Genomic DNA, 115,343 nt, shown 5'->3' on the forward strand with positions numbered 1-115,343 from the left:
TGTATTTAACAATACAGACGGCGTGGGAAGCCTAGGGCAATAGGGCGTAAAGGAGCGCAGCGACGCGTACGTCCATTGCATCAGGTTCGACGAAGCCCTTAAGGTATATATTTTAATTTAGATCATAGTCTTAACTACTTCCATGGGCGAGTGTGATAGGAAGCCGCGGCTAGTGGTAGGAGGAAAACTATATTCATACGGTAACGCGGCACAACGTGCCCATGTTACCGAACCGTAGATTAGTTGAGTTACTTTAAATTATGTAAATAAACTAGTTTTAAATGATATCTTAGTGCGAAGTACCTATAGTATCGCATATAAAAAGAAATTAAATAAGTTCATAAACCTGTTAATATATCTTCTATTGTAGTATCTATATAAAAATGAGCCCTATAAGCTACTTTAAAATAGCTTACAGGACTCATTTTTATTTATAATTATTTATTTCAAAATTATTTTATATACAAAAAAGAGCCGCCGAAGCGACTCTAGTTTTATTATTCTACACCAACCATTACGCTAGTGGATTTGATAACAGCCACAACTTCTTTGCCAACTGTTAAGCCTAATTCCTTAACGGATTGAACTGTAATATCAGCTGTAAGAATGTTATCGTTACCTACATTAATCTTTACAATTGCGTTTACAGCACCTTCTTGAATTTCAACGATTGTACCTTTTAATTGGTTTCTTGCGCTTAATTTCATGGAGTACTCCTTGTAAAAAATATACAATATAAATTTATATTTATTATATCATTATACAAAAAAATAACCGTGATGTATATCACATCACGGAATTTTATATATGGAGCGGGCGAAGGGAATCGAACCCTCCTCTCAAGCTTGGGAAGCTCGCATTCTACCGATGAACTACGCCCGCATGATGTACATATTGTATCATACTATAATATATACATTCAAGTGGAGCTTGTTTATATACTCTATACCCATAGTGGTTGCTGTATTGTATTGATATAAGAATAGATGTATAAAATAATGAGGAAGGAGGCATATGTATGTCAACAATTTATAAAATTCATAAATGGTTATCTATAGTTTCTGTGCTATTTTTCTTAATGTTTTGTATTACAGGACTTATCCTCATGTTCCGAACTGAATTAAATGCATGGGCTCAAGGAGGGTCACATCATTCTTCGTTATCAATGGCGATGAGCCAACAAGAAATGTCTATTTTTAATTATGCTGATGAAGGTGCCCTATTAGTGAAAGAAAAATATCCGTCTAAGGATATTTTAAATATTTCTCCAGCTATGGGGGCTGCACATATTTTACGGTATCGTATTATTGATTCTTCCGCAATTGTAGCACCTCCAGCGCGTATGGGGATGGGAGGGGATTATGCATTATATAATCCTAAAACAAAGGAGCTTATTACTATGCATCATGAAACGCCTGCACATCCTTGGGTTCGAAGTGTGTTACATACGCTTCACCAATTACATACTCGATTAGATCTTGGCAAAACAGGAATTTATATTGTAACGATTTTATCTTTTATATGTAGTTTATCTATTATTTCTGGTATTTTTTTATATGGTCCATTTCGTAAAAGCTTTGCTAAATCTACTGTATTGTCTAACTATATGAAATTAAGTACATTACACCGAGAATTTGCTATGGTTACTACTGTATGGGGATTTATCTTATGTATTACAGGTGTATGGATAGGTGGATTTTTTATTGCTAATGACAGCTATAATGAAGATGTACTACACACTGCAAAGCAAGAACTTTCAGTTGGTCAATCTGACATTTTACAACCATCTGAAGCTATCTCTCGAATTATGAAAGCATACCCAGATCGTCAGCTTATATCTATAGATTATCCATCTAAATTTAATAATCATCATTATGCATTTTATTTAGGTGCTGAAAATGATGATGATCCAGCTTTGTTTTTGGGCCAACCAGTCTATGCTAATTTATATACTGATTCTACTAAGGATATGTATTCTACAAAAAATATCCCCTGGTATTTTACAGGCATGACTACAATGATTAATCTCCATATTCATAATCATAATACGATGGCTCTTAAAATATTATGGGCCATCTGGGATATTGTTCTTATTGTAGGCATTGTGACTGGTATTATTATGACTATTAAAAAGAAATTTGGCAGAGCTAGTGCTACAGAATCTAAAGTATCGGCTGAGATAAAACATGTTTGGCATACACCAATCTGTTGTGGTACCTTAGTATTACTTGGATTTATTATGCCACTTTGGTCCAATCCAGTTACAAATACTATAGCAGGTATTTGTTTAACTATTCCTCTAGTTGTATTTTTTATTTCTTTAATTAGAGGATTTAATCATTAAGTTATTATATTCTTCATGTAGCTAATCAGCATGCTTCATTATTACTTTATTGATTATTTTCGAAGTGAAATGATATAATTAATTTAAATAAATAGTTTTTATGTATGAAAATCTGTATTTATATTTATAATTAAGAAAGTGGTAGTTATTATGAATTATATAAAAGCATTTATTCAGTCTGAATCATCTGGCGGTATTATGCTCTTACTTGCCGCTATTCTTGGTGTTATTACAGCAAATTCTCCGTTAGCAGAACAGTATTTCTCCTTAATGCATGTGTATTGGGGCCCTATGGATATATTGGAGTGGGTAAATGATGGGTTAATGGCGCTCTTCTTCCTATATGTGGGGCTAGAAATTAAATCCGAAATGATTGATGGTGAGCTGAATACAAATTCAAAACGACTGCTACCAGTATTAGCTGCCTTTGCAGGCGTTGTGACACCAGCCTTAGTATATTTCTTAATTGCTGGATCTGTGCCTGAGTATACTCATGGATGGGGGATTCCAACAGCTACTGATATTGCCTTTGCCATAGGTGTAATTATGATGCTAGGCAAGCGAGTATCACAAGCTATGAAAGCATTTCTTTCTGCATTAGCTGTTATTGATGACTTAATCGCTATTATTGTTATAGCCATTTTTTATGGTGCCGGCGTTGATTTCCCTTATTTGATTGGTGCTGCTATCGTAACAGGTGCATTATGGTATACTAATAAACAGGGATATGTTAGACCTGTATTATATGGTGTATTAGGTGCAGTTCTCTGGTATTTTGTATTAAAGTCTGGTGTTCATGCAACCATTGCAGGTGTTGTCTTAGCTATGACGATTCCCGCAGCAGGTAAACTTGATGGAGAAACAGTATATCCTATGCATAAATGGGCTGATAAACTGAAGCATTGGGTTAATTTCTTGATTATTCCTTTATTTAGTTTCTTAAATGCTGGTGTATCCTTTGCTGATGTTTCAGCAGATCACCTATTCCATCCTGTTGTACTAGGCGTTTCATTAGGCCTTATTTTAGGTAAACAGTTTGGTATTTTCTCTGCTGTTTTCGTTTTAGTTAAATCTAAGATTATTAAGATGCCTACTAATACAACATGGCCAGAAGTTTATGGTACGGCCATTGTTTGTGGTATTGGTTTTACTATGAGCTTATTTGTAGCTACATTGGCATTTCCACCTGGTGTAACTCAAGAAATGTCTAAAATTGGTATCTTTATAGGATCTATTATTTCTGGTTTATTAGGTGCTATAGTATTAATTGTGGCTTACAAAATAAGAACTCTTAAGCACAAATAATAAACGTATTATATTAGGAAGGAATCATATGGAACGGATATTTGTATTTTTACGTTCTCCTGGTTCGGCTACTGCTGTTTTACTAGGAGCTACACTTATTGCATTAATCGTAGCAAACTCTCCATTGGCAACACAATATATGTCGCTGGTTAATTTAAAACTAGGTCCATTAACAACGATGGAGTGGGTTAATGATGCATTAATGGCGATTTTCTTCCTCTTTGTTGGGTTAGAAGTAAAACGTGAATTGGTAAGTGGTGAACTTAATACGAATGCTAAGCGTATCATGCCTGGTATTGCTGCATTATTCGGTGTATTAGTACCGGCTATTATTTATTATCTTATTGCTGGTTCTAGTGAAGTTTATGTTCATGGTTGGGCTATTCCAACAGCGACTGACATTGCCTTTGCTATAGGTGTTATAACTGCATTAGGCTCTAGAGTTCCTAACTCTATGAAGGTATTTTTAACAGCCTTAGCGGTTATTGATGACTTAATTGCCATCATTGTTATTGCTATTTTTTACGCATCGAATCTTAATCTTTTTTATCTAGTAGGTGCTGTTATTGTAACGGGCTTATTGATTTATTGTAATCGGTCTGGTTACGTTAGATCTTTGTCTTATATTATTCTTGGTATCATTTTATGGTACTGTATTCTTCGTTCTGGTTTACATGCTACAATGGCAGGCGTAATCTTGGCGATGACAATTCCTGAACGGGGCAAGATTGGTCGTAAATATGTTAGACCAATGCAACATTGGGAACATTATTTATCTAACTGGGTAAGCTTTGTTATTGTTCCTATTTTTGCTTTCTTTAATGCCGGTGTAAGTCTTGGTGGATTTGGTGTAGCAGATTTAACACATCCAGTTGTTTTAGGCGTTGCCCTAGGTCTTATTTTAGGGAAACAAATCGGTATCTTTGGTGCTATGTTTGGCATGATTAAGTTAGGTATTGTACCTATGCCAGCAGAAGCTAACTGGAAATTTATTTATGGTACATCCATTGTATGTGGTATTGGTTTTACTATGAGTATATTTGTTTCCGTTTTAGCTTTTGATCCAGGTCATGCTCAAGAGATGGCTAAGGGTGGGGTATTAATCGGCTCTATTATTTCTGCCATTATAGGTTATACATACTTACGTATAGTTGGTGCTAATCGTAAAGAGTGTCATATTGGTTTGTATCATAACTGCTAAAATTAAATAGTATTAGTAAAGTCTCCATTATTGACTCCCATACATCTAATGTTAAATTATATTTTTCTTAGATAAAGTAGTCTATAATGGAGATTTTGTTTCATTGGTATCTTAGATTTCTATGATATATATATAGTATTATAGTTGAAATGTAGTTAATTAATTGCGTTATACATGCATTTTTTGTATTACTATCTCAATATGGTTTATAGATTATTTAAAACTATATAGTATACTATTTGTCGTAAGGTGGGGTGTATATGGTTAAAAAAATAATTATTGCATGTACGCTTGTTTGTATGACTACAATGGTATCATCTATTTCATTGGCGAAAACGATTGATAAGGGACAACGGGGGCACCATGTAAGTAAGGTGCAAACAATGTTAAAGCATCAAGGTTTTTTGCATGATTCTGTAGATGGCATTTATGGTCATAACACAGAACAGGCCGTACGAAAATTTCAAAAGTCAAAGGGACTTGCTGTCGATGGGCGTGTTGGTCCTGCAACAATGAATGCTTTAGAAAAGATGGAGACTCGATATGGTGGTCATGGTACAGCATTAAGTCATGATGGTGTGCCGAATAAATACTCTCGAGTGTTAACTATGCAGGCTAGTGCATATTCTGCTCAAGATCCTGGAAATGGAAATTATACGGCTACAGGTAGTCGCTTGAAGAAGGGAATTGTATCTGTAGATCCAAAATTAATTCCATTAGGTACGAGATTATACATTGAAGGATATGGTTATGCTGTAGCTGATGATGTTGGTGGTGCTATTAAAGGTCATAGAATTGATTTAGCCTACGATTCACGTTCTGAAGCATTGCAGTTTGGTCGTCAAACTGTGAAGGTTTACGTTTTATAATAAAAGCTCTCTAGTTCATATATTATTGTAATAGACTATAAAGTCAAATTTTACAGTATTATATGAGGTCTAGAGAGTTTTTTATTTTGCCGAATTATAGTGTTTTTATAACCTCGAATATTCGGAAATTATGGTATAATAAATAATAGATATATTTGAGATAACTCATGATTTTTATTGAATGAGTACAATCAATAGTTATATGATGAATGGTAAAGGAAATTCTATGGATAAAGTACGGCGTGTGGAACGAATGGTGGCAATGACAAAATTGTTAGTTGATTCACCGCAAAAATTGATTCCTTTAAATTATTTTTGTGACTTCTTTGGCATGGCTAAATCTACAGTTAGTGAAGATTTAACCTGTGTTAGACAGTCTATGGAACACTTTCAACTGGGCACATTAGAAACAGTGGCTGGTGTGGCAGGCGGGGTACGTTTTATTCCTCATCGGAAGGGTACTCAAGCAAATGATATTCTACGAGATGTACAGGCTCGTTTAATGGAACCAGATCGCATTATCCCTGGTGGGTTTATTTATATGTCTGATATCTTGTATGACTGGCATGTAATGACTCGTCTTGGAGAAATTATAATGACTCGCTTTATGGACCGCAATCCAGATTATATTTTGACGGTTGAAACGAAGGGGATTCCTTTAGCTGTCATGGTGGCTAGAGCGTTTAATAAACCTCTCGTTATTGCTCGTCGTGATAGTAAAGTAACAGAAGGGTCTGCTATTAGTATTAACTATGTAACTGGCTCCTCTGGTCGTATTCAAATTATGACGCTTACTAAACGTGCTATTCCACCGAATGCTAGGGTCTTAATTATCGATGACTTTATGAAAGCTGGAGGTACAGCAAAAGGTCTTAAAGAACTTGTTCTTGAAATGAGTGGTATTGTAGTTGGTACGGGTGTTCTTGTATCAACGGCAGAACCAAACCCAAAATTAATTGATGATTATGAATCATTATTTACCTTCTATGGTATCGATGAAAACACAAAGAAAATAAGTATTGAACCAGTATTTGATGAAGAGTAAAGATTAATATTAAGTACATAATAGGTTGGTATAATAGTTTTATATTAAATATTAGCCAATGGGTTAAAAATGTAATTAATATTAAAATATCAAACATATAAGAGATGATAGATAATAGATAGGAGATTACTATGAATATTGCAAGTCTCATTTTAGCTGCTGGTAAGGGTACGCGCATGAAATCTAAACTGCCAAAGGTATTGCACAAGGTTGGCGGTAAAGCTATGGTAGAGCGCGTGCTTGAAACCGTTCAGTCAATCGGTACAAATCGCGATGTGGTTATCGTAGGTTTTGGTGGTGATGCAGTACAAAATTATTTAGGTGAACGCGCTGAATTTGTTCGTCAAGAAGAACAAAATGGTACAGGGCATGCCGTAAAAATGGCTCAACCAGTACTTGGTGATTATGATGGTACAATCTTATTGTTGTGTGGTGATACTCCGCTCGTTACGAAGGAAAGCTTAGAAGCTCTTTTAGAGGAGCATAAAAACTCTGGTGCAGCTGCTACGATTTTAACAGCACATATGCCTGATCCAACAGGTTATGGTCGCATTATTCGTAATGAAGCTGGTTCCGTAGTTCGCATTGTAGAACAAAAGGATGGCAAACCAGAGGAATTAGCCGTTCAAGAAGTAAATACTGGTATGTACGCTTTTGATAGCAAAAAGTTATGGCCTTGCTTAGATCAACTATCTGATGATAATGCACAAGGTGAATTGTATATCACAGATGTAGTTGGTATTCTTGTAAAGGGTGGCGATAAGGTAAGCGCCTATATGACAAAGAATTTTGAAGAATCGTTAGGCGTAAACTCTCGTTTACAATTAGCAGAAGCGGAATCCATTTTAAAACATCGTAAAAATGTTGAGTTAATGACAGCTGGTGTAACTATTATTGATCCTGCAAATACTTACGTAGCTCCTGAAGTAACAGTAGGCGCCGATACAATTTTGCATCCTGGTACAATCCTTGAAGGTAATACTGTAATAGGTGAGCGTTGTGAAATTGGTCCCCATACTCGTTTAACTAATGTGAAAGTTGGTAATGATACGATTATCCACTTCACTTATGGTCATGATTGTGAAGTCAAAGATGGCGTAGATGTAGGTCCATATGTTCACTTACGTCCTAATACTGTGCTTGGCAATAAGGTTCATGTAGGTAACTTCGTAGAGGTTAAAAATTCCAATGTTGGGGAAGGCACTAAGTTCCCACATCTATCTTATATCGGCGACAGCGACGTAGGTTCTGGCGTTAATATTGGATGTGGTACGATTACTGTAAATTACGATGGCAAAGTTAAACATCGTACGACAATTGGCAATGGTGCTTTTGTAGGTTGTAATAGTAATCTAGTAGCTCCTGTGACAGTAGGTAATTATAGCTATGTAGGTGCAGGTTCTACCATTACTAAAAATGTACCAGATAAGGCGTTAGCCGTAGGTCGTAGCAAGCAAATTGTGAAAGAAAATTGGGTAACAGACGATACTTTCAAAAAGAAATAAAAAAATATTATAAATTTTTAACACAATTTGAGCAAAATAGTATACAATAAAAAGGCAATAGTGTGTATCTGTAATGGATGATTATGGATAAGTAACCAGTATAGGAACAAATGAAAGGGTAACAAAATGGCATTTGAAGACGGCAAAAAACTCAAGATTTTCACAGGTAATGCAAATCCTGCATTGGCAAAGGAAATTTGTGATTATTTAGGTTTGCCTTTAGGTGAAGCATTTGTAGGTCGCTTTAACAATGGCGAAGTACAAATTATGATTGATGAAAGCGTACGTGGCAAAGATGTATTTATCATTCAACCAACAAGCTATCCTGTAAACGATAATTTAATGGAATTAATGGTTATGGCTGATGCGTTAAAACGTGCTTCTGCTCGTCATATTACAGCTGTAGTTCCTTACTACGGTTATGCTCGCCAAGACCGCAAAACTCGTGGTCGTGAACCAATTACTGCAAAATTAGTAGCAAACTTGATGCAAACTTCTGGTATTACACGTCTTGTAACAATTGACTTGCATGCAGGTCAAATTCAAGGCTTCTTCGATGTGCCAGTAGATCATTTATATGGTGCATCCATTTTAGCTAAATACATTAATGAAAAAAATCTTGAAGATGTTATTGTAGTATCTCCAGATCTTGGCGGTGTTACAAGAGCTCGTGATTTGGCTGACCGCATTGGTGCGCCAATCGCAATCATTGAGAAAAAACGCCCTGAACCAGGTGTTGCTAAGGTTATGAACCTTATTGGTGATGTAAAAGGTAAAAACTGTATCATTGTTGATGATATTGTAGACACAGCAGGTTCCCTTGTAGAAGGTGCTAAAGCATTAGAAGAATTTGGTGCAAAATCTGTTATGGCTGCCGTTACCCATGCTGTATTAACAGATCCAGCAAGTGAACGCATTGCAAACTCCAACATTAAAGAGCTTATCGTAACAAACACAATGCCATTACCAGAAAATTGCAAATTGGATAATGTAACGCAATTATCTGTAGCCCCATTGTTAGGCGAAGCAATCATGCGTATCTTTCATGAAGTTTCAGTAAGTAATTTATTTGATAAATAATAGGTGATTCTTGAAGTTAGTAGTAGGCCTTGGTAACCCAGGTAAGCAATATGAAGTAACAAAACATAATATTGGATTTATGGTCATCGATGCCATTGCGGATAGCGTTTCTCACACTCCTTGGAGAGAGGAACAAAAGGCAGAGGTGTGCAGTATTAATGTAGCTGGTGAAAAGGTATTGCTTGTAAAGCCTCAAACATTTATGAATGCAAGTGGCGAATCTGTAGGTCCATTAATGCGATACTACAAGATCGATCCATCTGATGTGTATTGTATTTATGATGATATGGATTTACCAGTAGGCAAATTACGTATTCGACCAAATGGTAGTTCTGGTGGGCATAATGGGATTAAATCTTTAATCTCCCATATTGGAACAGAAAATTTTCCACGTTTTCGCGTAGGTATTGGTCGTCCATTACCACAATGGACTGTCATTGACCACGTGTTAGCACCATTTAGCGAAGAATCACAAGAGAAAGTACAAAAAGGTATCAAAGACACAGTAAAAGCTGTATTAGGTACTTTAGAGGTGGGCATAGACAAAGGGATGAATCAGTTTAATCCTAAGCGTCGTCCACAGCGATAAATAACATGCAAAAGGGCATGAGTCTCATTGAGATTCATGCCTTTTTTACGAGGTATATATGAGTAATCAAGAAAGAATGCCTTTTGTAGAGGCCTTAGAATCATATAAAGAACAACACTTTGTGCCCTTTCATACACCAGGTCATAAAATTGGTGTTGAAGCGCCTCAGCGACTAAAAGACTGGATGGGACCAGCATTGCTATATGATTTAGGTGTTATGTACGCCTTAGATGACTTACATGAGCCAGAAGGGGAATTAAAGGAAGCACAAGACTTAACAGCTGAGTTATATGGTGCTGATCACTGTTGGTTTTCCATCAATGGTACAACGGCCTTGATCGAAGCCATGATTATGGGATCTGTAGGTCCTGATGAGACCATTATCATTCCTCGTGAAGCGCATCGTTCCGTTATAAGTGGTTTAGTCTTATCTGGTGCAAAGCCTGTCTATATGGATTGTCAGTTTGATGAGCGATGGGGTATTCCTTTAGGAGCATCTTTAGAAGATGCAGTTAGAACAATGGAGGAGCACCCAGAGGCTAAGGCGATTCTCTTAGTCTACCCAAATTATTATGGTGTAGGTGTAGATATTGTAAATATTGTAAAAGAAGCACATAAACGAGGTTTAATAGTTCTTGTTGATGAAGCGCACGGACCTCATTTACCATTTTCAGAAAATTTACCTGTTGAAGCCATTGCGGTAGGTGCAGATTTAGTGGCACAAAGCACGCATAAATCGGTAGGTTCTTTGACACAAACCTCTTGGCTATTAGGACAAGGTGAAAGAATTAATAAACGTCGTATTACGCAAATGCATCAAATACTACAAAGTACGAGTCCTAATTATATTTTCCTTGCCTCCTTAGATATGGCGCGTCATCAATTAGCCACCGAAGGTAAGGCGCTAATAAGTCGAACCGTAGAATTGAGCCTATATTTGCGTAATGAGCTCAATAAGATTTCAGGTATTACTACTATGGAATACACAGATATTCAAGACCGGGTTACAAACTATGATGTTACTAAAGTATTAATCGATGCAAAAGAACTCGGTTTAACCGGTGTTGAGTTTGAACGTATGTTGCGAAAACAACGTATTGAAGTAGAACTGGTGCAAGCTCATCATGTACTAGTGCTTATTACAATTGGTGATACAAAAGAATCGGTAGATGCTCTTATTAAGGCTGTACAAGCTGTAAGTGATGATGTATTATGTGAGGCTTCTAGAGATGCAGCTACAAATGATAAGGCGGTTCAATCACTTAGTAAAGATTCCGCGCTGTTACCATTGCCTCAAGTTCGTGTGACACCGCGCAATGCCATGTATGCTCATCGTGAGCAGGTTCCGTTAAGTGAAGCATTACATCGTATTGCTGGGGAGACTATAGCTTATTATCCTCCAGGGATTCCTTGTGTAGCCGTAGGTGAAGTGATTAGTAAGTCTGTGTTACAATATATAGAGAATCGAAAGGCTCTAGGTTATGTGCCGAATGGAGCCGATGATATGACATTAGAAACGATTTGGGTAATACAGGAGTAATTATGGGGACTTTAATTATATTAGAAGGCGGAGATGGTAGTGGCAAAGCTACGCAAACTAAACTATTAGTAGAACGCTTAACCAAGGAAGGACATGCAGTTAAATCTGTAAGCTTCCCTAATTACGATAGTGGCGCTGCTATGCCTATCAAAATGTATTTAGCCGGCGAATTTGGCAAAGATGTACATGATGTAAATCCCTATGTGGCAAGTTCTATGTATGCTATCGACAGATTTGCTTCCTTTAGAACTGATTGGGAACAGTTTTACGAAAATGGGGGCATCATCATTGCAGATCGCTATACGACGTCTAATATGGTCCATCAAATGGTAAAATACGACGATCCTAAAGAACGTACTGCTTTTTTAGATTGGCTTGAAGATTTTGAGTTTCAAAAATTTGGCTTGCCTACACCTGATGCAGTATGTTTATTAGATATGCCTCTTGAAGTGAGTGAAGCCCTTATGGCAGAGCGCACTGGTAAAACGGGAGGTAATACAGGGGATATTCATGAAGGAAATCATCAGTATTTAGTAGCCGTTCACGATGCCTATGAAGAGCTAGTAGAACGCTATCAATGGCACCGTATTCCTTGTGCTACAAAAGATGATTCCAGTCAATATGCATTACGCACCATTGAAGAAATTCATAACGATGTATATCAAGCTGTAGTAAATCTACTACCTTAGGATAGGGCGACTCTTTTAAAAGTCGCCTTTTTCTTATATAATATTAATATTGAGCATGTATTGATAGGAGGGGCTATGACATATTTTGATTCTATAATTGGTCAAGATTCGATCAAGGCACACCTATCGGAACTTGTAAGTCGCAATGCATTGCCACATAGTCTTTTGTTTTATGGTGAAGCAGGTCTTGGTAAACTAGATATGGCAATCGGTTTGGCATCCTTATTATTAGGACGTCAAGTATTCTCTCAACCCAAGGGAGAATCATATTTAGCTGACGTTAAAGAAGCACGTCTTGCTAATGGTGAGACTGAAAAACGCATCGAAGCAGAAGGTTTGCCTATCTATATGGATAAGGGTGATGCCTTTTGGATTCGTCCCATGAAGACGACCTTAAAGGTGGAGCAGTGGTATTCCTTATTACAAGACCATCTGTCTGTGGCTGGGAATGGGAACCGCGTTGTCATTGTGGAGGACTTTCACACGGCCAATGCAGTTATGGCAAATGCCATGTTAAAAACCATTGAAGAACCACCTGAACAGGTGTATTTCATCATAATTACGAACAAGATTAACACTGTGTTACCAACTATCATTTCAAGATGTATGGGCATTGGTTTTAATAGTGTTGATATAGATACTATTCGCAAGGCTCTCGTAGCACGAGGTCTTGCTGGTGATATAGAACAAGCCTTGTTAGCCGGTCACGGTAATCCACAATTAGTGGAGAAGTTGGCCACTCAAGGTCGTATTGAGATGCTAGAGTTAGCTGTTAAGGTAATGGACATGCTCGCCTTTGAAACGAGATGGTTTTCTATGATTTCTCTAGCTTGTGAAAGCTTACCTCGTGAAAGTCTAACAGAGTTAATGCACTGGCTGCGCCTTGTGAGTAGAGATATGATGGCTCTTAAAATGGGAGCTCAAGACGGACAATTACAAGTACCTATGTACAAAACTCAATTATTACGATTATTACCGCGCTGGTCTATGCAAGCATTGTCTCAGGTCATTACTGAAACATTGCAAGCGGAACGGGCTTTGCGTTTACATATAAAAACCGCTCTCGTGGTGGACGGTCTTAGTATCGCCCTTCATGATGCTCGGGAGGAGGATTAAATGCTAACCATAGTTGGCGTACGCTTTAAAAAGGCGGGGAAGATTTACTATTTCCTGCCTGAACAATTAGAACTATCCATTGGAGATGGAGTTATCGTTGAAACAGCACGTGGTGTTGAATACGGTACAGTTGTGATTGGACCAAAAGAGGTCTTCGAAGATACTGTTGTAACACCTGTTAAGCCTGTCATTAGAAAGGCTACACCAAAGGATTTAAAACAAATTGAGAAGAACAAAGAACGCGAAGAAAAAGCCTTTGAAATTTGTCTCGAAAAAATCGAAAAACGTAAGTTACCGATGAAGCTCATCAATGTGGAATACACATTTGATATGAATAAGATTATATTTTTCTTTACCGCTGATGGTCGTATCGACTTCCGTGAACTAGTTAAGGATTTGGCCACTGTATTTAGAACGCGCATCGAGTTACGTCAAGTAGGCGTGCGCGATGAGGCTAAGGTGCTAAATGGGATTGGTGCTTGTGGTCGACCTTTATGTTGTTCTAATTTTTTAGGTGATTTTACACCTGTTTCGATTCGTATGGCTAAGGATCAAAACTTGAGCCTAAACCCTACGAAGATTTCTGGTGTTTGTGGTCGTTTGATGTGCTGCCTCAATTACGAAGATGATTTATATAAAAAGGGTGGAGACCTATACGTGAAGAAGGAACGCCCTCAAGCCCCTCAAGATGTGGCGCCTCCAGGTATTGGTAAGGAGGTCGTGACCGATGAAGGCATTGGTAAGGTCTTGAAGGTAAATCATCACAAGCATACTGTAAAGGTGCAGCTCGAAGCTGGTCGTACTATAGATTTGAAATGGTCCGAGGTGGCATTGCCTGATGAATGATCAAGAACGACTTGATGATTTAATTATAGATGGCTTACAGCTTTATCAGCGTACTGATATGTTTCGCTTTTCCTTTGACGCTATTGCGCTCATTCACTTTTGTCATTTCAATAGTCGTCATTCTTATGTTGATCTAGGTACGGGAACAGGTGTTATGCCACTCATTGGTACATCATTAGGAGCGGGCCATATAACGGGTATAGATATCAACAAAACTCTTATTGAGTTAGCTCAGCGTAGTGTAGAACATAATCATAAACAAGATGTGGTAACGATGTTGTGTGGCGATTATCGCCATATGTCCTACCGAGATCTACAAGATAAGCCCTTTGATGGTGTTATTGTAAATCCCCCTTTTTATGATTCTGAAAGCGGTGCAGAGCCTACGTCTGAAGAACGGGCCTTGGCACTTCATGATGGACATACAACATTAGAAGAGGTTTTGAAAGCTGTACAGTCCTTTATTAAGTGTAAAGGTCGCTTGTGGATGATTTATAGTGCTAATCGCTTGCAATATGTATTGCATGAACTAGAAACAGCTAACTTTCAAGTTAAGCGAATTCGATTTATTCACGGTATGATAAATAAGCCAGCTAAGCTGGTGCTCATAGAGGCTCTTTATCAAGGTCAGGCAGGCCTTGTACTAGAGCCGCCACTTATCGTTTATGAGAAGCCTAATGTGTACACGAAGGAGGTGTCCTCTTGGTATGAACGATAACGAATGGGGCACCTTATACTTGGTGCCCACTCCGATAGGTAATTTAGAAGATATGACGTATCGTGCAGTTCGTATCTTAGGTGAAGTCGATGCTATCGCCGCAGAGGATACGCGCCATACGGGCATACTATTAAAACACTTTGATATTAAGAAACCTTTGATTTCTTATCATGAACATAATAAGGAAGAAAAGGGTGCTTATATTATTGAGCTTTTGTTAGAGGGACAGTCTATTGCCTGTGTTAGTGATGCAGGCATGCCTGCCATTTCTGACCCAGGGGCAGACCTAGTAACAAAAGCTATTGAAGAAGGTGTAACGGTAGTGCCTCTACCCGGTGCAAATGCGGCGTTAACAGCGCTTATTGCATCCGGTCTAGATACCAAATCGTTTACCTTCGCTGGTTTCTTGCCTAAACGGGGGAAACATAGGGTTGAAGAATTACAACGACTTTCACAAGTAACGGGAACACTCATGTTTTATGAAGCGCCTCATCGATTGCAAGAGGTGTTACAAGATATGTATGAAGCCTTTGGCAATCGTTCCATTACGGTGGCAAGGGAGTTGACTAAGAAGTTTGAAATCTTTGTGCGCACTGATTTGGAAAGTCTTGTAAATGATTTAGAACAGCTCACCTATAAAGGGGAATTCGTCCTCATCGTAGGTGGTGCCGATACAGTAGAATCTGACATTAGTGAAGTGTCAGACGAACCAGTATCGTATGTAGATGCTGTACAAGCTCTTGTGGATACAGGGGTACCTAAAAAAGAAGCAATTCGCCAGGTGGCAAAGCGTTTTAACGTTTCCCGCCGGGATGTATATAATATTGTAGAACGTTAAACCTTCCCATTCGAAGGTTAGAAGGAGGCTCATCATGGGAGACACAAAAAAAACGTATTATATTACGACACCAATTTATTATCCAAGTGCTAAGTTGCACATTGGTCATACGTATTGTACATCTGTAGCTGATACAATCGCTCGATTCAAGCGTTTGGCTGGTTATGATGTACGTTTCTTGACTGGTTCTGATGAACATGGTCAAAAAATTCAACGTGCTGCAGAAGCGCAAGGTATTACACCTCTTGAATACACTACGAATATCGTAAATGGCTTTAAAGCATTATGGGAAAAGATGCATATCTCCAACGATGACTTCATTCGTACCACTGATGAACGCCATGAAAAGGTAGTGCAAGAACTCTTCACAAAAGCTTATGAAAAAGGCGATATTTACAAGGCTGAATATGAAGGTTGGTATTGCACACCGGACGAAACATTTTGGACAGAGCAGAAGCTAGGGCCTAATAATACTTGTCCGGATTGTGGTCGCCCTGTAGAGCGCGTTAAAGAGGAAAGTTATTTCTTCAAACTCGGTAAATATACTGATCAATGGTTGAAATTTATCGAAGAAAACCCTGATTTTATTCAACCTGAATCTCGTCGTAACGAGATGATTCAATTCGTAAAACAAGGTCTTGAAGACTTGGCTGTTTCTCGTACATCCTTTGACTGGGGTATCAAGGTACCATTCGATCCTAAACATGTTGTATATGTTTGGTTCGATGCATTAGTAAACTATATTAGTGCACTCTCTCCATTTGATGGGGATGGCGAATTATACAAAAAATACTGGCCAGCAGATCTCCATTTAGTAGGTAAGGAAATTGTACGTTTCCATACAATTATTTGGCCTATGATGCTCATGAGCCTTGAGTTGCCATTGCCTAAAAAGGTATTTGGTCACGGCTGGATGATCGTTGACGGTACAAAGATGAGTAAATCTTTGGGGAATGTTATTGACCCAATTCCATTGATCGATACATATGGTGCCGATTCTTTGCGTTATTATTTATTAAGTGAAATTACGCTTGGCAATGATGGTAACTTCACATTGCCTAATTTCGTTACAAAAATCAATGCGGACTTATCTAATGACTTAGGTAATTTGTTGAATCGTACCATTGCCATGATTGAAAAATACCATAGTGGTGTGATTACAAAATGCGATGATATGGATGATTTGGATCGTGATGTTTCCACATTGGCTGTTCAAACGACAAAAGATTTTGAAGCAGCTATGGAAAATATGGAGCTTAATAAAGCTATTAAGTCCGTATGGGCCTTTATTGGTCGCATGAATAAATACATTGACGAAACAATGCCTTGGGTATTGGCTAAATCTGAAGAAGCTCATGATAAAGCACGCTTGCAATCTGCTATGTATCACTTGGCAGAAGCATTGCGTATCATTGCCATCTTAGTAAGCCCTGTTATCCCTGTAGGTGCTCCAAAGATTTGGGACCAATTAGGCCTTCCGGGCTTTAGTGATGCTACATTAGAAGATGCTAAAACTTGGGGCGCATTGACAACAGGTACAAAGGTTGTAAAAGGCGATCCTATCTATCCACGTTTTGAAATTCCTGAAATGGTAGAAGTAGTTGCGAAAGAGGAAGTTGAAAACTCTGTAGATACATCTAATATTCCACCATTAAAAGAAAATATTACATATGATGACTTCGAAAAACTTGATCTTCGGGTTGCAAAAGTTGTAAGTTGTGAAAAGGTTCCTAAGTCTAAGAAGTTGTTGAAGTTTGTATTGGATATCGGCATTGAAGAACGCACAGTATTAAGTGGTATCTCTCAATATTACGAACCAGAAACTATGGTTGGTAAAAAGGTAATTTACTTGTCTAACTTGGCTCCTAAGAAGATGATGGGCATCGAGTCTTATGGTATGATTTTGTCCGCATCTGATTGGGAAGAACATTTAGAAGTAACAAATATCGAATCTTTACCAGCAGGAAGTGTGGTTAAATAATGAAACTCTTTGATACACATGCTCATGTGAATGACGGTCGTTTTGATAATGACCGCGATGAGATGTTACAAGCCTGCTTTGATGCAGGCGTAGAATACATTATGATTCCAGGGGTAGATAGAGGTACTGTTGAATCAGGACTAGCTTTAGCAAAACAGTATGACCGATTATATGCCGCTGTAGGTACACATCCTCATGAGTCTAAAGATTTTACAGAAGAAGACTATGAGTTCTATAAGGATCAAGCCCTTAACAACGATAAGGTCCGCGCTATAGGTGAAATTGGATTAGATTATTACTATGATTTTTCTGACCGTGAAACACAGAAACGCGTATTCATTCGTCAATTAGAGCTTGCTCGTGAAGTAGATTTGCCAATTATCATTCATGACCGCGATGCGCACGGGGATATTATGAATATCTTGCGCAATGAAGGTAAGGATAATTGGGGCATTTTCCACTGTTATTCTGGTAGCTGGGAAATGGCAAAAGAAGCTATTAAATTAGGATTCTACATATCCTTTGCGGGCCCTGTGGTATTCCCTAAGTCTACAAACCTTAAAGAAGTAGCTAAACAAGTACCATTAGATCGAATTCTTATTGAAACAGACTCACCATATTTGACACCACCTCCATTTAGAGGCCGTCGCAATGATCCAAGCAAAACTCAATTTGTAGCAGAGGAAATTGCAAGTCTTAAAGGCATTGATGTTGATGAGTTTTCAGAGATTGCCTATAATAATGGTAAACATGTATTTGGTATTAAATAACTAGAATAATAAATTATAAAACGCGATTCTCCCATATCGGTGAGAATCGCGTTTTTCTATGGTATACTTAAGTATATTCATACTGAACTATAGTAAGTCGAGGTTAGTAGCATGAAACGTATTGCATTTATAGATTTAGGATCCAACTCCGTTCGTTTTGTCATTTATGAGATTTCTAAGACCGGTAGTTATCGACTCATATATCAAGAAAAAGAAAGTGTCCGTTTAAGTGAAAATATGTGGGGCACTCATGAGTTAACGAAAGAGGCAATGGAGCGTTCTTTGCGCGCATTAAAAGGCTTTGTTCATATGGCGGATGCTATGGAGGTAGATACCATAAAAGCTGTTGCTACGGCTGCAGTACGTCTAGCTAAAAATGGAGATGCTTTTATTCAAGCTGTAAAAGAACGAACTGGCCTTAATTTAGAATGTATTGCTGGTGAGGAAGAGGCTCGCCTTGGGTTCCTTGGGGTTATTAATACGATTGGACTCAAAGATTTTATTATCTTTGACTTAGGTGGTGCTAGTACAGAGGTAACGCTAGTAAAAAATCGACATATCGTGAAAGCTGTTAGCTTACCTATAGGGGCTCTAACTTTAACGGGAACCTATCAAAAAGGTGATGAGTATACTCCTAAAGAACTAGAAAAGATGACGAAGGCCGTAAAGAAAACCATTAAGGAACATACGTGGCTACAAAATATAAAACTACCTCTATTAGGTATAGGTGGTACAGCTCGTAATATTGCTAAAATAGACCAACGTAAGCTATCATATCCTATTACGAAACTACATAATTATGAGCTACCATATCATAGATTTCACGAAATCTTGGAAGATGTAAAAGGTAAATCCTTAGAGGCTCGTAAAAAAATTAGTGGTTTATCATCGGACCGTGCAGATATTATCATTGCAGGACTTACTATAGTGGATGAACTATTTAACTATGTAAATACTAAGACACTCGTTGTGGGCGGTTGCGGTTTACGGGAAGGTTTGTTTTTCGATTATTATGGAGAGAATTATTTAGGCGGAAATTCAATTATCGACGATATTTTAGTCCACTCTGCAGAAAATGTACTGCTAGGTATGACAAAGCATGAGCTAGTGCATGCTAAGTATATTACGAAATTAGCTACCACTTTGTATGATGCATTAGAGCCACTTCATAAGGCGGATAAGAATTTTAGACGATGCTTAATCGCAGCGGGATTATTGCATGATATAGGCAAACGAGTTAACTATTATAGTCATGCCCGCCATGGTTGTTACATGTTAGTTAATAGTAATTTATATGGCATTTCCCATGTGGAACAAGCTTTTAGTGCATTTTTAGTGATGAACTCTCATGGCTTGACGCCAAAGGAATATAAAAATTTCTTGTATGGTAAATTATTAGATCAAGAGCAACGCTTATTAGGGCAAAAACTTTCCATTATTTTAGCCATAGCAGAGGCTCTTGATGAAAGTCATGAACAATTTATTAAGCGGTTAGAGGTAAATATTAAATATACCAGTGTAGTTATAAAGGTATTTTACCTAGAGGGACGCGATGTAAGTGTCACAAAAACTGCTGTAGAAAAGCTTTCAAAATCTTTCAAAAAGGAATTTGAGAAAACATTAGAAATAGAGTGGCATGAATCTCGTAAGGAGGCATAATGGCATTACCAAAAGCATTACGATATGCGGTGTTACATGTGGGCTCCAGTAGCATGAGCATTACCATATTAGAATATAAAGGCATAGACGATGTACGTGTTATCGATTATGCAGCGCGAGAAGTAACCTTTGGGGAAGAATTATTTCAAACCTCTCGGTTGAGTTTTAAAACAATTGAAGAAATCTGTCATATTTTAAAAGGATATAAACAATTAATGGCCGATTATGGCGTGACTCGTTCCAAACTATATGGTACGACAGTAATACGTGAGGCTGCTAATCGTCGTAGTATTTTAGACCAAATTTATATTCAAACAGGTATGCGTGTTGAGGTCATCGATATGCCGAAAGAGGTATATTACAAATACGCCTTGCTATATTACAAGATGACACATCAATACCATCTAACTGATCCTACAAAGGCTACATTATTCTTAGATATTACATCTGGTGGGGTCGGTTTAACAGTTTGGCGTGGTGAAAGCTTACTGTTCCAACGCAATATGCATAGTGGTTCCTTACGTGTTATGGAGTCATTTAATCGAAATCAACGATCTTCTATATCATTTCCAAGGGCTATCACGGAATATTTACATCGTATGATTGGACCACTCCGTGAAGAACTACAAACCTTTAATATTGATAGTATTGTCTTATCTGGTGACGAAGCGCAATATATGACTCATTTAATGGGACAAGAAAATAATAAAGAAGATATCATTACTGTTGAGCCAGAACGATTTAAAGGTCTTATAAATTCTTTTGATGGTGTAACTGCAACAAAGTTGATGAACCGTTATAAATTACCTGAATATAAGGCTAATATTTTAATGCCTACCATGATTTTGTTTAATGAAATTATTACGGCTATAGGGCCGAAATCATTAATTTTTAGTAGCTTTTCATTCTCTCAAGGTATTAGTTGGTTCTATGGGGTAGAGTCAGAGAATAATCCATTTATGTATCAGTTGCGGGAGCAAAATGCACAGTTAGCACGTGCTGTGGCCGCAAGATATCATACAGACCGTATTCATGATGCGGAGGTAGAAAAGTTTAGCGCTTTATTCTGTAAAGCTTTACGCCATAAAGGCTTACCGGAACGATGGGGATATTTATGTAGTATAGCTGCCATTCTTTGCTCGGTTGGCAAGTTTGTAAATTTACGAAATCATGGAGAGCATGCCTATCATATCGTAATGGGAACCGATATATTTGGGCTTTCAGAAGAAGAAAAACAAGTAGTAGCTAATGTTGTATATTACCACTACAAGGGAACACCAAATGATGACGATGCGTATTTCAATGCATTAACAGAATTACAAAAAATTCAGGTTACAAAGCTAGTAGCAATTATTCGTGTGGCTTGTGCACTCGATGCGGGGAGCAATCAAAAAATCTCTGATGTAACATTGGAAGAAAGAGATAATGTACTATATGTATTCTGTCGTACTAATGAGGATATCTCCCTAGAATGGTGGACCTTTAATCGAGATTCTGAATACTTTACAGAGGTATTTGGTATGGAAATCATACTAGTAAGGGGAGGGAATCGTCATGTTCAATAATGCAAAGTATTATTTTAACCGTGAATTGTCTTGGTTAAAGTTTAATCAGCGCGTCCTATTAGAGTCTATTGATACAAATACTCCTTTATTAGAACGACTCCGATTTATTGCCATTGCTAGCTCTAATTTAGATGAGTTCTTTATGATTCGCGTAGCTGGTTTACGCCATCAAGTTGTGAATGGCATTGTTAAGTACGATGCTGCTCATATGGATGCTAAGGCACAGTTAAAGGCTATTGATGAATCTGTACAACGTCTCGTATCGATGCAAAGTACGTATTTGAACAACGTACTGACTGAGCTTGAATCATATGGTTTCTATTTTACTGAACCCGATCAGTTAGATGTAAAATCAAAAGCTTGGTTACGCCATTATTTTGAAGAACATATTTATCCTGTAGTAACACCATTGGCTGTTGACTCTGGTCATCCATTCCCATTTTTAACAAATCATACGATTAATGCTATTGTGCGTATCTTTCAAATACAACCAGATGGTACTAAGGATTATAAGATTGCTATCTTGCCAATTCCATCTGTACTCGATCGTATTATTGAAATCCCAAGTCGAGGGAATAAGGAACATCGATTTGTTTACCTAGAGGATGTCATTACATATTACGCAAATCAGTTTTTCCAAGGTTATGGTATCGAAGATTATATGGTGTTTCGAATTACTCGTGATGCGGATTTAGAAATCGATGAAGAAGAAGCCACAGATTTGCTATCGGAAGTAGAGGCATCTTTGCGTCGTCGCCGTCGTGGTGATGCGGTACGATTAGAGGTGTGCGGTGAGGTAAAGGATAATTTATTAGACTTTGTGCTTACTAGTGTTGAATTAGAACCAAAGGATGTATACCGTATAGATGGTCATCTTGATTGTCGTATGTACTTTAATTTCTGTAACTATCCAGGCCTTGACCATCTTCGTTATGTGCCATTTGAACCTAAACTACCTAGTGAATTAGTTAATCATGAAGGTGAAAGTCTATTTTCTGTTATTGGAAAACAAGATCTTTTCGTCCATCATCCTTTTGAGTCTTTTGGTGTAGTAGAACAATTTATTGCACAAGCAGCTACAGATCCAGATGTGCTCGCTATTAAACAAACCTTGTATCGCGTAAGTGGGGATTCTCCAATTATTGCATCCTTGATTAAGGCTGCGGATAATGGGAAGCAAGTAACTGTACTTATGGAGGTTAAAGCGCGCTTTGATGAAGAGAATAATATCCATATGGCACGCCGCTTAGAAAAGGCAGGTTGTCATGTAATTTATGGTTTGAAAGGTCTTAAAACTCATTCCAAGATTACCATGGTTGTGCGCAGAGAGGATGCAGGTATTAGACGTTACGTTCATTTAGCTACAGGTAACTATAATGGTAAGACGGCTCGAATGTATACGGACTGTGGTATATTTACGTGTAACGATGAATATGGCGATGATGCATCTCGTTTCTTTAATTTAATTTCTGGCTATTCCGATCCTCCAATTTGGAATAAATTTATTGTGGCCCCTTTAAATTTGCGGGAAAAAATAATGGAATTAATTGACCGTGAAATAGAATTTGCTAAACAAGGAGAAGAAGCATATATTATTGGTAAAATGAATTCCTTGCTTGATAAAGAAGTTATTGCTAAATTATATGAAGCCTCTACTGCAGGTGTTCGCATAGCTCTTATAGTTCGTGGTATTTGTACACTAAGACCTGGTATTGCAGGTGTCAGCGATAATATAACGGTACGTTCAGTGGTAGGACGATTCTTGGAACATCATCGTCTATTCTATTTCCGAAATGGGGGAAATGAAAGTCTATTCTTATCTAGTGCAGACTGGATGCCAAGAAATTTAAATGAACGTGTAGAACTTATGATTCCTATTGAAGATAAACAACATAAGGAACGCGTTAAAGGTATATTGGATTTATATTTAGAAGATACCTTAAAAGCTCATATTATGAGAGCCGATGGTTCATATCGTAAAATTAATGACCGAGAACATCCAATTTCTGCTCAAGAAGAACTTATGAAAGAGGCTATTGCCTATGAGCATAAGGAGTCAATGACCGTAATTGAGCGTTTACAACCAATGTTTAAGATGAATAAATAATGAAATTCACACGTAGTGTTGAATGATGAATTTTAATACATTTTCATGATAGTGAAAAAGCCTGTTTTTACAGGCTTTTTTACATGTATATATATTTGAAAATGAGATAAAAATGAAGTTTCGGGATGTGTAGAAAAAATTGGTAACAATTCAAAAACACATAAAAATACAATTTATATTATAAAAAAAACTAACATACTATATATAGTAGTGGTATCGTATATATGTACACAATTCGGAATATATTGTATAGTATTTAAAAATATCAATATGTGCGTATACAGTGGACTTTTGCAAAAAATATGGAAAATATAATAACTTAAAATCCAGTATTTATAAGCGTTTATGTCTTATTGTTAACCCATGGCGTTTGACAGGTTATATCTATCTGTAGTAGAATGGTTACATTACAGGAGGGATTACAATATGAGAATTCATAAGACACACAAACGATATATTTCGTCTGTTGTTGCAGGATTGATTGTAACAGCTGTAACTATGACAGGTTTTTCTTATAATGATAAAACTGTTACCGTTATGGTAGATGGTGCAGCACACACTGTTAGAACGCATTTAAATTCTAACGAAGGTATCGTACGCGATGCTGGGGTTAAATTAAATCCAAATGATAAAGTTATTTCCAGCTCAACATCTGTTCAAAATGGTACAACATTAACTGTTGTACGTGCCATTCCAGTTTACGTAACTGTTAATGGTAAAACTAGAGCTGTTTTCACTACAGAAACAACTGCACAAGGCGTTGCTAATGAACTTGGTTTTAAAATGCCTAACTATGCCGTAGTAGGTGATGCAAATGGTTCTGTATTAAGTGGCACACATATCACAATTGCACAAGTAACAAGCCGATCCTTGTCCACCGTAGATCAAGAAATTGCTATTCAAGTAATTCGACAAAAAGATGATACAATGGCACAAGGTGAAGAAGAGGTTGTTCAAGTTGGTCAACCTGGTTTAGAACGTGTACAACGTGAGACATTATATAGTAATGGTACGGTTATTAAGACAAATGACGTATCTAAAGTAACACAACGCGAAATGGTACCTACTATTATTAAAGAAGGTACTCGTGAAGTGACTACATCTCGTAATATAGCTGGTCGCTCATCTCGTGCTATCGTAATGGAAGCTTCTGCTTACCTTGCTGGCGATGGTGATGGCGCTGGTATTACAGCTACTGGTGTACCTGCAGTACGTGGTATTGCAGCTGTTGACCCAGATGTTATTCCATTAGGCACACGTTTATTTATTCCTGGTTACGGTGAAGCTATTGCGGCCGATACAGGTGGTGCTATTGTGGGTAATAAAATCGACCTTGTAATGGACTCTTACGGTGAGGCTATGGACTTTGGTCGCCAAGACGTTACAGTGTACGTTCTAGACTAAATAAAACGATTTGAGGATATATCAATAGATATATCCTCTTTTTTATTTATGATTATATATAACAATTTTACGGCCTTGAATGTTACGTTATTTTGACCGCTTATATTAAAAGTAATAAGACCGGTAATATTCGAGAACATATGATAGCTTATATTTACACTATATCTTTTCGTTTATGTACTAGATTGTTGTAAATTGTGTCAAAATACTAAAAAAAAGACGACTTATATTTGTAAGTCGTCTTTTGACATTTAATCTTCAATATACGGTAAGAGATATTCGTATTTTGTGCCTTTTAACTCTTCTTTAGGAATAAAGGTTAAGGCAGATCCATTGATACAGTAGCGAAGGGCGCCATTAGGTCCATCTTCGAATACATGGCCTAAGTGAGCATTGCCAATGCGGCTACGCACTTCGATACGATTCATACCATGTGAGTCGTCTTGATAGTATTTAATGACATCTTTAGCGATTGGTTTCGTGAAGCTAGGCCAACCACAGTGAGATTCGAATTTATGAGCAGAAACGAAGAGGGGTTCTCCCGTAGTGATATCTACGTAAAGGCCTGCTTTGAATTCATCAGTTAGCTCATGGCTGAAAGGCGCATCTGTAGCAGAGTTTTGTGTAACTTCGAACTCTTGCGGAGCTAAAGCCTTAAGATCTTCTTCGGAAGGCTTGTTATATGCGTTGTCATCTATAAGTGGTTCATTGGATAGGCCTAGTGGAATATGACAATAGCCATTAGGATTTTTATCTAAGTAATCTTGGTGATATTCCTCAGCAGAGTAGTAGTTTGATAGAGGTAATACTTCAATAGCAAAGGGTTTACCTTCGAAGGATTGGGCACGTGCTAATGTACTTTCAATAATAGGCTTGTCTGCTGTATCGGTATAGTAGATACCAGTTCGATATTGAATACCTACGTCACCACCTTGTTTATTAACACTGAATGGATCAATAGCACGTAGGAAATATTGAATCAAATGGTCCAAAGAAAGTGTGTTTGCATCGTAGGTCACCTTGAGGGCTTCTACGTGGCCACTATTGTGACATACATCTTCATAACTTGGATTTTCAGTAGGGCCATTGGCATAGCCTACTTCGGTGGAAAGGACGCCTTTGATTTTTCTGATGTATCCTTGTAGGCCCCAGAAACAACCGCCTCCTAAATATATAGTGTGTTCACTCATTTAATCACCCCAAACTTCATGAGCTATTTCTTTAACTAATGCCAGTTTAGCCCATTGTTCCTCTTCGGTCAATTGGTTGCCGATTTCACAAGATGCAAAGCCGCATTGCGGGGATAAGCAAAGTCTTTCAAGAGGAATATATTGGGTGGCCTCTTGAATACGTTTTTTAATAACTTCTTTATCTTCTAATTCTGGACGTTTAGATGTAATAAGACCTAATACGACCTTCTTATTAGGAGATACCTCACGCAATGGCTCAAAGCCACCGGAACGATCATCATCAAATTCTAAGTAATAAGCATCTACATTTTCTTTCGCAAATAGGATTGGTGCTACTGGTTCATAACCGCCACTAGCAGCCCAAGTAGAGTTGTAATTACCACGGCATACATGAGTTGTGAATGCTAGGTCATGAGGTCGGCCTTCTAAGGCTAAATTGTTAATGCGTAAGTATTTGGCTGTTTCTCCTTCAATAGTTACACTTTTATCTTTTTGACGACCAGTCCAATAGCCGTGGTCACAGCACATACCCCAAGTACAATCGTCAAATTGAATGTTGCGGCAACCTGCCTCATAGAGGTCTTTAATTACTTGACGATATGCAGCAGCAATATCTTGAATTAACTCTTCTAAGTCAGGATAGAAAGAGCGTGTTGTAATGCCATTATCTTCGCGGAATAATTCAGCTAAGAATTGAGATGGAGCAGGAATGGTTTGACGAGCTGTAGTATGTTCGTCTTCAAATTGTTTTACAAATTTAAAATATTCAACGAATGGATGGTTTGTGCCTGTAATTTTTCCAGTAAGGGCGAGGGAACCTGGCGCTGTTTCTTGACCGACGAATTTGTAACCGTGTTCCAGTTCAATTTCTTTTACGCCGTTAAATCCCCACATGAAATCTAAATGCCAATAAGCACGACGAAATTCGCCATCTGTAATAACAGGAAGGCCTGCAGCCTTTTGTTTTTGAATGAGGTCTGTAATGAGACGATCTTCTACAGCTGTTAGTTCTTCCTTAGTAATATTTCCTTTTCTAAAAGCTTCACGAGCTTCTTTTAATTCTGCTGGACGTAGGAAAGAACCTACGATATCAAAATGGAATGGTGCTAATTGTTTGGACATAATGTTAATCCTCCTTATATAAACGGTAAAACCGATAATTTCGATAGGTTTATTATAACGAAGTATGACTATATGTAAAAATATCAATATATTGAGGTTGGATATAGCTTAAAGCTATATAGGTATGTAAATTTATCTATTAAGTTATATCAAGGTATAAAAAAACACTCTCTGAAATGAGCTACATCCTAAAATTGTGTTCAATTTTGGGGCAGTTCATAAAAGAGAGTGCTTTCATATACTATTTAATTCGTCTAGAACTATTAAATTGTACAGCTCTATTAATACTATAACTTTCTAATTATTTTTATCGTCTGGCAATTGAATATGTCTACCGTAGTTACCAACATATTGTTCTAAAGCTTGGATATATTCTTGACCTAAGCGACTACGATGCATTTTGTTATTTGTAATGTAACCGATATGCATTAAACCTTCCTCTGCAAGAGGTACAGAAATTATATTTTCACCGTTTACTTCCTCATCTATTACGCCACTAGATACGGTATATCCATCTAGACCAAGTAATAAACTGAAGAGGGAAGCCCGATCGCGTACACGAATATGTTTTGGACGGACAACGGTACTAAAAATCTCTTCAGAGAAATAGAAGGAATTGTGATCGCCTTGTTCGAAAGAAATATAAGGATATTCCTCAAGTTCATCCATAGACACTACATCCTTATTTGCTAATGGATGGTTTTTACCAATAAAAATATGAGGATGAGCAGTAAATAGTTCTGTAAAGGTTAATTCATTAGTGTGAATTAATTTTTCTAATACAGGGCGATTAAAATCATTATAATAGAGCAAACCGATTTCGCTCTTCATATGAGCTACGTCATCGATGATTTCATAGGTCTGTGTTTCTCGTAAGGATACATCATATTGATCAATGCCTGCACCCTTTAAAAGCTCTACAAAGGCATTTACTGCAAAGGAGTAATGTTGTGTAGAAACAGAAAATTGCTTTTTACCACCGCTTTGGCTTTTGTATTGCTCTTCCAATAATGCAGCTTGTTCTAGTACTTGGCGTGCATAGCCGAGGAAACGTTCCCCTTCCTTAGAAACAGTAATCCCTTTATTGGTGCGGTCAAAAATGGTAATACCCATTTCCTTTTCCAATTCTTTAATGGCCTTTGTCAAGCTTGGTTGAGAAACGAAAAGTCTCTTAGCAGCCTCACTAATACTGCCTATATTTGCAATTGTTGTGACATACTTTAGTTGTTGTAAGGTCATAATGGCCTCCTTTTATATATTACACTACTTATACTACTCGATTATAAGTATTTAAGCAACGTTATATATGTGTTACAATGTACTAATAGAATAAAGGAGGACCTATGCTTAAACAAGTCATCGTGGTAGAAGGAAAATCTGATATACAACGTATTGCACAAGCTGTGGAAGCAGACTGCATTGCGACAGAGGGTTTCACACTCCGTAAAGGTGTTATTGATATGATTCGCGTAGCCTATGAAAAAAGAGGTATTATCATATTAACAGATCCTGATACAGCAGGGGAAAGAATTCGTCGTGTATTAACAAAAAAATTCCCTAATGCTCAGCATGCTTTTGTTCCTCGTGATGAAGCTTTTGCGAATGATGATATTGGCATAGAACAAGCATCGCCTGAATCCATTAGAAAGGCACTATCTACATTACATGTAGAATCTTTGGAATCATCCAACGAATTTTCTACGGTGGATTTAGTTCGTCATGGACTTTCAGGTATGCCAGATAGTGCTGCTCGCCGTGCGATTATTGGTGCTAAGTTAGGTATTGGTTATGGCAATGGCAAGCAGTTCTTATACCGCTTAAATCATTATGGTATAAGTCGAGATGCTTTTGAAGAGGCTGTGAATAGTTAAAATAGGAGTTAAGATGTTAGAATCAGTAATTGCAAGCCCTGAGGTAGTGCATTATATATGTAAACGCTTCGATATTAAAATGAGCAAGAAATTAGGGCAGAACTTTCTTATTAAACGCGGCATTGTTGATGAAATAGTACATGCTGCAGAATTGACACCAGGTGAACCTGTACTAGAGGTAGGTCCTGGCATCGGTACATTGACACAGGGGTTAGCACAAAGTGGGGCAGATGTAACGGCCATTGAACTAGACCGACGTTTATTAGAGGTTTTAGACACTACTTTGTCCTCCTATGATAATGTACGTATTATTCATGGCGATGTGTTGAAACTTGATGTACCATCCATCATGAATCATAAACCATTTAAGGTGGTTGCCAATTTACCATACTATATTACAACACCTATTATTATGTCTCTATTAGAAAGTAAATTACCAATCGAGCGCCTTGTTGTAATGGTACAAAAGGAAGTTGCCTTGCGAATGGTAGCTAAGCCAGGTACAAAGGATTATGGTGCATTATCTGTAGCTGTTCAATATTATACTGAACCGGATATTGTGCTTGATGTACCACCTAAATCTTTCTTGCCAGCTCCAGCGGTAACGAGTTCTGTCATTCGCTGCGTATTACGAGATAAACCACCTGTTGATGTGATTGATGAGAAACTATTTTTCCGAGTTGTGAAAGCGGGTTTCGCGCAACGACGTAAAACCTTTGCCAATACGATGAAGACAACGGGATTATCAAAAGATAGAATCGAAGAGCTATTAGCAAAAGCAAATATCGATGGTCAACGAAGAGGGGAAACATTTACCCTTCAAGAATTTGCCGATGTAGCTAATGCGTGGGCTTCTTTAATTAAATAGTATAATGTAAAAAGAGCTTATTAGATTGATAATATCATTCTAATAAGCTCTTTTAAATTAATCAGCTCTTATTATGCTAATAAGTTTTTTGCATAAAAAAGGACCCGAATGGGTCCTTTTTATTAGTAAAGAATGCCAGCCATTGTTGTAATTAGGAAAGCATTAGCAAAGTCGATTAAGAATGCACCTACCAAGGAAACTACGAGCCAAGCACGAGGGGATGGACCATGTTTACTTGCTAAGGATAACATATTAACCAATGCATTTGGTGTAGCACCTAAGCCGAAGCCGATGGCACCAGCGCCGAGCATAACAGCATCGTAGTTGCGACCAAAGATGAAGTAGATAAGGTATGCAAATACACAGATAAGTACCATTTGCGCTACTAAAATAGTAATCAATGGTAATGCAAGATCGATTAATTGAACTAGTTTCAAGCTGTTAATAGCCATTGTAACGAATAAGGACAATGCTACGTTAGATACTGCATCGAGAGCTGCATCATTGATTTTGTAAGCTTTAGTGAAGTCACCGAAGTTACGAATTACAGCTGCACAAATCATGGCACCGATGTATGCAGGTAGTGGAGTAAGGATAGACAAACCAGCACTTACGATAGTACCGATACCTAGAGCAAGGCCAATCCACATACAGATTGTTAAAAGATCTTGAGCATTGAATTGTTTGCCACCATTTTCAACGTGATCTTCGATCATGTCGATGCCTTCATCTTCCATTAACTCAGGATTTTCGTATGGTGTTTTAACTTTGTGCATTTTAATAATGCGTTCGCCTACAGGAGCACCGAGAATTGTACCAGCAACCATACCGAATGTTGCGGCTGCAACCGCTGCGGATGCTGTACCAGGGATACCAAGTAATTGTTCGTAGTATGGACCAAAGGCACCAGCCGTACCAAGACCACCGATCATAGATACGGAGCCAGCCATAATACCGATGATTGGTTCAATGCCTAAAGCTTTAGCAATCATAATACCTGCAGTATTTTGAACAACAATCCATACAGCACAAGCTAGGAAGAAGAATACAATAAAGATACCGCCTTTTTTGAGGACTTTCAAGGAAGCCATTAAACCAATAGTGGTAAAGAAAGCGAGCATTAAGAATGTTTGTAGGGAGCCTTCGAAGGTAATGTTCAAAATCTTGTAGTAAGAAAGAATAGCAGTTAAAAACGCAAAAGGCAAAGCCCCTACAGCTGGTGCAGGCATACACATACGTTGTAAGAACTTGGAATGTTTGTTAATCCAAGTACCAATGAATAACGTGATTACAGCAAGGCCTACAGTTTGGATCATGGACAGTTTTAAAGTCCATACATCGTTGACTAATGCTAAGTCAATAAGTGGCATAAAATCACTCCTTTAAAATAAAAAATAAAACTATATTTTATGGTATCATGAATGGTCGAAAAAGACTATAGAATATATAAGGTATAATAATTATATATTATTTATTTTCAACACTCACAACAACATTAAAACCATTTAGTTATTATATATCTATAATTAGATATATGTCTTTTATAATACATTTATATTATATACAAAAATACGAGAAAGTAATAGTAAAAATCACTTCTTTACATAATCATACTATATGTATTCGACTAAATTCTGTGATATTCCTGCCTATTATAAAAAAATAAACTGGAATATATTTCTAATTTTTATATATTGAGAAATATATTCCAGTCAATAACAGGGAAGCGTTTCTATAGTTCGTGATGAAGTTTTGGGGTTGTTAAGAATGTAACATCAGGATTACGTTCCTGAACCCAACCCATTTGCCACTCATTGGAAATGAGGACTACGGTGCGATCTCGATTATCCTTAACAATCATCGCATTATCTACCCCTTTTAAAGAAGCGATATCTACGTCACCATCAATCCAACGAGCAACACTGTATGGCAATGTATTATTTAATAAATCAACACCATATTCATTTTTTAAACGGTATTCCAGAACCTCGAATTGAAGCATACCTACAGCGCCAACTACGAATGAATCAAGAGCACCTGGTTGTTCAAAGATTTGAACAGCGCCTTCTTGGGCTAATTGGGTCATCCCTTTTTGGAACTGCTTACGCTTCATAGTATCTTTTGGGGATACGCGGGCAAAAAATTCTGGTGGGAACACAGGGAAGTCACCAAAGGTTACCTTGTGTTTTTGAGCACATAGTGTATCACCTACACCCATTGTACCAGCGTCAAAGACACCGATAATATCTCCTGGATATGCATCCTCTACGATGGTACGTTCTGTAGCTAAAAACTGTTGAGGCTGAGATAGACGAATCGTTTTATTAGATTGGCGATGCAATACGGACATGCCCTTTTCGAACTTACCAGAGCAGATACGCATGAATACGATACGGTCATGGTGGTTAGGGTCCATATTCGCTTGGATTTTAAATACTAAGGCAGAGAAGTCTTCGCTTGTAGGTTGGACCATTTCTTCCACAGCTTGTCGTGGAGCAGGGGACGGAGCAAGTTCTAAGAATTTTTCTAAGAATGGCTTTACCCCAAAGTTAGTCATAGCAGAACCGAAGAACATAGGTGTTAATTCGCCTGCACGAACCTTATCAAAATCGAATGGATCGCCAGCAACGTCTAATAATTCAATATCATCAAGCAATGCTTGATATACGTCGTCACCTAATAATTCTTTCATGCGAGGATCAGTCAAAGCACCTTTTTCAGAGGCTAACTTTTCTTGACCATGTGTTTCGTCTTTTGCGAATAGCTCGATAGTTTCGTGCTCTCTATCGTATACGCCTTTGTATTCACCGTTTATACCAATTGGCCAGTTCATAGGGCATGTACGAATGCCAAGAACATTTTCGATTTCTTCCATCAAGTCAAATGGGCTGCGTCCGAAATGGTCAATTTTATTTACAAATGTAAAGATAGGAATACCGCGTTCTTTAGATACGGCAAATAGTTTTTTCGTTTGCGCTTCGACACCTTTTGCTACGTCAATAAGCATGACTGCACTGTCGGCAGCCATTAATGTGCGGTACGTATCTTCGGAGAAATCTTGGTGACCAGGGGTATCAAGGATATTGACACGACAGCCATCGTAATCGAATTGCAATACGGAACTCGTTACAGAGATACCACGTTGCTTTTCGATTTCCATCCAGTCAGATACGGCGTGTTTTGCCGTTTTACGAGACTTAACGGACCCCGCCAAGTGAATAGCACCACCGTATAAAAGTAATTTTTCTGTTAATGTAGTTTTACCCGCATCCGGGTGAGATATGATAGCAAACGTACGACGACGTTGCACTTCTTCTAAAAATGTCATAGTTCACCTCTATTGTTTCGTTTGTAAAAGCCTTGTCTTATTATATAACTTTCACATCATTCATATCTTTAAAATTATACATGATTTTGGTAGTTATGACCACTAAATTGTAGTATAATGAGATTTCAAAGAGCGGCTTAGGGGAATAGCCGTTATTTTATGTTAAGGAGGGGACCATGCGGTTATTTATTGCGGAAAAGCCATCCATGGCTCGCGAAATTAGTAAATGCTTGCCGGAAAATAAGAATATCCAAAAACGGAATGGCTACTTTATCCAAGGTGATGATGTGGTGACATGGGTTGTAGGTCACGTATTACATCAAGCAGAACCGGGTGATTACGATGATAAATATGTTCGCTGGCGCCCTCAAGATTTACCTATTGTGCCTGATGAGTGGAAATTACTGGTTACGGATAGTAGTCGTCAACAGTTTGAAACGGTGAAAGACCTTATCGGTAAAGCTGACACTATCGTTAACGCCGGTGACCCGGATAGGGAAGGGCAATTGTTAGTTGATGAGGTTTTATATTATGTAGGAAATACAAAACCTGTACAGCGAATTTTATTAAATGCATTGGACGAAAAATCTGTTCGTGCAGCTCTTAACGATTTGCGAGATAATAAAGACTTTCACAATTTATATCAATCTGCACTGGCCAGAGCGCGTGCAGACTGGCTTATTGGAATGAACCTATCTCGCGCATATACCTTATCTGAACGATATAAAGGTAATAAGGTGACCTTGCCTATAGGTCGTGTTAAGACTCCAACGTTAGCATTAGTAGTTCGTAGAGAACGTGAATTAGCCGCATTTAAACCGGTCGATTATTTTACACTAAAGGTTTTATATAACCATCCAAATGGTGTGTTCTGGGCTACGTGGCAACCTACAGATGAACAAAAGGGGCTTGATCCAGATGGTCGTCTCATAAATAAGGCTATTGCAGATGAATTGGTTGAGCGCTTGCAAGCTGGTCCAGATGGTATCATTAAGGCGGTTACAAAATCTAAAAAGAAAGATGTACAACGCCTACCATTATCCTTGTCATCTTTACAGGTATTGGCTGGTAAAGCATTCTCCTATGATCCGCAAACTGTACTTGATACAGCTCAGAAATTATATGAGAAAAAGTTGACCACGTATCCTCGTTCTGATTGTGAATATTTACCACCAAATCAGTATGGCGATCGCAATGCTATCCTCAATAATTTGCAGAATGCTGGAGATGAAAGGTTAGCACAATGGGCTACAGATGCTGATCGTTCTATTAAGAGCCGCGCATGGAATGAAAAGAAAATTACCGCCCATCACGCAATTATTCCTACTACGGTAGCGTGTAATATAAATAGTTTGTCTCGTGAGGAGCGCAATATTTACTTCCTCATTAGTCAGGCTTATATTGCTCAATTCTATGGTGAGCACGTGTATGAACAAACTAAAATTGTAGTGGAACAATGTAAGGAAGAGTTTGTTGCTAATGGTCGTGTAGTTATAGACGAAGGATGGAAGTTGCTTTATAAACGACAAAAGTCCAAATCGGTGACAGATAATGATGAACCTGATTTAACTGATGAACGTGGTGCAGAATCTGACTCTAAAAAAGAGGCTATTGAAGAAACGGATCATTTGCCGGCTGTTAAGAAAAATGATTCCGTTCTTTATACAGATTCCTCTGTAGAGGCGAAACAAACAAAACCACCATCTCGTTTTACACCATCTACATTGTTGCAAGCGATGAAGGAAATTCATAAATTTGTAAAAAACGAAGATTTGAAAAAACAGTTAAAGGCTGTATCTGGTATAGGCACAGAGGCGACTCGTGCTAATATTATTGACGAACTCATCAGTCGTGGTTTTATGAAAACTTTGGGGAAGAAGCAAGTTCTATCACCTACTGAAACAGGCTATCTTTTAGTAGACGCATTGCCTGATGAATTGTTGTATCCTGATGAAACGGCAGTTTGGGAAGAACGTTTGGCCCTCATGAGTGAAGGGGAGGATACATTGGATTCCTTCTTGTCTGATCAAGTTAAGTTTTTACAGTTATTGATTGATAAGCTTAGCTTTGATAAACAGGTAAACTCTGGTCAAATGATGCCAAATGTAGTTCGCACGATAACGAATCAAAATCGTAAACGACCTATGGATAATGAAAATGTAGACTTATCTACTTTGCCTATATGTCCGAAATGTAATAAGGGTCATATGCAACAGCGTAATGGTAAATATGGTGCTTTTTTAGGTTGTACTAATTATCCAACTTGTAAACATACGCAACCAATCGGTGGAGATATTTCAACAGGTGAAAGTAATATCACTCTATCTGAAGAAGATAAGCAATATAAATGCCCACGATGTAAAGAAGGATATTTTGTTAAACAAGAGTCAAGAGGGCGAATTAACTGGGTTTGCAGTAATCGATCTCAATGTAAAACACAATGCTCTGATGTGAATGGCACGCCAAGTATTTATGCGAACAAATAAAAAAAGACGCGTACAGATTAATCTGTACGCGTCTTTAGTTTTATCTGCGTTTACCACGACGTCCAGTTTGAGAAGTAGAAGTGCGGCGTTGGCGTGTATTAGCACCTTTGTGGCCACGAGCTTTGTGCGCCTTAGCCTTAGTAGCTTGATAAGAGCTACTTACTTTTGGTTTACCAGAAGATTTTGCACGTTTTGGCGCAGCACTTGCATTACCTTTAGTCTTAATTTGTCCATCTTTAGTGTATTTAGTAAGCGTTGCCTGGATGGCGCGCTCAATACGTCGTAGCCAAGATTCATCCTGTGGTGTGGCAAATGTAACAGCTACACCGGAATTACCGGCACGACCAGTACGGCCAATACGATGGATATAGTAATCTACGTCGCGTGGTACGTCGTAGTTATAAACATGTGTAATGCCTTCAATATCGATACCGCGAGCTGCAATATCTGTTGCTACTAAGATTTGTGTCTTAGCTTTTGCAAAATCGCGCAATATTTGAGTGCGGCGACCTTGTGTTAAATCGCCATGCATTTCAGCAATATTTAGGCCTGCAGCAGTTAATTCATAGGATAAGCGAACTGCACCTTCACGTTTATTACAGAAAACAATGGCCAAGAATGGATTGTCTTCTTCAATCATTTTGATGAGGCGTTCTGTTTTTTCCTCTGGATTCATCATGTATACACGTTGATCAATAGATTCTAATGTAACATGCTTACCTTCTGCTGTTACAGAGGCTGGTTTTGACATATAAGCTTTTGCAAGGTTTCTAATCTTATCTGGGATTGTTGCAGAGAATAGTAAAAGTTGTCTATTAGCATCTGTTTGGCTGATGAGATTTTCAATATCCGGTAAGAACCCCATGTGGAGCATTTGATCGGCTTCATCGAGTACGACACGACGAATACAATCTAGGTGAAGTGAACCACGCTTAGCATGATCTAATAGACGGCCAGGCGTACCTAAGATAACTTGAGGGCGACGTCCTAATTGTTGTAGCTGTGCTTCAATCGTTTTGCCACCGATAAGAGGGAGGATATCCACATTTAAAATGGTACCTATTTCTTTTGCTTCGTCAGAAATTTGTTTTACTAGTTCTCGCGTAGGTGCAATGATAAGTACTTGTTCTTGATGAACATCTGTGTGAACCCGTTGAAGAATAGGTAATAAGAAGGCTAATGTTTTGCCTGTGCCTGTTTGAGCTTTTGCTATAACATCATTCCCTTTGAAAACTACAGGAATGGCTTGTTCTTGAATTGGAGTGGGCTCCTTGATACCTTGTTTTTGAAGGGCTTGGATGAGCTCATCGCAAACACCTAGAGATTTAAAAGATTTCATGGATCGTCCTTTCTATAATACATATTATATTAATTATACCTTATGCATATAGTAGGGGCAAATAAAATGAAACTTTATATAAGAGGCTAATGTTATATGACACTATGGTAGGCCTGTAAAGTTAATTTGAAATAATTAAAAGTGCTATCAATTGATAATAAATTGATAAATGACGATATATATGGATATTTATGAGAATAAAAAACATTAAAATATTCATGTTTAAATAAAATTTTAATATTTAATTGAGAATAATTAAATTATTAATAATGATAATCTTAGTAGTGTTTCTTATTTTGTGGGGGCGATTATGATTTGTGTTGGTTCGTAAAAAGCTATACCCTACAGGGTTTATTTTGATTAATGATAAAATAATTCGCATATTTAATATGAGAAAAAAGTATATATATGAGATAGAAAATTACTATAAAAATGATAATAATTGTTGAAATTAATGATTTATTTGATATAATAATTTAAGATATTAATACGCATTATTATTTGGTGTGTTTAATATGAGGTTGTTAGGTACAATAATTAGGAGGTGTCGTATGGCTATCAAGAAATTGAAGGACATGAAGCCTGGTGAATCTGGCGTTATTAACGCTCTTCATGGCAGCGGTAATGTTAAGCATCGTTTGGTTGACATGGGTCTTGTACACGGTACGAAAATTCATGTCATGAAATTTGCTCCGTTAGGCGATCCGGTGGAAATCAAAGTAAAAAACTTTGAATTAGCACTTCGTAATAGCGAAGCGGACATGATTGATGTAGAGGTTTAATAGGAGGTTCACATGGCAGAAAATGGGCAAATTCGCATTGCCTTAGCAGGTAACCCTAACTGTGGTAAGACTACAATGTTTAACAATATCACAGGGGCGAAACAACACGTTGGTAACTATGCCGGCGTTACAGTAGAAAAAAAAGAAGGCTATACGAAATTTGATGGCCATGAGTTATTGTTTATTGACTTACCAGGTACATATAGCTTAACTGCACGTTCTTTGGATGAATTGGTAGCTCGTAATGTTATTGTAAATGATAATCCTGATGTTATCGTTAACGTACTTGATGCATCTAACTTAGAACGTAACTTATATTTAGCTGCACAATTAGTGGAACTTGAAAAGCCAATGGTTATCGCTCTAAACATGGCGGACGTTGCTGAAGATATGGGTATCAAATACGACCTAAAAAAAATGGCAGAAATGACAGGGGCTACAATTGTTAGCACAGTAGGTCGTACAAACATTGGTACAAAAGAGTTGCTAGCAGCAACAGTTAGTGTAGCTGCTTCTCAAAAAGCTCCTGGTGTAACAATTAACTATGGTGATTTGTTAGAAGGCAAAATTAGTGAACTTGTAGAAGAACTAAAACAAGCTGGTACTGTTACATATCCACTTCGTTGGGTTGCTGTTAAGTTGTTAGAAAAAGATGCGGACGTTATTGGCAAAGTTATGCGCTTTGAAAATACAGAAACTGTTATTGAAAAAGCGAAAGCGATTCGTGAAGAAATCAAAGATCAAGTCGATCTTGATGTAGTATTCCAAGAATATCGTCACCGCTTCGCAGTAGAAGTATATAATGCATGTTTAACACAGGCTCCTACACAATTAGAAACGCGTTCTGACCGTTATGATAAAATTTTGACTCACCGTATTCTTGGTTTGCCAATTTTTATGGTTGTAATGTGGTTACTATTTAACTTCGTAAATACTGTAGGTGCTATTCCTCAAACTTGGATTGAAGATGGCTTTACTGCATTACAAGCATGGGTTGTAACAGTTATTCCAGAAGGTCAGTTACAATCACTTGTTTCTGATGGTATCATCGCCGGTGTAGGTGCTGTATTATCCTTCATACCATTAATTCTATTATTATTCCTTGGTATCTCTTTCTTGGAAGATACAGGGTATATGGCACGTGCTGCCTTCGTTATTGACCGTGTAATGCGCGCTTGTGGTTTACATGGTAAATCGTTTATTCCTTTATTATTAGGTTTTGGTTGTTCCGTACCATCCGTAATGGGTGCACGTATCCTTGATAACTACAAAGATCGTATGGTAACAATCTTAATTACTCCATTCATGAGTTGTTCTGCACGCTTACCTGTTTATACTTTGTTTGCAGCAGCATTTTTCCCTCCTGAATGGGCTGGTACTGTAGTATTTGGCGTGTATGCATTAGGTATTGTATTTGGTATCGTATTTGCTAAAATTTTCCGCAAATATTTATTTGCTGGCGAAGCAGAACCATTTGTAATGGAATTGCCTCCATATCATTTACCAACTTTAAAAGCTACATTAACTCATATGTTTGAACGTGGTATTATGTACCTTAAAAAAGCAGGTACTTTCATCCTTTCTGCTTCCATCCTCGTATGGTTCATCACAACATATCCAATGGATGTGGAATACTCTAAAGATTATGATGCATTGCATGATCAAGTAGCTCAAACATATGAAATGAAAGATGCTGAAACTTTGGCTCATTTTGGTATCACTACAGATGAACAAAAAGATCAAGTTAATGAAATTGTAGATAATATGAAATCTACTGTAGCAGATGCCACTACACAAGCAGAGGGTGCTGGAGAAGCTGCTCCTGAAATCGAAGTAGAAGATGATTCTGAAGCACCTGAATTGTTCAATGACATTAAAGAACAAAATGAACAATTATTCCCAGTAGCATGGTCTATGTACAAAAATAGCGTTAATTTAGATGATGAAAATCAAAAAATTGACCAAGAAAAAAATTCTGAAAAATTGGAACAATCCTATGCTGCTATGTTCGGCAAAGCAATCAACCCAGTTCTTAAACCATTAGGCTTTGACTGGAAAATCGGTGTATCTCTTGTGGCTGGTTTAGCGGCTAAGGAAGTTGTTGTATCTACATTGGGTACTATCTATGCAGTAGGTGGCGATACAGATCATCCTCAAGCATTGACTGATTACTTACAAAATGATCCACACTTTACACCATTGATTGCATTAACATTAATGCTATTCATCTTGATTTACCCTCCATGTATCGCAGCGTTAGCAGTTATTAAACGCGAAACTGGTTCTTGGAAATGGATGCTATTCATGTTCTTCTATGAAAATGCTTTCGCATGGATTGCATGCTTTATTTTCTACAATATCGGTTTGGCACTAGGTTTCTAATTAAAGCGTAGCTAATCACTATGGTTTACATTCCTTAGATACCTAGAACTAAATTGTATTGACATAATGTGATTTAATTATAGAAAAAATTAAAATAATTCTTGCCAATTATCATTATTTATGGTTAAATGATAATGAGAAAAGGGAAATATCCAAATATATTGCTTTTAACTCATTTATCATATATCAATTTGTGAAAATTTGGTGGATATTGAGAAAGAGGTATAGTAATGGATAATCTTGTTATAGGACTCATAGTGATATTAGCATTGGCTTATCTTGGTACAAAAATTTATAAACAAGTGTCTGGTAAAGGTGGCTGCGGCTGTGGTAGCGGTGGCTCCAAGTCTGGCTCTAAAAAATCTTCTGGTTGCGGTAGTAGCTGCAGCTGTGATGGTTCCAATAAAGCACTAGGCATTAAACGTACCGCTAAGTAAGCTAATACGAATTCTGAATTTGAATGAGGGGTCTCTATAATGGGCTCCTCTTTTCAAATATAGTAAGTAAATTTTTTATATATTTATTAGTAGAAAGGGATATTATCATGTTCAACTTCAACCAAAACAATCTTAAAAACGCTAACTTATTCGCAGCAGGTCTTGCATTGGGTACTGTAGGTCTTAAAGTGTTAACTTCCAAAGACGCAAAAAAAGTATATGCTGGTATCGTAGCAGCTGGTCTTCGCGCTAAAGAAACTGTATTAGAAACAGCTGAAAAAGTACAAGCATCTGCATCTGATGTATTGGCAGAAGCTCAAGAAATCAACGAAGCACGCAACGAAGAAATCTTTGAAGAAAACAAATAATAGAAGGATTTAACTATGTTACAATTTTCTGTTGTACGAAAACTCAGAAATCGCTTGCATGTTAAGGTAACTGGTCATCGCTTTACAGAGGCTGAAGCAGCTTATGTAGAGGATACATTGCTCCTTAATGATGCAATTGTAGATGTAACCTTCTACACTCGTAGCAGTCAAATCGCCATTAAACATAATGGCGATTCTGATTCTGTGCGTGATGCAGTGTTAGCTCTACGCGATTTAGATTTGTCTGAAGCTCCTGCTTTAAACGAATATTCTCCTCGCTTGGTAAATAAAAAATACCGTGAAATGATGATCAACCGTACTGCACTTTACTTAGGTAAAAAAGCAGTGCTTCCTACACCGATTGCGGCTGCATGGGCTTGGTTTGACGGTATTAAATTTATCGGTAAAGCGATTAAAACATTGTGGCAACGTAAGTTAACTGTCGAAGTACTTGATGGTGTAGCTATTGGTGCTGCATTACTTCAAAAGGATTACCCTACAGCTGGCGCTGTTATGTACCTATTAGGTATTGGTGATATCTTAGAAGAATGGACTCACCGTAAATCCGTATTAAATCTCGCTCAAAGCATGTCCTTGAACGTAGATAAAGTATGGGTTTTAGTTGATGACATTGAAGTGAGCAAGCCAGTTAACGAAGTTGTAGCAGGTGATAAAATCATTATTCGCCAAGGCGAAGTGATTCCATTGGATGGCGTCGTTATCGATGGTGTTGTTCTTGTTAATGAAAGCTCCATGACTGGTGAACCAGAAGCGGTTCGTCGCGATCAAGACAGTTCTGTATATGCAGGTACTGTTGTTGAAGACGGTAAAGCTATTGTAGAAGTACGTAGCACATCCAAAACATCTCGTTACGAAAAAATCGTTAACCTCATTGAAGAGTCTGAACAAATGAAATCCGGTATGGAACAACAAGCATACCGCATGGCTGATAAATTAGTTCCAATAAGCTTTATTGGTGCTGGTTTAACATACTTGTTGACTCGTAATGTAATGAAAGCATTGTCTTTCGTAATGGTTGACTTCTCTTGTGCTCTTAAATTATCCATTCCATTAGCAGTACTTTCCGCTATGCAAGAAGCATCTAAACGCGGTATCACAGTTAAAGGTGGTAAATTCTTAGAACAAATTGCACAAGCAGATATGATTGTATTCGATAAAACAGGCACTCTTACAAAAGCAGAACCTGAGTTTGAACAAATCATTCCATTTAATGGTCATGATGCAGATGAAATGTTAAAATTGGCTGCATGTATTGAGGAACATTTCCCTCATTCCATGGCAAAAGCAATTGTACGCGCTGCTAAGGATCATGACTTGCCTCACAAGGAAATGCACTCCGACGTAGAATACGTTGTAGCTCATGGTATTGCATCTAAAGTTGGCCGCTACCGTGTACGCATTGGTAGTGCTCACTACATCTTTGATGATGAAAAAACAAAGATTCCTGCAGATGAACAAGAAAAGTTCAATAATTTGCCAAATTCATCTTCCCATATTTACCTCGCTATTGGAGGTACACTAGCAGCGGTTATTTGTATTAAAGACCCTGTTCGTGAGGAAGCAAAACAAGTTATAGCTGATTTACATACATTGGGCATTAAAAAGGTTGTCATGATGACTGGCGACTCCAAACGTAATGCACAACGTGTAGCTGACGAACTCGGCATCGATGAATTGCATGCAGAGGTATTGCCAGAGGATAAAGCAGCTTATGTAAAACAAGCAAAAGCTGAAGGTTATACTGTCATGATGGTAGGGGATGGTATCAATGATTCCCCAGCAATTTCTGAAGCACATGTTGGTATCGCTATGAATGAAGGCGCACCAATCGCTCAAAAAATTGCAAATGTTACTATTTCTTCCGATCATCTACAAGCTCTTGTAGATTTACGCCGCATTTCTATGGCATTGATGAAACGCATCAAAGCTAATTACAATGGTATCGTTGGTTTCAATGGTGCCCTTGTTGGTGGTGGCGTACTCGGTATTATGCCTCCAAGCCAAACAGCTTGGTTACATAATTTATTCACATTGGGTATCGGCTTAGAAAGCATGACTCCATTGTTGAAAAAAGAAGAAACAAAGGACGCTGTTCCTACAATTGATGTAACAGCTGACTCCGTAGTAGCTTAATTATAAACCTCCATATAAGGTATTCATTTACCTATATGGAGGTTTTTCTTTTTTGATGACATTTATCTATGATTATTGTAAAATACAAAGAGATTACATATCATAGGAGATCTTTATGAACACATTAATGGATATTTGTAAAAGATCCATTTACTTGAATCTATTTATTGTAGTAATTCCTATTATTGCATATATGATTCATAATGGATCAAGTGCGACGGTAGCACTTGTATGGTATTTACTTTTATCACTAGTTATGCCTTGGGCATATTTATCGTTTAAAAGTAGTACCTTTGGAGATGGTAAATCGATTAGCCGTATTGCCTATATTATAAGTTGGATTATCATCCACGGTATTAGCTATAAAGGTATTTTTCTCGGTGTAGATTTATCGATGCTATGGAGCTGGCCAACAGCTGGCCGAGATGTAGCTTTTTTAGTAGCTATGTATATCGGTGTTACTATTAGCTTGATTTTTGCATATGGTCTTACTCGTTTAGTAGGAGGCCGTAATGAATAAGAATTTCTGGTTATTCACCGTTGTCTGTGCATTATTTGTAAGTGCTGTAACGACAGTTCTTTCCTTGAGTGGAGCGCTAGCATTACCAATATTAGTATTCCCTGTATTGTCTCTTGTAATACCTCTCATGGTACGAAGATTGAAGAATGCTAAATTTAACGATGACCTACCATTGAGTATGGGATATCATACGTATAGTTGGGCTTGGTGGACTGTATTTTCATTTCTTCATACGCCCTTTAGCTTTACTGCAGATAGTGGAATTGTAACAGCATTACTCCTCTTCGTGGTGTATTTTATAGTTCAAGTCCTTATTGAACTTTGTGGGTTGCTAGCTACTAAGTTTTTCAATCGAAATCATCGATGGGGAATGGTAGATGAAGCACTCGATATAATTGGATATACTATTCCAATTCCATTCTTATATATTGGTTCACTTCTCTATATTGATCTACAAGATCCAATGGTTTATTTCATGTATGCGTCATCTATGAATGTGAATATACTCTTTGCAGAATTGGTGTCATTACTTATATCCTTATTGGTCTTCGTATTCTATTTATATCCAAGAGACATAGCCTATAAAGGTATACGATTATTTCGTATTGTTTTAACTGCTGGTTTATGGCTCGCTATGAATGCCCATATTTTATATGGTGGTTATATTCCAGAGTTTGTTTTATCTTTAGTTCCCACCGTTTTTCCAACGTATCAAGGTAATCCACTAGTGTTTGTTACCCCAACTTTGTTAGAAGCTGGTATAACAGGTGTAGCAGTGATTATAGGTGCATTGGTAGAGCGTGGTATTATTTCACGACGCCGTGAACGTATTTAATTTCTAGTTTCGACTTATATCCGTAAGGAATGAGAACGAAGGAGGATCTATGAACAACAATGAACGTCTAGTGGATGATAACTCAACTGTATCAATCCAAGGTAATGAAACGACTAGCCCTGTTGAACGTAAAAAGGTTAAAAAAGAGAAAAAGAGTGGTATTACTATTCGTGAGCTTACCATTATTGGTTTGTTGGCGGGGATCACAATCGCATTAGGTGTATCTGGATATGGGATTATTCCATTGGGGCCTCTTAATGTGACAACTCTACATGTACCGACACTTATTGGTGCTATTGTAGAGGGCCCTAAGGTAGGTGCCTTTGTAGGCTTTATCTTTGGTTGCTATAGCTTGTGGCAAAATATTACAGCTCCAAACATTTTATCCCCACTATTTATTAATCCAATCATTTCTGTGTTACCACGTATACTTTTCCCTGTATTAGCATATTTAGTATACTTATTATTGTGGAAAGCACCTCAAGGTCCACGCATTCTTGTATCTGCATTTATGGGTACTGTATTCCATACAATTATGGTTATGGGACTTATCTTCTTGCTTTACGCAGATATGTTTGCTATTAAAATGAACCTAAGCCCAGATCAAGTTTTAGGCTCTATTGTATTCTTATCTGTTACACACGGTATTCCAGAAGCTGTTTTTGCAGCTGTTATCGTTACTCCAGTTGCATTGGCATTACGTAAGGTATTGCGTAAGGATACTCCTAAGAAAGAAAAAACTGATGCTGTTACAAGCGCTGCAACAACAGTAGGAGCGGATGAAAATAAAACTACAGAAGTTAATAAAATAAAATCTGTAGAAGAAAACATAACTAAATAGTATTTTACAGGCTTTTCATAAATATGATAAAATAAATATCATTCGATAAGTATTGAGGAGGATAACCATGGCTAAACGTATTCGTACTATCAACACTGAATCCTTACAAAAAACTGCTAAAACTGGCGGTTGTGGGGAATGTCAAACATCTTGCCAATCCGCTTGCAAAACAAGCTGCACAGTTGGTAACCAAGTTTGCAAACAAAAATAATAAAGAGGCTCGCTTAGCGGGCCTTTTTTATTTATGTGTATAATACATACTTTGTATGGTATATCTTTATGACTCTTTTCATAACGTTTAGCATGGAAATGTGGTACAATTATCTAGAAAGTTCTATATAGTAGAACTTTTACCATACATAATAATTGGAGGTACCATGTTAGAATTAAAACCAATGATCCATAAGTTTCGGATGAAGGATAACTATTACTGCTTAGATGTTAATAGTGGTATTATTCACGTTATCGACGAACTCATTGATAGAGTTCTTGACATATATGATGGCACTAATCGCGATGCAGTACATGCTGCATTAGATGCTAAAGAAGATGCCGTAGAACTTGATGAGATTATGGATGAGTTAGATGAGCTCATTAAAGCAGAGCAATTGTTTGCTCCCATGAGTACAGAGTTTAAACTTGTAGTAGGTGAAAAACCTATTGTTAAGGCATTATGCTTAAATATTGCTCATGATTGTAATTTAGCATGTAAATACTGTTTTGCCAGCCAAGGTGATTACGGCGGTGTAAAACGTGAATTAATGAGTTTTGATGTGGCGAAGCGTGCAGTGGACTTCCTTATTAAAATGAGCGGACCTCGTCAACATTGTGAAATAGATTTCTTTGGTGGAGAACCTTTATTGAACTGGGATGTTGTTAAACAAACCGTTGAATATATTGAATCCATTCAAGAAAAGCACAATAAGATTTTCAAGCTTACATTGACTACAAACGGCATGCTCTTAACACAAGATAAAATCGACTATGTAAACGAACATAAGATGAGCCTTGTATTATCTTTGGATGGTCGTGAATCTGTACATAATGCGATGCGTCCTGTAGCTGGTAGTGGTGCGGAATCTTACAAATATATTGCTAAAAACCTTATCAATGCAGTAAAACAACGCCATGGCCTTGAATACTACGTACGTGGTACGTATACACATAAAAACTTAGACTTTACAAAAGACGTTATGGCTATGTCTGATCTTGGCTTCGAACATTTATCCATGGAGCCTGTAGTAGGTGAAGAGGGGGACTATGTTCTTCGCGAAGAGGATTGGCCTGTATTGGAAAAAGAATATGAAAAATTAGCAGATATTTATTTACAACGTCAATTAGATGGTTGGGGTGAGAAGTTTAACTTCTTCCACTTCCGTATGGATTTGTATCGCGGTCCATGTATGGCTAAACGCCTTCGTGGTTGTGGGGCAGGTCATGAATATATGGCAGTCGTACCTAATGGCGATATTTACCCATGTCATCAATTCGTAGGTAAAGATGGATATGTGCTTGGCAATGTGTATGATGGATTACAAAATACAGAAATTCCTAAAGATTTCCGTAATACACATGTATTCTCTAAACCAACTTGTGCTGAATGTTGGGCGAAATTCTTCTGTTCTGGTGGCTGTCATGCTAACAACATTACATTAGGTGGCGATTTAGAAACACCTTATGAATTTGGCTGCCGCTTACAAAAGAAACGTATTGAATGCGCTATTATGATTCAAGCCGAGTTAGAACAAGCTGGCATTGATGGCAGTATTCCTGTAGCATTAGGTTAATAGCCATTAATTCTCCGTCTATAGTAGGAGTTTATATGAAACAAAATAGTAATCAAACTATAGAACGCTGGGGAATTCGTTATACCGGTATAGTTCAAGGGGTCGGATTCCGGCCCCTTGTTTCTATGTGGGCACATTCCCTAGGTTTAACAGGTTTTGTATATAATGATAGCCAAGGTGTTTACGTCGAGATACAAGGTTGTACTAGTGATTTGCAGTTGTTTTTAGATGCGATTCAAGATGACCAACCTCGATTGTGCCGCATTACAAGTCAACGGGTACAACATCTTACTATACAAAACAATGAAGTTGAGTTCTCTGTGAAGCCCTCTCCATTAGGTGAAGAGGTTAGTACGTTTATTAGTGCGGATACAGCGCCATGTGATGACTGTCTTAAAGAACTAGAACAGGACAAGCGTAGGAAAGAATATCCTTTTATTAATTGCACAAATTGTGGCCCTCGGTATACGATTATTAAATCTTTACCTTATGATCGTGAGCGAACGACGATGGATGAGTTTCCTATGTGTGAAGCTTGTAAGGCTGAATATGAGGATATAGAGGGGCGCCGTTATCGTGCTGAACCTAATGCGTGTTCTCTTTGTGGGCCGCATTATACTCTATATAAACCTAATCGTACGGTTGTAGATACAGTAAATGTATGGAATACAACCCGTGAATTAATTAACGAAGGTAGTATTATCGCTATAAAGGGGATTGGCGGCTATCATTTAGTTTGTGATGCTCGAAATGATGTAGCGGTCCAACGCTTACGTAAGCGTAAAAACAGACCACATAAACCATTAGCAATTATGGTGGGGTCTCTAGATACGGCAATCGAGCTAGTCCATCTTAGTGATGTAGAACTAGATATTTTGACTGGAATGGAACGTCCTATCGTATTATTAGAAAGAAATCACCATAGTTTAGTCCATTTGAGTACCCATGTAGCGCCAGATAATCATATGCTTGGCGTAATGTTACCATATACACCGATGCATGAGGTACTATTACCATCAGATGCGGCGTGGGTCATGACGAGCGGCAATCGTAGCGGTGATCCCGTTTTATATGATGATAATCAAGCATTTGAAGAGTTAGGGGCAGTGGCTGATTATTTTTTGGTCCACAATCGGAAAATTTATGCACCTCTCGATGATTCTGTTGTAACTGTTATTCATAAGAAACCTCGATTTATTCGTCGTAGTCGTGGCTATGTACCAGAACCTATTCATTGTGAAATTTCAGGGCAAACTTCGATATTAGCCATGGGTAGTGATTTAAAAAATGCTTTTGCTGTGAATAAAGGTTCTGAAGTTCTTGTAGGACCACATATTGGTGATCTACAGAATGCATCAACTCATGCAACTTTGGTGTGGACTATTGACCGATATGAGAAATTATTTTCTATACGACCAGAGAAAATCATTGTAGATAGTCATCCTCAATTTTTCTCTTCTCACTTAGGGGAACGTATTGGTAAAAGTTCTCAGATTTCTGTTACACCGGTCCAACATCATCATGCTCATATTGCATCAGTTATGGCAGAACACAATCTAGAAGGCCCTGTACTAGGTATTGCCATGGATGGTACAGGATATGGTCCAGATGGGACCGTATGGGGCGGTGAATTCCTTCTTTGCAAAGGCAACGAATATCAGCGATTAGCTCATATCCATGAAGCACCGTTACCAGGTGGAGAAAAAGCGGTTTCTGAGCCATGGCGTCAAGCCTTATGGTATATTAGAAATTATTACAGTAATGATATTCCACCTGTTTATCAAGATTGGATGAATAGGCTGCCTAAAGGTTGGGAAATATTAGATAAAGCATTACAATCTACAATGCCTATGATTCAAGCAACGAGCTGTGGACGTTTATTTGATGCAGTAGGTTCTCTTTTAGGACTAGGCATGATTCATACCTATGATGCGCAAATTGCTATTGCATTAGAATCTTTATGTGGTGATGAAAAAGGCACATTGCTTGATTATATCTATGACGGGCGAATTCTTGATTTTACTCCAACTGTTCAATCTATTATGGATGGTGTCGTTAAAGGTGAATCTAGAGCTCATCTTGCAGCATCATTCCATAAAACCGTTGCCATTGCATTATGTGAAACTTCAGCCGATTTAATGGAGCGATATAATATTAGTGATGCGGCCATATCAGGCGGTGTATTTCAAAATCGCAAATTAGTAGAGTTAATATATCGTGCTTGGCATGTAGGCAATTTATATATGAATGAGGCTGTTCCTTCCAATGATGGGGGCTTAGCACTCGGACAATTATGGATTGGTAATCAGAAATAGTTATATACTCTTGTAGCCAGTATCACTTAATAAATACTATAATTGTGATACAATAATATTAGAAATATTTATATATAATGAGTTTGCTTACATAAAAGTAAACTTATAGAATTTGTTATTAAAGTAATATATAAGGAGATAATATGTGCTTAGCTGTACCAGCACAGTTAATAGCTGTGAATGATGTTATTGGCACTGTAGAATTAACAGGTGCCACCCGTGACTGCAGCTTACTCCTCGTACCAGAAGCAAAGGTAGGGGACTGGTTGTTAGTCCATGCAGGTTTTGCTGTACAAATTGTTGATGAAGAAGAGGCACAAAAAACATTAGAGGCCTTTAAGGAGCTAGAAGAACTTGAAGAAGCTTACTTTGCAGGAAAAGCAGAACAGTGCTGATGTATTGTTAAAACGTATCAATGCTCTTCATAAGCCAGGGGAAACCGTGAGACTTATGGAGGTTTGTGGTACACATACTGTATCGATTTTCCGTGAAGGTCTTCGTCAGTTATTGCCAAGTGGCATTGAACTTGTTAGTGGACCAGGATGTCCTGTATGTGTAACGGATCAAACGTATATGGATAAGGCTTTGGCTTATGCTGAACGTGATGATGTTATTATTGCAACCTTTGGGGATATGTTAAAGGTGCCCGGTAGTTATAGTAGTCTTAGTGAAGCTCAAACAAAGGGCGCGCATATCCATGTAATTTATACGCCTTTAGAGGTAGTAGAACTTAGTAAGAAATATCCGGAAAAGAAAATCGTATTTTTAGCCATAGGTTTTGAAACGACTATTGCCGTTATTTGTGCAACTGTAAAAGCAGTTCATGCAGCAGGCTTGAAGAACGTGTTCTTCCTTGTATCTCATAAATTAGTGCCTCCTGCATTGCGAGCTTTATTAGATAAACAAGAAGGTCATATTGATGGTTTTATTTTGCCGGGTCATGTGAGTGTTATTATCGGAGAAGAACCATATCAATTCTTACCTGAAGAGTATCACATACCATCATGTATTGCTGGTTTTGATGGACTTGAAATTTTATCTGCTATAGCAAATATTTTAGAGCAACGAAAAACTAGTAATTTTATAGTAGGCAATACATATCATTCTGTAGTTATGCAGAAGGGTAATCCCGTAGCGCAAGCGATGATCAAAGAGGTATATGATGTATGTGATGATGCGTGGCGTGGTATAGGTGTCATTCCAAATTCTGGTTTAAGATTGAAGGACGAATATGCAGCCTATGATGTAGAACGTGCATTACCTATCCATCTTGAACGACCTTCTCTTGATCCGAAGGGTTGTCAATGTGGCCGTGTATTGCAAGGTCTTATTAAGCCGAGTGAATGTCCATTGTTTGGTAAAAGTTGTACTGCTGACCATCCAGTTGGTGCCTGCATGGTATCTGTAGAAGGTAGTTGTGCTGCATGGTATAAATATGGTTATTCCAGTGGTGGATCGACGTGGGAGGATTAATATGGAGCGAGTTCGCTTAGTCCATGGAAACGGTGGTCGATTTAGTCATGAGTTGACCGAGCGTTTTATTTTGAAATATTTTACAAATGATTTATTAGCTCCTTTACACGATGGTGCTCAATTTCCCGTTACAGAAGGACGTATGGCGTTCTCTACAGATTCCTATGTAGTACAACCAGCGTTTTTCCCTGGCGGAAATATTGGTAAATTAGCTGTATGTGGTACAGTGAATGATTTAGCTATGAATGGTGCTATTCCACAATACTTGAGTTGTGGGCTCATTTTAGAAGAAGGCCTTGCCTTTAATGAGTTAGATGAAATCCTTCATACTATGTCAGATATGGCAAAAACTGCAAATGTACAAATTGTTACAGGAGACACTAAGGTTGTCAAAAAGGGTGAGGTAGATAAAATCTACATAAATACTGCGGGGATTGGTATGATTCCAACAGGGATAGATATTGGTCCGCATCGTGTAAAGCCGGGAATGGATGTTATCTTATCTGGTGCTATAGGGGATCATTCTATTGCTGTTATGGGACAACGGTTTGGATTAGACCTATCTGATTCTTTAAAAACTGATTGTGCCCCTTTAAACAATATGGTTCATGCCGTACTTGATAAAGTGGGGCCTCAAGTGGCTCTATTGCGAGATCCAACACGTGGTGGTTTAGGTACTGTTTTAAAAGAAATTGCAGACCAAAGTCAAGTTGGTATTAAGGTAGAAGAAGCAGCTATACCGGTTCACGCTGAAGTACAATCTGTTTGTGATATTTTAGGATATGATCCATTATATTTAGCCAATGAAGGTAAGGTAGTGCTTGTGGTAGACTCATCGGTTACCGATGAAGTTTTATCTATTCTTCATGGCTTTGAAGAAGGCAAAGAAGCTGTATTAATCGGTAAAACATTAGATAAAAATATTGGCAAGGTTGGATTGCAAACCGCAATTGGTGGTGTCCGTTTAATTGATTTGTTAGGTGAAGATCAAGTCCCTCGTATCTGCTAATTATATAGACTAAGATTATTTTATATTTAGCTGATTTTATATGTATAAAAAGAATTTTTGTACTTATAGGTTGTGAAGAATAGTAGATATTGACAATAATCTTTTAGGATAGTAGTATTAAATTAAGTTGTGTAAAATTCATTGATTGTTCATCGGACTTTTATACAATGCTAGTATCTTTATGTGTAAGTTCTTATACTTTCACTAGAATCTATGTATAGAATTTGTTAAAATATAAGTATCTATAGGAGGCTTATTATGAAAAAGAAGATTATTACAGCTGTTCTAGGGATTTGTTTAACTACAACTGCATTTGGTGGCATCTTGACTACTCAAGCTGGCGGCCTTAGCAGTATTCTTGGTGGTGCAGCTAAAATTGGTGGTATCGGTATTGTTATCAATAAATTCGGTCCTCAAATTGACTCTTTCTTAAATAAATTATTGAAACAAAATAACTTAAGCACAGAGTATACAACTAAAGTTGTACCTATTATCAGTATTGGTACAAAAGGTTATATTGGTGCTGCTCAAGTAACTGGCCCAGCATCTAGCATTGAACAAGTTAAAGCGGTTGCTCAAGTTGAAGGTAGCTTTAACGGTATGGTTCGTGTAAAAGGTTTAGTACCAGTTGATAGCACAAACCCAGTTGGTGCATCTCGTGTTCAAGGCGTAGGTGTATCTGCTATTATCGATTTGAAAATTTAATGGCCACTGAGCATATAAAATAGTAGACTCAGGGAATAAGCACGGTCTTAGGCCCGTGCTTATTCTGTTGTATAACAGTTATACATTAGATACGTTGTGGAGGAATTTATGAAGAAGCAAGTACTTACACTTTTAATGGCATCCTTGATTTCAGGCACTGCATTTGCTGCTCCTGGTACAGTTACAGAAAAAACAAATGTTTTAGAGACTACTGTATATGGCGCTGTACAAGATGGTGCTGTAGTGGACCGCATTAATCAACTTGATGAAACCGTGTATGGTACTGGTTTCAATGGCAATTCTGCTACATTGAGCAAACGTGTCGATTCCCTTTATAACTCCGTAGAAGGTAGCGGTACAAATATTTCTTTGCGCGAAGAAATGGACGCACTTGAATATACATATCAAAATAGCATTAATGCAGGTTCTCTTGTTGATCGTGTAGAAAAGATGGAACGTAGCGTTAATGGTCGTATTGGTAGCGGCTCTTTACAAAAACGTATTATTTCTTTAAAAACAAAAGTATATGGCAGCAATGTAACGCTCACAAATCAAGTGGGTACATTAGCGGGCAATCAAGTTTTCAAAGTTACATTGAATGATGCTGTTTCTTCAAAAACTAGCCATGAAGGCGACACTGTTGCTTTCACAGTAGCTGAAAATGTTATGGATGGCAATGTGTTATTAGTTCCTGCAGGTACAGTAGGTTCTGGTACAATTACTTCTTTGAAAAAGGCTCGTTCCTTTGGTCGTAATGGTGCATTAGATATTACATTCGATACTATTCCTGCTATCGATGGTACAGAATTCACTGCTGTACAAGGTAAAGAAGCTAAAGACAAAACTCGTAATGAAGTAAAAGCTGCAGGTGCATCCGTAGCTGGTGCTGTTTTACTTGGACCGATAGGTTTAGTAGGTGGCGCTTTTGTTAAGGGGAAAAATATTGAGTACCCTGCTGGTGCAACAATTTATGTACAACCTCAAGATTCTGTAACAATTCAAGGTCTTGTAATTGGTGGTGACGGTTTGGCTCATAGTGATGATGAATTGGCTGAAGCTGTAACTGTACCGAATGCAGCAGATGAATCTGAAGAAACTGTAGATACTAATGAAGCGGCTGTTGATGAAAATGAAACAACAACAGAGGAACCAGCAGCAGTAGAAGAACAAGAAGAACAAGTAGAAAATGTTTCTCAACCTATCGTGGTTGTAAAGCGTAATCAATAATTAACAAATTCTTAAAGCAAGAGGAGTTCTAGTAACCATGAGGAAACGTAAAGTACAATGGCTGGCAGCGGCATGTGTTTTCTGTTTAGCACAACCAGTATGGGCCGCTACAGAGTCAACCACGGTATATCAAGATCAATTGGATAGCGTTGATCAATCCTATCTTGGAGAAATCTCTAAAGCATCTACACCTGACAATAGTAATATCCGTGTTGTACGTCGTGGTGAAAAGGCAAAGTCTGATCAACCTACAGAACAGTTGCCGACTCGTATTGATGCAGATAAAATGTCCTATACAGGGTCCACTGGTGATGTATATGCACAAGGTGATGTAGTAGTGACTCAAGGTAATCAAACCTTGATGTCTCCGCGTATAGAAGGTAATACGAAAACTACAGAATATCGTACTGTTGGTGGATATCGCTTTTTAGAAAATGGCGGTAAAACTAAGGATATTACAGGTCAAAATATGACATATCGTACTAGTGATCACCATTTTACAGCTGATCAAGCTTTTGGTTGGAATGACCCTTACTATGTAAAAGGGCAAAATGCTACATTTGATGGTGAAACTGGTCATATGGAAAAAGGCATGGTTACCACAAAACATGCTATGGCTTTTAAACATACACCTGACTATCGTGTAGAAGGTCAAGATATCAAGGTATATCCTGGCGATAAAGTAGTTATCAAAAAACCATCCTTCTATATTAAAAACTTCAAGGTTTTATCCTTGCCTTCTTATACAGCATCCCTTCGTCATGATAAAGAGGGTAAATTTAGTATTTTCTCCTTGGTTCCAAAACCTACATATAGTAGTGATGATGGCATTGGTTTGCATGGTAGTACAGAGTATCCAATCGGTAAGCATGGTGAAGCCTATATTGATTACCGTTGGTATTCAAAGTCTGGATTTAAACCAAAAGCAGGCTATAGACATTACTTACCTTGGGGGACTGCTTCTATTGGTTACAGTAAAGAATCTAATGAGTATAACGATGAAACTGTATGGGTAGAAAAGATTGGTGAAGCTCGTTTAGATACTCATACATACCATGTTGGTAAATCTCCTGTTACTGTACGTGGTGGTGTTAATGCCGGTTATTGGAAAGAGGGTTCTGTAAAAGGTTCTCATAAAGAGTATTATACAGAAGTATCTCATGATCCAATTAAGCTTTGGAAAAATGCAGATTTACGTTTCTTAGGTGGTTACCAACGAGATTATTATGGTTATAATGGTACGATTCGTAGCATGCCTTATTGGGGCGCTCGTTTCCAATCTAAAGTGGGAAATCGTGCTAATGTATGGGTTAGTTATAATCAACGTAATATTTCTTATAACAACTCTCCATATCGATTCGATACGACAGAGCTTCCTAAGGAGCTTATTTATGGTGGCTCTTATAAATTAACTCGCTTGGATGATGTTTCTGTAAGTGTTAAAACAAATATGATGAGTGGTCAAATAGACTCTGTATATTATACATGGCATCGTGACTTACACTCCTTTGATCTATACTTAACTTATAAGGATGCACATAGAAGCAACAATGATCAATGGAAGATCAAATTTGTGGGCAAAGACTTTTAATTAGGAGATAACTATGCAACGTATTAGAAAGGCCGTTATTCCAGCAGCTGGCTTTGGTACACGGTTCTTACCAGCTACTAAAGCACAACCAAAGGAAATGCTTCCTATTGTAGATACACCAGCTATCCAATATATTGTGAAAGAAGCATTAGATTCTGGTATTGAAGAAATCCTAATCATTACAGGTCGTAATAAACGTGCTATTGAAGACCATTTCGATAGCAGTGTTGAATTAGAATTATTGTTACAAAGCCAAGGTAAAAATAAACAGTTGGCTATGATTAAGGATTTAGCAGATATTAAGGTTCACTTTATCCGCCAAAAGGCACCACGTGGTCTTGGTGATGCTGTACTATGTGCTAAAGCTTTTATTGGTGATGAACCATTTGCTGTATTGCTTGGTGATGATATTGTATATAATCCTGAAAATCCATGCTTAAAACAGTTAATTGAGTGTTATGACGAACATCCTGGTATTATTCTAGGGGCTCAATTTGTACCGGAAGATAAAGTCAGCTCTTATGGTATCGTATCTGGTGAAGCATTGGCTGATAATTTATATCGCGTTCATAACTTGGTGGAAAAACCAAAAAAAGAAGATGCTCCATCTAGACTTGCTGTATTAGGTCGTTATATTTTAACTCCAGATATTTTCAATATTTTGGAAAATACAAAACCAGGCGTAGGTAATGAGGTTCAATTGACTGATGCGTTAGCAGCATCTAAAACTGACACCTATGCATTGGCCTATGAAGGCATTCGTTATGATACAGGTGATAAACTAGGTTACTTGAAAGCTACTGTTGAGTATGCATTGCGCAATGAAGAATTAGGTGAAAACTTCAAGGCATACTTAAAAGAGCTAGATCTTAAATAACAAATCTATAAGATTTAACCTTATGAAAGAACCTATGATATATCATGGGTTCTTTTCTTTTGGTAGTACATTTAGCTCATATAGATATATTATTTTATATTTGTTAACAAATGGATAATGACTTTTGTTGACGAATGAAAAGATGTTGATTATAATCAATTTATTGAATAAATAAAGGACTGTGATTATATGAGAACATTATTTAAAGCATTATGTAATAATGACTTAGATCTACCAGGACATAGTGTTATTAAGCATATGCATTATGATGCTTCAGGAAGTGATCAATCTATCTGTGGTATTTTATATCAAATCGCTAAAACTACTACAATTGGTATTCTGGATAAATCAGGTTTTTTAATGGTTGATTTACGACCGGTGCCGAAACAATTTAGCATTCGCACTACCGTACATCATGATGAAATTAGTGGAGCTATATCGTTTTCCCAGAAAGATATAGTACAATTCGTAAATGATATTAATGACACGAATCCAATTCATCGAGAGGATCCTTATGTGGTACCGGGATGCATGATTCTTGAAACATTGTGGAATTATTGGAATATTAGTAAATCTGCGCTGCAAATGGCGATTTATTTTCATGCCCCTGTCATTGCAGGGGATATGGTAACTTTAGTGGAAGTCCCTGAGGATGCTCATGTAGAAGGTTATGTAGGTGATACATTGGCATTTTCCGCTACTTTTTTTGGTGAAAATGAAGATTCAACATCTTTGAAACAAAGATCTATTAGTTAGAGGTAATTATGGAAGCAAGACGTTTAACAAAAATGGCTTTATTGACAGCCTTATTATGTATTTCAGCATATATTTCATTTCCATTGCCATTTAGTCCGGCAATGGTAACCGCATTGACTTTGGTGGCGACATTAACAGGTTTATTATTGCAACCAAAGGATGCTTTTATAGTATTTGTCGTGTATGTTCTGCTAGGAGCCGTTGGTCTACCTGTATTCGTTGGAGGTACAGCTGGTCTTGGTAAATTATTGGGACCTACAGGGGGATTTATCTTCTCTTGGCCAATAGCATATACTTTACTAAGTGTATTTAAAGGGTCTAAAAAGAGCTTTTTCTCTTATGCATGGCGCTCTCTTGTAATTACAATTCCTGTAGTATATCTATTTGGTGTGGCAGGCTTTATGATTGTTACCAAAACAGAACTTTGGGCGGCGTTGCCTGTAGTTATGTTCCCATTTATTCCTGGGGATATCGTAAAATGTCTCGTTGCATCCTGGCTAGCAACTAAAATTAAAATTTAGCATGTAATAATGAAAAGAGGCATTCCTTGGGGTGCCTCTTTTGTGCATTTTGTTATAGGAGCTTATATGTCAGTATATATTCATGGTGGGCTTAGAAGCCCTATAGGCGTGTTAAACGGCCAATATAAAAATACAAGACCTGAGATATTGGGTGCACAATTGATTAATGAGTTAATTAAAGGACATGAAATTAACTCTGTAGATGGTATTTTTTGTGGTAATGCAGTTGGTACAGGTGGAAATATTGGACGATTAATGGGTTTAATGTCTAATTTATCGGTATCGACGCCGGCTGTAACAATTGATATGCAATGCGCATCAGCATTGATGAGTATTGAAATGGCTTATACACATATTGCATCAGGAGTGATGAATTCTGCTATTGCTGGTGGCATTGAAAGCTCTTCATTACAACCAGACCGAATCTATGCAACTGGAGATAATCGAGACGGTTTATATAAGGTGGCTCAATTTACTCCTCAAGATCGGTCTCCTTTAGCTATGTTAGAAGGGGCAGAAAGAACCATCCATAAGCACAATATAACTAAGGAAGCGTTATATCCATATATTATTGGAAGTCATCAGAGAGCTACTAAAGCTTTAGACAATTCATTTTTACAATCTTATATAATGCCTTTTTCTATAGATGGAAAAGAGTGTGTAGACGAATGTATTAGGCCAAAGATGAATGAAAAACTTTTATCTAGGATGAAACCATTATTAGGTAAGGACTCTATTACAAATGCTGGCAATGCTTGTTTAATTCATGATGGTGCTGCTTTTGTATACATATCTAATGAAAAAGGGCCGTTTAGAATTCATAGTATCATGCCTTGGGCTGGAAATCCTCAGTTTAGTCCAGAAGGTGCTCTTGAAAGTACTAAAGCTATTTTAAAACGGACAGATTTAACCATGGATGATATGGACGTGGTGGAATGGAATGAAGCCTTCGCCATTATTGATGCTCTCTTTGAGAAGTCCTATCCTGATCATATGGAGAAATATAATATGCTTGGTGGTGCATTAGCCTATGGACATCCTTATGGTTGCTCTGGGGCTATTTTAGCTCTTCATTGCATGGCTGCTTTAGAATCCTGTAATGGTCGATACGGTTTGTGTGCTATTGCAGGCGCAGGCGGTACAGGAACTGCTTTAATTATGGAACGAATGTAAAATGACAATTATTGAACGTTTACGACAATATAAAGAATTAGATCCTCACAAGATTGCTCTAATTGTAGATGATAAAAAGTATACATATGGTGATTTGTATGATGCTATTTTATCCATAGATATTAATGATACTAGTCGTATAGTAAATGTTGCTCAAACTAAAGAATCACCGAAACACATAGTTGCTTTAATTCAGAGTCAATCATTTGTGGAACAACTTGTACAGTGGTTGGGTGTATTGTATACAGGTTATATTCCTATGGTATGTCATAACGAGATGGATACAGAGTATATAGAGGAATTGGCTCGTATTATAGCATATAAAGGGGCGGCACCCTTAGCTGATTTTGGTGTTCTTACCTCTGGGACTACTGGGCGTCCAAAACCTTTATGGCGTAGTGAAAGCTCGTGGAGAGAGTTCTTTGATATCCAAAATGATATTTTTCATATAAACAAAGATACAAAAATATTCTTACATGGAAGCTTTAGTTTCACTGGTGTTAGTAATATGGTTATCGCTGTACTATGGTCTGGAGGAACAGTTATTACAACGAGTTCGTTGCGCCCAAATCGATGGATACAGCTTATTGAAGAATATCATGTGGACCATATATATGCATTACCGACAAAATTACGATTATTAGTACGACATTGCAAAAGTAAACTAGATTCTATTAACTATATTATCGGTGGATCTCAAGTACTGGATCGACAGTTGATGGAGCAGTTAGAACTAATATGTCCGAACATGGAGTTTATTCTCTATTATGGTGCATCTGAGCTTAACTATATAACATATTGTACAGGTAAAGAGTGGTTAGATAGAGAGGGGACTGTGGGAAGACCGTTCCCATCTGTCAAAATTACAGAGCAGAACGGCGTCATTTATGTGACTACAAAGTATCATATTGAAGGCATTCCTGATACATATACTGTAAATGATCGGGGATATATAGATGGTGATGGGTATCTCATGTTTAATGGACGGCAAGGTGATGTCATCAATAAAGGGGGCTATAAAATTTCTATCCCAGAAATGGAATTGTATTTACAATCCTTACAGGGCGTTTCTGAAGTCGCTGTTATTACCATTAATGATGATATACGGGGGGAAGACTTTGTTGCTTATATGGTGTTAGAGGATAATGCTGAATTAAGTAAAATTATAGAACTTATTCATCACGAAAGACCTTCAGTTGAATGGCCAAAAGCAGTTCTAGAAATTCCTATGTTACCTCTTACAGAATGCTCAAAAGTTGATAAACGAAAACTAAAAGAGTGGTATAATAAAGGGTAATCGTTTTTGCTATTATAAGGAGGCGTCATGCAGATTAACAAGGCGGCACTAGAGATTTTCGACTTTACGTCCTCTTTAGCCGTATACTCTGAACATGAATTAAAGGTTGGAGATCAAGCTATACAAGATTATATTGCCAATCATGTAGCTAAGGCGTTCAAAGATCCAGGTGCTAGAACAGGTACCTTGCATGATGCAAGTCCATTTGGTAAACAATTAGTTGATTATAAAAATGGAAATCTCAAGTTTATAGATTTATCTAAGAACTTAGGTGAAAGCTTGTTTACCTATATGAAACAAGCAACGGATTCCGTTGTTATTGATACGATTATCTGTGAAGCTATTACAGATGCATCTTATATCTGTATTCTTTTATGCCAAGCTCATGATGCTTTTACACATCAACTATTTAGTGAGGATGATGGTTCATTAGCTACAGAACTCGTTTCTCATAAGGCTGTACTGCCTATGCCATCTCAAAAATTACGTGCCTTTGCATCAATTAATTTACATGATTTTAGTGTTCGTATTTTTGAACCGAAAGGTGAGTTTGACGGTGAAGTATCCTATATCTTAGCAGATAAGGTATTACAATTAGGTACTAATCAGTCCTCTCGGGATACAGTGAAAAAGGTAAAAGCTATTGTAGATAAAGTGGCTCAAGCGCATGAGTCTGATGGCGTTATTGAGTTGACGACTGCAAAGTCTATGATTGCCAAAAATGCTGAAGTATCCGATACAGTCGATCCTGTTCGTATAGTAGAAGAGGTATTCAAAGCAAATCCGATTCAACAAGAGGCGGCTAAGAAAGAATTAGCCGATGCAGATATGATGCGGCCATTACCTGTGAACCGTGAGTTTGCTACGAAGGTTGGTGAGCATCACAAAATTAAAACTGACACGGGAATCGAAATTTCATTTCCCGTAGAATATATGAAAAATCGCGAGTTCATTGAAATTAAAACTAATGATGATGGAACTTTACGCATTGAATTGAAAAATATTAATAAAATTGTAAATAAATAAGAATGAGGCTATTTCTATTGATATATAGAAATTTATTATATATTGATAAGATTTATTTGTTACGCTAATATATAAGGTGGGATATAGTGAGTAAAGAAAAGCATAAAAAGACTAATGCATTGCGTATCTTAGATACCCATAAGGTACCTTATAGCATTAGTGAATATGAATGGTCTGAAGAGCGTGCAGCTGGTCTTCATGTGGTGGAAGCATTAGGGCTTGATGAAAAACAAGTTTTTAAAACATTAGTTGGTAAGGGCGACAAAACAGGATATGTAGTATTTTGCATTCCTGTAGCAGCTGAATTAGATATGAAACAAGCTGCTCGTGTCAGCCATAATAAGTCTGTAGAGCTTGTTCATGTCAAGGACCTGCTAGGTATTACGGGCTATCTACGAGGAGGATGTTCTCCAGTGGGAATGAAAAAATTATTTCCCACATATTTTGATGCTACTATGGAGCCTCAAGACTTTGTATATGTAAGTGCTGGTCTCCGAGGGATGCAAATGAAGGTAAATCCAAAAGATTTGGCATCTGTTGTTAATGCTGAATTTATAGCACTTACAATGGATCATTAAGAGGTACGTATGGCAAAGAAGTATTATGCAGTTCGTCAGGGTCGTGTACCAGGTGTATATATCACATGGGCTGACTGTGAAAAACAGGTAAAAGGCTTTGGTGGGGCTATCTACAAGTCTTTTTCTACGGAAGCAGAAGCTCGTGCCTTTGTAAAGAATTCAGGTTTATCCTTAAGTGATTATATGAGTGCTAATAAGAGTGAATCTAAATCATCTCAAGGCGTGAAGTCTACATCGATAGGCTCTAAATCAAGAGGCTCTAGTTCTAGGGCTCAAAGTAAAGTATCAGCAAGCGTGGTGAAACCAGATTTTACTGAGTCAAACCATGTGGTTGCTTATATTGATGGCAGTTATAATAAAGGGACAAATACCGTTGGAGCAGGTGGTGTTATCTTCTTGAATGGGAATAGGGAGACCTTTTCATTTCCATCTACGGATGAACGATATACATCATTTTGGAATGTAGCTGGTGAGTTATTAGCGGCTATGTATGTTATGAAATATGCTGTTGATCGCGGTATTCCTGAATGTTCACTTTATTATGACTATATGGGTATTGAAATGTGGGCTACGAAGGGTTGGAAACGAAATAATGCGCTTACTCAACAATACGCAGCATTTTATGACTCCATAAAAGACCGTGTGCGCGTACACTTTCACAAGGTAGCTGCTCATACGGGCGATACATATAATGAAATGGCCGATGCACTAGCTAAACAAGGTGCAGGTATTTAGAAATATAAGAAGGGAGGGTACTATGAATATATGTGTTACAGGTGGGGCTGGATTTATTGGCTCTCATCTCGTTGATCGATTAATTGAATTAGGGCACAATGTGCTTGTTATAGACAATCTATCTACTGGTATGCGTTCTTTTGTACATGAAGCAGCTCAATTTATTGAGATGGATGTACGAGATCCAAAGCTAGTATCTATTTTTGAAGAGTTTAAGCCCTCTATCGTATTTCACGAGGCAGCGCAAACTATGGTTCAATCCTCTATGGAGAACCCTAGTTATGACTGCGATGTGAATCTATTGGGTCTTATTAATGTTTTAGATGCATGTCGTCAGGTGAAGGTTGAACAATTCTTAATGCCTTCGTCTGCGGCTGTTTATGGGGATTTAGCAGTATTGCCATTAACTGAGGAATTAAGTGGCATGCCTTCTTCCTTTTACGGATTAACAAAACTTACTGCAGAAGGGTATTTGCGTATTTATCGTGAAGCTTTTGGATTAAATACAGTATGCTTTAGATATGCTAATGTATATGGACCACGTCAAGGGGATGGTGGTGAAGGCGGCGTTATAAGTATTTTCAATCGTTTAATTGTTGAAGGCAAGCCTTTAACCGTATATGGTGATGGGGAACAAACAAGAGACTTTATTTACGTAGAAGATGTGGTAGAAGCTAATATTAAGGCTATGGGAAATAATAACTGCACAGGTATTTATAACGTTTCTACCAATACGGGAACATCTGTAAATGAATTGATTACGCGATTCAGAGCTATTAGTGGTGCCGACTTTATGGTTCATTACGAGGCTGGACGCATAGGTGATATCAAACATTCACGGTTAAGCAATGCAAAGGCGGAACGCGATTTTGGATTTGTAGCATCTACAACATTAGATGATGGCTTACAAAAAACATTAGAATATTTTAAGGCTCATCATAAGTAAAAAATATAAGGTTTGGGGACATGAGTGATACACAATTTTGGGTTACTATAGGCGTATGGAATCTAATTGTATTTAGTATGTATGGCTATGATAAGTTATGTGCTATAAAGGGGTATAATCGAATTTCAGAGTTTACATTATTATTTTTAGCATTTGCCTTTGGCGGCATTGGTGCTCTATTAGGTATGGTTATTTGGCGTCATAAGACTTTAAAGCTTAAGTTTAAATTAGCTATTCCTATCGCATTGTTATGGTCTGTTTATGCAGTGGGTTTTGGCTATGGTTTGTGGGTAAAATGATTGCATAAACTAATATTTTATTCATTGTTTTATGATATAATGAGTAGAATATTGTACATAAAATGTCAGTAAAGGAGATATTTGATGTTGCGGTTACAATCGGGGTTCGAGTTAGATTACGCTAACATATATAATGAAAGTTGCATACAAGAACGAGACGTAAATAACTTTGAGCGTGCTATACAAAATGTTTGGCGTCATACAAATATTTTGCGTTCTACAGGCTTTGAAGAAGGACATGTTTCTAAGGATGGCTTGCCTGAACCGGTATTGTTTTACCAGCTTCCTTATATTTCAGAAGATGGTATCAATACACCTGCAATGTTGAAACGACTTTATGAACTGCGGGACTATGCTCGCCATAATATTGACACAGTTGTATCTGTAGGCATTGGTGGCTCTTACTTGGGTAGTAAGGTTATTTTCGATGTCCAATGTGGTGCGTTTTGGAATAATCTTAGTACGGAAGAACGAAACGGATATCCACGGATGTATTTTGCAGGCTTTAATGTAGATGGTGACTATTTAGCTGGTCTTATTCGCACTTTAGAGTACCAAGCTCAGACAAAAGGATCAGACTATAAAGTGATGCTCGTTATTACATCTAAGTCAGGCTCTACCATCGAGCCAATGGCTAACTTCATGATTTTGGAAAAAGCTTTACAAGATCGTAATATTAATTATGAAGTGGTAGCTGTTACCGATATGTCTGATGATGAACATCCTACGGTTTTACGCTCTATGGCAATAGAGAATCATTGGAAGACCTATAGCATTCCTTATGGTGTAGGTGGTCGTTTCTCTGTATTTACTGAAGTAGGTTTTGTTACAGCTGCTCTCGTAGGATTTGATATTGAAGGTTTCTTGGCAGGTGCAGCTTCAATGGATGCGGCTTGTCAAGAAGAGGATATTTTTAAGAATCCTGCTTTATTAAGTGCTTTACTAAAATATATTGCGTCTGAACGGTACGGTCGTATTATTGAGGTGTTTATGCCTTATGGTGAAGCTCTTCACTCCTTATCTGATTGGTATGTACAACTATTATCCGAATCTTTAGGGAAGATGAGTAATACTTGCTTACCATATGGTCGTACGCCGGTTGCTGCAGTAGGGACTATGGATATGCATGCTCAAGTACAAGAGCATCAAGAGGGCCGTCTTAATAAGGTGGTTCAATTTATTAAGGTTAAGGATTGGAAACATAATCTCGTAGTGCCTAATACGCATAGTCAATATGAACGATTACAAGCACTTGGAAATGTAGGTATTTGTGATATTTTAAATATTGCTTTAGATGCTAATAGAGAGGCCTTATCTAGCGATAATCGTTTTAATATGACGATAACTGTACCAACATTAAATTCATTCCATTTAGGGGAAATTATGTTTATGCATTGTTGGGCGGTTTATTTCGAGTCTATTTTTGCTGGTGTTGATGCCTTTGACCAACCAGGGGTTGAAGTCTATAAACGTCTCATCGGGCCTAAATTAGCTCGTGCAAAGGATACACATAATTCATAAGGGGGAACTATGAATATTTTAGTAACAGGTGGGGCTGGTTATATTGGGAGTCACACTGTACGTGCCCTAGAACAATCCGGTTACACACCGATTATTGTAGATAATTTATCTAGAGGGCATGTAGAATCTATTCCTGAAGGGGTTACATTCTACAATATGGATATTGCAGATCCTAAGTTAGTAGATATTATGAAAGAGCATCATATCATTGGGGTTATGCATTTCGCTGCCCATTCTCAAGTTGGAGAATCAATGGTAAATCCAGCTATTTATTATGAAAATAATGTAGTTGGCTCCTATCACCTTATTGAATCTGCTCGTACTGCGGGTGTAAAACATTTTGTGTTTTCTAGTACGGCTGCTGTATATGGCGAACCAGAGGTAGTGCCAATTCGTGAAGATGCTCAATTGCATCCTACAAATGTATATGGTCGTACTAAGTTAATGATTGAAGAAATGTTATCTGACTATAGTTCAATTTATGGTTCCACTTATGTTGCATTGCGTTACTTTAATGCGGCAGGGGCTGACCCATCTGGTACGATTGGGGAAGACCATCATCCAGAGACTCATTTGATTCCACTTGTGCTCGATGCAGCTCGTGGTAAAAGAGAACATATAACTGTATTTGGCACTGACTATGATACAGCTGATGGTACATGTGTGCGCGACTATATTCATGTTAATGATTTGGCAACTGCTCACGTATTAGCTATGGACTATTTGCGTAAAGGCGGCGAGTCCCAAGTATTTAATCTTGGTAGTGGAAATGGCTTCTCCGTAAAAGAAATCATTGAAACTGCAAAAGAGGTTACAGGCATCGATATTCCTGTTCAATATGGTGATCGTCGTGCAGGGGACCCTGGTACATTGATTGCTTCTTCTGAAAAGATTAAAAACTTACTTGGTTGGGACCCTAAATTTAGTAATGTAGCTGATGTTATTAAGGATGCTTGGAAATGGCATACATCTCATCCAGAGGGTTTTAATAGTAAATAAAATGAGCACGGATCGGTTTGATTTGTCAATATAATGAATGACTCTATTAGTCACCTAGGTGACTGGTAGAGTCATTTTTTTGTAGGAATTTAAAAAGACCTCCTAGAAATAGTCTGCAGGAGGTGAATTATGAACTTACAAGATTATATACAACGTATTAAGTTATGGATTAATAAACAGTATTTTATTATTCGGCACTACCGAATTGTAATTATTATTTTTCTTGTAATTGCACTAGGGGTAATATCAGTTGGTATTTTTTATCCTTCTCAAGAGGAAAAGATTCAAATACAATCAGACCAATTCAATGACGAGGCTAGTGAACAAAGACTAGAAATTTCAAAAGACCAAACGGAGGATACATTTACTAAGAGAAACAATGGTAAATATAAGGGGAAATCTAGTATAGATGGAGTTGATCATAAAACCATAAGTAAAAGGAGCGATGACTCTAATGGTAAGGGGCGATTACTATATGATGTGAGTAGTGTAGAGCGTTCTCATCCTTGGCGAGAGGTCTTTAAAAATATTTCTAGTACAGATTTGTTACATAAAAATGATGGGACTAAAGATTTTGATGATGATTATGAGGAAATTGATGATTTAAATAATATGAGCGATGATGAATGGGCGGTTGTCAATGGTAATCTATCAAGTGAAAAAAAGGGAGTAAGGAAATACAGACGTACTAAGAATAAAACAATAAGAACAGATAGAAAGAAGCCTAAAGAGCTTAATGGCGATACGACTCACGATAAGATTAATAATTTTAGTAGTGCACGTGTTCACTCAAAAATAGCTATTAATACTAATATATCAAGCTTACAAGAACCAATTGAACTGGTGGGCATCATTGAAGGAAATCAAAATATAGCTATTTTAAGAAAAGGCTCAGAGGAACAGATGGTTACAGTAGGGAGTAGTTGGCAAGGAATATCCGTATCTAATATTACTGCAAGTGGTGTAGAAATCATTGAAGGAGGTTCGTCGCGATGGCTAAAAATCGAGTGATCATAAAAATAGTTATATTAATAGTTGCACTAATATATTTTTTATTAGCACAAATGTTAGTTGTAACAGGAAATACTATAGAAGATAAGGTAATAAAAAATGTAGGAAATAATGCAACAAATAGTGCAACAAATAGTGGAACCAATAGAGTTGAGATTAATAAAGATAAAGAACCAATTACAATATCTGTACGCAATGCCTCTTTAAAGGATACTGTGTTAGGCATTTGTCGCAGTTATGGTATATCAGTTATTGGAGTAGAGTCATTAAAGGGCAATATTACGGCAAGTGTAAAAGGAGAGTCTCCAGAAGAGATTATTAAAGAGTTAGGGCGGTTATATCATTTTACTGTAACAAAACAACATGAGACTCTTCTTATTGAATCTGAGGATACTGCACTAGAGAATAGGGAGCTCTATGTAGTTTCTCCTGAACATCTGCCTGCAGAGTCTTTATCAAATATAATGGGAACAGTAGTAAAAAATGATAAAATGGCTGTGCTTTCAGAACAAAACGAAGTAATTATGCTTTTAACGAGCGGAGAAAAGAGGCGTGTAGAAACCCTGATCAATGCAGTTGACAAGGAACCTAAACAAGTACAATTAGAAGCAACCATCATTGCTATGGAACAGTCTTATGCAAAAGAGCAAGGATTTAGATGGTCCTGGCTCAGCTTGACTGGACATGGAGAAGATAAGACTAATTCCTATGGGGCTGTTACCTTTGGTAAAACACCAAGTGGAGAAGCTTATAAGTTTTTTGTGAAACCAGAACTAAGTCTTATGGAAAGTTCTGGAAAAGCTGTTCTAATAGCTAAGCCATCTATTATGGCCCTCAATGGTGAGACTGCACACATATTAATAGGTGAACGTATCCCTGTTATAGAAGAGTCAGAGGTAAATGGAGAGCGCAAGCGTTCTACCCGCTATGAAGAGGTAGGGATTAAGTTAAACTATACTCCTATTATTACCGCTAATGGCGGTGTAGACGCAAAAATACATGCCGAGGTAAGTACACCGATTATGGTTTCGGAAATGAAAGCTTATAAAATTAGTACGCGGCAAGCACATACAAGAGTGCGTTTACAACCAGGAGAGGTACTTGTTATAGGCGGTCTTATGGATAATCGCGATCAGCACCAAATACAAAAGATTCCTATATTAGGAGATATTCCGTTATTGGGCAAATTATTTCGTCATAGCAGAAAAATAAAAGATTCTGTAGAGATGTTGATGTTGGTACGGGCAACTGTGGTATAATAAAGGGTAAATGATAAGGAGGTTGTGAATGGAACGCATTCGAATGATAGGCCTTGGAAAATCATTTGGGGTGCGCCAAGTATTTTCCAATGTGTCCTTTGAGATAAAAGAAGGTGATCGCCTAGCTTTAGTAGGTCCTAATGGGGCTGGGAAATCGACCTTATTAAAATGCATATTAGGCTATGAAGATCTTGATGAAGGTAATGTAGTTAAGTCGCCTGTTGCAAGCATTGGCTACTTACAACAAGATGTAAATCTTGGTGATGATAGTTTAGCTACTGAGATTGAAAAGGCATGGGCTGATGTACATGCATTGGAAGAACAACTTAAAGCACTTACTACACGCTTAGAAACAGAAGCGGCTAGTGAATCTGATTTACAACGCTTAGATTATTTACAAAATCGCCTTGAATGGTTAGGCGGCTATGATTACGAGCAAAAGACTAAGCGCATCATTTATGGTCTTGGCTTTACTGATGAGGATTTAGATAAACCAGCAAGCGCTTTTTCTGGTGGTCAAAAGACTCGAATTAATTTAGCTAAAGCATTGGTACGGCGACCAGACTTTTTATTTTTAGACGAACCAACTAACCATTTAGATATGGACATGTTAGAGTGGCTTGAAGGGTATTTGTCTGCCTATCATGGTGGGATTCTCATTGTCAGCCATGACCGTTATTTCTTAGACCGTATTGTCACTGGTGTTGTAGAATTGGATAACCATAAGGCTACAACTTATCGTGGTAATTACAGTCGTTATATTCAGCAACGAGATGAACGGTTGAAAGCGGATATGGTAGCCTATGAGAAACAACAGGAGTACATCAAAAAGACAGAGGCTTATATAGATAAATACCGGGCAGGTATTAAATCTAAAATGGCTCGTGGTCGTCAGTCTCAATTGAATCGTTTAGAACGACTTGATGCACCGGTAACTTCACATCATTTACAATTTTCTTTTCCCCCTGCTGCGATGAGTGCCGATAAGGTTCTTGTTCTAGATCATTTATCAGTAGGATATGGTGAAGATCCTATCATTGATGATATATCACTCGTAGTACGACGTGGAGAATCAGTAGCCCTTATTGGACCTAACGGGGCTGGTAAATCGACACTCGTAAAAACTATAGTAGGTGAATTATTCCCTGAGAATGATCACGTAGATATTGGTAACCGCGTACAAGTGGGATACTTCTCACAAGAGCATGAGGAATTACATGATTCTTGGCAGGTAGTAGAAGAGGTTATGAACCATTTTAACTATACTGAAGAAAAAGCCCGCAATGTATTAGGCTCATTCCTATTTAAAGGGGATGATGTATTTAAGCTAGTAGGAGACTTATCCGGTGGTGAGAGAGCTCGGTTAGCATTGTTAAAATTATTCCTTCAAGGGGATAATTTCCTTATCTTAGACGAACCGACAAACCATTTAGATATTCCAACGCGTGAAATTGTGGAAGAAGCATTACAACAATTTGAAGGTACTTGCTTTATTATTTCTCATGACAGATATTTTTTGGATCAAGTTTCTACAAAAACCATTGTTCTAGTTGATGGAAAAATTACTGAATATCTTGGTAATTACTCGTATTACAAAGATAAGTTAAAAGAACAGGAAGATTTGTTAGCCATAGCTAACGAGCAAAACTTAGAAAACAGTGTTAGTGATAATAAACATACTTCTAATAATGAACCTATACTTTCAGTAGAAGAATCTACAGAGTCATCGCAGAAGAAACCGAACGCTTATATGGTGGAAAAGCAATTAGCTGAGGTGGAATCTGAAATCGCTCGATTAGAAGCGACTATGAAAATGTATGAAATTCAATTAGCTAATCCTGTAGTACAGCAAGATTTAGATGAAATGTCCAAAATTTCCATACAAATTGAATCAACACAAAGTGAGTTAGATGCACTGTATGAGAAATGGGAACGATTATCTGAATAACTTATAATAGTATATATTATTATAGAGTTATTTAATTGACAAAAAATTACAAACTCTAATAATATAGATATAGACTTAAAGTTTTATGTTTTAAAGGAAGGGTGTAGCATGAATAAATCCATGTTAAAAAAAGCAGCCATTTTTGGTCTTGCTGGTGTAATGGCAGTTGCTGCTGGTTGTGGCAGTAATAAAGATGCAGGTAATGCAAATAGCAATGAAGCTAAAATTGCATTGTTAACAACAACAACTGGTGGTGCAGCAGCATATGGTGAATCCATTAAAGCTGGTGCAGAATTGGCAGTAAGCGAAATCAACGCTGATGCAAATGCTGTGAAAATCAACTTGTTAGTAGAAGATACTAAAGGTGATAAAAACGAAGCTATCAATGCAATGAATAAAGTAATTTCTAAAGATAAAGTTGTAGCTGTTATTGGCCCAATGTTATCTGGCGAAATGATGGCAGCAGGTCCTGTAGCAAACAAAAGCAAAATCGTAGCTCTTGGTACATCTACAACTGCTGAAGGTATTACAGATATCGGCGATTACATTTTCCGTAACGCTGTACCTGAATCCTTGGCAGTAGATACTGCAATTAAAGAAGCACATAAAACTTTAGGCTTCAAAACTGCAGCTATTATGTACTCCAATAACAATGACCAAATGGTATCTGTAAATAATACAGCTCGTAAAGCATTGGAATCTGAAGGTGTACAAATCGTTGATACTGAAACATTTGCAGATAAAGATACTGACTTCTCTGCACAATTAACTAAGATTCAACAAGCAAAACCTGATGTTATCGTAGTTGCTTCTCTTTACCAAGAAGGCGCATTAATCATGAAAAAAATGCGTGAAATGGGTATGAATCAACCTGTAATTGGTTCTAATGGTTTCAACAGCCCTGAATTCATTAAAATTGCAGGCGCTGCAGCTGATGGTGTTATCGTAGGTACACCTTGGTTCCCTAACAAAGACGATCAAAAGGTAAAAGACTTCCGTAAAGCTTACAAAGATAAATACGGTAAAGAACCAGACCAATTCGCAGCTCAAGCTTATGATGCTGTATACCTCTATGAAGCAGCTTTGAAAAAAGCCGGTTCTACTACAGATCGTGAAAAATTCCGCGATGCTTTGAAAAATATTGCTGACTTCGTTGGTGTAACTGGTCAATTCAAGTTCAACGAAAAACGTGACCCTTCCATGGAAGTTCAAGTTTTACAAATTAAAAACGGTCAATTTGACGCATTAAAAAAATAAAAAGTTGAGGTAGTATAGTGTTTTTACAACAATTAGTTAACGGGTTAACCCTCGGTAGCTTATATGCTGTACTCGCTATTGGCTTAACACTTGTGTTTGGCGTTTTAAATATCATCAACATGGCACACGGAGGCATCTTTATGATAGGTGCCTTCGTTGGTCTTTTTATGGTAACTGTTTTTGACGTTAACATTTTTGTAGCCCTTATCGTAGCTATGGCTGTCGGTGCTATCCTCGGTTATCTTTTAGAATTTGTGGCGCTTCGTCCACTACGTAAGAAAAAGGTGTCTCACTTGGCACCACTTATTAGTACCATTGGTGTTTCTATTTTTCTTGAAAGTTTGGCATTATTGCTTTGGGGCCCTCAAACAAGATCTTTCCCACCAGACTATATTGGTGGTCTAATCGACTTTGGAGCTTTCAAAATTTCCATGGTACAAATTATTGGTTTAGGTGTTTCTGTTATTTTAATGCTAATTCTTAATATAGTTATTAAGAAAACTAAAATTGGTAAGGCTATTCGTGCCGTATCTATGAGCACAGAAACAGCGGCTCTCTTGGGTATTAATCCAACAATGATTATATCTGTTACCGTTATGATTGCATCTGCCTTGGGTGCAGCTGCAGGTGTATTGGTAGGCTTGTCCTTCAATGCTATTGAGCCTACTATGGGTGTTATTATTGGATTTAAAGGCCTTGCCGTACTTATCTTAGGTGGTCTTGGTAATATTACAGGCGCCATGGTTGGTGGTTTTATTTTAGGTGTAGCAGAAATCTTCTCTGTTGCATATGGAGCCTCTACATTCCGTGACGCAGTGGCCTTTGGCCTCATTATTCTATTATTATTCTGGCGCCCACAAGGCTTGTTTGGTTCTAAAGATAAAGGGGGTAGACCTTAATGGATTTATTAAACCCGTATTATCTACAGATCGTGATGTTCTTCATCATCAATGCCATCATGGGTATTTCGATTTACTTTACACTTGCAAGTGGTCAGCTTTCTTTAGGGGCTGCTGGCTTTATGAGTGTTGGTGCATACGTAGGGGCCATCCTTTCTTTGAAAGCTGATTTGCCTATCGTTGTAGGCATCCTTATTGGTGGCCTAGTTGCTAGTCTTGTAGCTGTCATTATCGGCTTACCAACAACACGTCTTCGCGGTTTATATCTTGCCATTGCTACTCTTGGTTTTGGCGAAGTGGTGCGTGTTATTTTCTTGAATTTGGATATTACTAATGGTGCATTAGGCCTTTCTGGTATTCCATCTATTCCTCAAGAATTAACAAACTTAGCCTATGAACTTGATATCGATGGTTTAATGGGCATCGATGCTGTTGCATGGGGTAACTTAATGGCTATTATTATTTTGCTAATCATTTTAGTATTGATTATTGCCTTCTGTGTGCGCATTAATAATAGTCGTGTTGGTCGTGCCTTTGCAGCGATTAAGGCGGATGATCATGCAGCAGAATTAATGGGGATTAACGTTGTATACTACAAGATGATGGCATTTATCATCGGTGCTTTCATCGCCGGTATTGGCGGTGGTTTGTATGCTCATATTACAAACTTTATTAATCCTACAGACTTTAGCTATCACAAGGTAGTACAAATCTTATTGTTCCCTGTATTTGGTGGTTCTAATGTAGTATGGGGCTCCGTATTAGGTTCCTTTATTCTTACATTATTGCCAGAAGTATTACGCTTCTTATCCGATTATCGGGACATCATCTATGGTGCATTACTAGTCATCTTGATGGCAGTTCGTCCAGATGGTATTTTAACAGAATCTATGGTAGACAAAATTAGTCGTAAATTAGGCTTTAAGAAAGCCCCATATATTCCTGAATCACAAGTATTAACAGAACGTTTTGAAGCGTATAAACGTAAACAAGAAGAAAAACAAGGATAGGAGGGAACTGAATGCTATTAGAATTAAATGACGTAAGTAAAAGCTTTGGTGGCGTTGCAGCTCTCACAGGTATATCCTTTGGTGTAAAACAAGGTGAAGTATTTGGTGTTATTGGGCCAAATGGTGCTGGTAAAACTACATTATTTAACTTGATTACTGGTGTATTCCCTGTAAGTTCTGGCGAAATCGTATTTGATGGTATGTCTGTTGTAGGCATCAAGCCTCATAGAACGGTAGAAATGGGCATTGCCCGTACATTCCAAAACATTCGTCTCTTCGGCAATATGACAGCTTTGGAAACAGTGTTAACTGGTATGCATTGTCGTACTGGATCTGGCTTCTTGTCTAGCTTCTTGAAAACAAAACGCCAACGCATCGAAGAAGAGCGTTGTCGTGGCATTGCGTATGAATTTTTAAAACTCGTAGGTCTTGAAGAAGATGCTGAAGAGGTTGCTACATCTTTGCCTTATGGTAAACAACGTCGCCTTGAAATTGCTCGTGCCTTGGCTACACATCCTCAATTAATTTTGCTAGATGAACCAGCAGCAGGTATGAATGATAGTGAAACAGAAGCGTTACGCCAATTGATTGGTAAAATTCGCGACCTTGGTATTACTGTTGTAGTTATTGAACATGCCATGGAATTAATGATGAATATTTGTGATCGTTTGGTAGTGTTCAACTTTGGTAAAAAGATTGCTGAAGGTACACCTCAAGAAATTCAAAATAATGAGGCTGTAATTGAAGCATACCTAGGGAAAGAGGAGGCGTAATATGTTAAAGCTAGAAAACATCGTGGCTGGTTATGGACATATTACAGCCTTAAAAGATATCAGTTTAGAAGTACCACAAGGTTCTATTGTATCCTTGATTGGTGCTAATGGTGCTGGTAAGTCTACAACTATGAAGACCATAATGGGCCTTGTAAAGCCAACATCTGGTAAAGTATTATTTGAAGGCCAAGATATTACTGGTCATAAAACACATCAAATTGTACATGGTGGTATTTCTTTAGTTCCTGAAGGTCGTCAAATCCTTCAAGATATGAGCGTTTATGAAAACTTAGAAATGGGTGCTTATATCCGTAATGATAATGAGATTGAAGAAGATATCAAAAAAGTATTTAAACGCTTTCCAATCCTTGATGAACGTAGTTATCAATTAGGTGGTACACTATCTGGTGGTCAACAGCAAATGTTGGCTATTGGTCGCGCCCTTATGGCACGTCCAAAATTGTTATTATTGGATGAACCATCTATGGGTCTTGCACCATTAGTAGTAAACGAAATCTTTGAAACTATCAAAGAGATTAGTGCTGAAGGAACTACTGTTCTTTTGGTAGAACAAAATGTACGACAAGCATTAAAAATAGCTGATTATGCATATGTATTGGAAACAGGTAAGATGGTATTATCTGGTCCTGCTGACGAAGTACGTCATGATCCTCGCGTTATGGAAGCATATTTAGGCGGTCGTGTTGAATAATTAATACTTTAAGTCGATAGACTTATCTAAAATTTTTAATAAGGTGTATATACTAGAAAACTAGTATATACACCTTATTTTTTTATTTAATCAATAAAATTGATGAGTGTTTGATGATTTTATGAATCGACTATGAATTGAGTTTATATATTTTTTATTTATATATCTAAAATTAATGAAAAAAACGAGTGAAATATGAGTGAAATGCGTAAAAAAATACACATAATTAAATGGTAAAAACCTTATATTTACGCGATTTATTCTTAAAGGTTTAATGAAGTTAGCTCAGAACGGGCTGCGTTTATGGAAGAAAGTTTAAAATAATGATAAAATAACTTAACCGATTTTTTAGGATTAATAATTCTAAAAAAATAAAGTGTTGTATTGAGTGAGTTGAATGTAAATCAAAGAGGTAAAATATGAATAAAAAACAGTATATGATGATGGCCGCATTCTTATGTGCCACAACAACATCCATGGCTGCACCTGTTAATGTAACAACTGAACAGTCTTACGATTCTAAAATATTACAAACTGAAGGACACACACCACTAGAAACTAGTGCATCTGTTGTGAGCTCTGATAAGGTGTATCGTCTACGACAAGGTGATGAACTAACTATTCAAGTTGTACAACAAGCAGATCTTGGTACACGTAATGGTAACGATATTATGTACACTGTTCGTCCTGACGGATATGTGTCATTCCCTATGGTGGGACCAGTGAAAGCAGATGGTTTAACCGTCGATGAGTTTACCGCCCAATTACAGCAAGGTTTATCTCGGTACATTATTAATCCGGATATTACTGTAAATGTTACAAAACTCGGAGGAGTTCGGGTGTACGTATTCGGTGAGATTAATAAGCCTGGTGCTTATACATTGACTAAGTCTAGTACTGTTCTTGATGCAATTGGTGCGGCTGGTAGCTTTAACTGGGATACAGCTAAAAAGAAAATTTACTTAATTCATCAAGACAATCCTGAAAAACCAATTCCTATTAATTTAAATCGCATGTTACAAACTGGAGATATGTCCGAAAACTATATTATGCGAGAAGGGGATGTTCTTTACTTGACTAAAAATAGTCGTATTAACTTTGCTCGTGATATTGCTCCAATTTTGACTAGTGCATACATGGTATCACGTATCGGTAAGGATTAAGGATAGGGTTTATCTCACATATAAGGGGGCGTTCTTTTGCGTTCATATTTATTACCAGCCATACTGTTTATTGCCGATATTGCGACGATTGTTATTGTTGCTTTCATTAGTTTATTTATTAGATTTGATGGCTATATTGAACCTCGATATATTGACCAAATGGTAGACGCATTGCCAATATTGCTTATTTCGTATATGTTGATGTTCTTGCTTATGCATTTGTACACGCGTATTTGGCGTTATGCAGGGATGCGAGAGGTATTGGCAGTATTTGTCGCTACGACAGTAGGTACAGCAATCTTTTACTCCTCTATGTTTGTAATTGGTAAATCATTACCAAGATCAATCTATTTTATTACTTGGTTCCTTACAACTGGTGCAGTAGGTATGGGACGTATGTTGCTACATTATGTAGCGCTTCATTATAGCAGTGGGGATGATGGTGAAAGTGGTCAAGTGAATACGTTGATCATTGGTGCTGGCGATGCAGGGGCAACTATTGCTCGTGAAATAGAGCGATATCATAAGCGCTCTCGTCGAATCATTGGCTTTGTAGATGATGATATGTTCAAACATAACCGCCTTATGAATGGCTTTAGAATTTTAGGTAATCGTGAAGATATTCCAATGCTTGTAGCAAGATATAAGGTTGAAGAAATTATCATTGCTATGCCATCGGTAAAGCGTGATGTTATTCGAGAAATCATGGAAATCTGCTCACCTCTAAAATGTAAAATCAATACATTACCTGGGATGTACCAATTATTAGATGATGAGGTTTTAGTATCTCATTTGCATCCTATTTCCATTGAAGATTTATTGGAACGTGATGAGATTCATCTCGACACATCAAAAGTAGAACCATATTTGAAAGATAAAGTCGTTCTTGTTACGGGTGCAGGTGGTTCTATTGGCTCTGAAATTTGTCGTCAAGTATTACGGGTAAGACCTAAAAAACTATTGTTACTAGGTCATGGTGAAAATAGTATTTATCTTATTCACCAAGAGTTGCGTTCAATTGTGCCTGAAGGTACATTGGTTCCCATTATTGCTGATATTCGAGATAAAAATCAGTTAGACCAAATCTTTACCGATTATGAACCAGATGTAGTATTCCATGCAGCAGCTCATAAACATGTACCGCTTATGGAAATCCAACCGATTGCAGCGGTGTTAAATAATATTTATGGCACTCGTAATGTGGCAGATGTAGCGGGAGCACATGGTGTTGAGCGATTCGTTATGATTTCCACAGATAAAGCGGTAAATCCAACAAGTGTTATGGGGGCTACGAAACGGGTGGCAGAAAAGGTCGTACTTGGTATGAATCACAAGTACGATACAAAGTTTATTACCGTTCGCTTTGGTAATGTTCTTGGTAGTCGTGGTTCTGTTATTCCATTATTCCGCAAACAAATTGAAGCTGGTGGACCTGTAACAGTTACAGATCCTGAAATGACTCGTTACTTTATGACTATTCCAGAAGCAAGCCAACTTGTATTACAAGCTGGTGCAATGGGAAATGGTGGTGAAGTGTTCTTATTAGATATGGGTGAACCAGTAAAAATTGTTGATTTAGCGAAAAATATGATTCGTCTTTCTGGATTTGAGCCTGATAAAGATATTCGCATTGAATTTACTGGTTTGCGTCCAGGTGAAAAGCTATATGAAGAATTATTAACTGCTGAAGAAGGTACTAATACAACTACACATAAGAAAATCTTTGAAGCTGCCTTAGAAGATGTAAATCAAGAATGGTTAAGCCGTGAAATTGATCGCTTTGAAACATGTAAATCTGACTTGGATGTAATCAATGTATTACAAGACATCGTTCCTACATATCATCCAAATCATAATGTATAACAATTTAGTTACAATCATTTATTTAGAGCTGTAGTCTACGTGAGAGGGAGATATACAGTAACGATTCCTAAGAGGGAGAGACCCTGTTGTTTGTATACTTTCACAGAAAGGGGTATATGGGTGGAACAAATTATTGATTTAAAAGAGGTCGGTAGAGTCCTCGTTAAACGACGTCGTAAGATTATCAATATTACGGTAGCATGTATAGTATTGGGTGGTGCATATGGTCTCCTAGCACCATCTACATATCAATCTACATCTATGTTGCGCATTAAACAATCTCAAGGATTAAGTAATTCTGTTTTATCAAGTACTAATGGTTACTCTGACTCTATGGCGCGTCAATTGATGAATACAGATGCTGAAATTTTAAAGAGTCGTAATGTTGTAGAACCTGTTATTGCAGCGATTGAAGATCCAGAAGGAACAGGTAAAGCACCTACATACGAAGAGTTTGTTAAAACGCGTATTGAAACAAAACCATATAAAGAAACTGAATTATTACAAGTTAGTGTAACTGGTAAAAGTCCAGAACAAGCACAAGAGGCTAATCAATTATTAATTGATACATTCTTAAATCGCTTGGCAGATATTTCCCATGTTGAGCAACGGACGACACGCGAATTTTTACAAAAACGTGTGGTAACTGCAAAAGAAGAATTGGGTCAAGCCGAAAAGAAATTACAACAATTCCAAGTGGACAATAAGGTATATTCCACGGCGGATCAAATGAAGGGGCTAACAGATAAGATTACCCTTATTGATCGTGAGAAAGCTCAAAACCAATTGGATTTGGAAACGGCGCAAGCAGCTTTAGGCAGTATTAATGAGCAATTAGGCTCTGCAGGTAAAAGTATTGCTGATAGTGCCACTGTTCAAGCATATAAAGGACAATTAGCTGACTTAGAATCTCGTAAGGCCTCCTATGTTGGTAAATATACTGATGAGCATCCGGCAATGAAAGAGATTAACCAACAAATCGAAGAAGCTAAGAGTGGTTTAAATGCTGAAATTAATGCTATTGCATCTCAACAAGCACCATCTAGCAACTCTGCACAGCAAGGTTTATTAGCAGATAAATTCAGAAATGAAGCGGCTTTAGCTGTAGCACAAGGTAAAGAATCTACCTTAGCTAATCTTGATAAAGAGAACGAAGAGGCTATGAAAAACCTACCTGAAAAAGAACGTGGCTATATTCAAGCTAAACGTGATGTAGATGTAGCACAAGATATTTACGAAATGCTATCCAAACGCTTAGAAGAAGCTAAAGTAGCTGAAGTAATGGTACCAAATGAAGTTCAAATTGTAGATGCTCCTACATTGCCAGAAAAGGCTATTGCACCTCGTAAGATCCTTATTTTATTAGGATCTGCAATTTTGGGTATTATCTTAGGCTGCCTTTACACATTGGGTCAGTTCTTCTGCAACCGCAAGGTTCAATCGGTACAAGAAATCAATGATATTCTTGGCATTGAAAATTTAGGTGTCATTCCAAATCATGAAGAAAAGGAAAATGAAGAACCAAGCAATCGTATTGTAGCATTGTGGCGTAAAGTGAGAGGTTAATATGATTAGACTAATTTCTAATGAGCGTGGTGATACACCACTTGTAGAAGCATATCGTACATTGCGTAGCAATTTACAATACGTATGTAATCAACATAAATGTAAGATCATTTGTATCACCGCTGCTACTAGTGGAGAAGGAACATCTGAGGTAGCGGCTAATACGGCATTAGCTTTATCGAAGAATAATAACAAAGTTCTTTTAGTAGATGGTAATTTACGTAATCCAGTTCAGCATGTAGCATTCAACGTGCAAAATAAAGGCCTTACTAACGCAGTTATTATGGATGAAGATTTGACGATTCATCGCAATATTGTCCCTCATTTAGATGTACTTACTGCAGGCGAAATAGTTGAACATCCTTCTGAAGTCGTAGATTCTAGTAAATTATCTACAATTTGGGATTATATCCGCGACGAATATGATGTAGTTATCATTGATACACCACCAGTATTAGATGTTACGGATGCCATTGTATTAGCTGAAAAATCTGATGGTGTTATGCTTGTTGTTAAAAATGAAGTCGCAGGTCCTAAAGATTTAATAGAAGCTAAGAAACGACTTACTCAAGTTGGAATTCCTTTATTAGGTTCTATCGTCATTGATGTGTAGTCAATAATTTAATATATATTCCATTAGATAAATCAAGCGTATCGATAAGGTACAGAAAGTAATGAGGTGATGTATATGAAAATTAATTTTTCCCCTCCTGATATTACAGAGTTAGAAATCAATGAAGTTGTTGAAGCCTTAAAGAGTGGTTGGATTACAACTGGACCGCGTACTAAAGAATTGGAAAAAAAGATTGCGGCACAATTAGGTACACCTAAAGCTGTTTGTTTAAACTCTGCTACCGCGGCGCTTGAGATGTCTCTTCGTGTATTAGGTATTGGACCTGGCGATGAAGTTATTACCAGTGCCTATTCCTATACAGCTAGTGCAAGCCCTGTTGTTCATGTGGGGGCTACACTAGTTCTTGTAGATACCCAAAAAGATTCATTTGAAATGGATTACGATGCAGTGGCTCGTGCTATTACGCCAAAAACAAAAGCTATTATCCCCGTAGATATTGCAGGTGTCCCTTGTGACTACGATCGTTTGCGCTCCATTGTAGAAGAAAAGAAATCTCTCTTTACACCATCTAATGATATTCAAAAAGCATTGGCACATATTCCTATTGTAGCGGACTGTGCCCATTCCTTTGGTGCTTCATACAAAGGTATACCAACTGGTAATGTAGCTGATTTTAGTAGTTTTTCCTTCCACGCAGTAAAGAACTTTACCACAGCCGAAGGGGGCTGTGCTACATGGCGACATATAGATGGTATTGATGATGAAGTCATTTATAAGCAATTCCAATTATTATCTTTGCATGGACAAGATAAGGACGCCCTTGCTAAGACAAAGGCTGGTGCATGGGAATACGATATTAAGGGTACATATTATAAATGTAATATGACTGATATTATGGCGGCTATTGGTTTGGCTCAATTTGAAAGATACCCAAAACTGTTGGCACGACGTAAAGAAATCATCGCAGCTTATGATGCAGGTTTTAAAGATTTACCTGTTACATTGTTACATCATTATACTGATGATCATCAAAGTAGTGGCCACTTATATTTAGTACGATTAGATGGTCAAGATGCTGAATACCGTAATAAGGTAATTGAGGCTATGGCTGAAGCTGGTATTGCAACCAATGTTCACTATAAGCCAGTTCCTATGCATACGGCTTATAAGAACTTAGGATTTACCATTGATGATTATCCAAATGCTTATAATCAATTTAAAAATGAAATCACATTGCCTCTTCATACATTGCTAACGGATGAAGAAGTGCAATATATCATTAAAACATTTAAAAGGATTATTACCGAATGTTAGTAAAAAACTTTCACGATCTACCACAAGAGTTGCAGTGTGAAGAGGTGCGTCCTTACTTTGAAATATTGAATCAAAGACGAACAAGCCTTCTTTGTAAAAGCATATTTGACCGTGTTATAGCCGCTAGTATGCTCATTGTATTAAGTCCTGTATTTTTGGTGTTAGCCATCATGATTAAACGAGATAGCGAAGGGGAGGTCTTCTTCCGCCAAACTCGGGTGACGCAATATGGCCGTACCTTTGGTATCTATAAATTTCGTACCATGGTAAAAAATGCGGAATCATTAGGTGCTCAGGTGACATCACAAAATGATATGCGCGTTACAAAGGTAGGCAACATGCTTCGTAGCTGTCGTCTTGATGAATTGCCTCAGCTAATTAATATCCTATTAGGAGATATGAGCTTTGTTGGTACAAGACCAGAAGTGCCTCGCTATGTGGCGGCTTATACAAATGAAATGAAAGCAACTTTGTTATTACCAGCAGGGGTAACAAGTGTTGCAAGTATTGCTTATAAAGATGAAGATCAACTTTTACAAAATGCTAAAAATGTTGATGAAGTGTATATCAATGAGGTTTTACCAGGCAAAATGGTTTGGAATTTAAAGAGTATTAAAGAGTTTTCTTTTTTACAAGATATTAAAACGATGATTGATACCGTACTAGCTGTTTTACGTTAAGAGAGGTTCCTATGAGTACATCTATGACAAAGGAAATACAAGAAAAAGAGCTTAGTATGTTGCTGTACTTTAAAGAGTTTTGTGACAAACATAATTTGCGCTTTTATCTCTGTGGCGGTGGTCTCATTGGGGCAATACGTCATAATGGCTTTATCCCTTGGGATGACGACTTGGATTTATTTATGCCACGTCCAGATTACGAAAAGTTAGCTGAACTATGGCCTAAATATGCAGATACAGAACGGTATACCTATTGTCGTACGGATCGGCATCATATCTATCATGATGCAGGTGCTTCTATTAGAGATAATCATACGACATTTATTAATCGCCATAGTATGCATGAAGATATTTGTCATGGTTTAGCTCTTGAAATTATGCCTATTGATGGTTGTGCACCAGGGAAAATTAGCCGTACTTTACAACTTATGTGGGCTATGACCTTTGCACTTTTTAATGCACAACGTTTACCGGATAATAAAGGACCGATGTATCGTGCATTAGCAGGGTGTATTTACAAGGTATTTTCTAGTCAGTCGTTACGTTATCATATTTGGCGTTTTGCAGAAAAGCAAATGACCAAATACGATTTCAATACGAGCAAGGAGTGTACTGAGTTAATTGGTAGTTTAAAAGGCATGAAGTTGCGTCATCCTCGAGAAGACTTTGCTTCTGTTGTATATAAAGACTTTGAAGGTCATCAGATACCTGTAATGAAAGGGTATGAAAGATATTTACGTCTTATTTGGGGCGACTATATGCAATTACCACCAGTAGAACAGCGTGTAGCAAAACATGATGCTGTGTTTGCTGATTTACATACACCTTACAAGGAGTATAGAGGCATACATTATGCCAAGAACGAAGCTCAACCTTAAGGAGGGCCTATGAAACGAATAGCAGTAATCTTTGCGGGTGGCGTAGGTGCTCGAATGAATAACAGCAAGACGCCAAAACAGTTTCTAGAATGGAACGGTAGACCTATTTTGATTCAAACTTTAGATGTGTTTGAACAAACCGACTCTATTGACGGTATTGTTTTAGCTTGCAAAGCAGAGTGGATTGATCATACTAAAAACCTCATCAAAGATGCTGGTTTACAAAAAATTGTATCCATTGTTCCAGGTGGAGACAGTGCTTTAGACTCTCAATATAATGGATTGACAGAGGCAAAACGATTATTTCCTAATGAAGAGGTTACCGTATTGATTCACGATGGTGTTAGACCACTTGTGGATAAGGCAACAATAGAGAGAAATATTGAATCTGTAGAAACAAAGGGTTCTGCTATTACGGTTACACCTGCTATTGAAACCGTTATGGTTACAGATAATGGTTCTATAAACCGTATTTTAAATCGTAGTGAATGCCTTATGGCAAAAGCACCTCAAAGCTTTAAACTAGATGATATTTTATCGGTTCATGATAGAGCTAAAGCAGAAGGCATCCATAATTTTATAGATTCTGCATCCATGATGATGCATTATGGATACACCTTGTATCCAGTATTAGGAGAAACAGAAAATATAAAGATTACTACACCATCTGATTATTATATGTTCACAGGTATTATTAAAAACCGTGAATTAGGAGGATTACAAGATGAGTAATTCCGTTATTAAACGCGAGTTAACAGCTTTATTACAAGACAAAGAGTACTTTGAATTCCTCCGCCATCAGCGCATTCTTGTGACAGGTGCGACGGGACTTATTGGCTCTATGTTTATAAAATTGCTTATACTTGCCAATGAGACTTTTAACTTGGACATAAAGGTAATAGGTTATGTACGAAGTCATGATAAAGCACAGGCTATATTAGGTAACTACTTAGATAATGATTCCATTGCACTTATTGATGGTGCTTTAGAATCTATTGACGTACCTTGTGACTATATCTTACATGGTGCTGCACCAACACAATCTAAATTCTTTATGGAGCATCCTGTAGAAACTATTCGTACATCAATTCATGGTACTGAAGCTATGTTAGAGCTCGGTCATCATAAAACGGTAAAAAAACTTGTGTACTTATCGAGTATGGAACAGTATGGTGTACCCTATGAATCTGGACAAGTGATGACAGAAGAACGATTAGGGTATTTAGATCATTTAAATATTCGCAGTTCTTATTCTGAAAGTAAGAGACTATGTGAGTGTTATTGTAAGTCCTATGCTGTAGAATTTGGAGTTCCTGCTGTTATAGCTAGACTTGCTCAAACTTTTGGACCAGGTGTTCCTGTATCTGATAATCGTGTATTCATGCAGTTTACTAAGAGTGCTCTACGAAATGAAAACATTATCCTTCATACAAAAGGTGACTCCATGTCGAACTATTGCTACATTACTGATGCATTAACGGGCATTTTAACCCTCATGAAGGATGGCGAAGCTGGTGAAGCATATAATATTTGTCATGATGAGGAAACTCGCTCCATAGCGAGTATTGCGCATCTAGTAGCTACGCATGTAAGTCATGGAAAAAGTGAAGTAGTTTTTGACATTCCAGAAGATGTACAAGGTTTGGGATACGCACCGACAGTTCACATGTTCTTAAGCTCTAAGAAGTTGAAATCTTTAGGTTGGCAGCCTAAAGTGTCAATGGCACAAGCCTATGTAAGACTTGCAGAATATATCCAAGAGGAAGGCTTATGAAAAAGGAAATAATTATTGTTACCATCTCCCTCGGTAATGATGGGGCTGAACGTATTTTAACAGAGTTAGCTCGTCAGTGGGTGCATGATGGTCACCATATTACGGTTATCCAAACAAGCCCTAATCGTTATGGTAATGAATATACTTTAGAGGAAGGTATTGAACAAATTCAGATTCATACTACAAGCTCTAATAAAGTAATTCGCTTTATTCAGGAAATTAAAGAGCTGATCAAGATTTTGAAGACAAGACCTAACGCAACATGCTTATCGTTTTTGTCGGCATCGAGCTTTATTCTCGCCATTAGCTCTTGGTTTGTGAAGAATCGCATCGTCTTTTCGGAGCGAAATAATCCGCGCAAGGTGCCTATCGGTTGGCATCAACAAGCGCTGCGTAATTTTGCCTTTCGCTTTGCTGATGCGTTAGTATTCCAAACTGAGGATGCTCGTTCATATTTCCCTCAATCTGTACAAAAGCGTGGTGTTATCATTCCAAATCCTATTAATGGTAAATTGCCACCACCAATTGAGGGAGAACGGGAAAAGACAATCGTTACAGCATGTCGATTGCATCCGCAAAAGAATTTGCCTATGATGATCAATGCTTTTAGTATGCTGGCAGATGAGTTTCCAGAGTATAAACTTGTTATTTATGGCCAAGGTGTTTTAGAGGATGAACTACGTGCTCAAATTAAAGCGCTCAATTTAGAGAATCGTATTTTTTTACCTGGCTTTGCTAGTAATATTTTAGAGAAGGTTGCACCTTGCTCTATGTATGTTTCATCATCTGATTTTGAAGGTATTTCAAACTCTATGTTAGAAGCACTTGGCATGGGCTTGCCTGCTGTAGTTACAGACTGTCCAGTAGGTGGTGCTCGTATGGTAATAAATAGTGGAGAAAATGGTATCTTGGTACCTGTAGGAGATACAAAGGCTATGTATGAAGCTATGCGCAGTATTCTGAAAGACCCTGCATTAGCAGCAAAACTTTCACAGGAAGCTATCAAGGTGCGTGATAAATTTCCACTATGTAAAATTGCTAAACGTTGGTTAGATGTTTTATGAGTTGTAAGGAGGAGAACCATTGAAGTTAAATATAACGGCTATTGCTGACCGCATGATATGGTTCATAACTCTAATTTTTTTAGTGTTGTCGTTGACCATTTCCTTTGCCCTTGGCGATGCGAATTATGGTGCCTATGTATTATTTGTATGCCTATTTGGACTTATTATTTTTTATCTCATACGAGAGCAGGGAGTTATAAAATTTAGGTTTACTTGGATGCATGGTTATATGCTGCTCTTTATTGGAGCCTGTTATCTGAGTACTATTAATGCTATTGAGCCATCTGTAGCACTCAGTCGAAGCTTTGATATTGTTAAGATATTCTTTATGCTTATCATTTTATACATGTGTTATCAAGATAAAACATCGGTGGACACATTATTAAAAATTGGTATGTGGACTGGTTATATAGTTTGTTTTTACACGGTATATTTCTATGGCTTAGATTACTTTATTACGGTTTTGTCATCTTCTGCACGAATTGCAAATGATGCATTAAATGCGAATACTGTAGGTTTATTAGGTGCCAATGCTATCGTTATGACATTGTATTACATGTTATACGATCGACCTCGTTGGTGGAATATTATAGCCTTACCTACATTGGGGATTCTAGCAGCTACTGGTAGTCGTAAAGCTTTAGTATTTGTTGTTGTTGGTACAGTATTACTATTTGTATTTAAAAGTTTACGTAGTGCCAATGTAGTAAATTCTATTGCTAAGATTATTGGGTCATTGTTAGCTCTTACTATCATTGGTATTGCAGTTTTACAATTACCTATGTTTTCAGAGGTTCTGGATCGTATGTCGAGTATGGTGGATGCTTTCTCCGGTACTGGTGGTGATTCATCTACCATTATTCGTTTAGCCTTGGTTGATATAGGGTGGGATTTATTTTATCAATCGCCCATCACTGGGGTGGGGGTAAATAATCCATCTGTACTTACCTATTTTTTATATGGTAAAGAGAATTATTATTTACATAATAATTATATTGAACTATTAGCGGGTACAGGGATAATCGGCTTATTGGCGTATTACTCAATGTATGTGTATATAGCTTATAATTTAATTCGTTATCGAAATTTTCATAGCAATGAATACGTAATGGTGCTCATTTTATTCCTTTCTCAAATCGTCATGGATATGGGGATGGTGTCTTATGAAAGTAAGAGTACATATTTTTATATGATGATGTTTTATTTAGAGGTGCAATTGCTCCGGAAAGGACGTAAAAATGAAGCTCAGCAAGTTATGTAAAGTTGGCATGTCCTTTTTAACAAAACCTTACTATCGCACAAGAGTATTAATCAAATTAGGTTATTATGATTCTTTATCTGATGAAGAGTTTTTAAAGAAAGTATTCCCAAAATACATGGGCTATCCTCTAGATTTAGAGAATCCTAAAACTTTTAGTGAAAAGTTACAATGGCTAAAGGTTAATTACAGAGACCCTATACAAACTGTAATGGTTGATAAACATGAAGCTAAGAACTTTATTGCTCAACGGGTGGGTGAACAATATATAATTCGCACACTTGCTGTTTGGGATTCTGTAGAGGATATAGACTTTGATGCATTACCTAATCAATTTGTTTTGAAATGTACACATGATAGTGGGGGCATCGTTATTTGTAAAGATAAGTCATCCCTTGATCGAGAAGCCGCTAAAGCTAAATTAAGTGCATCCTTACAACGGGATTATTCGCGTATAGCCAGAGAGTGGCCTTATAAAGATGTTCCTCGTCGGATTATAGCAGAGGAATATTTATCTGAGCTAGGTAGCAATGAAATCTTAGATTATAAAATGTATTGCTTCCATGGTAAACCAAAGTTGACTGTAGTATGTTCTGACCGCTTTTCTAAAACAGGAACGCGTATGAATTTTTACGATATCGATTGGGAACCTATGGGCATTCATTTTGGACATTATCCGCCGGTATCAACTGAGTTTACAAGGCCTGAAACATATGAAGAAATGCTAAGATTGGCTGCTGAACTTAGTAAAGGCTGCCCATTTTTACGTGTTGATTTCTATGAAATAAAGGGACGACTTTATATTGGAGAGTTAACGTTCTTCCCGGGTGCAGGATTAGAAAAGTTTCGTCCTATGACAAAAGATTATGAATTGGGAGAGTGGTTACACCTTGAAACTGTACATCGGGGCTGATTTTGTCCCAACGGATATAAATAGAGAATTATTTGAATCTGGTAATGGAGAGGCTTTGGTTGGTAAGGAGTTACTGGGACTTCTAAAGGCATCTGATTTAAATGTATTTAATTTAGAGGTGCCTTTAACAGATGCATCTACTCCGATTAATAAATTTGGTAATAATTTAAAGTCTCCTACAAAAACAATCTATGGTTATAAGGCTTTAGAGCCTATATTTTTAACATTGGCTAATAATCACTCCTTAGATCATGGTGTAGATGGATTAACTACTACACTGGAGTTATTAAAAAAGCATGATATTAAAAATGCAGGTGCTGGTGCTAATGTAAAAGCAGCTAAAAAGCCATTTATCTTTGAAAAAGAAGGTATACGTATAGGATTTTACCTATGTGCAGAACATGAGTTTACCGTTGCTTCTTGTCATACAATGGGGGCTAATCCATTTGATGTATTAGAGAGCTTTGATGATGTAGAAGCTTTAAAGAAAACTTGTGATTATGTTATCGTCCTATATCATGGTGGGAAGGAGTTTTATCGCTATCCATCGCCAATGTTACAAAGATATTGCAGAAAATTTGTTGATAAAGGGGCAGACCTTGTAATTTGCCAACATAGTCATTGTATAGGTTCTCGTGAGGACTATGGTAAGGGGACTATTATTTATGGCCAAGGTAACTTTATCTTTAACTCCGAATCCTATATACATCATAAGGAGTTTATAAAAGATTCCTTATTAATCAGTGTAGAGGCTACAAAGAATACCTTTGTTGTATCTGAAGTGCCAATTCGTGGTACCGAAAGGGGCACCCGTTTGGCTACTGAATCGGAAGCCATTGAAACATTGACGAAATACAAAAAGCGAAGTGAGAACATTAGGGATGCTCATTTTGTTGCTCAAGCATATAAGGATTTTGCTGATACTCATGTAAAGCGATATTTGCGTGAATTTTTAGGTAGATCTTTTATTATCCGCGCAATAAATGGATTATTTGGAAGAAAATTAATGCAACTTATTTTAGGAAAAACAAGTTATTTAGCAATTCAAAATTACTTGGAATGTGAAGCTCACCATGAATTATTCTTGCGGGGCATTAAGAATATCAATAAAAAATAATGGATACTAAAATAGTAGCTGCTGCTAAATGGTCTGTTATAACAGAGGTTTTAGCAAAGCTTATTACACCACTAACAAATATAATATTGGCCCATATGCTAGCGCCTACGGCATTTGGTATATTGGCAACGATTATGATGGTTATATCCTTTGCAGAAATGCTAGCTGATGCGGGATTCCAAAAATTTCTTGTACAGCATGAGTTTGAAAGTGATAAAGAAAAACAGGAGGCTACAGATGTAGCTTTTATTGCTAATTTTGTGCTTTCTTTACTCTTGTGGGGGGCTATTATAGTCGGTCGTGATGAGTTGGCTGTATTAGTCGGTAATGATGGTTTAGGTATACCGTTGGCTATAATGGGGGCTATGATTCCGCTCTCTGCCTTTAGTAGTGTACAAATGGCATTATATCGACGGGATTTTAACTTTAAGTTTCTTCTTAACATTCGGCTCATCACAATTCTGACTCCTATATTGATATCCATACCTATGGCGCTCATGGGATATGACTATTGGTCTTTAATCGCTGGTATGTTAGGGGCTCAGTTATTTACGGCTTTGGCCTTATTGAAGAGTAGGAAAAATCAAATCCATCTCTTCTTTAGTTCTCGAGTCTTTATGAACATGTTTAGTTATAGTGCATGGTCATTGGCTGAAGCATTTTCTATTTGGCTTACTGCATGGGTGGATACCTTCATTATTAGTCGCTTTTTAGATGCCTATTATTTAGGGATATACAAAATGCCTATGGCTATTGTTACAACTGTTATGGCCATGGCTACTTCATCTTTAGCGCCTGTATTATTTGCCGCTTTAAGTCGAGTTCAACAGGATGAACAGGCATTTTCCAATACATTCTTTACATTCCAACGCTATATGGCTCTTTTTTTAGTACCTATAGGGATAGGCTTGTTTGTATTCCAAGACTTTGTTGTTGATCTCTTATTGGGACCACAATGGAAGTTAGCAGGTATTGTATTGGGATCTTGGGCCTTGAGTTCCGCTATTATGACAGTAACAGCGAATTTGATCTCTGAAGTATTCCGTGCAAAGGGAGTTCCTAATTTATCATTCTGGACTCAAATATTACATTTAGTTGTATTAATACCGGTAATATATATTTGTATTCAGTATGACTTTAGTACATTTGTCTATGCTCGTTCAATAGTACGCATGGAAATGTTAATGGTTGCCATGATTTTCTTAGCATTATTTATACATATGAGTGCCCTTCGAGTGATTACTAATATAGGTGTATATCTAATTACTGCATCTATTGTTGGTGCTCTTGCATATAGTATTTTACATTTATATGATGCGGTATGGTGGACTATAGCTTGTATGATTTTATGCGTTGTATTGTATGTGGTTATCTTATATCTCATACCATCTGAGCGCACTATTATCACTTCTGGCGTTGATAAAGTATTAAGTAAAGTAAGACGCTCATAATTAACAGAACTATGAAAGGAGTACATATGCTTTCAAAAAATGTAGACTTAAACAACACGGTGATCCTAGTAACGGGAGCCGCTGGATTTGTAGGGGCTAATCTTGTTATGTCCCTGTTATCTGAAGCAGAAGGAACTCAAATTATCGGCATAGATTCTGTTAATGATTACTATGACGTGGCCTTAAAAGATTATCGATTGCAACAAATTGATGAGATGAGCAAAGATAATAAAAATACGTGGATATTTAAAAAAGGGAATATTGCAGATAAGGCCTTTATTGAAGAAATTTTCTCTACTTATAAACCACGTGTTGTTGTTAATTTAGCAGCACAGGCTGGTGTGCGTTATTCTATTACGAATCCTGATGCTTATATTGAGTCTAATATTATTGGTTTTTACAATATATTAGAGGCTTGTCGACATTCTTATGATAACGGTGGAAGTGGAGTAGAGCATTTAGTTTATGCATCATCGTCTTCTGTATATGGAGCGAATAAACAAATTCCATACTCTACAGATCATAAAGTAGATAATCCTGTATCTCTTTATGCGGCTACAAAAAAATCAAATGAATTATTGGCTTATTCTTATGCCAAGTTATATAACATTCCTAGTACAGGACTTCGTTTCTTCACTGTATATGGTCCTGCTGGTCGTCCGGATATGGCGTACTTTGGTTTTACTAATACATTGCGTAGTGGTGGTACCATAAAAATCTTTAACTATGGTAATTGTAAACGTGACTTTACCTATATCGATGATATTGTAGAAGGCGTATCCAAGGTTATGTGTGCAGCACCAGAGCGTCGTAACGGAGCTGATGGATTGCCAGTACCACCATATGCTATTTATAACATTGGTAATAGTCATCCTGAAAATCTCCTCGATTTTGTACGTATTCTTTCAGAGGAATTGGTTTCTGCTGGTGTATTACCAGAAGATTACAATTTTGAAAACCATAAAGAATTAGTAGCTATGCAACCAGGCGATGTACCTGTCACTTATGCAGATACAAGTGCTCTAGAAGAAGATTTTGGATTCAAACCGAATACATCTTTACGTGAAGGGCTACGGAAATTTGCTATATGGTATAAAGAGTTTTATATGACGGAGGGCAAATAAATGAAGATTTCAATTGCTGGGACCGGCTATGTAGGCCTTTCAAATGGTGTTTTATTAGCACAACATAATGAAGTAGTAGCCCTCGATATTATTCCTGAAAAGGTAGAAATGTTAAATCGCAAAGAGTCACCTATTGTAGATGCAGAATTGCAAGAATATTTGGCAACAAAAAAATTAAACTTTAAAGCTACCTTGGATCCTGTAGAGGCTTTTACAGGTGCTGATTATGTTATTATTTCGACTCCTACTAATTATGATCCTCAAAAGAATTTCTTTGACACATCTTCTGTAGAGCAAGTTATCAAAACAGTATTAGATATCAATCCAGATGCTGTTATGGTTATCAAGTCAACAGTACCAGTTGGGTATACCGCTCAAATGCGTAAAGAATTCGACACGGAGAACTTGATTTTCTCTCCAGAGTTCTTACGTGAAGGTAAAGCTTTATATGATAATTTACATCCTTCCCGTATTGTGGTAGGAGAAGACTCTAAAAGAGCTCGTTGTTTTGGTCAACTATTAGCTGACGGTGCCATCAAAGAAAATGTGCCTCAATTATATACGGATTCTACGGAAGCAGAAGCTATTAAATTATTTGCTAATACTTATTTAGCATTGCGCGTTGCTTACTTTAATGAGTTAGATTCTTATGCCGAAGTTCGTGGCCTTAGTACAAGCCAGATTATTAATGGTGTTTGTTTAGATCCTCGTATAGGCGACTTCTATAATAATCCATCCTTTGGTTATGGAGGTTATTGCTTACCAAAAGATACTAAGCAATTATTAGCTAACTATAATGATGTTCCACAAAATCTAATTTCTGCTATTGTAGATGCTAACAGAACTCGTAAAGACCACGTTGCAGATGTTATTATAGGAAAGAACCCCAAAATTGTTGGCATCTATCGCTTGACTATGAAAATGAACTCTGATAACTTTAGAGCATCTGCAATTCAAGGTGTAATGAAACGAATTAAAGCTAAGGGGATTGCAGTAGTTGTTTATGAACCGACTCTTGATGCAGAAGACTTCTTTAATTCCCCTGTGATTCGTAACTTTGAAGACTTTAAACGTGTTAGTGATGTCATAGTAGCTAACCGTTGGGATAAGAGTTTAGAAGATGTGAAGGATAAAGTTTACACAAGAGACATTTTTGACCGCGATTAATATAAGTATATGTATTGTGGCGTTTAGGAGAGTAGTATGAAACGTTGGATACTATATATCCTGTTAGGGCTAATAGTATTTTTTATATGGGATAATTCGATGCAGAATGGTGGATCATCAGATGGATTTAGTTTACTTTTTGCAGAGACTTTGACTCCTATAGCAAATAAATTAGGCTTTCATGGAAATATATGGACCTTGAATAGGATTGTTCGAAAATTAGCACATCTCACAGAGTTTACAATCCTTGGTAGTGTTTTATATACGATTCTACGTCGATATATTACATATGGTACCGTAATTAAGACTATAGGTTTAGGAATGTTGATAGCTAGTCTTGATGAATTTATACAAAGATTTTCACCAGGCCGTAGCTCTCAGTTCTCTGATATTTTGATAGATACAGTAGGTATTTTTATTGGTATTTTAGTGGTAAAATTAGTCTATTATATCAGGTATAAGAGAAGTACATTTAAAAATTAAATTGTTAATAATATACAGATGAGTGAAAAATACCTCATAATCTTAGCGATTATGAGGTATTTTTAATGAAGGAAACATGAAAATATAAACAATGTATTAAATGAACAAATTATAATTTATCTATTTTTATATAAAAATCACTATACAAGCGACTTTTCCCTTGATATAATCATGAATAGAAAATGAAAAACAAATGAGAACAACATGAAATTTATAAAGAGAACGATATCTGTAAGGGGTTATCGTAAGTAGAAGGGAAAGAATATGAATCGCGTGGTTGACTTACATGGTTGCATTTTGCCAGCTGTGTTAGGGCCTCAAGGGCCACAAACAATGGCAGAATCAGTAAAAATGATAAAATCTTTGGCTGAACAAGGAATTACAGATATTTTCAGTACTCCTGATGTGACAGTATCTATGGATATGAATACTTGGGATGAAATGGAAACAACATTGAATGATGTAAAACTTGCGGTAGGTGAGCAACAAGTAGATGTTACTATTCACAGTGGTGCTCGCGTTTTACTTTGTGATGAAATGGTTGAATATATCGTTGCTCATCGCAATCAGTATTTGTTGGGTAATAGCCATTTTATGTTAGTAGCATTACCTGAAAATAGTAAGGTTCACCATATTAATGCATGGTTGCTAAGCTTACTAGATATGGGCATTGTTCCTATCATTAGTGAAGTAGAAACGCATCGCCAATTATTTACAAAACCAGAACAGTTATTGGAATGGGTAGATAAAGGAATTTTAATTCAATGTAACATGGCATCCTTTAATCATAGTAATGCTAATTATCATAGAGCAATCGAACTATATCGTAATGGATTAATTCACTTCTTTGGCACTGGTTATTGTAGTGAACGTGATGTACAAGCGCATCAAGGGTATGTAGAAGCTATTTCTAAATTAGACAGTACATACAAAAAAGATTTGTTGCCAAATATTCATCTCAATGAGCGCGATCTTTTAGCTGATCGCACATTCTATCCTACTGTTCCTTCTAGTTGGGTAGGTCAAAAATCTAACTTCTTGACTCGTCTATTTGGGTTTACATTATAATTTAAATAGGTTCTTTTATTCATGCTATATTAGCATGGCTGAAAGAACCTATTTTTACTTTATATAGTATTTGTTCTTGAAAACAACCACCATATATAGTATACTGAGTTAGCGGTAAAAATAGAGAGTTTACTAATAATTCTTTACATTTTTACATATAAATTTATAAAAGTATGGTATACCATACTTTTTTCTTTGTCATAACATATATTTCAGCGGTAACAAAATGGGGAGGTTGCCAATATGTTGCAGGTCATTAAACGGGATGGTACAAAGGTACCTTTCGACAAAAACAAAATTGCTTTGGCTATAGAAAAAGCCGAGCATAGTAGTACAGGGTTGTACGAAGAGGGGTTGGCACAGCGTATCGCTGATGAAATTGAAGAATATGCTACAAAGCTCCAAAAGGACATGACAATTTATGCTATTGAAGATCAAGTGTATTATAAGTTGATTGAGTATCATAATCCTGCAACGGCACGTGCCTATGAAGGTTACAAAGCTGTTCAAGCTTTTAAACGTCGTCAAAATACTACAGATGATGATGTAATTGGTTTATTAGACCGTAGTAATGTTAGCGTTCTCGACGAAAACTCTAATAAGGATGCTGCGATTGTATCTACACAACGTGATTTAATTGCCGGTGAAGTATCTAAGGATATCGCGCGTCGTAAGTTAATTCCTACAGATATTTTAGAGGCCCATGATAGTGGTGCCATTCACTTCCATGATATGGATTACATTATCCAGCCTATGTTTAATTGTTGCTTAATCAATTTGGAAGATATGCTTACAAATGGTACAGTTATCAATGGTAAGAAGATTGATACACCTAAATCTTTCCAGGTTGCATGTACGGTGACAACACAAATTATTGCTCAAGTTGCATCTGGGCAATATGGCGGTCAAAGTATTAATGGCATTGATCGCATTTTGGCACCATTTGTACGTAAGTCTTACGAAAAGATTCTTAACAATGTTATTGAAGAACAAGTTGAGATTTACGGTATGGAGCCAAATATGGAAAAGGCTCGTGAAATCGCATGGAAACGTACGCGTAAAGAGGTTAAGGATGGTATTCAAACTATCCAGTATCAAATCAATACATTGATGACTACAAATGGTCAGTCTCCATTTGTTACGTTGTTCATGTATTTTAAACCTGATTATGAATATGCTAAGGAAGCTGCTCTTATTACAGAAGAGATTTTGCGTCAACGCATTAAAGGTGTAAAAAATGAAGCTGATGTATATATTACACCAGCATTCCCTAAATTGATTTATGTTCTTGATGAACATAATGTAACGCCTGATAGTCCATATTATTACTTGACTGAGCTCGCTGCACAATGCACTGCTAAACGCATGTACCCAGATTACATCTCCGCTAAGAAGATGAAGGAAAACTATGAAGGGAATGTATTTAGTCCAATGGGTTGCCGTTCTTTCTTATCTCCTTGGAAGGATGAAAAAGGAAACTATAAATTTGATGGACGCTTTAACATGGGCGTTGTAAGCTTAAACTTGCCACAAATTGGCATTTTGGCTCGTGGTAGTGAAGAAAAATATTTTGAAATTTTAGATAAACGTCTTGAATTAGCAGAAAAAGCATTGTTATTACGATACAATCTTTTGAAAGATGTAGTGAGCGATGTGTCTCCAATTCACTGGCAACATGGTGCCATTGCGCGCCTTAAAAAAGGAGAAAAAATCGGTCGTTTCCTTACTGGTGGTTATGCAACGATTTCTCTTGGCTATATCGGTATTTATGAAGCAACTCGATTGATTACAGGCGAATCCAATACAGGTGAAAAAGGCCGTGTATTTGCAATGAAAATTATGGATCGTTTAAACGATGCTATTAACCTATGGCATGATAAACATATTCTTGGCTTTGGTTTATACGGTACTCCTGCTGAAAGCTTAACGAATCGATTCTCTTCTTTAGATCGTGCTCGCTTTGGTGTAATTGAAGATATTACTGATAAAGGCTATTATACTAATAGTTATCACGTAAATGTACGGGAAGAAATCAATGTATTTGATAAGTTTAATTTTGAATCTGAATTCCAAAAGAAATCAACTGGTGGTTGTATCTCCTATGCAGAAATTCCAAATATGACTAATAATATTCCAGCCGTTTTAACTATGATTCAATATATTTATGACCATATTTCTTATGCTGAATTTAATACCAAGTCTGACTACTGTCACGAATGTGGTTTTGATGGTGAAATTAAGGTCAATGAAAATAATGAGTGGGAATGTCCTCGTTGTCATAACACAAACCGTGATAAATTAACTGTTATTCGTCGTACTTGTGGTTATTTGGGTGAGAACTTCTGGAATGAAGGCCGTACGAAAGAAATCAAAGATCGTGTAATGCATATCTAATAATAGATAGCATCACTGTTATTATTATAATTCTATACATGGTAAAAGCTGTGCCTAGGGCACAGCTTTTACTATACATGTTAAAAATTGAAATATATCTATATAGTGTTGATCAAAGTTGATATGCACTACTATGGAGGTAATTATGAGATATGGGCAAATAAGACAATATGATATTGCCAATGGAGAAGGAATTCGTACATCTATCTTTGTGACTGGATGTACGCATTGTTGTTATAACTGCTTTAACGAAGAATACCAAGATTTTAATGCCGGTAAAGTATGGACACAAGCTGAAACAGATCTAGTTGTCTCTTATGTTAAGAATCCTACCTGCTCAGGTTTAACTTTATTGGGTGGAGAGCCTTTCCAAAATGTACAAGGTTTATTACCTGTAGTAAGAGCTGTACGAGGGGCTGCACCGGAAAAGAAAATTTGGGCCTATTCCGGGTATGAAATAGATGATATTTTAGAGGATGAGTTGAGAAGTGCTTTATTACAGGAAATTGATATCCTCGTAGATGGTCGCTTTGTAGATGAACTTAAAGATCCAGCATTACGATTTAGAGGTTCATCTAATCAACGTATTATAGATGTTAAGAAAACATTAGAAACTGGTGAAGTTGTGTTAGCAATGGAGTAAGTATGGCATTTGATAAACGTTTAATAGGTCTCATAATTGTTGTTGGATTTATAGCGGGATTAGTAGGGGCTTCTTATACACATTTAATGCATAGTATTCAGCATTTTGTATATCATTATTCTTCTGCAGATCATATGAGTTTTGGTGCTGCTGTAGCGCGAGTATCCCCAGTAGAACGATTGATACCACTGATTATTTGCGGTCTCATAGGTGGTGTGGGCTGGTTTCTTATTCACCGATATGGTAAAGGTGTTGTAGATATTAAAACTGCGGTTTCCGGTAAGATGGATATGAATCCTATCACTACTGTTTTACATGCAACTTTACAAATTATTACCGTAGGTATTGGTTCACCATTAGGACGAGAAGTCGCACCACGTGAAGCCAGTGCAGGGATTACAACTTTTTTAGTTAAACATTTTGATATAAAACAAGAAGACCGCCAACTATTGATTGCTTGTGCAGCAGGTGCTGGCTTGGCAGCGGTTTATAATTCACCGTTATCGGCAGCGATTTTTACGTTAGAAACATTGCTTCTTACATGGAATATACGGGCTATGAGTGCTGCTCTTGTATGCTGTGGATTAGCAACCTTTGTAACGAGACAGGCGGGTGTAGGGGATGTTATTCAATATACAATGGCTCAACCTAGCTTGGGTAGCCATTATGTTGAATTCTCCATTGCCTTGGGTGCTATTGTTGCGTTAGGTGTAGTTTTATTTAATATTACACAAAGTAAGTTACCAGCTATTCATCGTAGCAGTCCTGTTATGATTCCCATTTCTATCGTAGCATTTACACTTATCGGTGTATTAGCTATGTATTTCCCTGAAATTCTTGGGAATGGTAAAGCTGGAAATGAATTAACCTTTACCAATGAAATTACATGGACTTATGCATTAGGTTTATTTGGTTCTAAGTGGGTAGCAGTACTACTCGCATTAGCAGCAGGTGCATATGGTGGCCGTATTACTCCATCTATGATGTTGGGAAGTACGCTAGCTATAGTATTTGGTACCATTTGGTCTATTGCTGTAGCACCTATATCATTAGGCATGGCAGCCTTCATTGGTGCCGTAGCATTCCTTGGCCTTGCTCAAAAGATGCCGATGACATCTTGTGCATTTATGCTTGAGTTATCTAGGTTTTCTGTAGAGATGTTGTTCCCTATAGCATTGACCATGGGGACAGCACTTATGGTAGAACAAATTGTTCAGGCTAAATTAAAGACTAGTAAATAGTTATTAACTAGAGTATTTATAAATGTGTATGACTACATATTTTTATTACCTTGAAATACTATAAAGGTATAATGCTATATTTAGTTATATAAAGGCATATTAAGCTTGTGAATAAAAAATAAAAGCGGATAGTTGTGATCAACTATCCGCTTTTGTTATATGTAATTATACGATCTTAGCATTTTTATCGTATTCCTCGCCACCTGCATCAGGAAGCATACCGTATTCAATAGTCCATAAGTGTTTATATTTTAAAGCTTGGTTGTGAATACGTTCGATTTGAGTTTCGTCTGTGCGAACAATACGAGCAGGAATACCTACGACTAAAGAGTTAGGTGGGATGACAGTGTTTTCTTTTACTACCGCACCGGCTGCAATAATAGAGCCAGAGCCAATATGACAACCACTTAATACAATGGCACCCATGCCAACTAACACATTGTCTTCGATTGTACTAGCATGAACGATGGCACCGTGGCCGATTGTTACATAATCGCCAAGGACGCATGCTTTATCGTCGTCTACATGTAATACAGAGTTGTCTTGTACATTAGAGTAACGACCTACTACAATCTTATTTACGTCACCACGAAGTGCACAGTTTTGCCAAATAGAAGCATATTCTTTAAGTTCTACATCACCAGCAAGTTCTGCACCGGGCATTACGCAACTTTTAGGATCTAATTTTGGATATTTTCCATGAAATGGTAACATATGGTACTCCTAATTTATTAAACAATTTCAAGAAGGCGTTGTGCCTTACGAATAGACATAATTGCTTCGTTCATTACAGTTTGAACAATTGTATGAGCTGGTTCAATAGCGACAAGACGATTCAAAGCTTGACCAACTTGTACCGCGCCGTTTACAACATCGCCATCGATAGCGGCGCGTTTATTAGTGCCTTGAGACATTTTTGTACGCTCTTCAGGTGTAGTAACACCATCAGTTTCTGCTGCTAAATAGCGAGTAGTAAATTCATTTTTTAAGCTGCGAACACCGCCGTGGCCAGAGAGAAGACCGGTTACAACAGAATCAGTATCTGTAGCTTTGATGATTGCTTCTTTCATATTTTGATGTGCATGGCATTCTTCCGCTAGCAAGAAGCGAGAGCCCATTTGTACACCTTCCGCACCCATTAGTAGTGCAGCTGCAAGACCGCGACCATCTACGATAGAACCGGCAACTACTACAGGAATAGAGATTTCTGGTAAAATATTTTCCATTAAGGACATTGTTGTTTGGCTACCGATATGACCACCAGCTTCCATACCTTCTACGATCATCGCATCAGCACCTGCTTCTTCGATACGTTTAGCCAATTTAAGGGAAGGGACTACAGGAATAACTTTGATACCAGCCTCTTGGAGTGGTTTGATATATGGTACAGGATTACCAGCACCGAGTGTTACAAATGCAGGTTTTTCTTCGATAATAATATCGACTAACTCATCTTTATTAGGTGCCATTAACATGAGGTTAACACCGAAAGGTTTATCAGTTAACTCTTTACATGCACGAATTTCATTACGTGTCCATTCAGCATCACGACCACCAAGGGCGATAACACCTGTTGCGCCAGCATTAGCAACGGCAGCTACTAATTTGTGTTCAGATACCCAAGCCATAGCACCTTGGATAATAGGGTATTCAATTTGTAAAAGTTCTGTTAAAGCTGTTCTCATAAATCCTCCTATGATAACAATATAAATGATGATTTCTCTAGTTAATATTTCATATTAAGAAGGTAAATATCTTATTATGAGTATATTGCATAGAAAAGTAAGAGTTCATAAGTACATACTTATATAATATGTTATTAATTTAGATGTTTTAGAATATAGAGTGTGACCATATTCTCTTCTATATATAATAGTATAATATATAAATTATGTACACCTTGGGTAGTAGTTGATTTACTTAATATACCAAAAATAATTGGTATAATAATTATTTTTGGTATTGAAACATCGAAATGATGGAGGAGTGTGTTGGTTCATATTTAGGTCTAAATCCCTCTAAATGATAATGTGTTTCAAATTATGGAGTAGCACAAATCCGCATATTATATATGCTTTATAAATATTATAAAAAATGAGAAATTAAGAAAATGAGTATTGAAAAGTTTCGATATCTTTGATATACTACATTACAGATAGAGTATCTGAATTATAAAAGATAAACATTAAACAATAATTTTCAAGTGAAGGAGGAAATACTCATGGAAAAATACGTATGCGTAGTATGTGGTTGGGTTTATGACGAAGCTGTTGAAGGCGTAAAATTCGAAGATCAACCAGCTGATTATGTTTGCCCAATTTGCGGTGTTGGTAAAGACCAATTCGAAAAAATGTAATTGACTTACCAAAAAGACTATCTTGAGTCCGCTTAAGATAGTCTTTTTTATTTGACAAAGCACTATGTCATGTTTATAATATTATGAGTCGAGGTAAGATTATGAAACTGCAAGTAGAGCAAGCAAAAGAACATATAGGAAAGAAATTTCCTTATAGCTATACGATACCAACCTCTGAGCTTGGTGACGTAACTGCTTTTCCTTGGAGCCGTCATGATATAACCATTAATGGTGAGTTTTGGTTTGATGGTCAAAATTACATCGTTCAAGGTTCGATAGAGTCTAAAGGTGATTACGAGTGTTCACGTTGTTTAACTACAACAGAGCATGATCGTAAGGATTCCTTTGAGGAAATCTTTAGTGATTCTAGAGACGTTGCTGAAGATGTGATTCCTTTCGATGGAGAGGAAATTGACTTAACCGAACTAATTAGGGATACATTAATCATCAATGAGCCCTCTCAAGTGTTATGTCAGGATGATTGCAAAGGATTGTGCGTTCATTGCGGAGCAAATTTAAATGTTTCACCTTGTTCTTGTGAATCCTTTGTGGTGGATCCTCGATTTGCAGAGTTACGTGCTTTGCTTGATGAGAAAGATGATAGATTGTCCTAATGATTGTACTAAGGAGGTGCAGATAATGGCAGTACCTAAGCGTAGATTGTCTAAATGCCGTCGCGATCGCCGTCGTGCTAATTGGAAATTAGAAGCTCCTGGTTATGTAGCATGCCCACAATGCCACGAACCTAAGATGCCTCATCGTGTTTGCCCTACATGTGGTCACTATAAAGGTGAGCAAGTAGTAGCTAATGCTTAATATGTGAGCGGAAAAAAGACGCCTACTGTAGTAGTAGGCGTCTTTTTTGTATGCTTTTGTATACTTTTAGTAATATATAACTTAATATACTTGATATGCATTAGTCAGTGCCATTATTTTATAGTAATATAAAGCTGTAGAATAGTGGCATTTTTTATACTTTTATAAACAAAAAGATACTTAAATATAAAATAATAACTATATTTGGTATATATGTACAAAATCTGTTACTATATGTATGAAAAGCCTTGCAAATAAGGGAATTATTGTATATACTTAGGATGTAATATTAATACTAGGTCATAAAAGGTGGTCCCATGAGTCGGTTAAAGAAGCAAGAGCGCCAAAAGCAGTTACAAGAAAAACTGAATATTACGCCATTTCTTACTGATGAAGAATTGGCAACACATTTTAATGTAAGTGTGCCAACGATTCGTCTAGATCGTCTAGAGTTGGGCATTCCTGAATTGCGTGAACGCATACGCGTCATGGCTACAGGTCAATCACAAGAAGCGGTAGAACATGTACCGTACGAAGTGGTTGGTGAACTGATCGATGTTACGGAAGGACAACAAGCATTATCAATGCTACGTACTACTTCTGACATGGAAGATCGATTTGGACATGTAGAGCCACAGTATTTATATGCTCAAGCAAATTCCCTCGCAAAGGTAGTCATGGGGACTACTGTTTGTTCTGCGGAGGTTGGAAATATAAAATATAAAAATCCAGTTGGAGCTGGTACTAATCTGGTGGCAAAAGCAGAAATTGTGCGTCGCCGTGGTAATAAGTTCTTTATTTGGGTCATTATAAGAGATAAAATAAAAGAAGTATTTCGCGCAAAATTTATTATGGAATCCGTAGAGAATAGGGTGTAGATTATGAAAATTGCAATAGACGCCATGGGTGGCGACTTTGCTCCATTGGAGACTGTACTAGGATCCATTGAAGCCGTACGAGCAAATGAACACATTGAAGTGGTGCTCGTCGGCGATGAGCAGCAAATTTTTAATATATTAGAAGCTAGGAATGAAGCTAAGAATCCACGCATTTCTGTACACCATGCCAGTCAAGTCATCGGTATGGATGAGCATCCAGGACAAGCATTGCGTAAGAAAAAGGACGCATCCATTGTGGTAGCAACATCTTTAGTTCGTGATAATGCTTGCGATGCCGTGATTGCTCCTGGTAGTACAGGTGCAGCTGTAGCAGCTGCATTGTTTGGCCTCGGTCGTATTAAGGGGGTTGATCGCCCGGTTATTGCAACTCCGATGCCAACAGTTAGTGGTATTACTGTTATGTTAGATTCTGGTGCTAACTCAAATAGTAAACCAAAACATCTTGTACAAGGTGCATTGATGGGTTCTGAATATGCAAAACTTTTATTAGGTAAAGAAGAACCTACAGTAGGGTTATTAAATATTGGCGAAGAAGCCACTAAGGGGAACGATGTCGTTCTAGCCACATATCCAATTTTGGAACGTATGAAAACTATTAACTTCAAAGGTAATATTGAAGGCCGTGATATTCCAAAAGGGGTCGTAGATGTTGTTGTTTGCGATGGTTTTGTCGGTAATGTGGTACTTAAATTCGCAGAAGGCTTGGTAACAGGTCTTACACAATTAGTAAAGGATAGCATTATGGCAGGTAGTATTTTTGCCAAAATTGGTGCTATGCTTGTAAAGCCAGCTTTAAAAAAGATGGCAAAACGCTTAGATCACACAGAAAATGGTGGTGCTCCACTCTTAGGGGTTAATGGGGTGTTTATGATTGCTCATGGTAGCTCCAAAGCTAAAGAGATTAAAACTGCTATTGAAATTGCTAGTGATTTAGTAGAACGTAAAATTATTCAACACATAAGAGAAACAATGGATATTGAAGGAGCCTTGAAGTATGACTATGATGAGTAAACCGGTTGGAATCATTGGTACTGGGAGCTTCCTTCCTGACAATGTAGTAACAAACTTTGATCTAGAAAAAATGGTTGATACCAATGACCAATGGATTAGAGAACGTACTGGTATTGAGGAACGACGCATTGCACCGGAAGGTATGAATACATCCTATATGGCGACTGAGGCAGCAAAAAAAGCTATGCAAATGGCTAAGGTTAGTGCCGAAGATATAGACGTGATTATTTTTGCTACCTTAACACCGGATATGATTATTCCTTCAGCCGCTTGTGTATTACAAGCAAATTTAGGCGCTAAGAATGCAGCGGCCTATGATTTACAAGCTGCATGCTCTGGCTTTGTATATGGATTGATTACTGCAGCTAGCTATATTAGCTCCGGTTTATACAAAAAGGTGCTCGTTGTGGGCGCTGAAATTCTCTCCCGTCGAGTAAATTGGAACGATCGTAGTACAAGTATCCTCTTTGGTGATGGCGCTGGTGCCGCAGTAGTATCTGAAGTCCCTGAAGGTTATGGCATTAAAGGTGTTGATATGGGTGCCGACGGTACTGGTGGTCCATCTCTTTGTATTCCTGCAGGTGGTACAGCCGTAGTTGCCAATGACCAACGCATTGAAGAAGGTTTAACATTCATTCATATGGATGGTTCTGAAGTATATAAATTTGCTGTTAAAACGATGGGGCGTACTGTTTTAAAATCTTTAGAACGAGCTGGAATGGAACTTAATGAGTTGGATTTCTTTATTCCACATCAAGCAAATATTCGTATTATTGATTCGGCTGCAAAACGCTTACATATGCCGATGGAAAAAGTATTTGTTAATTTACATAAGTATGGTAATACATCTGCCGCGTCTGTAGCGATAGCTTTGGACGAAGCTAATCGTGAAGGGCGTTTCAAACGCGGCGATAATGTTGCGTTTGCAGGATTTGGTGCAGGCCTTACATGGGCTAGCCTTGTCTTGAAATGGTATTAAGGAGGACACATCAAGATGATTAAGACTGACATTTGTGATTTATTGCAGATTGAGTACCCAATCTTACAAGGTGGTATGGCTTGGCTCGGTACTGCAGAATTAGCGGCAGCTGTTTCCGAAGCGGGTGGCCTTGGTATCATTGGGGCTGGTCATATGCCTCCTGATATTTTCCGTAATGAAATTCACAAATTAAAAGAGCGCACAAACAAACCATTTGGTTGTAATATTATGCTCATGTCTCCATTTGTTAAAGAAGTTATGGAAGTAGTTGTGGAAGAACGCGTTCCTGTAATTACAACAGGTGCTGGTAATCCTGGCGTGTATATTCCAGCTTTAAAAGAAATCGGTACTAAAGTAATTCCTGTAGTTGCTTCCGTATTACTTGCAAAACGCTTGTTGCGCGGTGGTATTGATGCAATTATCGCAGAAGGTACAGAATCTGGTGGTCACGTAGGCGATATTACTACTATGGCATTGATTCCACAAGTAGTAGATGCTGTAGATGTTCCAGTTATCGCAGCTGGTGGTATTGCTGATGGCCGTGGTATGGCTGCAGCCTTTGCATTAGGCGCTCAAGCAGTACAAATGGGTACGCGATTCGTATTATCCGAAGAATGTATTGCTCATGAAAACTATAAAAATGCAGTATTGAAAGCAAAAGATCGTGCCACTGTTATGACTGGTTTAACAACAGGTCACCCTGTACGTATCATTGATAATGCATTAGCTCATAAATATAAATCCCTTGAATTTAGCGGTGGTTCCAAAGAAGATTTAGAAAACTTAGGTGCAGGCACACTTCGTAAAGCTGCTATTGAAGGTGATGTAAAAGAAGGCTCTGTAATGATTGGTCAAATCTCTGGCATGTTAACAGATGTTAAACCATGTGCAACTATTATCAAAGATATCATGGCTGAAACTGAAACTGTAATTAAAAAACTTCAAGGTCTTGGTAAATAAGGAGGCCCTTATGAAAACGGCATTTGTTTTTCCTGGTCAAGGTTCCCAAAAAGTAGGCATGTTACAAGATTTGTACAATGCATATCCTATTGTGAAACAACGTTTTGAAGAAGCTGACGAAGCGCTTGGTTATTCTATTTCCAAATTGTGCTTTGAAGGCCCTGATACTGAACTTGTTAAAACTGCTAATACACAACCGGCTATCTTAACTGCATCAGTAGCTTGCTATGAAGTTCTTAAAGAACAAGGCTTTACACCTGATATCGTAGGTGGTCATAGTCTTGGTGAATACAGTGCTCTTGTAGCGGCAGGTGTATTGAATTTTAAAGATGCTGTGTATGTTGTTCATAAACGCGGTGAATATATGCAAGAAGCTGTGCCATTGGGCAAAGGTGCTATGGCAGCAATTTTAGCTTTACCTCGTGAAGAAGTTGTTGAAATTTGTAAAGAGGTTAACGATTCTGTTGGTTCTGTGCAAGCAGTTAACTTCAACTGCCCAGGTCAAATTGTTATTGCAGGTGAAACAGCAGCGGTAGAAATTGCAGCAGAAAAGATGAAAGAAGCCGGTGCAAAACGTGCTGTTATGCTTCCTGTAAGTGCTCCATTCCACAGCCGTTTGATGGAACCTGCAGCTCTTCGTTTAAAAGAAGAGTTGGATAAAATCCAAGTGAGCGATGCTCAAATTCCTGTAGTGGCAAATGTGACAGGTAAAATTTTGACTAATGCAAACGATATTAAAGAATCCTTAGTTACTCAAGCAGCTAACCCTGTATTGTGGGAAGACTGCGTAGCTGAAATGGTTAACTTTGGTGTAACTCGATTCGTTGAAGTAGGTCCTGGTAAAGTACTTACTGGCTTTACTAAAAAGATCAATAAAGATATGGAATTAGCCAATGTTGAAGACATTGCATCCTTAGAGAAAACGCTTGAATTTTTGAAAGGGGTTCGATAAAATGCATTTAGAGGGTAAAGTAGCCATTGTAACTGGCGCATCCCGTGGCATTGGTCGCGCTGTAGCCATCAATTTAGCACAATCTGGTGCTGATGTGGTGGTTAACTATAGCGGTAGCGAAGGTGCAGCTCAAGAAACTGTTGAAGCTGTACAAGCTTTAGGCCGTAAAGCCATTAAAATTAAAGCTAATGTAGCTAATGCTGATGAAGTTGCAGCTATGGTGGAAGAAGCTCATAAAGAGTTTGGCCACATTGATATTCTCGTAAATAATGCGGGGATTACGCGTGATGGTTTATTGATGCGTATGAAAGACGAAGATTTTGATGCTGTTATAGATATCAACCTTAAAGGTGTATATTTAGTAACTAAAGCAGTATCTAAAATCATGATGAAACAACGTTCTGGTCATATTATCAATATGACATCTGTTGTAGGCGTTATGGGTAATGCGGGTCAAACTAACTACGCAGCATCTAAAGCTGGTGTAATTGGTTTTACTAAATCCTGTGCTAAAGAATTAGCAAGTCGTGGCATTACTGTTAATGCTATTGCACCAGGATTTATCAATACTGATATGACTGATGTATTACCAGAAAAAGTTAAAGAAGCTATGGTTGCAGAAATTCCATTGGGCCGTATGGCTAATGCTGAAGAAGTAGCGACAGTAGCAACATTCCTTGCTAGCGATTTTGCTAACTATATTACAGGCCAAGTCATCAATGTAGATGGCGGTATGGTGATGTAGTTTCAAAATTAGACTATATATAAATACACTTTGAAAGGAGGTGAACCACCAATGAACACTTTCGATAAAGTAAAAGCAATCGTTGTGGAACAATTAGGCGTTGATGAAGCTGAAGTTACCATTGATTCTACATTCATCGACGACTTAGGCGCTGACTCCTTAGATATCGTTGAATTGATCATGGCATTCGAAGAAGAATTCAATGTTGAAATCCCTGACGATGTTGCAGAAAAAATCAAAACCGTTAAGGATACAGTAGAATATATTGATTCTGCTAAATAAGCTGTAAAGCTGACAATTCAGCCGTACGGGAGGCCGAGTGGCCTCCCAACCGGTTTTATTTACAGGAGGATTTGATAGTGAAGCTCCCTGAACTTCGCATTGGGAATCTAGTGGCCAAAGTACCTATTATTCAAGGTGGTATGGCGATTAGATTGTCTACAGCTCGCTTGGCAGCAGCCGTTGCAAATGAAGGTGGTATCGGCCTTATTGCAGCATCCGGTTTGCCGTTTGATGAATTACGATACGAAATACAATTAGCTAGAAAATTATCACCTACGGGTATTATTGGTATAAATGCGATGGTAGCCGCAACACAATTTGCTGGCTTAGTTAAAACTGCCATCGAAGAGGGCATTGATCTTGTAGTAGCAGGTGCTGGTTTTTCAAGAGATATGTTCGCAATGGGCAAAGAGTCTGGTACGCCAATCGTACCAATTGTTTCGTCCGCAAAATTAGCTCGCATTTCTGAAGGTTTAGGTGCAGCAGCAGTAATCGTAGAAGGCTGCGAAGCTGGTGGCCACTTGGGGACGGATCGTTCCGCTCGAGAAATCGTTCCAGAGGTTGTAGCTGCTGTTAAAAACATTCCAGTTATTGGTGCTGGTGGTGTTCTTGATGGTCGTGACATCGTAGAAATGTTGAAATTAGGTGCTAGTGGCGTTCAAATGGGTAGCCGTTTTGCTGCTTCTGATGAATGTAATGCATCTGATGAATTGAAAAAAATGTATGTACGGGCTACTAATCCTGAGGATATTGTATTGATTCAAAGTCCTGTAGGTTTGCCTGGACAAGCAATTAAAAATAAATTTGCTGAATCTGTATTAGATGGTACTGTAGCACCTCCAACGGTGTGTGATAACTGTTTGAAACATTGTTCCCATAAATTCTGTATCATCCGTGCTCTTTCTCGTGCACAACAAGGTGATGTGGAAACAGGTTTGGTGTTCTCTGGCAATAATATGAGAAAAGTCGACAAGATTATGCCAGTTAAAGATATCTTTGCTCAACTAAAACAGCAAGTAGCAGAGATTGATTAATTTAAAAGGGCTGTATAGCTATAAGAGGTGGAATAATTGGAAAAACGTGTAGTAATTACTGGCTTAGGGGCAGTGACTCCTGTAGGTATCGGTAAAGAGAACTTTTACAATGCGTTATTGGCAGGTCAATCTGGTATTGGGCCAATTACACGCTTTGATGCATCTGAATATGCAACTCGTATTGCTGGTGAAGTAAAAGATTTTGATGTTACAAACTATGGCGTAGACAAGAAAGAAGCTCGTCGTATGGACCGTTCTGTAGAATTGGCTATCGGTGCTGCTGTTCTTGCTTGTGAAGATGCTGATCTTGATTTAGATAAACAAGATTTAGATCGTTGTGGTACTGTAGTTGGTACTGGTATTGGCGGTATCGACTCTATCCATGAAGTATATGAAACATTATTCGAAAAAGGTCCTGGTCGTGTAAGTCCATTTGCAGTTCCTATGATGATTGCCAATATGACATCTGCACGTGTATCCATCCGTCTTGGCCTTAAAGGTCCTGTTATTACAGACGTAACAGCTTGTACTTCTGGTACAAATGCTATTGGCGATGCTTTCCGTATCATCCAACGTGGTGATGCTGATATCATGTTTGCCGGTGGTACTGAAGCGGCTGTATCTCCTGCAGCTGTAGCTGGTTTCGCAGCTATGAAAGCTATGTCTACACGCAATGACGAACCAACAAAAGCATCTCGTCCATTTGACCGCGATCGCGATGGTTTCGTAATGGGTGAAGGTTCTGGTATCGTTGTTCTTGAAGAATTAGAACACGCAAAAGCTCGTGGTGCTCATATCTACGCTGAAGTTGTAGGTTATGGTACTAATGGCGATGCTTACCACATTACTGCACCAGCTCCAGGTGGTGTACAAGCTCGTAAATGTATGGAATTAGCAATTAAAGATGCAGGTATCGATCCTAAAGACGTTAACTACATCAATGCTCATGGTACATCTACTGGCCTTAATGACAAAAATGAAACATTGGCTATTAAAGAATTATTCGGCGATCATGCTAAAGACATCGCTGTTAACTCTACAAAATCCATGACAGGTCACTTGTTAGGTGCTGCTGGTGCTATCGAAACTATCGTTATGGCGATGGCTATCGAAACTGGCAAAGTTCATCCTACAATCAACTGTGACAACCCTGATGAAGGTTTGGATCTTGACTATGTTCGCGAAGGTGCACGTGACCTTCAAGTTAAATGTGCTCTTTCCAACTCTTTCGGTTTTGGTGGTCATAACGGTACACTTTGCGTACGCCGTTATGAAGGCTAATGGTAGCTGTTGAAGCGCATAAGAGTAAGATGACACAAGCTCGTGAAGAATCTCTTCATGGGCTTGTTGCTCGTTTAGACATACCTGTGTCAGATATATCCATTTTAGATTGTGCTTTTACACATACATCTTATGCGAATGAACATAAATCAAAGCATATTAATCACAATCAGCGATTAGAGTTTTTAGGCGATGCTGTTTTAGATCTTATAATTGGGGAATACCTATTTAAGACATATCCAGACATGGCCGAAGGTAATTTGACGAAAATCAAGGCCGCTACAGTATGTGAGGATTCTTTAGCATCTGTAAGTCGTTCTTTGCAATTGGGGCAATATTTATTGCTCGGACATGGTGAATGTGCTTCTGGTGGTAATAATCGTAATTCTATTTTAGCGGATACCTTTGAGTCTCTCATTGGTGCTATCTATATTTCTACAGATTACCAAACGGCGATGAACTTCGTTTTAAAACATCTCATTACGTATATCAAGCAAGCTTTAGAAGGTAAACGGGGCAAGGATTATAAAACCTTGTTACAAGAGTATGTACAACGAGATGGTGATAAACATATCGTCTATCGTTTGCTCAGTGAAAGTGGTCCCGACCATGCTAAGACCTTCCATATGGTGGTCGAAATCAATGGTGTTACTTACGAGGCCGGCTCTGGTAAAAGTAAAAAAATTGCAGAACAACATGCGGCTCAATTAACGTTAGAAAAGTTAATGGCCAAATAGAAAAGCGCCTAATGGCGCTTTTTTCTGTATAATAGTATATAGAATAGTAAATATATTTATCTTATAATCGTTATATCGAAAGCCTTATATCTTAATATATTAATTACATATTATACGGAATAAATACATGAATATTAATATATTAATATAAAAGGTTTTGGCTGAGTTTATTTTATATAAGAAGGGGAGGTGTCCATGAAACCATTTGGTATGATTCCTTTTTTTATACCCCATGTAGGTTGTCCCTATGTGTGTACCTTTTGTAATCAGTCTCGTATTACAGGCCAATCTGGTATTAGTCACCTAACACCGGATTATATAAAACAAACGATTACAGATTATGTGGGTAAAAAACGAAATGATAAGTTTTGGGAGGTCGCCTTTTATGGAGGCTCTTTTACAGCTATTCATCGCGATTTGCAACATACCTTATTAGCGCCAGCTTATGAGATGTTACAACAGGACATAATCGATGGCATACGTTGTTCTACACGGCCTGATGCTGTTGGGGATGAGGCTATCTCATTGTTACAATCCTATGGCGTAAAAACAGTAGAGCTTGGCGTACAGTCTATGAATGATGGTATTTTAGTCGATGCTAAGCGCGGTCACACCGCTCAAGAGGTAGTAGAGGCTGTTGTGCGATTAAAACAGCGTGGAATGACTGTAGGTGTTCAGCTTTTACCAGGATTAAAAGGTGAAAGTTGGGAAACCATTCTAGAAACCGCTATTGCTGTAGTTAAACTAGAACCAGATTTTGTACGAATCTATCCTGTTCTTGTTATAGAAAATACGGAACTAGCAGATCAATATAGATCTGGTGAATATGAGCCATTAAGTACTGAGCAAGCTATTAAATATTGTGCATTCTTAAAGGAATGGTTTGAACAGCATAATATTGAAGTTATACGTACAGGATTACAAAGCACGGAAGAGCTCGATTCAGGCAATAGTTTGATAGCAGGTCCCTATGAACCTGCTATGGGTGAGCTCGTTGTAAATGAACAATATAAACAACGTATTGAAAGATGTATTGATGAACATCTTTCTTCAGAAAATGTATTAGGAAAGCAAAATGATTACAATTTTTCTCATTTTGATTGTTACCATATCCATAAGGTAAAATGTAGATTTTATTCTGATAGTGGTAATATTTTGATGAAACATAGGATTGTAATTTCTTATCCTAGAAGTAGTACATCAAAGGTGCGAGGTCTCAAAAATCGCAATATTTTATATTTCCAAGAAACATACCCTCAATTTAGCATAGATTGGTGTGAAGATAATACGAGAAATACTGTTCGTTGCTGTATTGATGGCCTACAATATATGCTATAATAAAAGATATGATTATTCGGGGTTGTTAGTAGAAAGGAGGCAGTCATGCAATTACTTCGGTTAGAATTAAAGGGCTTTAAATCGTTTGCAGATAAAACGGTTGTAAAATTCTCGCCAGGAATGACTGCCGTTATTGGACCTAACGGAAGTGGTAAAAGTAATATTACGGATGCTATGAAATGGGTTTTAGGGGAATCCAATGTCCGTAACTTACGTGGTCAAAAAGCAGAGGATATTATCTTCTCTGGTACGGAAAAGCGCAAGCCTATGAGTGCTGCTGAGGTTACTCTCGTATTTGATAATAGTGACCAACAATTAGATTTAGATATGGCAGAGGTAGCTATTACACGTCGTATATATCGTACTGGTGAAAGTGAATTCCTTATCAATAAGCGATCTTGTCGTTTAAAGGATATTCACCTTTTATTAGCTGATACAGGTCTTGGGAAAGACTCTATGGCTATCATCGGGCAGAACCGCATTGATGCTATTTTAAACTCTAAGCCTGAAGAACGACGCCTTATCTTTGAAGATGTAGCTGGTATTTCACGGTTCAAGATCAATAAAGAGGATGCATTGCGTCGTATTGCTAGTACAGATCGAAATATGGAACGTGTACGAGACGTAATGGCAACTATCGAAGAGCAACTAGGACCTTTGTCTGAAAAGGCGGAAAAGACTAAAAAATATATGACCTTAAGTCGTACAAAGCGCGACTATGATGGGGCATTAGGCTTTCACAATTATAAGACCTCTGATCGTTTATTAACGCGTTTCGAAAATGATAATATTGCATTTAAGGATGAAGAGATTGAGCTTCAAACTGAATTGTCTAAATTGGAAGCTCGCCGTCATACCTTGCAATCCGCATCAACAAAAGAGCAAGAACAACTCAAGTTGTGGGAAGCTCAGTATACGGAAAAGCAACGTGATGAAGAACGTTTAGCAGGTCATTTACGTCTGTTAGACGAGCAGTTGAAGACAGCTCACCGTGAATTAGATGAAACATCTATGCGTATTAGCGAATTAGAAGCTACGCAAAAGGGCGAAGAACAACAATTGCGCATTTTAAATCAGTTGATTCAATATGAACGTGCTCAATTAGTAGAAAAAGAGTCTAAGCTTGAAGAGTTAGAATCTAATTATAAAAAAGCTGTTGAAGATGTAAGTGCTGAGCAAGCTAAGTTCCAGTCCTTGCAGTCTAATCGAGAAGCCTTTGAGCAACATCAATTAGAACTTGTGAGCGCTATTGAAACAGCAAAGGCTAGTATTCGTAGCTTAGAAGCTCGTAAGGAAGAGTCTACAAAACAATGTGAGGTTTTAAAGGCTGAAATAGGTCACGTAGATAGTGAATTACAAGCAGCTCGCGGTGAATTTGACACATTAGGCCAACAGTTTAATGCTATTTCTGCACAACGACAAGCCCTCGTTGATGGCGGTAAAGAAGCAGCCTTACAAGCTCGTGAAGAGCGCAAAGAATTACAAAAATTACGTACCCAAGAGCAACGTGTTAAAGGTCGTATCGAACTATTAGCCCAATGGGAAGAACAACATGAAGGCTATTTAGAAGGTACTAAGAATATCCTAAACGGTAAAGGATCTTGGCGCGAGCAGATTACAGGTGCTGTTGGCGATCTCTTCACGGTAGAAGATAAATATACTACGGCTATCGAAACGGCATTAGGTGGTAGTGTTAACCATGTTGTTACTACTACAGCTCGTGCTGCTGCAGAAGGTGTTAAGTATTTGAAATCTATTCAAGGTGGTCGCGTAACCTTCTTGCCTATGGATTCTGTAAAAGGTAAACCCTATGATACGCCTGCTTTACATGAAAGTTGTGTCATAGGTACGGCTGTTGACTGTATCTCCTTTGATAATACATATGCTCATATTTTCCAATATTTGTTAGGTCGTACGTTAGTAGTGTCCTCCATGGATGATGCTATTGGATTACAGAAGAAATATAATCAACAATTGCGCATCGTTACCCTTACAGGGGAACAATTCCAACCAGGTGGTTCTTTAACGGGTGGTGCTACAAAGCGTAAGCGTGCCTCCGTATTGAGCCGTAAGGAAGAGGCTACTAGTCTTGAACAAGAGCTTGTACAAATTGAAGAACAAATTCGTTCTTTAACAGCTAGTTTAGAAAATCTAGAAAAACGGGTTGAAGAGGCTGAAAAAGAACGAGCTACCCTTGATGAAAGCTATCAACATACGAACTTACTCTATGTAGCGAGCGAAACAAAGGTACAAAATATACAAAATCAAATGGATCGTAAGAAACGTGTTCTCCGTGAAGAAGAGCAACGTTTATTACAAATTGATATTGATTTAGCTAGTACAACGGCTAACTTGAAAGACCAAGAAACAGCATTGGCTTCTTTGCAAGAAGACCACGGTGTAGATGGCAATCAAGGGGCTTTAATGGAGCGTTTAACTGTATTACAAAAGGTACAGCAAGAGGCTTATGAAGCTTTCACAGAGGCACGCCTCACCTGTGATACGTTGCGACAAACCATTAAGGAACGTGAAACTCAACGAGAACAACGCAATCAATCTATTGCTAGCATTATAGATCGTCTAACGCCGTTGCGTAATTTGCTAATCAGCACTACACAGCGCTGTGAAGAGGAGTTACCGAAGGCTAAAGAATTGGCAGACCGAGAATTGGCTTCTGCTACAGCGGAGGTTGAACGATTGCGTGCACTTCGCGATGAGGCTTATGATAAAACATCTACAGGACGTGAAGAGATGGAATCTATCCTCGGTGAGCAAGATCGATTGAACCAACGATATAAAGTCGTTCAAGGTCGACTCGTC

105 protein-coding genes and 1 tRNA gene (1 of these 106 running past the window's edge) are annotated in these 115,343 nt (G+C 37.6%); 96 read left to right on the forward strand and 10 right to left on the reverse strand.

Annotated features, from left to right (window positions below):
- Positions 1 to 497: 497 nt before the first annotated feature.
- Together KH109_RS05440 and KH109_RS05445 are read right to left on the reverse strand one after the other, a co-directional pair.
- Positions 498 to 707: a TOBE domain-containing protein gene (locus KH109_RS05440; protein WP_105085362.1), complete on the reverse strand. Its 210-nt coding sequence runs from the start codon at positions 705 to 707 to the stop codon at positions 498 to 500.
- Positions 708 to 808: 101 nt separating this feature from the next.
- Positions 809 to 882: transfer RNA gene (locus KH109_RS05445), tRNA-Gly, on the reverse strand.
- Positions 883 to 1,018: 136 nt separating this feature from the next.
- Between KH109_RS05445 and KH109_RS05450 the strand changes: the two genes are divergently transcribed.
- From KH109_RS05450 to KH109_RS05545, 20 genes are all read left to right on the forward strand, one after another.
- Positions 1,019 to 2,344 carry a PepSY-associated TM helix domain-containing protein gene (locus KH109_RS05450; protein ID WP_295216553.1) on the forward strand — a complete coding sequence of 442 codons (1,326 nt, stop codon included), beginning with the start codon at positions 1,019 to 1,021 and terminating at the stop codon, positions 2,342 to 2,344.
- A gap of 150 nt (positions 2,345 to 2,494) precedes the next feature.
- Entirely contained in the window at positions 2,495 to 3,649 is a 1,155-nt protein-coding gene (gene nhaA / locus KH109_RS05455; RefSeq protein WP_295216556.1) for a Na+/H+ antiporter NhaA, read from the forward strand.
- 28 nt (positions 3,650 to 3,677) lie between these two features.
- Complete coding sequence (gene nhaA, locus KH109_RS05460; RefSeq protein WP_295216559.1) at positions 3,678 to 4,850, forward strand: Na+/H+ antiporter NhaA; 1,173 nt, start codon at positions 3,678 to 3,680, stop codon at positions 4,848 to 4,850.
- 260 nt (positions 4,851 to 5,110) lie between these two features.
- Positions 5,111 to 5,719 carry a peptidoglycan-binding protein gene (locus KH109_RS05465; RefSeq protein WP_295216561.1) on the forward strand — a complete coding sequence of 203 codons (609 nt, stop codon included), beginning with the start codon at positions 5,111 to 5,113 and terminating at the stop codon, positions 5,717 to 5,719.
- 226 nt (positions 5,720 to 5,945) lie between these two features.
- Entirely contained in the window at positions 5,946 to 6,764 is an 819-nt protein-coding gene (purR, locus tag KH109_RS05470) for a pur operon repressor (protein WP_295216563.1), read from the forward strand.
- A 131-nt stretch (positions 6,765 to 6,895) separates the two neighbouring features.
- Complete coding sequence (gene glmU / locus KH109_RS05475) at positions 6,896 to 8,269, forward strand: bifunctional UDP-N-acetylglucosamine diphosphorylase/glucosamine-1-phosphate N-acetyltransferase GlmU (RefSeq protein WP_295216566.1); 1,374 nt, start codon at positions 6,896 to 6,898, stop codon at positions 8,267 to 8,269.
- A 126-nt stretch (positions 8,270 to 8,395) separates the two neighbouring features.
- Positions 8,396 to 9,349: a ribose-phosphate pyrophosphokinase gene (locus tag KH109_RS05480; protein WP_005387130.1), complete on the forward strand. Its 954-nt coding sequence runs from the start codon at positions 8,396 to 8,398 to the stop codon at positions 9,347 to 9,349.
- A gap of 10 nt (positions 9,350 to 9,359) precedes the next feature.
- On the forward strand, positions 9,360 to 9,938 hold the full coding sequence (gene pth / locus KH109_RS05485) for an aminoacyl-tRNA hydrolase (RefSeq protein WP_024064295.1): 579 nt from the start codon (positions 9,360 to 9,362) through the stop codon (positions 9,936 to 9,938).
- A 58-nt stretch (positions 9,939 to 9,996) separates the two neighbouring features.
- Entirely contained in the window at positions 9,997 to 11,478 is a 1,482-nt protein-coding gene (locus KH109_RS05490) for an aminotransferase class I/II-fold pyridoxal phosphate-dependent enzyme (RefSeq protein ID WP_295216570.1), read from the forward strand.
- A gap of 2 nt (positions 11,479 to 11,480) precedes the next feature.
- On the forward strand, positions 11,481 to 12,167 hold the full coding sequence (locus KH109_RS05495) for a thymidylate kinase (protein ID WP_295216572.1): 687 nt from the start codon (positions 11,481 to 11,483) through the stop codon (positions 12,165 to 12,167).
- Positions 12,168 to 12,242: 75 nt separating this feature from the next.
- Entirely contained in the window at positions 12,243 to 13,283 is a 1,041-nt protein-coding gene (locus KH109_RS05500) for a DNA polymerase III subunit delta' (protein ID WP_295216575.1), read from the forward strand.
- Positions 13,284 to 14,129, forward strand: coding sequence for a stage 0 sporulation family protein (locus tag KH109_RS05505; protein WP_295216578.1), 846 nt, complete (start codon positions 13,284 to 13,286; stop codon positions 14,127 to 14,129).
- Positions 14,122 to 14,847: a methyltransferase domain-containing protein gene (locus tag KH109_RS05510; protein ID WP_295216580.1), complete on the forward strand. Its 726-nt coding sequence runs from the start codon at positions 14,122 to 14,124 to the stop codon at positions 14,845 to 14,847. The genes KH109_RS05505 and KH109_RS05510 overlap by 8 nt, the downstream gene beginning before the upstream one ends.
- Entirely contained in the window at positions 14,837 to 15,685 is an 849-nt protein-coding gene (gene rsmI / locus KH109_RS05515) for a 16S rRNA (cytidine(1402)-2'-O)-methyltransferase (protein ID WP_295216583.1), read from the forward strand. The genes KH109_RS05510 and rsmI overlap by 11 nt, the downstream gene beginning before the upstream one ends.
- Before the next feature lie 34 nt (positions 15,686 to 15,719).
- Positions 15,720 to 17,666 (forward strand): methionine--tRNA ligase, encoded by a 1,947-nt coding sequence (gene metG / locus KH109_RS05520; protein WP_295216585.1) that lies wholly within the window; start codon positions 15,720 to 15,722, stop codon positions 17,664 to 17,666.
- The gene (locus tag KH109_RS05525) at positions 17,666 to 18,436 is read left to right on the forward strand and encodes a TatD family hydrolase (RefSeq protein WP_213467035.1); all 771 of its coding nucleotides are present in this window, start codon (positions 17,666 to 17,668) and stop codon (positions 18,434 to 18,436) included. Before metG ends, KH109_RS05525 begins: the two co-directional genes overlap by 1 nt.
- A 111-nt stretch (positions 18,437 to 18,547) precedes the next feature.
- Positions 18,548 to 20,095 (forward strand): exopolyphosphatase, encoded by a 1,548-nt coding sequence (ppx, locus tag KH109_RS05530; protein WP_295216589.1) that lies wholly within the window; start codon positions 18,548 to 18,550, stop codon positions 20,093 to 20,095.
- Complete coding sequence (locus tag KH109_RS05535) at positions 20,095 to 21,660, forward strand: phosphatase (RefSeq protein WP_295216592.1); 1,566 nt, start codon at positions 20,095 to 20,097, stop codon at positions 21,658 to 21,660. The genes ppx and KH109_RS05535 overlap by 1 nt, the downstream gene beginning before the upstream one ends.
- Entirely contained in the window at positions 21,650 to 23,767 is a 2,118-nt protein-coding gene (ppk1, locus tag KH109_RS05540) for a polyphosphate kinase 1 (protein ID WP_295216595.1), read from the forward strand. The genes KH109_RS05535 and ppk1 overlap by 11 nt, the downstream gene beginning before the upstream one ends.
- Before the next feature lie 426 nt (positions 23,768 to 24,193).
- The gene (locus KH109_RS05545; RefSeq protein ID WP_005387109.1) at positions 24,194 to 25,171 is read left to right on the forward strand and encodes a 3D domain-containing protein; all 978 of its coding nucleotides are present in this window, start codon (positions 24,194 to 24,196) and stop codon (positions 25,169 to 25,171) included.
- A gap of 251 nt (positions 25,172 to 25,422) precedes the next feature.
- Here the strand turns inward: KH109_RS05545 and msrB are convergent, their stop codons facing one another.
- The 3 genes from msrB to KH109_RS05560 form a co-directional block, all read right to left on the reverse strand.
- Positions 25,423 to 26,361 carry a peptide-methionine (R)-S-oxide reductase MsrB gene (gene msrB / locus KH109_RS05550; protein WP_295216598.1) on the reverse strand — a complete coding sequence of 313 codons (939 nt, stop codon included), beginning with the start codon at positions 26,359 to 26,361 and terminating at the stop codon, positions 25,423 to 25,425.
- On the reverse strand, positions 26,362 to 27,483 hold the full coding sequence (locus KH109_RS05555; RefSeq protein ID WP_295216601.1) for a 5-methyltetrahydropteroyltriglutamate--homocysteine S-methyltransferase: 1,122 nt from the start codon (positions 27,481 to 27,483) through the stop codon (positions 26,362 to 26,364).
- 297 nt (positions 27,484 to 27,780) lie between these two features.
- Positions 27,781 to 28,722 (reverse strand): LysR family transcriptional regulator, encoded by a 942-nt coding sequence (locus KH109_RS05560; RefSeq protein WP_295216605.1) that lies wholly within the window; start codon positions 28,720 to 28,722, stop codon positions 27,781 to 27,783.
- A gap of 104 nt (positions 28,723 to 28,826) precedes the next feature.
- Between KH109_RS05560 and rnmV the strand changes: the two genes are divergently transcribed.
- Positions 28,827 to 29,354 carry a ribonuclease M5 gene (rnmV, locus tag KH109_RS05565; RefSeq protein ID WP_295216608.1) on the forward strand — a complete coding sequence of 176 codons (528 nt, stop codon included), beginning with the start codon at positions 28,827 to 28,829 and terminating at the stop codon, positions 29,352 to 29,354.
- A 13-nt stretch (positions 29,355 to 29,367) separates the two neighbouring features.
- The gene (rsmA, locus tag KH109_RS05570) at positions 29,368 to 30,222 is read left to right on the forward strand and encodes a 16S rRNA (adenine(1518)-N(6)/adenine(1519)-N(6))-dimethyltransferase RsmA (protein ID WP_295216611.1); all 855 of its coding nucleotides are present in this window, start codon (positions 29,368 to 29,370) and stop codon (positions 30,220 to 30,222) included.
- Between the two features lie 122 nt (positions 30,223 to 30,344).
- Here rsmA and KH109_RS05575 read toward each other — a convergent pair whose 3' ends face one another.
- Together KH109_RS05575 and KH109_RS05580 are read right to left on the reverse strand one after the other, a co-directional pair.
- Complete coding sequence (locus KH109_RS05575) at positions 30,345 to 31,592, reverse strand: sodium/glutamate symporter (RefSeq protein ID WP_295216614.1); 1,248 nt, start codon at positions 31,590 to 31,592, stop codon at positions 30,345 to 30,347.
- Positions 31,593 to 31,954: 362 nt separating this feature from the next.
- Positions 31,955 to 33,550, reverse strand: coding sequence for a peptide chain release factor 3 (locus tag KH109_RS05580; RefSeq protein ID WP_295216618.1), 1,596 nt, complete (start codon positions 33,548 to 33,550; stop codon positions 31,955 to 31,957).
- 176 nt (positions 33,551 to 33,726) lie between these two features.
- On the opposite strand from KH109_RS05580, the gene KH109_RS05585 reads away from it, so the two are divergent.
- Positions 33,727 to 36,036: a DNA topoisomerase 3 gene (locus KH109_RS05585; protein WP_295216621.1), complete on the forward strand. Its 2,310-nt coding sequence runs from the start codon at positions 33,727 to 33,729 to the stop codon at positions 36,034 to 36,036.
- 40 nt (positions 36,037 to 36,076) lie between these two features.
- Here the strand turns inward: KH109_RS05585 and KH109_RS05590 are convergent, their stop codons facing one another.
- Positions 36,077 to 37,375: a DEAD/DEAH box helicase gene (locus KH109_RS05590; RefSeq protein ID WP_295216624.1), complete on the reverse strand. Its 1,299-nt coding sequence runs from the start codon at positions 37,373 to 37,375 to the stop codon at positions 36,077 to 36,079.
- 551 nt (positions 37,376 to 37,926) lie between these two features.
- Between KH109_RS05590 and KH109_RS05595 the strand changes: the two genes are divergently transcribed.
- From KH109_RS05595 to KH109_RS05880, 58 genes are all read left to right on the forward strand, one after another.
- Positions 37,927 to 38,157 (forward strand): FeoA family protein, encoded by a 231-nt coding sequence (locus KH109_RS05595; RefSeq protein WP_012864145.1) that lies wholly within the window; start codon positions 37,927 to 37,929, stop codon positions 38,155 to 38,157.
- Between the two features lie 12 nt (positions 38,158 to 38,169).
- A complete protein-coding gene (gene feoB, locus KH109_RS05600) occupies positions 38,170 to 40,539 on the forward strand; it encodes a ferrous iron transport protein B (protein WP_295216630.1) in 2,370 nt (789 codons plus the stop codon).
- Positions 40,540 to 40,769: 230 nt separating this feature from the next.
- On the forward strand, positions 40,770 to 40,976 hold the full coding sequence (locus KH109_RS05605) for a FeoB-associated Cys-rich membrane protein (protein WP_295216633.1): 207 nt from the start codon (positions 40,770 to 40,772) through the stop codon (positions 40,974 to 40,976).
- 107 nt (positions 40,977 to 41,083) lie between these two features.
- Positions 41,084 to 41,344: a DUF6110 family protein gene (locus tag KH109_RS05610; RefSeq protein WP_005376730.1), complete on the forward strand. Its 261-nt coding sequence runs from the start codon at positions 41,084 to 41,086 to the stop codon at positions 41,342 to 41,344.
- A 15-nt stretch (positions 41,345 to 41,359) separates the two neighbouring features.
- A complete protein-coding gene (locus KH109_RS05615) occupies positions 41,360 to 43,498 on the forward strand; it encodes a heavy metal translocating P-type ATPase (protein WP_295216636.1) in 2,139 nt (712 codons plus the stop codon).
- Positions 43,499 to 43,613: 115 nt separating this feature from the next.
- The gene (locus KH109_RS05620; protein ID WP_295216639.1) at positions 43,614 to 44,018 is read left to right on the forward strand and encodes a hypothetical protein; all 405 of its coding nucleotides are present in this window, start codon (positions 43,614 to 43,616) and stop codon (positions 44,016 to 44,018) included.
- Positions 44,011 to 44,853 carry a hypothetical protein gene (locus tag KH109_RS05625; RefSeq protein WP_295216642.1) on the forward strand — a complete coding sequence of 281 codons (843 nt, stop codon included), beginning with the start codon at positions 44,011 to 44,013 and terminating at the stop codon, positions 44,851 to 44,853. The genes KH109_RS05620 and KH109_RS05625 overlap by 8 nt, the downstream gene beginning before the upstream one ends.
- A 49-nt stretch (positions 44,854 to 44,902) precedes the next feature.
- A complete protein-coding gene (locus tag KH109_RS05630) occupies positions 44,903 to 45,694 on the forward strand; it encodes an ECF transporter S component (RefSeq protein ID WP_295216645.1) in 792 nt (263 codons plus the stop codon).
- A gap of 67 nt (positions 45,695 to 45,761) precedes the next feature.
- Complete coding sequence (scfA, locus tag KH109_RS05635; RefSeq protein ID WP_004693318.1) at positions 45,762 to 45,905, forward strand: six-cysteine ranthipeptide SCIFF; 144 nt, start codon at positions 45,762 to 45,764, stop codon at positions 45,903 to 45,905.
- Between the two features lie 166 nt (positions 45,906 to 46,071).
- On the forward strand, positions 46,072 to 47,481 hold the full coding sequence (scfB, locus tag KH109_RS05640) for a thioether cross-link-forming SCIFF peptide maturase (RefSeq protein WP_039969275.1): 1,410 nt from the start codon (positions 46,072 to 46,074) through the stop codon (positions 47,479 to 47,481).
- 35 nt (positions 47,482 to 47,516) lie between these two features.
- On the forward strand, positions 47,517 to 49,796 hold the full coding sequence (gene hypF, locus KH109_RS05645; protein WP_295216648.1) for a carbamoyltransferase HypF: 2,280 nt from the start codon (positions 47,517 to 47,519) through the stop codon (positions 49,794 to 49,796).
- A 143-nt stretch (positions 49,797 to 49,939) separates the two neighbouring features.
- Positions 49,940 to 50,191: a HypC/HybG/HupF family hydrogenase formation chaperone gene (locus KH109_RS05650; RefSeq protein WP_060924796.1), complete on the forward strand. Its 252-nt coding sequence runs from the start codon at positions 49,940 to 49,942 to the stop codon at positions 50,189 to 50,191.
- Positions 50,151 to 51,269, forward strand: a complete 1,119-nt coding sequence (gene hypD, locus KH109_RS05655) for a hydrogenase formation protein HypD (protein ID WP_295216651.1) — start codon at positions 50,151 to 50,153, stop codon at positions 51,267 to 51,269. The genes KH109_RS05650 and hypD overlap by 41 nt, the downstream gene beginning before the upstream one ends.
- Before the next feature lies 1 nt (position 51,270).
- Positions 51,271 to 52,278 carry a hydrogenase expression/formation protein HypE gene (gene hypE / locus KH109_RS05660; RefSeq protein WP_295216654.1) on the forward strand — a complete coding sequence of 336 codons (1,008 nt, stop codon included), beginning with the start codon at positions 51,271 to 51,273 and terminating at the stop codon, positions 52,276 to 52,278.
- 258 nt (positions 52,279 to 52,536) lie between these two features.
- Positions 52,537 to 52,983 carry a hypothetical protein gene (locus tag KH109_RS05665; protein WP_005387067.1) on the forward strand — a complete coding sequence of 149 codons (447 nt, stop codon included), beginning with the start codon at positions 52,537 to 52,539 and terminating at the stop codon, positions 52,981 to 52,983.
- A 108-nt stretch (positions 52,984 to 53,091) separates the two neighbouring features.
- Positions 53,092 to 54,210, forward strand: a complete 1,119-nt coding sequence (locus tag KH109_RS05670; RefSeq protein WP_295216657.1) for a hypothetical protein — start codon at positions 53,092 to 53,094, stop codon at positions 54,208 to 54,210.
- Positions 54,211 to 54,247: 37 nt separating this feature from the next.
- Positions 54,248 to 55,801 (forward strand): LptA/OstA family protein, encoded by a 1,554-nt coding sequence (locus tag KH109_RS05675; RefSeq protein ID WP_295216660.1) that lies wholly within the window; start codon positions 54,248 to 54,250, stop codon positions 55,799 to 55,801.
- Between the two features lie 13 nt (positions 55,802 to 55,814).
- Positions 55,815 to 56,678, forward strand: a complete 864-nt coding sequence (galU, locus tag KH109_RS05680) for a UTP--glucose-1-phosphate uridylyltransferase GalU (RefSeq protein ID WP_005387062.1) — start codon at positions 55,815 to 55,817, stop codon at positions 56,676 to 56,678.
- A gap of 189 nt (positions 56,679 to 56,867) precedes the next feature.
- Complete coding sequence (locus tag KH109_RS05685) at positions 56,868 to 57,434, forward strand: hypothetical protein (RefSeq protein ID WP_295216664.1); 567 nt, start codon at positions 56,868 to 56,870, stop codon at positions 57,432 to 57,434.
- An 8-nt stretch (positions 57,435 to 57,442) separates the two neighbouring features.
- Entirely contained in the window at positions 57,443 to 57,955 is a 513-nt protein-coding gene (locus KH109_RS05690; protein ID WP_129822868.1) for a biotin transporter BioY, read from the forward strand.
- A 66-nt stretch (positions 57,956 to 58,021) separates the two neighbouring features.
- Complete coding sequence (locus tag KH109_RS05695) at positions 58,022 to 59,128, forward strand: thiolase family protein (protein WP_295216666.1); 1,107 nt, start codon at positions 58,022 to 58,024, stop codon at positions 59,126 to 59,128.
- A gap of 1 nt (position 59,129) precedes the next feature.
- Positions 59,130 to 60,425: an AMP-binding protein gene (locus tag KH109_RS05700; RefSeq protein ID WP_295216669.1), complete on the forward strand. Its 1,296-nt coding sequence runs from the start codon at positions 59,130 to 59,132 to the stop codon at positions 60,423 to 60,425.
- 27 nt (positions 60,426 to 60,452) lie between these two features.
- Positions 60,453 to 61,451, forward strand: coding sequence for a nucleoid-associated protein (locus KH109_RS05705; RefSeq protein WP_295216672.1), 999 nt, complete (start codon positions 60,453 to 60,455; stop codon positions 61,449 to 61,451).
- An 86-nt stretch (positions 61,452 to 61,537) separates the two neighbouring features.
- Positions 61,538 to 62,029: a Cys-tRNA(Pro) deacylase gene (ybaK, locus tag KH109_RS05710; RefSeq protein ID WP_024065487.1), complete on the forward strand. Its 492-nt coding sequence runs from the start codon at positions 61,538 to 61,540 to the stop codon at positions 62,027 to 62,029.
- 9 nt (positions 62,030 to 62,038) lie between these two features.
- Entirely contained in the window at positions 62,039 to 62,764 is a 726-nt protein-coding gene (locus tag KH109_RS05715; protein WP_295216674.1) for a ribonuclease H family protein, read from the forward strand.
- Between the two features lie 22 nt (positions 62,765 to 62,786).
- Positions 62,787 to 63,710: an NAD-dependent epimerase/dehydratase family protein gene (locus KH109_RS05720; protein WP_295216676.1), complete on the forward strand. Its 924-nt coding sequence runs from the start codon at positions 62,787 to 62,789 to the stop codon at positions 63,708 to 63,710.
- A gap of 20 nt (positions 63,711 to 63,730) precedes the next feature.
- Positions 63,731 to 64,009 (forward strand): DUF1294 domain-containing protein, encoded by a 279-nt coding sequence (locus KH109_RS05725; RefSeq protein WP_295216679.1) that lies wholly within the window; start codon positions 63,731 to 63,733, stop codon positions 64,007 to 64,009.
- Positions 64,010 to 64,093: 84 nt separating this feature from the next.
- The gene (locus KH109_RS05730; protein WP_060924783.1) at positions 64,094 to 65,530 is read left to right on the forward strand and encodes a glucose-6-phosphate isomerase; all 1,437 of its coding nucleotides are present in this window, start codon (positions 64,094 to 64,096) and stop codon (positions 65,528 to 65,530) included.
- A 9-nt stretch (positions 65,531 to 65,539) separates the two neighbouring features.
- Positions 65,540 to 66,529: a UDP-glucose 4-epimerase GalE gene (gene galE, locus KH109_RS05735; protein WP_295216682.1), complete on the forward strand. Its 990-nt coding sequence runs from the start codon at positions 65,540 to 65,542 to the stop codon at positions 66,527 to 66,529.
- Between the two features lie 129 nt (positions 66,530 to 66,658).
- On the forward strand, positions 66,659 to 67,540 hold the full coding sequence (locus KH109_RS05740) for a hypothetical protein (RefSeq protein WP_295216685.1): 882 nt from the start codon (positions 66,659 to 66,661) through the stop codon (positions 67,538 to 67,540).
- Positions 67,522 to 68,799, forward strand: a complete 1,278-nt coding sequence (locus KH109_RS05745) for a secretion protein (protein ID WP_295216688.1) — start codon at positions 67,522 to 67,524, stop codon at positions 68,797 to 68,799. The genes KH109_RS05740 and KH109_RS05745 overlap by 19 nt, the downstream gene beginning before the upstream one ends.
- 28 nt (positions 68,800 to 68,827) lie before the next feature.
- Positions 68,828 to 70,747 (forward strand): ABC-F family ATP-binding cassette domain-containing protein, encoded by a 1,920-nt coding sequence (locus tag KH109_RS05750; protein WP_295216691.1) that lies wholly within the window; start codon positions 68,828 to 68,830, stop codon positions 70,745 to 70,747.
- A gap of 108 nt (positions 70,748 to 70,855) precedes the next feature.
- The gene (locus KH109_RS05755) at positions 70,856 to 72,004 is read left to right on the forward strand and encodes an ABC transporter substrate-binding protein (protein WP_129822882.1); all 1,149 of its coding nucleotides are present in this window, start codon (positions 70,856 to 70,858) and stop codon (positions 72,002 to 72,004) included.
- Positions 72,005 to 72,021: 17 nt separating this feature from the next.
- A complete protein-coding gene (locus KH109_RS05760) occupies positions 72,022 to 72,903 on the forward strand; it encodes a branched-chain amino acid ABC transporter permease (RefSeq protein WP_060924778.1) in 882 nt (293 codons plus the stop codon).
- Entirely contained in the window at positions 72,903 to 73,913 is a 1,011-nt protein-coding gene (locus tag KH109_RS05765; protein WP_287533856.1) for a branched-chain amino acid ABC transporter permease, read from the forward strand. Before KH109_RS05760 ends, KH109_RS05765 begins: the two co-directional genes overlap by 1 nt.
- 11 nt (positions 73,914 to 73,924) lie before the next feature.
- The gene (locus KH109_RS05770) at positions 73,925 to 74,686 is read left to right on the forward strand and encodes an ABC transporter ATP-binding protein (protein ID WP_060924776.1); all 762 of its coding nucleotides are present in this window, start codon (positions 73,925 to 73,927) and stop codon (positions 74,684 to 74,686) included.
- Between the two features lies 1 nt (position 74,687).
- The gene (locus KH109_RS05775; protein ID WP_060924775.1) at positions 74,688 to 75,398 is read left to right on the forward strand and encodes an ABC transporter ATP-binding protein; all 711 of its coding nucleotides are present in this window, start codon (positions 74,688 to 74,690) and stop codon (positions 75,396 to 75,398) included.
- 419 nt (positions 75,399 to 75,817) lie between these two features.
- A complete protein-coding gene (locus KH109_RS05780; protein ID WP_295216695.1) occupies positions 75,818 to 76,561 on the forward strand; it encodes a polysaccharide biosynthesis/export family protein in 744 nt (247 codons plus the stop codon).
- Between the two features lie 36 nt (positions 76,562 to 76,597).
- Positions 76,598 to 78,424, forward strand: coding sequence for a nucleoside-diphosphate sugar epimerase/dehydratase (locus KH109_RS05785; protein WP_295216698.1), 1,827 nt, complete (start codon positions 76,598 to 76,600; stop codon positions 78,422 to 78,424).
- Between the two features lie 120 nt (positions 78,425 to 78,544).
- The gene (locus KH109_RS05790; protein ID WP_295216701.1) at positions 78,545 to 79,990 is read left to right on the forward strand and encodes a GumC family protein; all 1,446 of its coding nucleotides are present in this window, start codon (positions 78,545 to 78,547) and stop codon (positions 79,988 to 79,990) included.
- Between the two features lies 1 nt (position 79,991).
- Entirely contained in the window at positions 79,992 to 80,603 is a 612-nt protein-coding gene (locus KH109_RS05795; RefSeq protein WP_213466977.1) for a CpsD/CapB family tyrosine-protein kinase, read from the forward strand.
- 69 nt (positions 80,604 to 80,672) lie between these two features.
- Positions 80,673 to 81,878 (forward strand): DegT/DnrJ/EryC1/StrS family aminotransferase, encoded by a 1,206-nt coding sequence (locus KH109_RS05800; protein WP_363158665.1) that lies wholly within the window; start codon positions 80,673 to 80,675, stop codon positions 81,876 to 81,878.
- On the forward strand, positions 81,872 to 82,558 hold the full coding sequence (locus KH109_RS05805) for a sugar transferase (protein WP_295216709.1): 687 nt from the start codon (positions 81,872 to 81,874) through the stop codon (positions 82,556 to 82,558). The genes KH109_RS05800 and KH109_RS05805 overlap by 7 nt, the downstream gene beginning before the upstream one ends.
- An 11-nt stretch (positions 82,559 to 82,569) precedes the next feature.
- Positions 82,570 to 83,436: a LicD family protein gene (locus KH109_RS05810; RefSeq protein ID WP_024066094.1), complete on the forward strand. Its 867-nt coding sequence runs from the start codon at positions 82,570 to 82,572 to the stop codon at positions 83,434 to 83,436.
- Between the two features lie 9 nt (positions 83,437 to 83,445).
- Positions 83,446 to 84,168, forward strand: coding sequence for an IspD/TarI family cytidylyltransferase (locus tag KH109_RS05815; protein ID WP_295216713.1), 723 nt, complete (start codon positions 83,446 to 83,448; stop codon positions 84,166 to 84,168).
- Entirely contained in the window at positions 84,161 to 85,210 is a 1,050-nt protein-coding gene (locus KH109_RS05820; RefSeq protein ID WP_295216715.1) for an NAD-dependent epimerase/dehydratase family protein, read from the forward strand. Before KH109_RS05815 ends, KH109_RS05820 begins: the two co-directional genes overlap by 8 nt.
- A complete protein-coding gene (locus tag KH109_RS05825) occupies positions 85,207 to 86,274 on the forward strand; it encodes a glycosyltransferase (protein ID WP_295216717.1) in 1,068 nt (355 codons plus the stop codon). The genes KH109_RS05820 and KH109_RS05825 overlap by 4 nt, the downstream gene beginning before the upstream one ends.
- A gap of 19 nt (positions 86,275 to 86,293) precedes the next feature.
- Positions 86,294 to 87,535, forward strand: a complete 1,242-nt coding sequence (locus KH109_RS05830; RefSeq protein WP_156719282.1) for an O-antigen ligase family protein — start codon at positions 86,294 to 86,296, stop codon at positions 87,533 to 87,535.
- Positions 87,513 to 88,445: an ATP-grasp fold amidoligase family protein gene (locus KH109_RS05835; RefSeq protein WP_295216720.1), complete on the forward strand. Its 933-nt coding sequence runs from the start codon at positions 87,513 to 87,515 to the stop codon at positions 88,443 to 88,445. Before KH109_RS05830 ends, KH109_RS05835 begins: the two co-directional genes overlap by 23 nt.
- Complete coding sequence (locus KH109_RS05840) at positions 88,423 to 89,562, forward strand: CapA family protein (RefSeq protein ID WP_295216721.1); 1,140 nt, start codon at positions 88,423 to 88,425, stop codon at positions 89,560 to 89,562. Before KH109_RS05835 ends, KH109_RS05840 begins: the two co-directional genes overlap by 23 nt.
- Positions 89,562 to 91,013: a lipopolysaccharide biosynthesis protein gene (locus KH109_RS05845; protein WP_295216723.1), complete on the forward strand. Its 1,452-nt coding sequence runs from the start codon at positions 89,562 to 89,564 to the stop codon at positions 91,011 to 91,013. The genes KH109_RS05840 and KH109_RS05845 overlap by 1 nt, the downstream gene beginning before the upstream one ends.
- Positions 91,014 to 91,039: 26 nt before the next feature.
- Positions 91,040 to 92,137 (forward strand): NAD-dependent epimerase/dehydratase family protein, encoded by a 1,098-nt coding sequence (locus tag KH109_RS05850; protein WP_155086933.1) that lies wholly within the window; start codon positions 91,040 to 91,042, stop codon positions 92,135 to 92,137.
- Positions 92,138 to 93,304: a nucleotide sugar dehydrogenase gene (locus tag KH109_RS05855; RefSeq protein ID WP_285364503.1), complete on the forward strand. Its 1,167-nt coding sequence runs from the start codon at positions 92,138 to 92,140 to the stop codon at positions 93,302 to 93,304.
- Between the two features lie 36 nt (positions 93,305 to 93,340).
- A complete protein-coding gene (locus KH109_RS05860) occupies positions 93,341 to 93,787 on the forward strand; it encodes a VanZ family protein (protein WP_295216727.1) in 447 nt (148 codons plus the stop codon).
- Between the two features lie 264 nt (positions 93,788 to 94,051).
- Positions 94,052 to 94,855, forward strand: a complete 804-nt coding sequence (locus tag KH109_RS05865; protein ID WP_295216729.1) for a CpsB/CapC family capsule biosynthesis tyrosine phosphatase — start codon at positions 94,052 to 94,054, stop codon at positions 94,853 to 94,855.
- Between the two features lie 243 nt (positions 94,856 to 95,098).
- Positions 95,099 to 97,249 carry an anaerobic ribonucleoside-triphosphate reductase gene (gene nrdD, locus KH109_RS05870; RefSeq protein WP_295216732.1) on the forward strand — a complete coding sequence of 717 codons (2,151 nt, stop codon included), beginning with the start codon at positions 95,099 to 95,101 and terminating at the stop codon, positions 97,247 to 97,249.
- A 145-nt stretch (positions 97,250 to 97,394) separates the two neighbouring features.
- Entirely contained in the window at positions 97,395 to 97,892 is a 498-nt protein-coding gene (gene nrdG / locus KH109_RS05875) for an anaerobic ribonucleoside-triphosphate reductase activating protein (RefSeq protein WP_295216733.1), read from the forward strand.
- A gap of 2 nt (positions 97,893 to 97,894) precedes the next feature.
- On the forward strand, positions 97,895 to 99,133 hold the full coding sequence (locus KH109_RS05880) for a chloride channel protein (RefSeq protein ID WP_295216736.1): 1,239 nt from the start codon (positions 97,895 to 97,897) through the stop codon (positions 99,131 to 99,133).
- Positions 99,134 to 99,298: 165 nt separating this feature from the next.
- Here KH109_RS05880 and KH109_RS05885 read toward each other — a convergent pair whose 3' ends face one another.
- Together KH109_RS05885 and KH109_RS05890 are read right to left on the reverse strand one after the other, a co-directional pair.
- Positions 99,299 to 99,847: a gamma carbonic anhydrase family protein gene (locus tag KH109_RS05885; RefSeq protein WP_156719554.1), complete on the reverse strand. Its 549-nt coding sequence runs from the start codon at positions 99,845 to 99,847 to the stop codon at positions 99,299 to 99,301.
- A gap of 17 nt (positions 99,848 to 99,864) precedes the next feature.
- Complete coding sequence (locus KH109_RS05890; protein WP_295216741.1) at positions 99,865 to 100,818, reverse strand: nitronate monooxygenase; 954 nt, start codon at positions 100,816 to 100,818, stop codon at positions 99,865 to 99,867.
- Positions 100,819 to 101,354: 536 nt separating this feature from the next.
- Here KH109_RS05890 and KH109_RS05895 point away from each other — a divergent pair.
- From KH109_RS05895 to smc, 15 genes are all read left to right on the forward strand, one after another.
- Positions 101,355 to 101,489: a rubredoxin gene (locus KH109_RS05895; RefSeq protein ID WP_004693422.1), complete on the forward strand. Its 135-nt coding sequence runs from the start codon at positions 101,355 to 101,357 to the stop codon at positions 101,487 to 101,489.
- Positions 101,490 to 101,590: 101 nt separating this feature from the next.
- Positions 101,591 to 102,103, forward strand: coding sequence for a DUF177 domain-containing protein (locus KH109_RS05900; RefSeq protein ID WP_105085442.1), 513 nt, complete (start codon positions 101,591 to 101,593; stop codon positions 102,101 to 102,103).
- Between the two features lie 25 nt (positions 102,104 to 102,128).
- The gene (gene rpmF, locus KH109_RS05905; protein WP_004693428.1) at positions 102,129 to 102,305 is read left to right on the forward strand and encodes a 50S ribosomal protein L32; all 177 of its coding nucleotides are present in this window, start codon (positions 102,129 to 102,131) and stop codon (positions 102,303 to 102,305) included.
- A gap of 317 nt (positions 102,306 to 102,622) precedes the next feature.
- On the forward strand, positions 102,623 to 103,183 hold the full coding sequence (fapR, locus tag KH109_RS05910) for a transcription factor FapR (protein WP_105085443.1): 561 nt from the start codon (positions 102,623 to 102,625) through the stop codon (positions 103,181 to 103,183).
- Between the two features lie 3 nt (positions 103,184 to 103,186).
- Positions 103,187 to 104,215 carry a phosphate acyltransferase PlsX gene (plsX, locus tag KH109_RS05915; protein WP_156719551.1) on the forward strand — a complete coding sequence of 343 codons (1,029 nt, stop codon included), beginning with the start codon at positions 103,187 to 103,189 and terminating at the stop codon, positions 104,213 to 104,215.
- Positions 104,199 to 105,194, forward strand: coding sequence for a beta-ketoacyl-ACP synthase III (locus KH109_RS05920; protein WP_060924752.1), 996 nt, complete (start codon positions 104,199 to 104,201; stop codon positions 105,192 to 105,194). Before plsX ends, KH109_RS05920 begins: the two co-directional genes overlap by 17 nt.
- A 15-nt stretch (positions 105,195 to 105,209) precedes the next feature.
- Positions 105,210 to 106,154 (forward strand): enoyl-[acyl-carrier-protein] reductase FabK, encoded by a 945-nt coding sequence (fabK, locus tag KH109_RS05925; protein ID WP_105094461.1) that lies wholly within the window; start codon positions 105,210 to 105,212, stop codon positions 106,152 to 106,154.
- A gap of 10 nt (positions 106,155 to 106,164) precedes the next feature.
- Complete coding sequence (gene fabD / locus KH109_RS05930) at positions 106,165 to 107,106, forward strand: ACP S-malonyltransferase (RefSeq protein WP_295216748.1); 942 nt, start codon at positions 106,165 to 106,167, stop codon at positions 107,104 to 107,106.
- A 1-nt stretch (position 107,107) separates the two neighbouring features.
- Positions 107,108 to 107,851 (forward strand): 3-oxoacyl-[acyl-carrier-protein] reductase, encoded by a 744-nt coding sequence (gene fabG / locus KH109_RS05935; RefSeq protein ID WP_105085447.1) that lies wholly within the window; start codon positions 107,108 to 107,110, stop codon positions 107,849 to 107,851.
- Positions 107,852 to 107,902: 51 nt separating this feature from the next.
- Positions 107,903 to 108,133, forward strand: coding sequence for an acyl carrier protein (locus KH109_RS05940; RefSeq protein WP_004693441.1), 231 nt, complete (start codon positions 107,903 to 107,905; stop codon positions 108,131 to 108,133).
- A 77-nt stretch (positions 108,134 to 108,210) separates the two neighbouring features.
- On the forward strand, positions 108,211 to 109,167 hold the full coding sequence (locus KH109_RS05945; protein WP_005386972.1) for a nitronate monooxygenase: 957 nt from the start codon (positions 108,211 to 108,213) through the stop codon (positions 109,165 to 109,167).
- A 36-nt stretch (positions 109,168 to 109,203) separates the two neighbouring features.
- On the forward strand, positions 109,204 to 110,448 hold the full coding sequence (gene fabF / locus KH109_RS05950) for a beta-ketoacyl-ACP synthase II (protein ID WP_024066702.1): 1,245 nt from the start codon (positions 109,204 to 109,206) through the stop codon (positions 110,446 to 110,448).
- Positions 110,448 to 111,185: a ribonuclease III gene (gene rnc, locus KH109_RS05955; RefSeq protein ID WP_257846634.1), complete on the forward strand. Its 738-nt coding sequence runs from the start codon at positions 110,448 to 110,450 to the stop codon at positions 111,183 to 111,185. The genes fabF and rnc overlap by 1 nt, the downstream gene beginning before the upstream one ends.
- A gap of 195 nt (positions 111,186 to 111,380) precedes the next feature.
- Positions 111,381 to 112,523, forward strand: coding sequence for a radical SAM protein (locus tag KH109_RS05960; RefSeq protein ID WP_295216753.1), 1,143 nt, complete (start codon positions 111,381 to 111,383; stop codon positions 112,521 to 112,523).
- A 45-nt stretch (positions 112,524 to 112,568) separates the two neighbouring features.
- Positions 112,569 to 115,343, forward strand: partial view of a chromosome segregation protein SMC gene (gene smc, locus KH109_RS05965; RefSeq protein WP_295216756.1) — the 5' portion only. It continues 780 nt past the right edge of the window; 2,775 of the gene's 3,555 nt are visible here — the first part of the coding sequence; the start codon lies at positions 112,569 to 112,571; the stop codon falls past the right edge of the window.

This window comes from Veillonella sp., from assembly GCF_018381775.1.
Lineage (GTDB): Bacteria > Bacillota > Negativicutes > Veillonellales > Veillonellaceae > Veillonella.

Excerpts from the sequence above, each read along its gene's own strand:
- KH109_RS05440 (WP_105085362.1), bottom strand. The coding sequence starts at position 707 with ATGAAATTAAGCGCAAGAAACCAATTAAAAGGTACAATCGTTGAAATT.
- KH109_RS05450 (WP_295216553.1), top strand. The coding sequence starts at position 1,019 with ATGTCAACAATTTATAAAATTCATAAATGGTTATCTATAGTTTCTGTG.
- nhaA (WP_295216556.1), top strand. The coding sequence starts at position 2,495 with ATGAATTATATAAAAGCATTTATTCAGTCTGAATCATCTGGCGGTATT.
- nhaA (WP_295216559.1), top strand. The coding sequence starts at position 3,678 with ATGGAACGGATATTTGTATTTTTACGTTCTCCTGGTTCGGCTACTGCT.
- KH109_RS05465 (WP_295216561.1), top strand. The coding sequence starts at position 5,111 with ATGGTTAAAAAAATAATTATTGCATGTACGCTTGTTTGTATGACTACA.
- purR (WP_295216563.1), top strand. The coding sequence starts at position 5,946 with ATGGATAAAGTACGGCGTGTGGAACGAATGGTGGCAATGACAAAATTG.
- glmU (WP_295216566.1), top strand. The coding sequence starts at position 6,896 with ATGAATATTGCAAGTCTCATTTTAGCTGCTGGTAAGGGTACGCGCATG.
- KH109_RS05480 (WP_005387130.1), top strand. The coding sequence starts at position 8,396 with ATGGCATTTGAAGACGGCAAAAAACTCAAGATTTTCACAGGTAATGCA.
- KH109_RS05490 (WP_295216570.1), top strand. The coding sequence starts at position 9,997 with ATGAGTAATCAAGAAAGAATGCCTTTTGTAGAGGCCTTAGAATCATAT.
- KH109_RS05495 (WP_295216572.1), top strand. The coding sequence starts at position 11,481 with ATGGGGACTTTAATTATATTAGAAGGCGGAGATGGTAGTGGCAAAGCT.
- KH109_RS05500 (WP_295216575.1), top strand. The coding sequence starts at position 12,243 with ATGACATATTTTGATTCTATAATTGGTCAAGATTCGATCAAGGCACAC.
- KH109_RS05505 (WP_295216578.1), top strand. The coding sequence starts at position 13,284 with ATGCTAACCATAGTTGGCGTACGCTTTAAAAAGGCGGGGAAGATTTAC.
- KH109_RS05510 (WP_295216580.1), top strand. The coding sequence starts at position 14,122 with ATGAATGATCAAGAACGACTTGATGATTTAATTATAGATGGCTTACAG.
- rsmI (WP_295216583.1), top strand. The coding sequence starts at position 14,837 with ATGAACGATAACGAATGGGGCACCTTATACTTGGTGCCCACTCCGATA.
- metG (WP_295216585.1), top strand. The coding sequence starts at position 15,720 with ATGGGAGACACAAAAAAAACGTATTATATTACGACACCAATTTATTAT.
- KH109_RS05525 (WP_213467035.1), top strand. The coding sequence starts at position 17,666 with ATGAAACTCTTTGATACACATGCTCATGTGAATGACGGTCGTTTTGAT.
- ppx (WP_295216589.1), top strand. The coding sequence starts at position 18,548 with ATGAAACGTATTGCATTTATAGATTTAGGATCCAACTCCGTTCGTTTT.
- KH109_RS05535 (WP_295216592.1), top strand. The coding sequence starts at position 20,095 with ATGGCATTACCAAAAGCATTACGATATGCGGTGTTACATGTGGGCTCC.
- ppk1 (WP_295216595.1), top strand. The coding sequence starts at position 21,650 with ATGTTCAATAATGCAAAGTATTATTTTAACCGTGAATTGTCTTGGTTA.
- KH109_RS05545 (WP_005387109.1), top strand. The coding sequence starts at position 24,194 with ATGAGAATTCATAAGACACACAAACGATATATTTCGTCTGTTGTTGCA.
- msrB (WP_295216598.1), bottom strand. The coding sequence starts at position 26,361 with ATGAGTGAACACACTATATATTTAGGAGGCGGTTGTTTCTGGGGCCTA.
- KH109_RS05555 (WP_295216601.1), bottom strand. The coding sequence starts at position 27,483 with ATGTCCAAACAATTAGCACCATTCCATTTTGATATCGTAGGTTCTTTC.
- KH109_RS05560 (WP_295216605.1), bottom strand. The coding sequence starts at position 28,722 with ATGACCTTACAACAACTAAAGTATGTCACAACAATTGCAAATATAGGC.
- rnmV (WP_295216608.1), top strand. The coding sequence starts at position 28,827 with ATGCTTAAACAAGTCATCGTGGTAGAAGGAAAATCTGATATACAACGT.
- rsmA (WP_295216611.1), top strand. The coding sequence starts at position 29,368 with ATGTTAGAATCAGTAATTGCAAGCCCTGAGGTAGTGCATTATATATGT.
- KH109_RS05575 (WP_295216614.1), bottom strand. The coding sequence starts at position 31,592 with ATGCCACTTATTGACTTAGCATTAGTCAACGATGTATGGACTTTAAAA.
- KH109_RS05580 (WP_295216618.1), bottom strand. The coding sequence starts at position 33,550 with ATGACATTTTTAGAAGAAGTGCAACGTCGTCGTACGTTTGCTATCATA.
- KH109_RS05585 (WP_295216621.1), top strand. The coding sequence starts at position 33,727 with ATGCGGTTATTTATTGCGGAAAAGCCATCCATGGCTCGCGAAATTAGT.
- KH109_RS05590 (WP_295216624.1), bottom strand. The coding sequence starts at position 37,375 with ATGAAATCTTTTAAATCTCTAGGTGTTTGCGATGAGCTCATCCAAGCC.
- KH109_RS05595 (WP_012864145.1), top strand. The coding sequence starts at position 37,927 with ATGGCTATCAAGAAATTGAAGGACATGAAGCCTGGTGAATCTGGCGTT.
- feoB (WP_295216630.1), top strand. The coding sequence starts at position 38,170 with ATGGCAGAAAATGGGCAAATTCGCATTGCCTTAGCAGGTAACCCTAAC.
- KH109_RS05605 (WP_295216633.1), top strand. The coding sequence starts at position 40,770 with ATGGATAATCTTGTTATAGGACTCATAGTGATATTAGCATTGGCTTAT.
- KH109_RS05610 (WP_005376730.1), top strand. The coding sequence starts at position 41,084 with ATGTTCAACTTCAACCAAAACAATCTTAAAAACGCTAACTTATTCGCA.
- KH109_RS05615 (WP_295216636.1), top strand. The coding sequence starts at position 41,360 with ATGTTACAATTTTCTGTTGTACGAAAACTCAGAAATCGCTTGCATGTT.
- KH109_RS05620 (WP_295216639.1), top strand. The coding sequence starts at position 43,614 with ATGAACACATTAATGGATATTTGTAAAAGATCCATTTACTTGAATCTA.
- KH109_RS05625 (WP_295216642.1), top strand. The coding sequence starts at position 44,011 with ATGAATAAGAATTTCTGGTTATTCACCGTTGTCTGTGCATTATTTGTA.
- KH109_RS05630 (WP_295216645.1), top strand. The coding sequence starts at position 44,903 with ATGAACAACAATGAACGTCTAGTGGATGATAACTCAACTGTATCAATC.
- scfA (WP_004693318.1), top strand. The coding sequence starts at position 45,762 with ATGGCTAAACGTATTCGTACTATCAACACTGAATCCTTACAAAAAACT.
- scfB (WP_039969275.1), top strand. The coding sequence starts at position 46,072 with ATGTTAGAATTAAAACCAATGATCCATAAGTTTCGGATGAAGGATAAC.
- hypF (WP_295216648.1), top strand. The coding sequence starts at position 47,517 with ATGAAACAAAATAGTAATCAAACTATAGAACGCTGGGGAATTCGTTAT.
- KH109_RS05650 (WP_060924796.1), top strand. The coding sequence starts at position 49,940 with ATGTGCTTAGCTGTACCAGCACAGTTAATAGCTGTGAATGATGTTATT.
- hypE (WP_295216654.1), top strand. The coding sequence starts at position 51,271 with ATGGAGCGAGTTCGCTTAGTCCATGGAAACGGTGGTCGATTTAGTCAT.
- KH109_RS05665 (WP_005387067.1), top strand. The coding sequence starts at position 52,537 with ATGAAAAAGAAGATTATTACAGCTGTTCTAGGGATTTGTTTAACTACA.
- KH109_RS05670 (WP_295216657.1), top strand. The coding sequence starts at position 53,092 with ATGAAGAAGCAAGTACTTACACTTTTAATGGCATCCTTGATTTCAGGC.
- KH109_RS05675 (WP_295216660.1), top strand. The coding sequence starts at position 54,248 with ATGAGGAAACGTAAAGTACAATGGCTGGCAGCGGCATGTGTTTTCTGT.
- galU (WP_005387062.1), top strand. The coding sequence starts at position 55,815 with ATGCAACGTATTAGAAAGGCCGTTATTCCAGCAGCTGGCTTTGGTACA.
- KH109_RS05685 (WP_295216664.1), top strand. The coding sequence starts at position 56,868 with ATGAGAACATTATTTAAAGCATTATGTAATAATGACTTAGATCTACCA.
- KH109_RS05690 (WP_129822868.1), top strand. The coding sequence starts at position 57,443 with ATGGAAGCAAGACGTTTAACAAAAATGGCTTTATTGACAGCCTTATTA.
- KH109_RS05695 (WP_295216666.1), top strand. The coding sequence starts at position 58,022 with ATGTCAGTATATATTCATGGTGGGCTTAGAAGCCCTATAGGCGTGTTA.
- KH109_RS05700 (WP_295216669.1), top strand. The coding sequence starts at position 59,130 with ATGACAATTATTGAACGTTTACGACAATATAAAGAATTAGATCCTCAC.
- KH109_RS05705 (WP_295216672.1), top strand. The coding sequence starts at position 60,453 with ATGCAGATTAACAAGGCGGCACTAGAGATTTTCGACTTTACGTCCTCT.
- KH109_RS05715 (WP_295216674.1), top strand. The coding sequence starts at position 62,039 with ATGGCAAAGAAGTATTATGCAGTTCGTCAGGGTCGTGTACCAGGTGTA.
- KH109_RS05720 (WP_295216676.1), top strand. The coding sequence starts at position 62,787 with ATGAATATATGTGTTACAGGTGGGGCTGGATTTATTGGCTCTCATCTC.
- KH109_RS05725 (WP_295216679.1), top strand. The coding sequence starts at position 63,731 with ATGAGTGATACACAATTTTGGGTTACTATAGGCGTATGGAATCTAATT.
- KH109_RS05730 (WP_060924783.1), top strand. The coding sequence starts at position 64,094 with ATGTTGCGGTTACAATCGGGGTTCGAGTTAGATTACGCTAACATATAT.
- galE (WP_295216682.1), top strand. The coding sequence starts at position 65,540 with ATGAATATTTTAGTAACAGGTGGGGCTGGTTATATTGGGAGTCACACT.
- KH109_RS05740 (WP_295216685.1), top strand. The coding sequence starts at position 66,659 with ATGAACTTACAAGATTATATACAACGTATTAAGTTATGGATTAATAAA.
- KH109_RS05745 (WP_295216688.1), top strand. The coding sequence starts at position 67,522 with ATGGCTAAAAATCGAGTGATCATAAAAATAGTTATATTAATAGTTGCA.
- KH109_RS05750 (WP_295216691.1), top strand. The coding sequence starts at position 68,828 with ATGGAACGCATTCGAATGATAGGCCTTGGAAAATCATTTGGGGTGCGC.
- KH109_RS05755 (WP_129822882.1), top strand. The coding sequence starts at position 70,856 with ATGAATAAATCCATGTTAAAAAAAGCAGCCATTTTTGGTCTTGCTGGT.
- KH109_RS05765 (WP_287533856.1), top strand. The coding sequence starts at position 72,903 with ATGGATTTATTAAACCCGTATTATCTACAGATCGTGATGTTCTTCATC.
- KH109_RS05770 (WP_060924776.1), top strand. The coding sequence starts at position 73,925 with ATGCTATTAGAATTAAATGACGTAAGTAAAAGCTTTGGTGGCGTTGCA.
- KH109_RS05775 (WP_060924775.1), top strand. The coding sequence starts at position 74,688 with ATGTTAAAGCTAGAAAACATCGTGGCTGGTTATGGACATATTACAGCC.
- KH109_RS05780 (WP_295216695.1), top strand. The coding sequence starts at position 75,818 with ATGAATAAAAAACAGTATATGATGATGGCCGCATTCTTATGTGCCACA.
- KH109_RS05795 (WP_213466977.1), top strand. The coding sequence starts at position 79,992 with ATGATTAGACTAATTTCTAATGAGCGTGGTGATACACCACTTGTAGAA.
- KH109_RS05800 (WP_363158665.1), top strand. The coding sequence starts at position 80,673 with ATGTATATGAAAATTAATTTTTCCCCTCCTGATATTACAGAGTTAGAA.
- KH109_RS05805 (WP_295216709.1), top strand. The coding sequence starts at position 81,872 with ATGTTAGTAAAAAACTTTCACGATCTACCACAAGAGTTGCAGTGTGAA.
- KH109_RS05810 (WP_024066094.1), top strand. The coding sequence starts at position 82,570 with ATGAGTACATCTATGACAAAGGAAATACAAGAAAAAGAGCTTAGTATG.
- KH109_RS05815 (WP_295216713.1), top strand. The coding sequence starts at position 83,446 with ATGAAACGAATAGCAGTAATCTTTGCGGGTGGCGTAGGTGCTCGAATG.
- KH109_RS05820 (WP_295216715.1), top strand. The coding sequence starts at position 84,161 with ATGAGTAATTCCGTTATTAAACGCGAGTTAACAGCTTTATTACAAGAC.
- KH109_RS05825 (WP_295216717.1), top strand. The coding sequence starts at position 85,207 with ATGAAAAAGGAAATAATTATTGTTACCATCTCCCTCGGTAATGATGGG.
- KH109_RS05835 (WP_295216720.1), top strand. The coding sequence starts at position 87,513 with ATGAAGCTCAGCAAGTTATGTAAAGTTGGCATGTCCTTTTTAACAAAA.
- KH109_RS05845 (WP_295216723.1), top strand. The coding sequence starts at position 89,562 with ATGGATACTAAAATAGTAGCTGCTGCTAAATGGTCTGTTATAACAGAG.
- KH109_RS05850 (WP_155086933.1), top strand. The coding sequence starts at position 91,040 with ATGCTTTCAAAAAATGTAGACTTAAACAACACGGTGATCCTAGTAACG.
- KH109_RS05855 (WP_285364503.1), top strand. The coding sequence starts at position 92,138 with ATGAAGATTTCAATTGCTGGGACCGGCTATGTAGGCCTTTCAAATGGT.
- KH109_RS05860 (WP_295216727.1), top strand. The coding sequence starts at position 93,341 with ATGAAACGTTGGATACTATATATCCTGTTAGGGCTAATAGTATTTTTT.
- KH109_RS05865 (WP_295216729.1), top strand. The coding sequence starts at position 94,052 with ATGAATCGCGTGGTTGACTTACATGGTTGCATTTTGCCAGCTGTGTTA.
- nrdD (WP_295216732.1), top strand. The coding sequence starts at position 95,099 with ATGTTGCAGGTCATTAAACGGGATGGTACAAAGGTACCTTTCGACAAA.
- nrdG (WP_295216733.1), top strand. The coding sequence starts at position 97,395 with ATGAGATATGGGCAAATAAGACAATATGATATTGCCAATGGAGAAGGA.
- KH109_RS05880 (WP_295216736.1), top strand. The coding sequence starts at position 97,895 with ATGGCATTTGATAAACGTTTAATAGGTCTCATAATTGTTGTTGGATTT.
- KH109_RS05885 (WP_156719554.1), bottom strand. The coding sequence starts at position 99,847 with ATGTTACCATTTCATGGAAAATATCCAAAATTAGATCCTAAAAGTTGC.
- KH109_RS05890 (WP_295216741.1), bottom strand. The coding sequence starts at position 100,818 with ATGAGAACAGCTTTAACAGAACTTTTACAAATTGAATACCCTATTATC.
- KH109_RS05895 (WP_004693422.1), top strand. The coding sequence starts at position 101,355 with ATGGAAAAATACGTATGCGTAGTATGTGGTTGGGTTTATGACGAAGCT.
- KH109_RS05900 (WP_105085442.1), top strand. The coding sequence starts at position 101,591 with ATGAAACTGCAAGTAGAGCAAGCAAAAGAACATATAGGAAAGAAATTT.
- rpmF (WP_004693428.1), top strand. The coding sequence starts at position 102,129 with ATGGCAGTACCTAAGCGTAGATTGTCTAAATGCCGTCGCGATCGCCGT.
- fapR (WP_105085443.1), top strand. The coding sequence starts at position 102,623 with ATGAGTCGGTTAAAGAAGCAAGAGCGCCAAAAGCAGTTACAAGAAAAA.
- plsX (WP_156719551.1), top strand. The coding sequence starts at position 103,187 with ATGAAAATTGCAATAGACGCCATGGGTGGCGACTTTGCTCCATTGGAG.
- KH109_RS05920 (WP_060924752.1), top strand. The coding sequence starts at position 104,199 with ATGACTATGATGAGTAAACCGGTTGGAATCATTGGTACTGGGAGCTTC.
- fabK (WP_105094461.1), top strand. The coding sequence starts at position 105,210 with ATGATTAAGACTGACATTTGTGATTTATTGCAGATTGAGTACCCAATC.
- fabD (WP_295216748.1), top strand. The coding sequence starts at position 106,165 with ATGAAAACGGCATTTGTTTTTCCTGGTCAAGGTTCCCAAAAAGTAGGC.
- fabG (WP_105085447.1), top strand. The coding sequence starts at position 107,108 with ATGCATTTAGAGGGTAAAGTAGCCATTGTAACTGGCGCATCCCGTGGC.
- KH109_RS05940 (WP_004693441.1), top strand. The coding sequence starts at position 107,903 with ATGAACACTTTCGATAAAGTAAAAGCAATCGTTGTGGAACAATTAGGC.
- rnc (WP_257846634.1), top strand. The coding sequence starts at position 110,448 with ATGGTAGCTGTTGAAGCGCATAAGAGTAAGATGACACAAGCTCGTGAA.
- KH109_RS05960 (WP_295216753.1), top strand. The coding sequence starts at position 111,381 with ATGAAACCATTTGGTATGATTCCTTTTTTTATACCCCATGTAGGTTGT.